Annotated in this window: 100 protein-coding genes and 2 pseudogenes (2 of these 102 running past the window's edge); 60 read left to right on the forward strand and 42 right to left on the reverse strand. The window is 72.9% G+C overall.

Annotated elements, in window-relative coordinates; genetic code table 11:
• Window positions 1–34, forward strand: the 3' portion of a protein-coding gene (locus tag CTZ28_RS09990) for a LuxR family transcriptional regulator AbsR2 (protein WP_121888940.1). The gene continues 1,853 nt to the left of window position 1, outside the view; 34 of the gene's 1,887 nt are visible here — the last part of the coding sequence; its start codon lies beyond the left edge, outside the window; it ends in the stop codon at window positions 32–34.
• Window positions 35–52: 18 nt separating this feature from the next.
• On the opposite strand, the gene CTZ28_RS09995 is transcribed toward CTZ28_RS09990, so the two are convergent.
• Window positions 53–2,617 carry a CHAT domain-containing protein gene (locus tag CTZ28_RS09995; protein ID WP_121888941.1) on the reverse strand — a complete coding sequence of 855 codons (2,565 nt, stop codon included), beginning with the start codon at window positions 2,615–2,617 and terminating at the stop codon, window positions 53–55.
• A gap of 169 nt (window positions 2,618–2,786) precedes the next feature.
• Between CTZ28_RS09995 and CTZ28_RS10000 the strand changes: the two genes are divergently transcribed.
• From CTZ28_RS10000 to CTZ28_RS10010, 3 genes are read left to right on the forward strand one after another with little or no spacing between them, the layout of a single operon-like run.
• Window positions 2,787–4,223 (forward strand): S8/S53 family peptidase, encoded by a 1,437-nt coding sequence (locus CTZ28_RS10000; protein WP_121888942.1) that lies wholly within the window; start codon window positions 2,787–2,789, stop codon window positions 4,221–4,223.
• Window positions 4,220–4,858: an RNA polymerase sigma factor gene (locus CTZ28_RS10005; RefSeq protein WP_121888943.1), complete on the forward strand. Its 639-nt coding sequence runs from the start codon at window positions 4,220–4,222 to the stop codon at window positions 4,856–4,858. Before CTZ28_RS10000 ends, CTZ28_RS10005 begins: the two co-directional genes overlap by 4 nt.
• A 5-nt stretch (window positions 4,859–4,863) precedes the next feature.
• Window positions 4,864–5,385 (forward strand): hypothetical protein, encoded by a 522-nt coding sequence (locus CTZ28_RS10010; RefSeq protein WP_183154331.1) that lies wholly within the window; start codon window positions 4,864–4,866, stop codon window positions 5,383–5,385.
• Window positions 5,386–5,423: 38 nt separating this feature from the next.
• Here the strand turns inward: CTZ28_RS10010 and CTZ28_RS10015 are convergent, their stop codons facing one another.
• The 4 genes from CTZ28_RS10015 to CTZ28_RS10030 all read right to left on the reverse strand — a co-directional run bounded on the left by CTZ28_RS10015 (window position 5,424) and on the right by CTZ28_RS10030 (window position 11,578).
• Window positions 5,424–6,221, reverse strand: a complete 798-nt coding sequence (locus tag CTZ28_RS10015) for an N-formylglutamate amidohydrolase (protein WP_121888944.1) — start codon at window positions 6,219–6,221, stop codon at window positions 5,424–5,426.
• Window positions 6,222–6,415: 194 nt separating this feature from the next.
• A complete protein-coding gene (locus CTZ28_RS10020; RefSeq protein WP_121888945.1) occupies window positions 6,416–8,635 on the reverse strand; it encodes an NADP-dependent isocitrate dehydrogenase in 2,220 nt (739 codons plus the stop codon).
• A 501-nt stretch (window positions 8,636–9,136) separates the two neighbouring features.
• A complete protein-coding gene (locus CTZ28_RS10025; protein WP_121888946.1) occupies window positions 9,137–10,234 on the reverse strand; it encodes a mechanosensitive ion channel family protein in 1,098 nt (365 codons plus the stop codon).
• Between the two features lie 366 nt (window positions 10,235–10,600).
• Window positions 10,601–11,578 carry a lysylphosphatidylglycerol synthase transmembrane domain-containing protein gene (locus CTZ28_RS10030; protein WP_398655630.1) on the reverse strand — a complete coding sequence of 326 codons (978 nt, stop codon included), beginning with the start codon at window positions 11,576–11,578 and terminating at the stop codon, window positions 10,601–10,603.
• 171 nt (window positions 11,579–11,749) lie between these two features.
• Here CTZ28_RS10030 and CTZ28_RS10035 point away from each other — a divergent pair, with 171 nt between their 5' ends.
• Window positions 11,750–13,627: an ABC transporter ATP-binding protein gene (locus CTZ28_RS10035; protein WP_121888947.1), complete on the forward strand. Its 1,878-nt coding sequence runs from the start codon at window positions 11,750–11,752 to the stop codon at window positions 13,625–13,627.
• 100 nt (window positions 13,628–13,727) lie between these two features.
• Complete coding sequence (locus CTZ28_RS10040) at window positions 13,728–14,072, forward strand: GNAT family N-acetyltransferase (RefSeq protein ID WP_121888948.1); 345 nt, start codon at window positions 13,728–13,730, stop codon at window positions 14,070–14,072.
• A gap of 1,188 nt (window positions 14,073–15,260) precedes the next feature.
• Here CTZ28_RS10040 and gndA read toward each other — a convergent pair.
• Window positions 15,261–16,700, reverse strand: a complete 1,440-nt coding sequence (gene gndA, locus CTZ28_RS10050) for an NADP-dependent phosphogluconate dehydrogenase (protein WP_121888950.1) — start codon at window positions 16,698–16,700, stop codon at window positions 15,261–15,263.
• Between the two features lie 275 nt (window positions 16,701–16,975).
• Between gndA and CTZ28_RS10055 the strand changes: the two genes are divergently transcribed.
• Window positions 16,976–18,202, forward strand: a complete 1,227-nt coding sequence (locus tag CTZ28_RS10055; protein ID WP_121888951.1) for a transglycosylase family protein — start codon at window positions 16,976–16,978, stop codon at window positions 18,200–18,202.
• Here the strand turns inward: CTZ28_RS10055 and CTZ28_RS10060 are convergent.
• A complete protein-coding gene (locus CTZ28_RS10060) occupies window positions 18,192–19,361 on the reverse strand; it encodes a DMT family transporter (RefSeq protein WP_183154332.1) in 1,170 nt (389 codons plus the stop codon). The two genes, CTZ28_RS10055 and CTZ28_RS10060, sit on opposite strands and share 11 nt — an antisense overlap.
• A gap of 229 nt (window positions 19,362–19,590) precedes the next feature.
• Here CTZ28_RS10060 and CTZ28_RS10065 point away from each other — a divergent pair, with 229 nt between their 5' ends.
• The 5 genes from CTZ28_RS10065 (at window position 19,591) to CTZ28_RS10085 (ending at window position 27,451) form a co-directional block, all read left to right on the forward strand.
• Entirely contained in the window at window positions 19,591–20,328 is a 738-nt protein-coding gene (locus CTZ28_RS10065; RefSeq protein WP_121888952.1) for a (2Fe-2S)-binding protein, read from the forward strand.
• Between the two features lie 272 nt (window positions 20,329–20,600).
• The gene (glgC, locus tag CTZ28_RS10070; RefSeq protein ID WP_121888953.1) at window positions 20,601–21,821 is read left to right on the forward strand and encodes a glucose-1-phosphate adenylyltransferase; all 1,221 of its coding nucleotides are present in this window, start codon (window positions 20,601–20,603) and stop codon (window positions 21,819–21,821) included.
• Window positions 21,822–21,966: 145 nt separating this feature from the next.
• On the forward strand, window positions 21,967–24,306 hold the full coding sequence (locus tag CTZ28_RS10075; RefSeq protein WP_121888954.1) for a GH92 family glycosyl hydrolase: 2,340 nt from the start codon (window positions 21,967–21,969) through the stop codon (window positions 24,304–24,306).
• 145 nt (window positions 24,307–24,451) lie between these two features.
• Window positions 24,452–25,795, forward strand: coding sequence for a wax ester/triacylglycerol synthase family O-acyltransferase (locus CTZ28_RS10080; protein WP_121888955.1), 1,344 nt, complete (start codon window positions 24,452–24,454; stop codon window positions 25,793–25,795).
• Window positions 25,796–25,954: 159 nt separating this feature from the next.
• Entirely contained in the window at window positions 25,955–27,451 is a 1,497-nt protein-coding gene (locus tag CTZ28_RS10085) for an SDR family NAD(P)-dependent oxidoreductase (RefSeq protein ID WP_121888956.1), read from the forward strand.
• Window positions 27,452–27,618: 167 nt separating this feature from the next.
• Here the strand turns inward: CTZ28_RS10085 and CTZ28_RS10090 are convergent, their stop codons facing one another.
• The gene (locus CTZ28_RS10090) at window positions 27,619–28,014 is read right to left on the reverse strand and encodes a hypothetical protein (protein ID WP_121888957.1); all 396 of its coding nucleotides are present in this window, start codon (window positions 28,012–28,014) and stop codon (window positions 27,619–27,621) included.
• Window positions 28,015–28,459: 445 nt separating this feature from the next.
• Between CTZ28_RS10090 and CTZ28_RS10095 the strand changes: the two genes are divergently transcribed.
• On the forward strand, window positions 28,460–28,633 hold the full coding sequence (locus CTZ28_RS10095; protein ID WP_121888958.1) for a hypothetical protein: 174 nt from the start codon (window positions 28,460–28,462) through the stop codon (window positions 28,631–28,633).
• A 33-nt stretch (window positions 28,634–28,666) separates the two neighbouring features.
• Window positions 28,667–29,092: pseudogene (locus CTZ28_RS48130) on the forward strand (GNAT family N-acetyltransferase).
• Window positions 29,093–29,387: 295 nt separating this feature from the next.
• Here CTZ28_RS48130 and CTZ28_RS10110 read toward each other — a convergent pair.
• Both CTZ28_RS10110 and CTZ28_RS10115 read right to left on the reverse strand, forming a co-directional pair.
• Window positions 29,388–30,023, reverse strand: coding sequence for an NADPH-dependent F420 reductase (locus tag CTZ28_RS10110; protein ID WP_121888959.1), 636 nt, complete (start codon window positions 30,021–30,023; stop codon window positions 29,388–29,390).
• Window positions 30,024–30,056: 33 nt separating this feature from the next.
• Window positions 30,057–30,791, reverse strand: coding sequence for an SDR family NAD(P)-dependent oxidoreductase (locus CTZ28_RS10115; RefSeq protein WP_121888960.1), 735 nt, complete (start codon window positions 30,789–30,791; stop codon window positions 30,057–30,059).
• Window positions 30,792–30,935: 144 nt separating this feature from the next.
• Here CTZ28_RS10115 and CTZ28_RS10120 point away from each other — a divergent pair, with 144 nt between their 5' ends.
• Window positions 30,936–31,547: a TetR/AcrR family transcriptional regulator gene (locus CTZ28_RS10120; protein ID WP_121888961.1), complete on the forward strand. Its 612-nt coding sequence runs from the start codon at window positions 30,936–30,938 to the stop codon at window positions 31,545–31,547.
• A gap of 149 nt (window positions 31,548–31,696) precedes the next feature.
• On the opposite strand, the gene CTZ28_RS10125 is transcribed toward CTZ28_RS10120, so the two are convergent.
• A complete protein-coding gene (locus tag CTZ28_RS10125; protein WP_121888962.1) occupies window positions 31,697–32,608 on the reverse strand; it encodes a LysR family transcriptional regulator in 912 nt (303 codons plus the stop codon).
• Between the two features lie 181 nt (window positions 32,609–32,789).
• On the opposite strand from CTZ28_RS10125, the gene CTZ28_RS10130 reads away from it, so the two are divergent.
• The 4 genes from CTZ28_RS10130 (at window position 32,790) to CTZ28_RS10145 (ending at window position 38,473) form a co-directional block, all read left to right on the forward strand.
• Window positions 32,790–33,422, forward strand: a complete 633-nt coding sequence (locus CTZ28_RS10130) for an NADPH-dependent F420 reductase (protein ID WP_121888963.1) — start codon at window positions 32,790–32,792, stop codon at window positions 33,420–33,422.
• 104 nt (window positions 33,423–33,526) lie between these two features.
• A complete protein-coding gene (locus CTZ28_RS10135) occupies window positions 33,527–34,462 on the forward strand; it encodes an SDR family oxidoreductase (protein ID WP_121888964.1) in 936 nt (311 codons plus the stop codon).
• A gap of 78 nt (window positions 34,463–34,540) precedes the next feature.
• Entirely contained in the window at window positions 34,541–35,200 is a 660-nt protein-coding gene (locus CTZ28_RS10140) for an NADPH-dependent F420 reductase (protein WP_121889230.1), read from the forward strand.
• Between the two features lie 252 nt (window positions 35,201–35,452).
• Complete coding sequence (locus CTZ28_RS10145) at window positions 35,453–38,473, forward strand: alpha-mannosidase (RefSeq protein ID WP_121888965.1); 3,021 nt, start codon at window positions 35,453–35,455, stop codon at window positions 38,471–38,473.
• A 198-nt stretch (window positions 38,474–38,671) separates the two neighbouring features.
• Here CTZ28_RS10145 and CTZ28_RS10150 read toward each other — a convergent pair whose 3' ends face one another.
• Complete coding sequence (locus tag CTZ28_RS10150) at window positions 38,672–40,075, reverse strand: lipase maturation factor family protein (protein ID WP_121888966.1); 1,404 nt, start codon at window positions 40,073–40,075, stop codon at window positions 38,672–38,674.
• A 150-nt stretch (window positions 40,076–40,225) separates the two neighbouring features.
• On the opposite strand from CTZ28_RS10150, the gene CTZ28_RS10155 reads away from it, so the two are divergent.
• The 3 genes from CTZ28_RS10155 to CTZ28_RS10165 all read left to right on the forward strand — a co-directional run bounded on the left by CTZ28_RS10155 (window position 40,226) and on the right by CTZ28_RS10165 (window position 43,803).
• Complete coding sequence (locus CTZ28_RS10155) at window positions 40,226–40,756, forward strand: hypothetical protein (RefSeq protein WP_147481135.1); 531 nt, start codon at window positions 40,226–40,228, stop codon at window positions 40,754–40,756.
• A gap of 67 nt (window positions 40,757–40,823) precedes the next feature.
• A complete protein-coding gene (locus CTZ28_RS10160) occupies window positions 40,824–42,908 on the forward strand; it encodes a SpoIIE family protein phosphatase (RefSeq protein WP_121888968.1) in 2,085 nt (694 codons plus the stop codon).
• A 31-nt stretch (window positions 42,909–42,939) separates the two neighbouring features.
• Complete coding sequence (locus CTZ28_RS10165) at window positions 42,940–43,803, forward strand: Fpg/Nei family DNA glycosylase (protein ID WP_121888969.1); 864 nt, start codon at window positions 42,940–42,942, stop codon at window positions 43,801–43,803.
• A 130-nt stretch (window positions 43,804–43,933) separates the two neighbouring features.
• Here the strand turns inward: CTZ28_RS10165 and CTZ28_RS10170 are convergent, their stop codons facing one another.
• From CTZ28_RS10170 to CTZ28_RS10180, 3 genes are all read right to left on the reverse strand, one after another.
• On the reverse strand, window positions 43,934–44,587 hold the full coding sequence (locus CTZ28_RS10170; protein WP_121888970.1) for a zf-HC2 domain-containing protein: 654 nt from the start codon (window positions 44,585–44,587) through the stop codon (window positions 43,934–43,936).
• Between the two features lie 152 nt (window positions 44,588–44,739).
• Window positions 44,740–45,255, reverse strand: coding sequence for a hypothetical protein (locus CTZ28_RS10175; RefSeq protein ID WP_121888971.1), 516 nt, complete (start codon window positions 45,253–45,255; stop codon window positions 44,740–44,742).
• Between the two features lie 134 nt (window positions 45,256–45,389).
• Window positions 45,390–45,938 carry a sigma-70 family RNA polymerase sigma factor gene (locus CTZ28_RS10180; protein ID WP_121889231.1) on the reverse strand — a complete coding sequence of 183 codons (549 nt, stop codon included), beginning with the start codon at window positions 45,936–45,938 and terminating at the stop codon, window positions 45,390–45,392.
• A gap of 228 nt (window positions 45,939–46,166) precedes the next feature.
• On the opposite strand from CTZ28_RS10180, the gene CTZ28_RS10185 reads away from it, so the two are divergent.
• Complete coding sequence (locus tag CTZ28_RS10185; protein WP_121888972.1) at window positions 46,167–47,324, forward strand: CapA family protein; 1,158 nt, start codon at window positions 46,167–46,169, stop codon at window positions 47,322–47,324.
• Window positions 47,325–47,411: 87 nt separating this feature from the next.
• On the opposite strand, the gene CTZ28_RS10190 is transcribed toward CTZ28_RS10185, so the two are convergent.
• A complete protein-coding gene (locus CTZ28_RS10190; protein ID WP_121888973.1) occupies window positions 47,412–47,882 on the reverse strand; it encodes a universal stress protein in 471 nt (156 codons plus the stop codon).
• Window positions 47,883–47,972: 90 nt separating this feature from the next.
• Between CTZ28_RS10190 and lysX the strand changes: the two genes are divergently transcribed.
• On the forward strand, window positions 47,973–51,245 hold the full coding sequence (gene lysX, locus CTZ28_RS10195) for a bifunctional lysylphosphatidylglycerol synthetase/lysine--tRNA ligase LysX (protein ID WP_121888974.1): 3,273 nt from the start codon (window positions 47,973–47,975) through the stop codon (window positions 51,243–51,245).
• 109 nt (window positions 51,246–51,354) lie between these two features.
• The gene (locus CTZ28_RS10200; protein ID WP_121888975.1) at window positions 51,355–52,194 is read left to right on the forward strand and encodes a polysaccharide deacetylase family protein; all 840 of its coding nucleotides are present in this window, start codon (window positions 51,355–51,357) and stop codon (window positions 52,192–52,194) included.
• A gap of 36 nt (window positions 52,195–52,230) precedes the next feature.
• Here CTZ28_RS10200 and CTZ28_RS10205 read toward each other — a convergent pair whose 3' ends face one another.
• The gene (locus CTZ28_RS10205) at window positions 52,231–52,902 is read right to left on the reverse strand and encodes a class F sortase (RefSeq protein WP_121888976.1); all 672 of its coding nucleotides are present in this window, start codon (window positions 52,900–52,902) and stop codon (window positions 52,231–52,233) included.
• Between the two features lie 334 nt (window positions 52,903–53,236).
• Here CTZ28_RS10205 and CTZ28_RS10210 point away from each other — a divergent pair, with 334 nt between their 5' ends.
• The gene (locus CTZ28_RS10210) at window positions 53,237–53,872 is read left to right on the forward strand and encodes a hypothetical protein (RefSeq protein ID WP_121888977.1); all 636 of its coding nucleotides are present in this window, start codon (window positions 53,237–53,239) and stop codon (window positions 53,870–53,872) included.
• 123 nt (window positions 53,873–53,995) lie between these two features.
• Here the strand turns inward: CTZ28_RS10210 and CTZ28_RS10215 are convergent, their stop codons facing one another.
• The 3 genes from CTZ28_RS10215 to CTZ28_RS10225 form a co-directional block, all read right to left on the reverse strand.
• A complete protein-coding gene (locus CTZ28_RS10215; RefSeq protein WP_121888978.1) occupies window positions 53,996–54,559 on the reverse strand; it encodes a hypothetical protein in 564 nt (187 codons plus the stop codon).
• Window positions 54,560–54,716: 157 nt separating this feature from the next.
• Window positions 54,717–55,481 carry a bestrophin-like domain gene (locus tag CTZ28_RS10220; protein WP_121888979.1) on the reverse strand — a complete coding sequence of 255 codons (765 nt, stop codon included), beginning with the start codon at window positions 55,479–55,481 and terminating at the stop codon, window positions 54,717–54,719.
• A 47-nt stretch (window positions 55,482–55,528) separates the two neighbouring features.
• The gene (locus tag CTZ28_RS10225) at window positions 55,529–56,122 is read right to left on the reverse strand and encodes a hypothetical protein (protein WP_121888980.1); all 594 of its coding nucleotides are present in this window, start codon (window positions 56,120–56,122) and stop codon (window positions 55,529–55,531) included.
• Window positions 56,123–56,358: 236 nt separating this feature from the next.
• Between CTZ28_RS10225 and CTZ28_RS10230 the strand changes: the two genes are divergently transcribed.
• From CTZ28_RS10230 to CTZ28_RS10240, 3 genes are all read left to right on the forward strand, one after another.
• Window positions 56,359–57,312, forward strand: coding sequence for an SCO0930 family lipoprotein (locus CTZ28_RS10230; RefSeq protein ID WP_121888981.1), 954 nt, complete (start codon window positions 56,359–56,361; stop codon window positions 57,310–57,312).
• Between the two features lie 308 nt (window positions 57,313–57,620).
• A complete protein-coding gene (locus CTZ28_RS10235) occupies window positions 57,621–58,436 on the forward strand; it encodes an SAM-dependent methyltransferase (protein ID WP_121888982.1) in 816 nt (271 codons plus the stop codon).
• On the forward strand, window positions 58,433–60,577 hold the full coding sequence (locus CTZ28_RS10240; protein WP_121888983.1) for a putative bifunctional diguanylate cyclase/phosphodiesterase: 2,145 nt from the start codon (window positions 58,433–58,435) through the stop codon (window positions 60,575–60,577). The genes CTZ28_RS10235 and CTZ28_RS10240 overlap by 4 nt, the downstream gene beginning before the upstream one ends.
• A gap of 276 nt (window positions 60,578–60,853) precedes the next feature.
• On the opposite strand, the gene CTZ28_RS10245 is transcribed toward CTZ28_RS10240, so the two are convergent.
• On the reverse strand, window positions 60,854–62,131 hold the full coding sequence (locus CTZ28_RS10245) for a VanZ family protein (RefSeq protein WP_121888984.1): 1,278 nt from the start codon (window positions 62,129–62,131) through the stop codon (window positions 60,854–60,856).
• Between the two features lie 373 nt (window positions 62,132–62,504).
• Here CTZ28_RS10245 and CTZ28_RS10255 point away from each other — a divergent pair.
• Window positions 62,505–63,192: pseudogene (locus CTZ28_RS10255) on the forward strand (transposase); the annotation flags it as partial.
• Between the two features lie 21 nt (window positions 63,193–63,213).
• Here CTZ28_RS10255 and CTZ28_RS10260 read toward each other — a convergent pair.
• A complete protein-coding gene (locus tag CTZ28_RS10260) occupies window positions 63,214–64,101 on the reverse strand; it encodes a LysR family transcriptional regulator (protein ID WP_121888985.1) in 888 nt (295 codons plus the stop codon).
• 119 nt (window positions 64,102–64,220) lie between these two features.
• Between CTZ28_RS10260 and CTZ28_RS10265 the strand changes: the two genes are divergently transcribed.
• The 5 genes from CTZ28_RS10265 to CTZ28_RS10285 all read left to right on the forward strand — a co-directional run bounded on the left by CTZ28_RS10265 (window position 64,221) and on the right by CTZ28_RS10285 (window position 69,637).
• Entirely contained in the window at window positions 64,221–64,892 is a 672-nt protein-coding gene (locus tag CTZ28_RS10265) for a succinate dehydrogenase (protein ID WP_121888986.1), read from the forward strand.
• 1 nt (window position 64,893) lies between these two features.
• Window positions 64,894–66,852, forward strand: coding sequence for a fumarate reductase/succinate dehydrogenase flavoprotein subunit (locus tag CTZ28_RS10270; RefSeq protein ID WP_121888987.1), 1,959 nt, complete (start codon window positions 64,894–64,896; stop codon window positions 66,850–66,852).
• Window positions 66,849–67,598, forward strand: a complete 750-nt coding sequence (locus CTZ28_RS10275) for a succinate dehydrogenase/fumarate reductase iron-sulfur subunit (protein WP_121888988.1) — start codon at window positions 66,849–66,851, stop codon at window positions 67,596–67,598. Before CTZ28_RS10270 ends, CTZ28_RS10275 begins: the two co-directional genes overlap by 4 nt.
• A 411-nt stretch (window positions 67,599–68,009) precedes the next feature.
• Complete coding sequence (locus CTZ28_RS10280; protein WP_121888989.1) at window positions 68,010–68,780, forward strand: GNAT family N-acetyltransferase; 771 nt, start codon at window positions 68,010–68,012, stop codon at window positions 68,778–68,780.
• Window positions 68,780–69,637: a lysophospholipid acyltransferase family protein gene (locus CTZ28_RS10285; RefSeq protein WP_121888990.1), complete on the forward strand. Its 858-nt coding sequence runs from the start codon at window positions 68,780–68,782 to the stop codon at window positions 69,635–69,637. The genes CTZ28_RS10280 and CTZ28_RS10285 overlap by 1 nt, the downstream gene beginning before the upstream one ends.
• Before the next feature lie 6 nt (window positions 69,638–69,643).
• Here the strand turns inward: CTZ28_RS10285 and CTZ28_RS10290 are convergent, their stop codons facing one another.
• Window positions 69,644–70,156: a TetR/AcrR family transcriptional regulator gene (locus CTZ28_RS10290; RefSeq protein ID WP_259471531.1), complete on the reverse strand. Its 513-nt coding sequence runs from the start codon at window positions 70,154–70,156 to the stop codon at window positions 69,644–69,646.
• A gap of 122 nt (window positions 70,157–70,278) precedes the next feature.
• On the opposite strand from CTZ28_RS10290, the gene CTZ28_RS10295 reads away from it, so the two are divergent.
• Window positions 70,279–71,250: an SDR family NAD(P)-dependent oxidoreductase gene (locus CTZ28_RS10295; protein ID WP_121888992.1), complete on the forward strand. Its 972-nt coding sequence runs from the start codon at window positions 70,279–70,281 to the stop codon at window positions 71,248–71,250.
• 178 nt (window positions 71,251–71,428) lie between these two features.
• Here the strand turns inward: CTZ28_RS10295 and CTZ28_RS10300 are convergent, their stop codons facing one another.
• On the reverse strand, window positions 71,429–71,620 hold the full coding sequence (locus CTZ28_RS10300) for an antitoxin (RefSeq protein WP_121888993.1): 192 nt from the start codon (window positions 71,618–71,620) through the stop codon (window positions 71,429–71,431).
• A gap of 162 nt (window positions 71,621–71,782) precedes the next feature.
• Here CTZ28_RS10300 and CTZ28_RS10305 point away from each other — a divergent pair, with 162 nt between their 5' ends.
• Window positions 71,783–74,260, forward strand: a complete 2,478-nt coding sequence (locus tag CTZ28_RS10305; RefSeq protein ID WP_121888994.1) for an ATP-dependent Clp protease ATP-binding subunit — start codon at window positions 71,783–71,785, stop codon at window positions 74,258–74,260.
• 16 nt (window positions 74,261–74,276) lie between these two features.
• Here the strand turns inward: CTZ28_RS10305 and CTZ28_RS10310 are convergent, their stop codons facing one another.
• Window positions 74,277–75,290: an LLM class flavin-dependent oxidoreductase gene (locus CTZ28_RS10310; protein WP_121888995.1), complete on the reverse strand. Its 1,014-nt coding sequence runs from the start codon at window positions 75,288–75,290 to the stop codon at window positions 74,277–74,279.
• Between the two features lie 94 nt (window positions 75,291–75,384).
• Here CTZ28_RS10310 and CTZ28_RS10315 point away from each other — a divergent pair, with 94 nt between their 5' ends.
• Window positions 75,385–75,876: a phosphatase domain-containing protein gene (locus tag CTZ28_RS10315; protein WP_121888996.1), complete on the forward strand. Its 492-nt coding sequence runs from the start codon at window positions 75,385–75,387 to the stop codon at window positions 75,874–75,876.
• A 13-nt stretch (window positions 75,877–75,889) separates the two neighbouring features.
• On the opposite strand, the gene CTZ28_RS10320 is transcribed toward CTZ28_RS10315, so the two are convergent.
• Window positions 75,890–76,105: a dodecin gene (locus CTZ28_RS10320; protein ID WP_121888997.1), complete on the reverse strand. Its 216-nt coding sequence runs from the start codon at window positions 76,103–76,105 to the stop codon at window positions 75,890–75,892.
• A 247-nt stretch (window positions 76,106–76,352) separates the two neighbouring features.
• Between CTZ28_RS10320 and CTZ28_RS10325 the strand changes: the two genes are divergently transcribed.
• Window positions 76,353–77,609: an extracellular solute-binding protein gene (locus CTZ28_RS10325; protein ID WP_121888998.1), complete on the forward strand. Its 1,257-nt coding sequence runs from the start codon at window positions 76,353–76,355 to the stop codon at window positions 77,607–77,609.
• Between the two features lie 7 nt (window positions 77,610–77,616).
• Here CTZ28_RS10325 and egtD read toward each other — a convergent pair whose 3' ends face one another.
• The 4 genes from egtD to egtA are packed head-to-tail and all read right to left on the reverse strand — an operon-like array spanning window position 77,617 to window position 82,009.
• Window positions 77,617–78,579, reverse strand: coding sequence for an L-histidine N(alpha)-methyltransferase (gene egtD / locus CTZ28_RS10330; protein ID WP_121888999.1), 963 nt, complete (start codon window positions 78,577–78,579; stop codon window positions 77,617–77,619).
• Window positions 78,580–78,591: 12 nt separating this feature from the next.
• Window positions 78,592–79,353, reverse strand: coding sequence for an ergothioneine biosynthesis protein EgtC (egtC, locus tag CTZ28_RS10335; protein WP_121889000.1), 762 nt, complete (start codon window positions 79,351–79,353; stop codon window positions 78,592–78,594).
• A complete protein-coding gene (gene egtB / locus CTZ28_RS10340; RefSeq protein ID WP_121889001.1) occupies window positions 79,353–80,669 on the reverse strand; it encodes an ergothioneine biosynthesis protein EgtB in 1,317 nt (438 codons plus the stop codon). The genes egtC and egtB overlap by 1 nt, the downstream gene beginning before the upstream one ends.
• Window positions 80,666–82,009 (reverse strand): ergothioneine biosynthesis glutamate--cysteine ligase EgtA, encoded by a 1,344-nt coding sequence (gene egtA, locus CTZ28_RS10345; protein WP_121889002.1) that lies wholly within the window; start codon window positions 82,007–82,009, stop codon window positions 80,666–80,668. The genes egtB and egtA overlap by 4 nt, the downstream gene beginning before the upstream one ends.
• Window positions 82,010–82,286: 277 nt before the next feature.
• On the opposite strand from egtA, the gene CTZ28_RS10350 reads away from it, so the two are divergent.
• Window positions 82,287–83,114 (forward strand): TIGR02452 family protein, encoded by an 828-nt coding sequence (locus CTZ28_RS10350; RefSeq protein WP_183154333.1) that lies wholly within the window; start codon window positions 82,287–82,289, stop codon window positions 83,112–83,114.
• Here CTZ28_RS10350 and CTZ28_RS10355 read toward each other — a convergent pair.
• Both CTZ28_RS10355 and CTZ28_RS10360 read right to left on the reverse strand, forming a co-directional pair.
• Window positions 83,099–83,545, reverse strand: a complete 447-nt coding sequence (locus tag CTZ28_RS10355) for a type II toxin-antitoxin system PemK/MazF family toxin (RefSeq protein ID WP_121889004.1) — start codon at window positions 83,543–83,545, stop codon at window positions 83,099–83,101. The genes CTZ28_RS10350 and CTZ28_RS10355 overlap by 16 nt on opposite strands.
• A 172-nt stretch (window positions 83,546–83,717) precedes the next feature.
• On the reverse strand, window positions 83,718–84,224 hold the full coding sequence (locus CTZ28_RS10360; RefSeq protein WP_121889005.1) for a MarR family winged helix-turn-helix transcriptional regulator: 507 nt from the start codon (window positions 84,222–84,224) through the stop codon (window positions 83,718–83,720).
• Between the two features lie 197 nt (window positions 84,225–84,421).
• Here CTZ28_RS10360 and CTZ28_RS10365 point away from each other — a divergent pair, with 197 nt between their 5' ends.
• From CTZ28_RS10365 to CTZ28_RS10380, 3 genes are all read left to right on the forward strand, one after another.
• Window positions 84,422–85,639 carry a cytochrome P450 gene (locus tag CTZ28_RS10365; RefSeq protein ID WP_121889006.1) on the forward strand — a complete coding sequence of 406 codons (1,218 nt, stop codon included), beginning with the start codon at window positions 84,422–84,424 and terminating at the stop codon, window positions 85,637–85,639.
• Between the two features lie 32 nt (window positions 85,640–85,671).
• Entirely contained in the window at window positions 85,672–85,878 is a 207-nt protein-coding gene (locus CTZ28_RS10370) for a ferredoxin (protein WP_121889007.1), read from the forward strand.
• Window positions 85,879–86,268: 390 nt separating this feature from the next.
• A complete protein-coding gene (locus CTZ28_RS10380) occupies window positions 86,269–86,586 on the forward strand; it encodes a hypothetical protein (RefSeq protein ID WP_121889009.1) in 318 nt (105 codons plus the stop codon).
• Window positions 86,587–86,624: 38 nt separating this feature from the next.
• On the opposite strand, the gene CTZ28_RS10385 is transcribed toward CTZ28_RS10380, so the two are convergent.
• Window positions 86,625–87,071 (reverse strand): ATP-binding protein, encoded by a 447-nt coding sequence (locus tag CTZ28_RS10385; protein ID WP_121889010.1) that lies wholly within the window; start codon window positions 87,069–87,071, stop codon window positions 86,625–86,627.
• Between the two features lie 311 nt (window positions 87,072–87,382).
• Here CTZ28_RS10385 and CTZ28_RS10390 point away from each other — a divergent pair, with 311 nt between their 5' ends.
• From CTZ28_RS10390 to CTZ28_RS10405, 4 genes are all read left to right on the forward strand, one after another.
• Entirely contained in the window at window positions 87,383–88,255 is an 873-nt protein-coding gene (locus tag CTZ28_RS10390) for a helix-turn-helix domain-containing protein (protein ID WP_121889011.1), read from the forward strand.
• Window positions 88,252–88,503, forward strand: a complete 252-nt coding sequence (locus CTZ28_RS10395; protein ID WP_121889012.1) for a DUF397 domain-containing protein — start codon at window positions 88,252–88,254, stop codon at window positions 88,501–88,503. The genes CTZ28_RS10390 and CTZ28_RS10395 overlap by 4 nt, the downstream gene beginning before the upstream one ends.
• A gap of 43 nt (window positions 88,504–88,546) precedes the next feature.
• Window positions 88,547–89,359, forward strand: coding sequence for an SAM-dependent methyltransferase (locus CTZ28_RS10400; protein ID WP_121889013.1), 813 nt, complete (start codon window positions 88,547–88,549; stop codon window positions 89,357–89,359).
• Window positions 89,360–89,569: 210 nt separating this feature from the next.
• Window positions 89,570–90,595 (forward strand): alcohol dehydrogenase, encoded by a 1,026-nt coding sequence (locus tag CTZ28_RS10405; protein ID WP_121889014.1) that lies wholly within the window; start codon window positions 89,570–89,572, stop codon window positions 90,593–90,595.
• A 48-nt stretch (window positions 90,596–90,643) separates the two neighbouring features.
• On the opposite strand, the gene CTZ28_RS10410 is transcribed toward CTZ28_RS10405, so the two are convergent.
• Window positions 90,644–91,255 (reverse strand): PepSY domain-containing protein, encoded by a 612-nt coding sequence (locus CTZ28_RS10410; RefSeq protein WP_121889015.1) that lies wholly within the window; start codon window positions 91,253–91,255, stop codon window positions 90,644–90,646.
• A 150-nt stretch (window positions 91,256–91,405) separates the two neighbouring features.
• Here CTZ28_RS10410 and CTZ28_RS10415 point away from each other — a divergent pair, with 150 nt between their 5' ends.
• The gene (locus CTZ28_RS10415) at window positions 91,406–92,092 is read left to right on the forward strand and encodes a response regulator transcription factor (protein ID WP_121889016.1); all 687 of its coding nucleotides are present in this window, start codon (window positions 91,406–91,408) and stop codon (window positions 92,090–92,092) included.
• Window positions 92,085–93,581 (forward strand): sensor histidine kinase, encoded by a 1,497-nt coding sequence (locus CTZ28_RS10420; RefSeq protein ID WP_121889017.1) that lies wholly within the window; start codon window positions 92,085–92,087, stop codon window positions 93,579–93,581. Before CTZ28_RS10415 ends, CTZ28_RS10420 begins: the two co-directional genes overlap by 8 nt.
• On the opposite strand, the gene CTZ28_RS10425 is transcribed toward CTZ28_RS10420, so the two are convergent.
• Window positions 93,553–94,950, reverse strand: coding sequence for a hypothetical protein (locus CTZ28_RS10425; RefSeq protein ID WP_398655742.1), 1,398 nt, complete (start codon window positions 94,948–94,950; stop codon window positions 93,553–93,555). The two genes, CTZ28_RS10420 and CTZ28_RS10425, sit on opposite strands and share 29 nt — an antisense overlap.
• A gap of 122 nt (window positions 94,951–95,072) precedes the next feature.
• Here CTZ28_RS10425 and CTZ28_RS10430 point away from each other — a divergent pair, with 122 nt between their 5' ends.
• Window positions 95,073–96,302 carry a molybdopterin-dependent oxidoreductase gene (locus tag CTZ28_RS10430; RefSeq protein ID WP_259471532.1) on the forward strand — a complete coding sequence of 410 codons (1,230 nt, stop codon included), beginning with the start codon at window positions 95,073–95,075 and terminating at the stop codon, window positions 96,300–96,302.
• Window positions 96,266–96,796: a hypothetical protein gene (locus tag CTZ28_RS46915; protein WP_398655653.1), complete on the forward strand. Its 531-nt coding sequence runs from the start codon at window positions 96,266–96,268 to the stop codon at window positions 96,794–96,796. Before CTZ28_RS10430 ends, CTZ28_RS46915 begins: the two co-directional genes overlap by 37 nt.
• Here CTZ28_RS46915 and CTZ28_RS10440 read toward each other — a convergent pair.
• Genes CTZ28_RS10440 through CTZ28_RS10450 form a run of 3 tightly spaced genes read right to left on the reverse strand, consistent with a single transcriptional unit; the run spans window position 96,685 to window position 98,749 of the window.
• Entirely contained in the window at window positions 96,685–97,431 is a 747-nt protein-coding gene (locus CTZ28_RS10440; protein WP_121889018.1) for a class I SAM-dependent methyltransferase, read from the reverse strand. The genes CTZ28_RS46915 and CTZ28_RS10440 overlap by 112 nt on opposite strands.
• Window positions 97,428–98,045 (reverse strand): TIGR04282 family arsenosugar biosynthesis glycosyltransferase, encoded by a 618-nt coding sequence (locus tag CTZ28_RS48140; RefSeq protein ID WP_121889019.1) that lies wholly within the window; start codon window positions 98,043–98,045, stop codon window positions 97,428–97,430. Before CTZ28_RS48140 ends, CTZ28_RS10440 begins: the two co-directional genes overlap by 4 nt.
• Complete coding sequence (locus CTZ28_RS10450) at window positions 98,042–98,749, reverse strand: glycosyltransferase family 2 protein (RefSeq protein ID WP_121889020.1); 708 nt, start codon at window positions 98,747–98,749, stop codon at window positions 98,042–98,044. Before CTZ28_RS10450 ends, CTZ28_RS48140 begins: the two co-directional genes overlap by 4 nt.
• A gap of 115 nt (window positions 98,750–98,864) precedes the next feature.
• On the opposite strand from CTZ28_RS10450, the gene CTZ28_RS10455 reads away from it, so the two are divergent.
• Window positions 98,865–99,614, forward strand: coding sequence for a response regulator transcription factor (locus CTZ28_RS10455; RefSeq protein ID WP_121889021.1), 750 nt, complete (start codon window positions 98,865–98,867; stop codon window positions 99,612–99,614).
• Window positions 99,611–100,723 (forward strand): sensor histidine kinase, encoded by a 1,113-nt coding sequence (locus CTZ28_RS10460; RefSeq protein ID WP_121889022.1) that lies wholly within the window; start codon window positions 99,611–99,613, stop codon window positions 100,721–100,723. Before CTZ28_RS10455 ends, CTZ28_RS10460 begins: the two co-directional genes overlap by 4 nt.
• A gap of 19 nt (window positions 100,724–100,742) precedes the next feature.
• Here the strand turns inward: CTZ28_RS10460 and CTZ28_RS10465 are convergent, their stop codons facing one another.
• On the reverse strand, window positions 100,743–101,744 hold the full coding sequence (locus CTZ28_RS10465; RefSeq protein ID WP_121889023.1) for an NAD-dependent epimerase/dehydratase family protein: 1,002 nt from the start codon (window positions 101,742–101,744) through the stop codon (window positions 100,743–100,745).
• Window positions 101,745–102,481: 737 nt separating this feature from the next.
• On the opposite strand from CTZ28_RS10465, the gene CTZ28_RS10470 reads away from it, so the two are divergent.
• The 6 genes from CTZ28_RS10470 (at window position 102,482) to crcB (CTZ28_RS10490) (ending at window position 111,160) form a co-directional block, all read left to right on the forward strand.
• On the forward strand, window positions 102,482–102,889 hold the full coding sequence (locus tag CTZ28_RS10470; RefSeq protein WP_121889024.1) for a hypothetical protein: 408 nt from the start codon (window positions 102,482–102,484) through the stop codon (window positions 102,887–102,889).
• A 96-nt stretch (window positions 102,890–102,985) separates the two neighbouring features.
• Window positions 102,986–105,019 carry an SPFH domain-containing protein gene (locus tag CTZ28_RS10475; RefSeq protein WP_121889025.1) on the forward strand — a complete coding sequence of 678 codons (2,034 nt, stop codon included), beginning with the start codon at window positions 102,986–102,988 and terminating at the stop codon, window positions 105,017–105,019.
• Between the two features lie 75 nt (window positions 105,020–105,094).
• Window positions 105,095–110,005, forward strand: coding sequence for a DNA repair ATPase (locus CTZ28_RS10480; RefSeq protein ID WP_121889026.1), 4,911 nt, complete (start codon window positions 105,095–105,097; stop codon window positions 110,003–110,005).
• Window positions 110,002–110,124, forward strand: a complete 123-nt coding sequence (locus tag CTZ28_RS48145) for a hypothetical protein (RefSeq protein WP_259471533.1) — start codon at window positions 110,002–110,004, stop codon at window positions 110,122–110,124. Before CTZ28_RS10480 ends, CTZ28_RS48145 begins: the two co-directional genes overlap by 4 nt.
• 161 nt (window positions 110,125–110,285) lie before the next feature.
• A complete protein-coding gene (crcB, locus tag CTZ28_RS10485; RefSeq protein ID WP_121889027.1) occupies window positions 110,286–110,774 on the forward strand; it encodes a fluoride efflux transporter CrcB in 489 nt (162 codons plus the stop codon).
• 11 nt (window positions 110,775–110,785) lie between these two features.
• Window positions 110,786–111,160: a fluoride efflux transporter CrcB gene (crcB, locus tag CTZ28_RS10490; RefSeq protein WP_121889028.1), complete on the forward strand. Its 375-nt coding sequence runs from the start codon at window positions 110,786–110,788 to the stop codon at window positions 111,158–111,160.
• Window positions 111,161–111,180: 20 nt separating this feature from the next.
• On the opposite strand, the gene CTZ28_RS10495 is transcribed toward crcB (CTZ28_RS10490), so the two are convergent.
• The 3 genes from CTZ28_RS10495 to CTZ28_RS10505 form a co-directional block, all read right to left on the reverse strand.
• Window positions 111,181–111,678 (reverse strand): universal stress protein, encoded by a 498-nt coding sequence (locus CTZ28_RS10495; RefSeq protein WP_121889029.1) that lies wholly within the window; start codon window positions 111,676–111,678, stop codon window positions 111,181–111,183.
• A 38-nt stretch (window positions 111,679–111,716) separates the two neighbouring features.
• Window positions 111,717–112,946 carry an SLC13 family permease gene (locus CTZ28_RS10500; protein ID WP_310887598.1) on the reverse strand — a complete coding sequence of 410 codons (1,230 nt, stop codon included), beginning with the start codon at window positions 112,944–112,946 and terminating at the stop codon, window positions 111,717–111,719.
• A gap of 193 nt (window positions 112,947–113,139) precedes the next feature.
• Window positions 113,140–113,595, reverse strand: coding sequence for a MarR family winged helix-turn-helix transcriptional regulator (locus CTZ28_RS10505; protein ID WP_121889030.1), 456 nt, complete (start codon window positions 113,593–113,595; stop codon window positions 113,140–113,142).
• Between the two features lie 194 nt (window positions 113,596–113,789).
• Between CTZ28_RS10505 and CTZ28_RS10510 the strand changes: the two genes are divergently transcribed.
• Window positions 113,790–114,138 carry the 5' portion of an MFS transporter gene (locus tag CTZ28_RS10510; protein ID WP_121889031.1) on the forward strand. 1,103 nt of this gene lie beyond the right edge of the window, so only the first 349 of its 1,452 coding nucleotides appear in the window; the start codon lies at window positions 113,790–113,792; the stop codon falls past the right edge of the window.

Below are 114,138 nucleotides of genomic sequence, written 5' to 3' on the forward strand. Positions count from 1 at the left end.
GCTGGTGGAGCTGCCGGACACGGCATCGGCCTGACCGGCCGCCGGTCAGGTCTCACGCCGCGCCGAACGCCGCGAACGCCCATCCCGTCGCCTGGTGGACCGCGTCGTCCGGCACGGCCGCCCGCGCGTCGCGCAGGGCCTCGGCCAGGGAGAGCCCCGCGTCGAGGCCCTTGTGCAGGGCGAGCATCAGCGGCACCACCGCTGCGTCGTTGACCGGCGCGCTGCTCGCCACCACCCCGGCCGTGCCCAGCGGGAGCAACGCGGTGACCAGGCCGAGCAGTTCGTCGGCGCCGACCGAGGCGAGCCGGGCGGTGTCGCAGCTGGACAGGACGATCCGGTACGGGCTGCGGTCGAGGCGTTCGAAGTCGTGCACGATCAGCGGGCCGTCGGCCATCCGCAGCGAGGAGAACATCGGGCTGTCCGCGCGGAACGTGCCGTGCGCGGCGAGGTGTGCCAGCGCCGCCCCGTCCAGCTCCCGCAGCACCCGCGGCACCCGGGCGTCGTCGTGCTCCAGGACGGTCGCCGCGTCGTGCCGGCCCGCCGCCTCGGGCACCTCGGCGCCGCCGGTCGCAAGGCCGGGCCCGCGCACGAACACATGCCGGCCGCCCGGCGGCGCCTCGGTCTCCCGGGCCCGCAGCCAACTGCCCGCCGACGGCGAGACGCTGAGCACCCGCTCGCGCAGCGCGGGCAGCAGCGCCCAGGGCACCCGGTGCAGCGCCCCGGGCGGCACGATCACGACCGGGCCGCCGCCGAGCCGGCGCGCCACGCCGCCGAACAGCAGCTCCTCCAGCCGGCGGCCGGCCGCCTCCACCAGCGGCAGCCGCGCCTCCGCCCCGGGATGGGCGAGCCGCCGCAACCCCGCCTGGACGTGCTCCGCCTCGGTCAGCGCCTGCGCCAGCGCCCCGCCCTCGAACCGCCGCACCCGGCCCTGTCCGCACAGCAGCACCTGCACCCGCCCGTCCAGCACGGCGAGTTCGACGAGCGTCGTGTCCCCGAGCCGTTCCAGCAGCCGGGCGGCGTCGAAGCGGCGGCCGTCGCCGGACGCGTCGCCGCGCATGTGATGCGTCCTGGCACGGATCTCCCGTTCCAGGCGCCGCTGTTCGCGCTCCAGGGCGGGCACCGGACGGCCCTCCACCCGGGCGGCCTCGGCGCGGGCCGCGATCTCCCGGAACGCGGTCAGCCCGCTCAGCAGGGCCGGGTCGGCGGGCGGCCGGGTCGGCGGCGCGGACAGCACCGTGGCCCGCCATCGCTCGCTCCACTCCAGCAGCCGCCGCGGACCGCCCCGGGCCAGGCTGGCCTGCTGGGCCAGCGCCGCCAGCTCCGCGCCCTGCGCCGTGGCCCGGGCCCGCAACTCCGAGGCGCCCAGCGTCATCCGGTGGTCGTCGAGCACATCGAGCCCGCGCCGGCAGGCCTCCAGGACGCCCCGCCCGGAACCGGCCGCCCGCGCCCGCAGCGCCTGCGCCGCCCAGCCCGTCATCCGGGCCAGCGGCGGGCCCGCGTGTCTGCTGCGCGCCGCCAGCGCCAGATGCCGCTCCGCGTCCGCCGTCCAGCCCAGGCCGAGCGCGATCCGGCCGGCCAGCAGGGAGGCCTCCGGCGCGGCCGGCGAACCGAAGGACGCCAGCCGCTCGGCGACCCTGGCGGCGTCCGCGACCAGCCGCCCCGAGCCGCGCCCTGACGCCACCCGCGCCTCGATCAGCACCAGCCGGGCGTGCGTCTCCCACCAGCTGCGCCGCTGGGCCGCGAACAGCCGTACGGCGACGGCGGCCCGGGCGATCGCCGTGTGCGGATCGCCCGCCGAACGGGCGGCCCGGGCGGCGGCGAGCAGCAGTTCCGCCTTGCGGGTGGACTGCCCGCCGATCCCGTCGAGCCTGGCGATCGCCGCGTCCGCCCCGGCCAGCGCCTCCGGGGCCAGCCCGGCGGCCATCAGCACCTCGCACCGGCGGATGTCGAGCATGAAGGTCGGCGTGCCCAGCTTGGCGTACCGCTCCTCGGCCTCGTCCAGCAGCCGCAGTGCGGCCGGGATGTCGCCCGACCGGAACGCGGCCAGCCCCCGGCTCTCCACCGCGTCGGCCTTGTCGTGCTCCTGGCCGGTGGTCTCCCACAGCCGCTCCGCCGCGGTGAAGTCGGCGTCGGCCCGGTCCACCGCGCCCAGCGCCAGATGCACCGTGGCCCGCAGCGTCAGCGCCCGTGCCGTCCAGATGACGTCGTCGGCCTGGCGGAGCACGGAGATCGCCCGGCGCACGTCCTCCAGCGCCTCCCGGTGGCGGCCGAGCACCCACCAGACGTAGGCCCGGCGGTACAGCACCCGGGCCCGGGTGTGCCCGGTGCCCCGGGCCACCCCGCGCTCGAACGCCGTCAGCCCCTGCCGCGTACGCCCCGCGTGCACCAGCGCGACCCCGAGGGTCGCGAGGACATCCGCCTCGCGTTCGGCGGACTCGGCGCGCGCCGCGAGGTCACGGGCCCGGCGCAGATGGCCGAGGGCGATCCGCAGGTCGCCGAAGTCCCGCTGCCAGATGCCGATCACCTGGTGTGCGACGGAGGCGTGCAGCGGCGGCGGACCGGTCTCCAGCACCCGCTCCGCGCGCGCCAGGGCCTCCATGGGGGCGGCGAACACCATCGGCAGCAGTTCGAGAACCGAGTCGTTTCCCGCTGTCACCCCTCGGATGGTAGTGGCCCCAAGGCTGCACGTCACACGGGTCTGACGCAGTGGATGCCGGTATCGGCTGTATCAACCGGCGGCCCCGGGGGTCTGACTGACGACCGCCGTCCCAGTGGGAGGACACGCCATGGCACCCCAGCGATTCCACGAGCAGTTCGACCAGATCCAACGCTCGATGCCGGACGTCCCGCTGGCGATGGGTCCGGACGACTCCGCCGAGTTCTTCTACGAGAAGGGTGTCATTCTCGCCCGCGACGGCGAGGAGGCGCGCGTCGTCGAGGAGACCGTGCGCAGCCACTTCGCCGCGGCGCCCGACCTGACCGCCGACGACGTACGCCGGGCGGGTCCGGAGACCAACCGCACCGGCATCACCCGCATCAGGGTCGGCGACCCGGCGCCCGGGGTGCGCGACGGCGACCCGGCCGTGGCGCACGCGCTGCGCGCCCTGCGCGAGGCGGAGGGACGCCGGGGACACCGGCTGGCCGGCCGCAACCACGTGGTCTCGATCGCGGTCAACGCCTGCCCGGGCGACGAGCCGGTGCCGGCCCCGGCCGGCGAGCCGCCCAACCCGGCGGCGGACGGCACCCGCTACGACCAGGACACGGCCGTCGGCGTCCTCGTCATCGACACCGGCCTGATGCACGACTACGCCTCCTACCCGCCGCTCGCCCACACCCGGGGCGACGGGCAGGTCACGGAGACCGACGCGGCGGGGGCCCTGCGGGAGTACGTCGGGCACGGCACGTTCATCGCCGGGCTGGTCGCCGCCGTCGCGCCCAACACCGACATCACCGTGCGGGGCACCCTCGACGACGCCGGGGCCGTCCTGGAGTCCGAGTTCGGCGCCCGGCTCTTCGATGCCGTCGACCGGGACGGCTGGCCTGACGTCATCAGCCTGTCCGCCGGCACCGCCAACGGCCGCTTCGACGGGCTGCTCGGCGTCGACGCCTTCATGCGCGAACTGCGCGAGCAGGACACCCTGTTGGTCGCCGCGGCCGGCAACAACGGCAGCGCCACCCCGTTCTGGCCCGCCGCCTACGCCGCGCTGCCCGACTACCAGGACGTGGTGCTGTCCGTCGGCGCCCTGCGCGGCGACGGCGAGCGGGGCGCCTGCTTCAGCAACCACGGCCCCTGGGTGGCGGCCTACGCCCCCGGCGAGCGCCTCGTCAGCTCCCTCACCGGCTTCGAGGCGCCCGTGCCGTACGTGTACCAGCACTCCACCTACGACGCCTGCCGGTACGGCTTCGGCTACGCCTGCACCTGCCAGTCCCCGCGTCACACGGGCGTGTTGAGCGAGGAGCCGGAGAGCGCGCCGGGCGAGCCGGACCGGGTGACGTTCGCGGGATTCGCGCAGTGGAGCGGTACCTCGTTCGCCACCCCGCTGGCGGCCGGGCTCGTCGCCGCGCACATGAGCGCGCACAAGGAGAGCGACCCGCGCGCGGCCCGCAGACAGCTGCTCGCAGCCGTCACCGCGTACGCGGAGGTGCGCGGGGCGCAGGTGCCGGCGCTGCTGCCACCCACCTGGCGCCCGACTCCGGTCACCCGACCGGCTCCTGGGGCATGACGGCCGGAACCGCCCCCTCCACGGCGTACGATGTCGTGCCGTACACGAGGGGTGGGGCCGTGGAGCGAGCAGAGGTCGGCGCGCTGGTCCGGGCCGCCGTCGACGGCGACGCGGGGGCCTGGAAGGCATTGGTGGACGGGTTGAGTCCGCTGGTGTGGTCGGTGGTGCGGGCACACCGGCTGTCCGACGCCGACGGCCACGAGGTCTACCAGACCGTGTGGTTCCGCTTCGCCCAGCACCTCGGCCGGATCCGGGAGCCGGAGAAGGCCGGGTCCTGGCTGGCGAGCACGGCCCGGCACGAGTGCCTCAAGGTCATCAAGAGCCTCACCCGGCTGATGCCGACGGACGACCCGCTCGTCCTGGACCGGGTGAGCGAGGACCGTACCCCGGAGCAGCTGCTGATCGACTCCGAGGACGCGGCCGCCGAGGCCGAGCAGGTCCGCCGGCTGTGGCAGGAGTTCGAGGAACTGGGCGACCGCTGCCGCCGGTTGCTGCGCGTCCTGATGGCCTCGCCGCCGCCCAGCTATCTGGAGGTGTCGGCCGCCCTGGGCATCGCGGTCGGCAGCATCGGGCCGCTGCGCCAGCGCTGCCTGCGCCGGCTGCGGGCCCGGCTCGACGCACGAGGGGTGGTGTGAGCGGCATGCGCGAGGAGAACGAGCTCCACGGCGAGCACGACGGACACGGCGAGGACGAACGGGAACTCGCCGCGGACACCTTCGACGCGGCCGAGTTCGACGACGGACTGCTGGAGGAGGAACTGCGCCGGGCGGCCGCCGTCCGCGACCCCGTCCCCACCGAACTGCGCCAACTGGCCCTCGACGCCTACGCGCTGTACGACCTCGACGCCCGCGTCGCCGAGCTGACCTTCGACTCCCTGGTGGACGCCCTGCCCATCAGGGGAGCGACGGACGCGCCGCGGATGCTCACCTTCCGCGCGGGCGAGCTGACCGTCGACGTCGAGGTCACCGGGCAGGGGCTGATGGGTCAGGTGCTGCCGCCGCAGCCGGCGCTGATCGAGGTGCTCGGCGGACCGCAGTCGGCGCTCCCGGTCCCCGTCGACGAACTGGGCCGCTTCACCAGCGGCGCGCGCCCCGCCGGCCCGTTCGCGCTGCGGCTGCGCACCGGCGCCGACGTCGTCGTGACCGAGTGGCTGCGCGCCTGACGCGGCAGCACCCCGGCCGGGCTCGCACCGGCGGAGGTTTAGCGGCCCACGCCGTCCACCAGGGCGGCGAGCGCGGACGCGAGCCGGTGCAGCCCGGGCCCGGCCGGGCCGCCCGGTTCCGTCATATAGCCGTCCCTGCGGATCTCCACCATCAACGCGCCCACCCGGGGCTCCGTCCCGTAGAACTCCAGCGGCACGTACGCCCCGGCGAACGGGCTGTCGAGCGCCGTCTCACCGCACTCGGCGAACGCCGCGCGGGCCAGGTCCGCCAGCCCCGCCGCGGTGTGGAAGGCGTCGGTGCCCAGACAGACCGGCGGCCGCGGCCCGTCACCGTGCAGCTCGTAGGGCAGCCGCTCGGTCGGATAGGAGTGCACGTCGATCACGACGGCCCGGCCGGTCGCGGCGAGCCGGTCCCGCACGGCCTCGGTCATGGCCCGCGCGTACGGCCGGAAGTACCGCTCGATCAGCGGCCCCGGATCGGTGCCGGCGGGCCGCAGCGTCCCCCGCCGGGTGGTCCCGGTGTAGACGGCCCCCATGCCCATGGCGAGCATCTCCTCCCGCTCGTCGGGGAACCGCTCCGGATCGACCACCAGCCGGGACAGCCGGTTCACGAACCGCCAGGGGGTGACCCGGGCCAGCCCGGCCGCGGCCTCGGCCAGCTCCGCGGTGTGCGCGTCCGTGATGTCGTCCAGCTCCCGCTCCAGGGCGGCGTCGTCCAGCACGATGCCCGCGCGTACCGCCGCCGGTATCTCCCGTGCGGAGTGCGGCACATGCAGGATCACCGGGGAGCCGGCGGCGCCGGGGAGCAGGTCGAAGGACGGTACGGCGGCATCCACGCGGGGGCTCCCTGGGTGCTGTCGGCGGTGCGGCGGACGATCCGCGGCCCACGCCACGGTACGCGCCGGGCCGTCCCGGGAACGGCCGGACGGCGGCCGGGAGACGGCAGGGGGCTGCCGTCGGCGGACATGGTTCCGCCCCGGCCGGGCGGTGCGCCGGCCGGGGCGGAGCGGACGGATCCGCGGGCGGGAGGTCAGCTCAGGGCGGCGAGCGCCTCGTTCCAGGTGGCCGACGGGCGCATCACCTGGTCGGCCTTGGTCCGGTCCGGCTGGTAGTAGCCGCCGATGTCGGCCGGGGAGCCCTGGACGGCGATCAGCTCGTCCACGATCTTCTGCTCCTGGGCGGCGAGCGTCTCGGCGAGCCCGGCGAACGCCTTGGCCAGCTCCGCGTCGTCGGTCTGCCGGGCCAGCTCCTGCGCCCAGTACAGGGACAGGTAGAAGTGGCTGCCGCGGTTGTCGATGCCGCCCACCCGGCGGGTCGGCGACTTGTTCTCGTTGAGGAAGCTCGCCGTCGCCCGGTCCAGGGTGTCGGCGAGGACCTGGGCGCGGGCGTTGCCGGTGGTCTTCGCGTACTGCTCGAAGGACGGCACCAGCGCGAAGAACTCACCGAGGGAGTCCCAGCGCAGGTAGTTCTCCTTGACCAGCTGCTGGACGTGCTTGGGCGCGGAGCCGCCGGCGCCCGTCTCGAACAGGCCGCCGCCCGCCATCAGCGGGACGACCGACAGCATCTTGGCGCTGGTGCCCAGCTCCAGGATCGGGAACAGGTCGGTCAGGTAGTCACGGAGCACGTTGCCGGTGACGGAGATGGTGTCCTCGCCGCGCCGGATGCGCTCCACGGACAGTTTGGTGGCCTCGACCGGGGGCAGGATCCTGATGTCCAGGCCCTCGGTGTCGTGCTCCGACAGATACGTGTTGACCTTCTCGATCAGCACGGCGTCGTGGGCGCGGTCCTCGTCCAGCCAGAACACGGCCGGGTCGCCGGTGGCGCGGGCACGGGTCACGGCCAGCTTGACCCAGTCGCGGATCGGGGCGTCCTTGGTCTGGCAGGAGCGGAAGATGTCGCCGGCGGAGACGGTCTGCTCCAGGACGACGTCGCCGGCCTGGTCGACCAGGCGGACGGTGCCCGTGACCGGGATCTCGAAGGTCTTGTCGTGGCTGCCGTACTCCTCGGCCTTCTGCGCCATGAGGCCCACGTTCGGCACCGAGCCCATGGTGGCCGGGTCGTAGGCGCCCTGCGCGCGGCAGTCGTCGAGCACGGCCTGGTAGACGCCGGAGTAGCTGGAGTCCGGCAGCACCGCGAGGGTGTCGTGCTCCTGCCCGTCCGGGCCCCACATGTGGCCGGAGGTGCGGATCATGGCCGGCATGGAGGCGTCCACGATCACGTCGGAGGGGACGTGCAGGTTGGTGATGCCCTTGTCGGAGTCGACCATCGCCAGCCGCGGGCCCTCGGCCAGCTCGGCGTCGAAGGACGCCTTGATCTCGGCGCCGTTCGGCAGGGACTCCAGGCCCTTGAAGATGCCGCCCAGACCGTCGTTCGGGGTCAGACCGGCCGCGGCGAACGTCTCGCCGTACGCCGCGAAGGTCTTCGGGAAGAAGGCGCGCACCACATGGCCGAAGATGATCGGGTCGGAGACCTTCATCATCGTGGCCTTCAGGTGCACGGAGAACAGGACGCCGTCCGCCTCGGCGCGGGCGACCTGGGCGGTGAGGAACTCGCGCAGCGCGGCGACGCGCATCACGGAGGCGTCGACGACCTCGCCCGCCAGGACCGGCACGGACTCGCGCAGCACCGTGGTGGAGCCGTCGTCGCCCTTGAGCTCGATGCGCAGCGCACCGGTCTCGGAGATCACCGCGGACTTCTCGGTGGAACGGAAGTCGTCGGCGTCCATGGTGGCCACGTGGGTCTTGGACTCGGAGGTCCAGGCGCCCATGCGGTGCGGGTGGGTCTTGGCGTAGTTCTTCACCGAGGCGGGGGCGCGGCGGTCGGAGTTGCCCTCGCGCAGCACCGGGTTGACGGCGGAGCCCTTGATCTTGTCGTAGCGGGCGCGGATCTCGCGCTCCTCGTCGGTCTGCGGGTCGTCCGGGTAGTCCGGCAGCGCGTAGCCCTTGCCCTGCAGCTCGGCGATCGCGGCCCTCAGCTGGGGGATCGACGCCGAGACGTTCGGCAGCTTGACGATGTTGGCCTCGGGTGCCTTGGCCAGCTCGCCCAGCTCGGACAGGGCGTCCGGGACGCGCTGGTCCTCGGTCAGGTACTCCGGGAAGACGGCGATGATGCGGCCCGCCAGCGAGATGTCGCGGGTCTCCACGGCGACACCGGCCTGCGAGGCGTACGCCTGGACCACCGGCAGGAACGAATGCGTCGCCAGGGCCGGGGCCTCGTCTGTGTAGGTGTAGATGATGGTCGAGTCAGTCACCGGGTGCTCCGCTCCACGTCTGCAACATTGCTCGACATCAAGATATCTCGTACCCGCCCCCGACTCGACAGGACCCGACAAGCCACCCTGCGACACGGCGCGTGCGGTGCCCCTGACCCGAGGGCCAGGGGGGCGAGGCGGTCGCTCCCGACGGGGCGGCGTGCCGCGCAGCCGAAGCCAGCGCCGGTGACCGTCCCGCAGCGGCCTGAGCACGTCAACCGGACGGTCGCCCGGGTTGCCCGCCCGGGCGCTCCGCTCATTACGGGGCGGATGACGTGGCAGACCGTGTACGAGTCCCGCGGCCTGCCCGCGCCCGCGTCGGCCACCGTGCCGTGCAGTCGACGTCGGCGCCGGTTGCCGTCCCGCGCGTGCCTGAGCACGTCAACCGGACGGTCGTCCGGGTGCGTGCGGCCCACGGCAGCCGCTCCCGGTATCCCCGCCCTGCGGCCCGGTCCGGCGCGTCGCGCGGGCAGCGGTGCCGTAGGCGGGGCCAGGGCGGGGTCAGAGGTGGTGGGCAGGGGGCAGGTCGGTCGGTTCGGTGGCCGGGGTTCGTTGTGGGGGGATCAGCACCGTGCCCTGCTGGAGGGCCACCGTGCGGGTCGGTGCCGGGATGCGGATGCCCTCCTCGCGGTAGCGCCGGTGCAGGCGCTTGATGAACTCGTGCTTGATCCGGTACTGGTCGCTGAACTCACCGACGCCCAGGATCACCGTGAAGCCGATCCGGGAGTCGCCGAAGGTGTGGAAGCGGATCGCGGGCTCATGGTCGGGGACCGCCCCGGTGATCTCCGTCATCACCTCCGTGACGACCTCGCCCGTCACCCGCTCGACCTGGTCCAGATCGCTGTCGTAGCTGACCCCCGCCTGCACCAGGATCGTCAACTCCTGCTCGGGCCGCGTGAAGTTGGTCATGTTCGTCTTCGCGAGCTGCCCGTTGGGGATGACCACCAGGTTGTTGGAGAGCTGGCGGACCGTCGTCTGCCGCCAGTTGATGTCCACGACGTAGCCCTCCTCCCCGCTGCTCAGCCGGATGTAGTCGCCGGGCTGGACGGTCTTGGAGGCGAGAATGTGGATGCCCGCGAAGAGGTTGGCGAGGGTGTCCTGGAGCGCGAGGGCCACGGCCAGACCGCCGACGCCCAGAGCGGTCAGCAGCGGCGCGATCGAGATGCCCAGCGTCTGCAGCATCACCAGGAACCCGATGGCGAGGACCAGCACCCGGGTGATGTTCACGAAGATGGTGGCCGAACCGGCGACACCGGACCGGGACTGGGTGACCGACCGCACCAGACCGGCGATCACCCGGGCCGCGGCGCCGCTCACCACGAGGATCAGCAGCACCTGCAGCGCCTGGTCGGTGTGGTGCCGCACGGTCCGGGTCAGCGGCAGCACGGCCGCCGCGACGGCCACCCCGCCCGCGACCGCCGCCCAGGGCACGACGGTCCGCAGGGCGTCCACGACGACGTCGTCGCCGCTCCAGCGGGTCCGCTTGGCGTGCTTGGCGAGCCAGCGCAGCAGCGTCCGGGACAGGAACGCCGCCACCAGGCCCGCTCCCACGGCGATTCCGGCGAGAATCAGATCGTGCGCGGTGAGTGCGCGGTTCACCGGTCACCTCCGGGGCGCCGCGCGTCCGACGGCCGGATGCGATGTGTCGTCACGTTCTCACCTGTTCGGTCCGGGATGTGCGAGCGCGCCGGCCGTACGGTGCGAAGGTCCGGCCGCGCTCGTTCATCCTGCCGTATCCGGCACGGGAGTTCGCACCGCGACCGCCCGCGCGGACGACGGCCCCGCGGCCCCGCACCAGGCGTCCCCGGGCGCGCCCGAGTTCGGCTGCCGTCGGTCCGTCCACCGCGTTGTGGACGGACGGCCGGGACAGGACGACGGTGGTGTCGTGTTCCCGGCACGGACGGTTCTCCTCCCCGGGACGCCGGCCGGGCCGTGTCCCCGTCGGGTCGGAGGGCCGACTCTGCCTCAGATCACCTTCAGCCGCACCAGCGCGCCCAGCGTCAGCGCCCCCGGCACCAGCGGCACCCACACGGTGATGATCCGGTAGGCCAGGACCACCGCGGTGGCGACCGCGACCGGTCCGCCCGCCGCCACCAGGGCCACGATCAGCGCGGCCTCGACGGACCCGAGGCCGCCCGGCGTGGGCACCAGCGCCACCGCCACCGTCGCCGCGAGATAGGCCAGCGCCATGTGCGCCGGCGCCACCGGCAGGTCCAGCGCCCGCCCCACCGCGGCGAGACCGGCGGCCTGGAGCGCCGGGAAGGCCAGCGACCCGCCCCACAGGGCCAGCGCCCGCGACGGACGCGTGTGCACCGAGCGCGCCTCGCCCAGGGCGCTGTGGAGGAAGGACCACACGGCCGTGCGCAGCCGCCGGACGAGCACCAGCACACCCGCTGCCACCGCCAGCAGCGCGCCGGCGATCAGCAGCAGCGGGCCGAGCGTCCCGGCGGGCAGCAGACCGCCCACCCGCAGCGCGTGCGGGAAGGCGATCAGCAGCGCGGCCAGCAGGCCCACCCGGCCCACCGACTCGGCCAGCAGGTACAGCGCGACCGCGGCCGACGAACGGGCGAGCGGGATCCCGCACACGGCCATGAAGCGCAGGTTCACCGCGCTCGAACCCAGCCCCGTCGGCAGCAGATGGTTGGCCGCGCCCGCCGCGAACTGGGTGGCCAGCAGCCGCCGTTTGGGCAGCGGCTGCACGACCGCGCCCTGCCGGGTCACCGCGGCCGCCACCCAGGTCAGGCAGGTGGCGCCGCCGGCCGCCAGCAGCCACGGCCAGGAGGCGGTCCGCAGATGTCCGAAGCCCTCGACGAGCACGGAGCGGTGCTGCACCGCGATCACGGTGACGAGCACGATCGGGGCCAGGCACAGGACCTGGCGGAGGGGGAGGCGCCGCAGGAGACGTCGTCCCCCGCGGGGATCGGGGAGGTGTGCCGCTGTCACATCGGGAGAGGTTTTCCGCCCCGCGCCAACGGCGGGTAGCCGGATCGGGGACGGCGGCTTACGTACGGGAAGCGGGTGGGGGGAGGGACGCCGCGGAGCCCGGACGCGGGACGCTGTTCCCCCGTTGTTGACCTCAACGCGGCTTGAGGTCCTACGTTCTCGTGCATGAGCATGGAGACCACGGCCTGGACCCAGCTGCACAGCGTGCTGACGGCCGAGCACGAGCGCCGCCCGCCGGCCCGCGCCACCCTCTCCCGCATCGCCGTCTTCGCCCGCCCGCACCGCCGCCGCATCGCCCGGTACGTCCTGCTCGGGGTGGTGACGGCGCTGCTCGCCGTCGCCACCCCGGTGCTCGCCGGCCGCGTCGTCGACGCGATCGTGTCGCACGGGGACACCGGCACCGTGGTCCGGCTGGCCCTGCTGATCGCCCTGATCGCGGTCGTCGAGGCGGCCCTCGGCATTCTCGGCAGACGGCTCTCGGCGACGCTCGGGGAGGGACTCATCCTCGACCTCCGCACGGCTGTGTTCGATCATGTGCAGCGCATGCCGGTCGCGTTCTTCACACGCACTCGTACGGGAGCGCTCGTCAGTCGTCTCAACAACGACGTCATTGGCGCGCAGCGGGCGTTCAGCAACACCCTGTCCGGAGTGGTCAGCAACGTCGTCACGCTGCTGCTCACCCTCGCCGTCATGCTCACCCTGTCCTGGCAGATCACCCTGCTCGCGCTGGTCCTGCTCCCGGTGTTCGTGATCCCGGCCCGCCGGATGGGCCGCCGGATGGCCCGGATGCAGCGCGAGGCGGCGGCGCTCGACGCGGCGATGGGCACCCGTATGACCGAACGCTTCTCGGCCCCCGGCGCGACCCTGGTGAAGCTCTTCGGCCGGCCGGAGGAGGAGTCGGCGGAGTTCGCGGCCCGCGCCGGCCGGGTGCGGGACATCGGCATCCGCACGGCGACCGCCCAGTCGGCGTTCATCACCGCCCTCACCCTGGTGTCCTCCCTGGCCCTCGCCCTGGTCTACGGGCTCGGCGGCTTCCTCGCGCTGCGCGGCACCCTGGAGCCGGGCGCGGTGGTGTCGCTGGCGCTGCTGCTGACCCGGCTGTACGCGCCGCTGACCGCGCTCGCCGGCGCCCGCGTCGAGGTGATGAGCGCGCTGGTCAGCTTCGAGCGGGTCTTCAAGGTGCTCGACCTGAAGCCGCTGCTGGCCGAATCCCCGGACGCCCGGGAGGTGCCCGAGGGGCCGGTGGCGGTCGAGTTCGCGGACGTCCGCTTCGGCTACCCGTCCGCCGACAAGGTCTCCCTCGCCTCCCTGGAGGAGGTCGCCACCCTGGACCCGCGCTCCGGCGCCGAGGTCCTGCACGGCGTCTCCTTCCGCGCCGAACCCGGGCGTACGGTGGCCCTCGTCGGCTCCTCCGGCGCCGGGAAGTCCACGATCGCGCAGCTGCTGCCGCGGCTGTACGACGTCGACGGGGGCGCGGTGCGGATCGGCGGCGTCGACGTCCGGGACCTCGGCGCGGCCTCGCTGCGGGCCACCCTCGGCATGGTCACCCAGGACGGGCATCTCTTCCACGACACGGTGCGGGCCAACCTGCTGCTGGCCCGCCCCACGGCCGGCGACGACGAGCTGTGGGAGGCGCTGACCCGGGCCCGCCTCGACGACGTCGTACGGTCGCTGCCCGACGGGCTGGACACGGTGGTCGGCGAACGCGGCTACCGGCTCTCCGGCGGCGAGCGGCAGCGCATGACCATCGCGCGGCTGCTGCTGGCCCGGCAGCGCGTGGTCGTCCTCGACGAGGCCACCGCCCATCTGGACAACACCTCCGAGGCGGCCGTCCAGGAGGTGCTCACCGAGGCCCTGGCGGGCCGGACCGCCGTGGTGATCGCCCACCGGCTGTCCACGGTCCGGGCCGCCGATCTGATCCTCGTGGTCGAGGCCGGGCGGATCGTGGAGCGGGGCACCCACGAGGAACTCCTGGTGGCGGACGGGCGGTACGCCGAGCTGCACCGCACCCAGTTCGAGGGGCGGGCCGCGGAACCGGCGGCGGGCTGAGCGCGCGTCCCGGCGCCGGGGTGCGCCCCCCGGTCCGCGCCACCGTGCCGCTGATCACCATGGGTTACGCTCGGCTGACCGCGGCAGGAGGGTGCGAGCCATGAGCGACATCGAGATCCGCGACGACCGGGCGGCAGGCCGGCTCGAAGCGGTCGACGGCGCCGAAGTCGTCGGCCACATCGAGTACTTCGTCCTGGAGTCACCGGGGCGTGCCCTGGTCCCCGTCCACACCGTCGTGGAACCGGCGCACGAGGGGAAGGGCATCGCCGGTGCCCTGGCCCGCGAGCTGTACGCCGTCGCCGGGCGCGAGGGCGTCCCGGTGGCCCCGCTCTGCCCGTACGTCGTGAAGTGGGCCGCACGGCATCCCGAGGAGGCGCCGCCCGCCGACCGCGAACTGCTGCGGGCCGCGAAGCTCTGGCTGGCGGCACACCCCGGCCGGTTCTGACCTGCGGGCGCCGGACCCTCGCGGGTGTACCGGGGGCCCGGGCGAGTGGTGGGCGTGGTGCCGGGTACGCGGGGGAGTAGTCCAGGGGCGATGTCGAGTGGCCCGCCGGAGGACGTCATGAGCAATCCGCATCCCGAACCCGTGCCGCCCGGACCCACACCCGGTCCGGGCCCCCGGCCGCCGGACCCGTATCCGAGCCCGGTCCCGCCCCCCGAGCCGCCGCCGGCCCCGGAACCGCCCCCGGCGCCCGCCCCGGTCCCCACTCCACCCCCGGCCCCCCGCCCGGGTCCACCCCCGGAGCCCTCCCCGTCCCCCATCCCACCCGGCCCAGAGCCCACCCCAAGCCCGGAACCGGGCCCACCGCTGACATGACACGCGCCCCTTCGGGGGGTCACCCGCCGTACCGCCGTCACGTTCCGGAACGCCAACGGGGGCGCCCCCGCCGGAACCGACACCCGGTCCCGCCTCCGGCGCCCGGCCCGGTTCGCGTTCCGCCGCTGACGTGACATGACGACGGCGGGCAACCCCGCGTGGGTTCCCCCGCTGCCCGCCGGAACCGCCCACCGGTTCTGCCGCTGACCTGACACGGCGACGGCGGGCACGCTCGCGGGGGGTTCCCCGCCGCCCCGCCGGGGCCGACACCCGGTCCCGCCTCCGGTGTGCGACCCGGTTTGCATTCCGCCGCCGGCTCTGTCCCCGGAGCCCTCACCGTCCCCGATCCCGCCTGTGCCGAACCTGGAATCGGGTCCGCCGCTGACCTGACACGGCGACGGCGGGCACGCTCGCGGGGGGTTCCCCGCCGCCCCGCCGGGGCCGACACCCGGTCCCGCCTCCGGTGTGCGACCCGGTTCGCGTTCCGCCGCGGCTCTGCCTCCGGGGCCCTCGCCGTCCTCGATCCCGCCTGTGCCGAACCCGAAGTCGGGTTCGCCGCTGACGTGACATGACGACGGCGGGCGACCGCGCAGGGGGTCACCCGCCATACCGCCGGAACCGACACCCGGTCCCGCCTCCCGAGCCGCCGCCGGACCCCTCCCCGTACCCGAGCCCACCCGGCCCGGAGCCCGCGCCGAACCCGGAACCGGGTTCGCCGCCGGCCTGATACGACGGCGGCGGGTGACCCCGCGAGGGGTCACCCGCCGCACCGGTGGGCGGCCCCGCAGGGGGTCACCCGCCGAACCGCCGGGGGCGCTACGCGCTGGCCTCCGAGCGGTCCCCGCCCCACAGGGTGTGGAACGAGCCGTCACGGTCGACCCGCCGGTAGGTGTGCGCCCCGAAGAAGTCCCGCTGCCCCTGCGTCAGCGCCGCGGGCAGCCGCTCGGCGCGCAGGGCGTCGTAGTAGGCGAGGGCCGCGGCGAACCCGGGGGCCGCGACACCCTGCCGGGTCGCCGCGACCAGCACCTCGCGCCAGTCGTCCTGCGCCGCCGCGATCTCCCGCGCGAACGTCTCGTCGGACAGCAGGCTCGGCAGATCCGGCCGGGCGTCGTACGCGGCGCGGATACGGTCCAGGAACGCCGCCCGGATGATGCAGCCGCCGCGCCAGATGGCGGAGACCGCCCCGAGGTCGATGTCCCAGCCGTACTCCGCGCTGCCCGCGGCGATCTCGTGGAAGCCCTGCGTGTACGACACGATCTTCGACGCGTACAGCGCCTGCTCCACCCGGTCGGCGAACACCGCCGCCTCCGCCTCGTCGAGCGCGGCCGGCTTCGGCCCGGCCAGACCCCGCGAGGCCTCCCGCAGCGCGGCGTGGCCCGACAGCGAGCGGGCGAACACGGCCTCGGCGATGCCCGAGACCGGGACGCCCAGGTCGAGGGCGATCTGGACCGTCCAGCGGCCGGTGCCCTTCTGCTCCGCCTGGTCCACCACGACGTCGACGAACGGCTTGCCCGTCGCCGCGTCCACATGGGACAGCACCTCGGCCGTGATCTCGATCAGATACGAGTCGAGCCGGCCCGTGTTCCAGGTGCGGAAGATGTCCGCGATCCGCGCGGGGGAGTACCCGGCGACGTCACGCAGCAACTGGTAGGCCTCGCCGATCAGCTGCATGTCGGCGTACTCGATGCCGTTGTGCACCATCTTCACGAAGTGCCCGGCGCCGTCGGGGCCGACATGGGTCACACAGGGCGCCCCGTCCTGTGCCTTGGCGGAGATCTTCTCCAGCATCGGGCCGAGGGGTTCGTACGACTCCTTCGAGCCGCCCGGCATGATGCTCGGCCCGTGCAGCGCGCCCTCCTCGCCGCCCGAGATCCCCGTGCCCACGAAGTGGATGCCCTGCTCACGCAGCTCGCGCTCGCGGCGCCGGGTGTCCGCGAAGTGCGCGTTGCCCCCGTCGATGATCATGTCGCCGGGCTCCAGCAGCGGGGCGAACTCCTGGATCACCGCGTCGGTCGGGTCGCCCGCCTTCACCATGATGACCAGGCGTCGCGGCCGCTCCAGCGCCGCCACGAACTCCTTGGCCGTCTCGGCGGCGACGAAGTCCCCCTCGTGGCCGAACTCCGCCACCAGCTCCCGGGTCCGGGTCGCGGTCCGGTTGTGCACCGCGACCGTGTAGCCGTTGCGCGCGAAGTTGCGAGCGAGGTTGCGGCCCATGACCGCGAGACCCGTGACGCCGATCTGGGCTGAAGTGCTCATTCGGTTGGCTCCTAAGCGTCCTGAACATCTGTGGTGCCGGTCGTGCCGCCAGTATCGCCCCTTGACCATCCTGACGTGCCGGTACGCCGCCCGCACGTCCTGGTCGTTCCGGCTGCGCAGGCACATACGCATGACAAGCCCCATCCGCCTCAGTCGTATTCCAACGAGGGTGGATTCCCGGTCACTTGTCACACGGGGCGGCCGATTGCCGTCTTGTCATGGCCTGTTCGCGGCGCTTACCTTTGCCGCTCCGACGTATGTCGAGGGGGATCTCCATGGCCGTACGCGGCCGGCACCGCCGGTATCAGCCGAACAGGATCAACCGCGCCTCGCTCACGGCCACCGCGGGCGGCGTCGGCATCGCGATCCCGCTGATCGGCACCGGAACCGCCCACGCGGCCGACGCGGCCACCTGGAACAAGGTCGCCGCCTGCGAGTCGAGCGGCAACTGGAGCATCAACACCGGCAACGGGTACTACGGCGGGCTGCAGTTCACCCAGTCCACCTGGGCGGCGTACGGCGGCACGGCGTACGCGCCGCGCGCGGATCTGGCCACCCGGGACCAGCAGATCGCGGTGGCGGAGCAGGTGCTCGACGGGCAGGGGCCCGGCGCCTGGCCGGTCTGCTCGGCCCGGGCGGGGCTCACCCGGGGCGGCGAAGCCCCCGGCACGCACACAGCGAGCGCCACGACCCGGCCCGCCCGGAGCCCGGTGCGCGACGTACAGCCGCAGACCACGCCGCAGTCCCGGGCGGGTACGGCGCGGATGTACACGGTGGTGCACGGCGACACGCTCTCCGGCATCGCCGACGATCACCGGGTACGGGGCGGCTGGCAGCGGCTCTACTCGGCCAACCGGAGCACGGTCGGCTCCGACCCCGATCTGATCCTGCCCGGGCAGCGGCTCGACCTGCGCGCCCCCTCGGCCCCGGCGACCACGAGCCGCTCCGGCACCGGGACACCGGAGCGGAAGGCCCCGCAGGCGAAGAAGTCCGCGCCGACGAAGAGGTCCACGCAGGAGAAAAAGGCCCCGGAGACCAAGAAGACCGCGCCGGAGGCGAAGAAGGCGGCCGGCGGCACCCATGCGTCGGCAGGCGCCCACGCCCTCGTGGCGCCCGTGCACGCCGGCACCGGTACGCCGTACCACGCCTCGGGCGCGCACTGGTCGAAGGGCTACCACACCGGCGTCGACTTCCCCGTGCCCACCGGCACCTCCGTCAAGGGGGTCGCGGCCGGACAGGTGGTCGCGGCAGGCTGGGGCGGCTCCTTCGGCTACCAGGTGGTGATCCGGCACGCCGACGGCCGCTACTCGCAGTACGCCCATCTGTCGGCGATCTCCGTGAAGTCCGGCCAGACGGTCACCGCGGGGCAGCGCATCGGCCGCTCGGGGTCCACCGGGAACTCCACGGGTCCGCATCTGCACTTCGAGGTGCGGACCGGGCCCGGATTCGGCACGGACATCGACCCGGTCGCCTACCTCCGGGCCGGCGGCGTCAGGATCTGACCCGCGTGCGGCACCTGTTCTGGAGCGGCAGCGGCACATGGACGCCGCTGTGGAACGGGCCGTAAGGGGCGGAGAGCGGGTACGTGTCCCACGCCTGCCCGCCGTGCCACGCCTGCCCTCCGCCGTCGCCCCCGCGCGCACCGCCCGGCGGCGCCCCGAACACCTGCTCCGCGGCCCCGGGTCCGAGGCCCGGCTCCGCCCGGCCCGCTATGCCACGCTGCTGCGGCAGCGCCACCAGCGGTTCCCCGCCCGCCACCGGCCCGGCGAGCACGGGGACGGGCAGCGGGGCCGCGCCGGTCGCCGGCAGCGGCTCGCCGGGGTGCGGGGCGGGCCCGATGCGCTCGGTCGTCAGCAGCACCAGTCCGCCCGCCGCCAGCGCACCGCAGCTCAGCGCGAGAACGGTGCCGGTGCTGCCGTACCGGAAGGTCTCGCCGAACAGAGTGATGCCGACCGCGGCGGCCAGCACCGGGTTCACCACGGTCAGCGTGGCGAGCGGCGCGGCCAGTCCGCCACCGCGGTACGAGGCCTGCGACAGCAGCACGCCGCCGACCGCGAACACCCCGATCACGGCCAGCGACGGCAGTTCGGCCAGGGCGACCCCGCTGGTCCAGTCGCCCGCGACGGTCTTGGTGAACACGGAGGACATGCCGAACGCTATGCCGGAGGCGGTCGCGAGCAGCACGCTGCGCACCGCGGGGTGCCGGTGCGCCACCCGGCCCGCGATCATCAGGGCCACGACCGCGCCGCCGGTGACGAGCCCGGCCGCCATCTGCGCGGCGGCGTCCGGCGCGTGCGCGTCGGACGTGCCGACCAGGGACAGCAGGCCCGCGAGGCCGACCGTGGCCATGAGCGCGCCGCGCCAGGCGGTGCCCCCGGCCCTGCGCCCCACGAACAGCGCCGCCATGGGCAGCGCGAACACGATGGTCAGGGCGCCCAGCGGCTGCACCAGGCTGAGCGGGCCGTAGGCAAGCGCCACCACGTGCAGCAGCCCGCCGAGTCCGTTCAGCGCCATCGCCGCCCACCAGCTCGGCCGGCGCACCGGCGCGTACCGTTCGTCGGGGGAGGAGGACACCGCCACCTGCTCCTGCACGATCGCTCCGCCCGCGTAGGCGACGGCGGAGACGATCGAGAGCACCACGGACACCGCGAGGGCACTCATGAGCTGCTCCTCTGCGTGAAGTGTGGGCCCGGGGCCCGGCGCGGCGAACGATCTTCTTCCATGCCCAACACTCTGCCGGTCCGAGGGCTTCCCGTCGTCGTCCCTGAGCAGGCAATGGGTCCTACTGCCGATGGAGTACGGTCCGATCCCCGTCATCCCACGGGTGGGCGAGGCAGGGCGGACACCCGGTCGCCCCGCGCCGCCACCGGACCTGCTACTACTCCTGTTCGTGGACCTCGACCCCGATCTCGCCGCGCTCCGCCCGCTCGGCGGCTTCTTCGTCCTGCGCACCACCGGAGCCGCCGGGGCGGATCCGGTCCGGCGGCTGCCGACGCTCGCGGACGCCTACGCCGACACGAGGTCGGATGTCTACGGAGCCCCGCTCACGTTCCGTGTGGAGGTCGTCGCGCGGCGGCTGCGCGCTCCCGAGCCGCGGGTGAGCGCGTCCATCGCCCAGCTGGGGCTCGCCGCCCGGCTGTGGTCGGCGGCGCTCGGCTGCGCCGCCCTGTACGGCCGTGTCCCCGACCTCGACCCGGGACTGCTGCGCTGGGACCCGGACACCCGTGCCCCCGACGACCTGTGGCTGACCGAGGTGCGCGCCCTGCCCGGGACCGCCGCCGTGCTCACGGACGCCGTGCTGCACGCGCACCTGCGGCCCCTGGGCGACGCGCTGCGCGCACGCTACGGGATCGCCGCGGGCCTGCTGTGGGGGAACGCCGGCTCGGCGCTCGCCGGTGCGGCCCGGGAACTGGACCGGTGGGCGCGCGGCAACGGCCGCGGCGAGGTCGCGGACCGGGCCCGCGCGCTCACCGCCGAACTGTTCGCCCACCCCCTGCTGAGCCGCACCGGCACCTTCGCCGGAACCGCTTTCCGGCGCCGCAGCTGCTGCCTGTACTACCGGGCCCCCGGCGGCGGACTCTGCGGCGACTGCTGCTTCACCCGGCCACCGCGCGCCCCCTCCGAGTGACGACGAGGGGACCGGCCGGCGAGAGCACGAGGGTCGCGGGTGCGCGTGGGACCGCCGAGCCGGCAGTACCCCCCGGACGTGTGATGAGGGTGTGCCCCCAACTGCTGCGCGCCGTCCGGGACATCGACGGGGCGGCCCAGGTCGTGCCGTGCGGGAGTTCGGCCGGGGCGTGAGGGCCGGTGCGCGGTCGGGCCGTACGCGGAGATCCGCAAGCAGGCTTAGCCCGCGCCGCGCGAGGGCACCATGGGGGGACCAGCGGGAGGGGAGCGGCCATGCGTCGTGGAGGGCCTTCGGTTCTCGGGATCGTCCTGGCGGGCGGCGAGGGCAAGCGGCTGCTGCCCCTGACCGCGGACCGGGCGAAACCGGCGGTCACCTTCGGCGGCACCTACCGCCTGGTGGACTTCGTGCTCTCCAACCTCGTCAACGCCGACATCCTGCGCATCTGCGTGCTCACCCAGTACAAGTCGCACTCGCTCGACCGGCACATCACCACCACCTGGCGCATGTCGAGCCTGCTCGGCAACTATGTGACGCCCGTCCCGGCGCAGCAGCGGCTCGGCCCGCGCTGGTACCTCGGCAGCGCCGACGCGATCCTGCAGTCCCTCAACCTCGTGCACGACGAACAACCCGACTACGTGGCGGTGTTCGGCGCCGACCACGTCTACCGCATGGACCCGCGGCAGATGCTCGGGCAGCACATCGAGGGCGGCGCGGGCGTGACCGTCGCGGGCATCCGCGTCCCCCGCTCCGAGTCCTCCGCGTTCGGCGTGATCACCCCCGGCCCGGACGGGCGGAGCATCCGGCGGTTCCTGGAGAAGCCCGCCGATCCTCCCGGCCTGCCGGACGACCCGGAGCGCGTCTTCGCCTCGATGGGCAACTACCTCTTCACCACCAAGGCGCTGATCGAGGCGCTCCGGCGGGACGCCGAGGACGAGTCCTCGGCGCACGACATGGGCGGTTCGATCCTGCCCCGGCTCACCGGCCGCGGCGAGGCGCAGCTGTACGACTTCGGCGACAACCATGTGCCCGGCGAGACCAGCCGGGACCGGGGCTACTGGCGGGACGTCGGCACCCTGGACGCGTACTACGACGCCCACATGGACCTGATCGCCGAGCGTCCCGCCTTCAACCTGTTCAACCGCGGCTGGCCCGTCCACACCCACCCCAGCCAGCTCTCGCCGGCCCGCTTCAACGCCGGCGGCATGGCGAGCGAGTCCATCATCAGCGCCGGCTGTCTGATCCGCGGTCAGGTCACCCGGTCCGTGCTCTCCCCGGGCGTGGTGGTCGACCCGGGCGCCGTCGTCCAGGGCTCGGTGCTGCACGACAACGTCCATGTCGGCCGGGGCGCGGTGGTCCGTGGGGCCGTCCTCGACAAGAACGTCGACGTGCCGCCCGGCGCGACCATCGGCGTCAACCCGGAGCGGGACGCCGAGCTGTACACGGTCTCCGCGGGCGGGGTGATCGCCCTCGGCAAGGGGCAACCGGTCACCTGACGGGCCGCCGGGAGCGCCGCCGCTCGCGGCCCCGGCACCGCCGCGTGGGCGACGTGTCGCGGGCGCCGCCCGCGGGATCCCCGGCTTCCCGGCCCGCGGACCTCAGGATGCAGACATCGATGTCGAGATCCGGAGGTCATCCGAGATGAGAGTGACCCGGCGTCCGCGACTGTGCCTGGCCGGGGTGATGGCGGCGTCCGCGCTGTACGCCACCCCCGCCGCACGGGCCGCCGAGCCGACCGTCGGCCACCTCACCGACCTGGTCGACCCGTTCATCGGGACCCAGAACGAGGGCAACACCTTTCCCGGCGCGGCCGTGCCCTTCGGCATGGTGCAACTGTCCCCGGACACCGGGCACCGTACCGGCTACGACTACGCCGACCGCCGGATCCGCGGCTTCTCGCTGGTCCATCTCTCGGGCGCCGGCTGCCGCATCGGCGGCGACCTGCCCGCGCTGCCGACCACCGGGGACGTCACGCGGACGGACTACGCCCGGTACGCGGCCGGGTTCCGGCACGAGGACGAGCGGGCGAGCCCCGGCTACTACCGGGTGGGCCTGTCCTCCGGGATCGGCACCGAACTGACCGCCACCGCCCGCACCGGAGTGCAGCGGTACACCTTCCCCGCCACCGACAAGGCCAACGTGCTGCTGAACGCGGCCCAGTCGCTGCACAAGCCGGTCGCCAACGCGGTGGAGATCCTCGACGACCGGACGGTGCGCACCGAGATCACCGGCCGCGGCTTCTGCCGGGACACCCCGCCCTACACCGTGTACACGCTGACCCGCTTCGACCGGCCGTTCACGGCGTACGGCACCTGGGACGGCGCCACCGTCACGCCCGGCGCGCGGACCGGGTCCGGGGGCGCCTACCTCCGCTTCGACACGACCCGGGAGCGCACGGTCACGGCGACCACCGCCCTGTCGTACGTCGACGCGCACGGCGCGGCGGTCAATCTGCGCGCGGAGGGCGGCCGTTCCTTCGACGCGGTCCGCGACGCGGCGCGGCGGGCCTGGGCGGAGCGGCTCGGCACGGTCCGCGTCACGGGCGGCGACGAGACACGGCGGCGCACGTTCTACTCCTCGCTGTACCGGTCGTTCCTCGCGCCGAACGTCGGCAGCGATGCGGACCGCCGCTACCGGGGCTGGGACCTGCGGGTGCACCGCGCGCAGGGCTTCACGTACTACCAGAACTGGTCCCTGTGGGACACCTATCGCACCCAGTGCCAGCTGCTCGGCCTGCTCGCGCCGCGCGAGGCCCGCGACATGGCGGTCTCGGTGCTCAGGATCGGCGAGGAGGGCGGCTGGCTGCCCAAGTGGGGCTACGGCACGGTCGAGACGAACATCATGACGGGCGACCCGGTCACCCCGTTCCTGACCAACGCCTACCAGCAGGGCCTGCTCGCCGGGTACGAGGAGCGGGCGTACCGCGCGCTGAAGCGCAACGCGGACGGCGTGCCGCCGGCCGGACTGCCGATGGCGGGCCGGGAGGCCAACGCGGAGTACATCGCGCACGGCTTCGCCCCGTACGACAAGGACCGCCCGCGGGCCAAGCTCGGCGACTCCGACTTCCACCAGGGCGGCTCGGTGACCCTGGAGTACGCGCTGTCCGACGCGATGCTGGCGCAGCTGGCGCGCGGCCTCGGCCACACCGGGGACGCCGCCCGGTACGCGGCCCGGTCCCGCAACTACCGCCATGTCTTCGACCCCTCGACGGGGTTCTTCCGGGCCCGGGACGCCTCCGGCGCCTTCACCGGACCGGCCGACCCGGCGCACAGCGTCGGCTTCCACGAGGGCACCGCCTGGCAGTACCAGTGGCTGGTCCCGCAGGATCTGCCCGGCCTGATCGGCCTGATCGGCGGCGAGCGGGCGGCGAACGACCGGCTGGACGCGTTCTTCGGCTACGAGCGGCTGCTGGCCGACCCGGCGGGCACCGCCCGTCAGGTGTGGATGCACGGCGATCCGTACGACTACTACGACGCCGGCAACGCAGGCAACGCCGACAAGTACAACCCGCAGAACGAGCCCGACCTCATCGCCCCGTACACCTATCTGTCGACCGGTCAGCCCTGGAAGACCACCGATGTGGTGCACGCGGCGCTCACCCTGTTCACCGACTCGCCGGCCGGCATCACCGGCAACGACGACCTCGGCACCATGTCCGCCTGGCACGTGCTCACCTCGATCGGGCTCTTCCCGGTCCAGCCCGGCTACGGCACCTGGGGCCTGTCCACGCCCGTCTTCGACCGGGTCGAGCTGGTCCTCGACCGGCGCCACTGGCCGAGCGGCGGGCTGACCGTGACCGCGCCCGGCACCTCGGCCGCCGACCGCTACGTCCAGACGGTCCGCGCCGACGGAGTGCCGTACGGCCGGACGTATCTGACGACGGGTGCGCTGCGCTCCCTGCGGGCGCTCGCGTTCACGGTCGGCCCGCGCCCGTCAGAGTGGGGTACCGCACCTCAGGCGGCCCCACCTGCCCTGACGTGACCTCAAGCGCCTCATGTGTCCCGCCCCTTTCGGCGGGTCGGAACATCAGACTGTCGCTAACTGTGCGTAGTCTGATCGTACTTGACCGTAATCGTCGGTGGGGGGTTGACTGCTTGTCCACCCTCCGCCGATGCGAGGCAAGCCATTGACATCCCATCTGCTCGCCCCCCTCGACCTGGCGTTCTGGAACATCGAGTCCGACCTGCACCCGATGCACCTGGGCGCGCTCGGTGTCTTCGCCACGCACTCGCCCACCGCCGGCGCGCACGCCGCCGATCTGCTCGCCGCCCGCGCCGTCGCCGTGCCCGGACTGCGCATGCGCATCCGGGACGTGTGGCAGCCCACCGGCTCCCCGCTGACCCTCCCGCTTGCCTTCGGCGGCGCGGCCCGTGAACCCGATCCCGGCTTCGACCCCCTGAACCATGTGCGGCTGCACGCCCCCACCGACGACTTCCACACCGTCGCGGGCCGGCTGATGCAGCGCCCGCTGGAACGCGACCGGCCGCCCTGGGAGGCGCACGTCCTGCCTGGCGCGGACGGTGTCTCCTTCGCCGTGCTGTTCAAGTTCCACCATGCGCTGGCCGACGGCCTGCGGGCGCTCAAGCTCGCCGCAGGCGTGCTCGACCCGGTGGAGCTGCCGCAGCGCGGACCCCGCCCCGCCGAGCCGCCGCGCCGCGCGGTGCCCGACCCGCGCAGGCTGCCCGGCCTGCTGCGCGGCGCCCTGTCCGACCTCGGCCGCGCCCTCGACATCGGCGCCTCCGTCGCCCTGTCCGGCCTGCGCGTGCGCTCCTCCGCCGCGCTCACCTCCGCCCCCAGCGGCACCCGCCGCACCGCGGGCGTCGTCCTCGACATCGACGACGTGCACCGCATCCGCAAGGCCGTCGGCGGCACCGTCAACGACGTCCTCATCGCCGTCGTCGCGGGCGCCCTGCGGCGCTGGCTCGACGAGCGCGGCGACGGCAGCGAGGGGGTCGCGCCGCGCGCCCTGATCCCCGTCTCCAAGCGCCGCCCGCGCACCGCGCACCCGCAGGGCAACCGGCTCTCCGGGTACCTGATACGGCTTCCCGTGGGCGAGTCCGACCCGCTGCGCCGCCTCGGCACGGTCCGTGCCGCGATGGTCCGCAAGAAGGACGCGGGACCCAACCGGGGCGCCGGCGCCGTGGCGCTGCTCGCCGACCACGTGCCCGCGCTGGGGCACCGGCTCGGCGGACCGTTCGTCGGCCAGGCCGCCCGGCTCTGGTTCGACATCCTGGTCACCAGCGTGCCGCTGCCCGGCCTTGGCCTGCGGCTCGGCGGCCACCAGCTGACCGAGATCTACCCGTTCGCCCCGCTCGCCCCCGGCCAGTCCCTGGCGGTCGCGATCTCGACGTACCGCGGCCGGGTCCACTACGGACTCGTCGCCGACGCGCGGGCCGTGCCCGACCTCGACCGGCTGGCCCGGGCGGTGGCGGACGAGGTGGCGGCCCTGATCATGGTCTGCGAGGCCTGAGCGCGGCGGGCGGGCCCTGATCGCCGCGGCGCCCGGCCCGGGGCGCCGCAGCCGGGCGGCGCACGGGTTTGGCGGTCCGGCCGGGTGCTCCGTAAGATTCCGCGTTCGACGGCGGGCGCGACCGGAGCGCCGTGCGGTGATCAGGGAAACGGCAGCGCGATGACGGTGACAGAGGACGGTCCGACGGCTCCCGAGGGGACGTGGCAGCCCGGTGACGAAGCGGCGTACGGGCCGGGCATCGACCCCGAACGCCTCGCCGTGTGCCTCGACGTGCTGGCGGAACTCGACCGGATCGAGGTCGACCACCCCGACGCGATCAGGGTGCGCCGGGCCACCTCGCACATCTACCGCACGGTCAAGCAGCGCCGCCGCCAGGAGCGCCGGGCCGCCAAGACCGCCCACGACAAGACGGTCACCGAGGCCACCGCGACCGGCTCCGCGCAGCGCATCGACGACGAGACCGAGGGCATCCTGCCCTCCTCGGCGACCGAGACGGGCCGGATCGCGGGGATACTCCAGCGCCCGCGCTCCTGCTACATCTGCAAGCAGCGCTACATCGAGGTCGACTACTTCTACCACCAGCTCTGCCGGGCGTGCGCCGCCGAGAACCGGGCCCGCCGCGAGGCCCGCGCCGACCTCACCGGCAAGCGGGCGCTGCTCACCGGCGGCCGGGCCAAGATCGGCATGTACATCGCGCTCAGGCTGCTGCGGGACGGCGCGCACACCACGATCACGACGCGGTTCCCGAACGACGCGGTGCGCCGCTTCAAGGCCCAGCCCGACAGCGACGAGTGGATCCACCGCCTGAAGATCGTCGGCATCGATCTGCGCGACCCCGCCCAGGTGGTGGCGCTCGCCGACTCGGTCACCGCCGCGGGCCCGCTCGACATCCTGATCAACAACGCGGCGCAGACGGTGCGCCGCTCCCCGCAGGCCTACAGCGAGCTGGTCGCCGCCGAGTCCGCCCCGCTGCCGGCCGGTGAGCTGCCGGCCGCCGAGGTGATCGGCGCCTTCGGCTCGGGCGCGGTCGCCGCGCTCCCGGTGGCCGGCGGCGGCGCCCTGACCGCGGAGGACGTGACCGGTCTTGCGCTCGTCTCCGGTTCGGCCTCCCTGGAGCGGATCGCGGCCGGTACGGCCATCGACGCCGGCGGGCTGGTCCCCGACCTGCACGACACCAACAGCTGGATCCAGTCGGTGGACGAGGTCACGCCGGTGGAGCTGCTGGAGGTCCAGCTGTGCAACTCGACGGCCCCGTTCATCCTGATCAGCCGGCTGCGCCCGGCCATGGCGGCCTCCCCGGCGCGGCGTACGTACGTCGTCAACGTCTCCGCCATGGAGGGCGTCTTCAGCCGGGGCTACAAGGGCGCAGGGCACCCGCACACCAACATGGCCAAGGCCGCGCTGAACATGCTCACCCGCACCAGCGCCCAGGAGATGTTCGACAAGGACCGCATCCTGATGACGGCCGTGGACACCGGCTGGATCACCGACGAGCGCCCGCACCCCGACAAGGTCCGGCTCGCCGAGGCGGGCTTCCACGCCCCGCTGGACCTGATCGACGGCGCCGCCCGTGTCTACGACCCGGTCGTGCGCGGCGAGGCCGGCGAGGACCTGTACGGCGTCTTCCTGAAGGACTACGCGCCGGGCAAGTGGTGACAGCGGCCCGCCCGGTGGGTCGGCGTGCCCGGCGCGCGGGTCAGGCGGCGGTCCGACGGCGTCAGACGCGCTCTGGCCTGTTGTCCTCCGGCGGCGTCCGTGTCGCGGACGGGATCCGGGGCGTTCGTCGGGGTCCCGGGCACCCCTCCGTCACGGCCGGTGCGGGGTCAGTCGACGGCGCCGAGGCGGGAGTGGCGGGCCGCGACCAGTTCGAGTACGGTGCGCCAGTCCTCCAGGACGCCCGCGTCGAAGGTGACGGTCCGGCTCTCCTCGGCGGCGTGCTGGAGGCGCTGCAGGTCGTCGTCGGCGGTCGGGCCGCGATGGCGTACCAGTTCGTATACACGTTCGCCGAGCAGCGGCCGTACGGCCTCGGCGGCGTGTATCGCCTGGCCGGCCGGGTCGCCCGGGCACAGCAGCTGCCCGACGCCGTGCACCAGCCCCGCGACCTGGAGCTCCTTGTCGGCGGGGCGCGTGCGGCGCAGCAGCGCGGCGGTGCGCAGCGCATGCTCGTACCGGCAGGCGTACAGCAGATCCATCAGCTCCTCGACGCTGCGCAGCTCCATGCGTCAGTCCTCCCGCGAGACAGCCGTTGCCTTGTGTCAGCAGATCATGGAGAGCTTGCGACTCGGCCAACGGGACTTGAACTGCACAGCGCCGGGTTCCTGTGTTCGACCGCTACGCCGAGCGAGTGAGGACGAGTGACGCATTACACTACAAACTCGGACAAATTGGTGTCGGTGGAGCACGGCGTGACGCGGGAACGTTACAGCTTGTTTGCACTCCCGATCGAGCGGACCCCCGCTCATTTGGTTACCCTGGAGGGAGGCGGACAGCAGCATGGGTCTCACCCACACCCACGGTCCGTCCGGGGGCCGTCCGGTCCATCACGGCCGGCTCTGCCACGAGTACCGGCGCCACCGCGTCCGAACTGGCCTTTTATCCAGACCCGAGCGGGCGTCGAGCACCGGAACGCGCCCCGAGGGTGACCCGACACATAAGGAGTGCGCGGTGACACCGGAGAAGACGAATCGCGAGGAGCGCCCCAAGGAACGCCCGGAGCGGCTGGGCCGCAGGCCCGGACAGCTCGGCAGTCTCGACGTGTGGGCCCGGTCCGCCCCGATCCGCCTCGCGGGTTACGAGGACGACCTGGCCGAACCCCACATCCTGCCGAGCGTGGACTGACCCGAGGGGCGCTCGGCCACGGTCGCCCGACGCATGGGCGTGCGACAGTCACGCCCATGCGTGATCGTCTTCGCCGGCGAGACGCACACCTGGGACCCGGACACCCCCGAGGAACGGGCCCGCGCCCTGTGGGCGGGCCCGGCCAAGCGGGTCTACGTCGCCGAGGTCCCGGCGGGGGCCGTGGCCGGCCCCGAACCACGGCGGGCCCGCCGCGCAGGTCCCCAACGCCGGTTTCATGGTCGCCCCCGACCGGGGCGGTCGCGGCATCGGCCGCGCCCTCGCCGAACACGTCCTGGCCGAGGCATCCGCGGGAGGGCTACCGCGCCATCGTCTTCAACGCCGTCGTCGAGACCGACCCGGCCGTGGCCCTGTGGACCTCCCTCGGCTTCGGCGATCCTCTGCACGGTCCCGCAGGCCTTCGCCCGCCCGCGTCACGGCCGGGTAGGCCTGCCACGGTGACGTGGTCCTCGGTGGCGGGCGGGCCGGGGGTGGCGGCGGGGCCGGTTCGGGTCGGTTCACCGAGCACGGCCCGGTTGTCCTTGATGGCCAACGGCGCGCCCGCCAAGGGCAGTTCGGCCAGACCGTCGAGAGCCCGGGGCCCTGGGCATCCGTGTCCCGTTCTTGGATTGTGTGTCAGAGCCCTCATGACCTGCGGTCATCCGACCGAAGGCTCAACTGCCCTCACCTGAGGGGCCATTGACGGCTTTCCGGGGACTGGACGCCCCAGCCCGGAAGCTACGGCTCCGGTGATCCGTCAATCGTTCGCTCGGACGGGAAGTTCGGTGATGCCGAGGGCGAAGTCCAGGTTCCCCATCCCGTGGTTGGCGAGGCCCACCGTGACCACGCCCGCTCCTTCCAGCCAGTGCGCCATTTTCAGGCCGCCGACGTCCAGCGGGCGCAGCCCGAGGCTCTCGACGAACGCCTCCACACTTGCCTTGGCCTGCGCGTTGTCGCCGGCGATGAAGATGTCGGGCCGACCCTTCTCCAGGACATGGCGGAAGACGGTGTTGAACGCCTTCACCACGCCGGCGCCGGCCGGAGCCGCCTTGGCGACTTCCTGCGCGATCGAGGTCTCCTCGCGGTGGGCCAGCCCGTCGAACGTGGAATTGAAGGGATTGCTGATGTCGACGATGACCTTGCCCGCGAGAGCGTCTCCGTACTGGGCGACGACCGGCACGACACCGTCGTACAACAGGGCCACGATGACGATGTCCCCGGCCGGGGCGGTGCCCCATTCTCCCGTCGTGGCGCCGCCGCCGAGAGCCTTGGCCAGGTCAGCGGCCTTGGCCTGATCGCGGCCCATGACCTCGACGGTGTTGCCGCCCGCTATTGCCCGCGCGCCGATGGTGCGGGCCATGTTCCCGGTGCCGATGATGCTGATGTCGCTCATGAGATGTCCTGCCCGGGGTGTGCGTTGTCCGGTTCAGATGGCGGTGGTGCCGCCGTCGGCGACGAGTTCCATGCCGTTGACGTAGCTGGAGTCGTCGGAGGCGAGGAAGAGGGCGGCGGTGGCGATTTCGTCGGGGCGGCCCATCCGGCCGCGGGGGATGAGGGACTCGAACTGGCGCTTGGTGGCCTCGTCGAAGAGTTCTGCCTGCTTGGCGGTGGCGACCTGGCCGGGGGTCAGGACGTTGACGCGGATGCGGCGGTCCTTGAGTTCGTTGAGCCAGACGCGGGCCCAGGCCTGCTGGACGGCCTTGCTGCCGGCGTAGACGCTCCAGCCGGGGAAGGCGCCGAGGGAGGCGTTGGAGCCGGTCATGAGGATGGAGCCGCCGTCGTTGAAGAGCGGGAGGGCCTTCTGGACGGTGAACAGGGTGCCGCGGGCGTTGAGCCCGAACCAGGTGTCGAACTGGGCCTCGGTGATCTCGCCGAGCGGGGCGGGCTCGCCGCCGCCGGCGCTGGCCCACAGCACGTCGAGGCTGCCCTTCTCCCGCTTGACGGTGTCGTACAGGCGGTCCAGGTCGTCCAGGTCGGCGGCGTCGCCCCGGACGCCGGTGACGTTGCGGCCGATCTGCTTCACGGCCGCGTCCAGGGCGTCCTGGCGGCGGCCGGTGATGAAGACGTGTGCTCCCTCGTCGACGAACAGCTTCGCGCCGGCCAGCGCCATGCCGGCGGTGGCGCCGGTGATGACCGCTACCTTGCCGTCGAGCTTTCCCATGTTGCTCCTTTTGGGCCGGTGGTGCCGTGCGCACCTGGGGTGGTGGCGTTATGTACACCGATCTGTTTGCTTACGGTACGGGGCGGGTGGCCGGGGCGCAAGCTATGTACACCGGTCGTTACCCAGCTGGGGTAGCATGGAGCGATGACGGAGTTGGAGAAGGGCCCCAAGGGCCGCCGCCGCGGCCGGGGCGCCCGCGAGCGCATCCTCAGCGCGTCCCAGCAGCTGTTCCGCGAGCAGGGCATCAACCGCACCGGCATGGACCAGCTCTGCGCGGCGGCCCAGGTGTCCAAGCGCACGGCCTACCAGCACTTCACCGGCAAGGACGAACTCGTCGCCGAGTATCTGCGCGGGTTCGACCCCTCGGTTCTGTCCGGCGTGTTCGACCGCACCGACCTCACGCCCCGCGAACGGCTCCTCGCCGCCTTCGACATCCCCCCCACCACCCCCCTGTGCCCCTACATCGGCGCCGCCGTCGAACTCCACGACCCCGAGCACCCCGCATCCCAGTACGCACGCGAATACAAGAAGGCCGTCGCCGCGCGGCTCGCCGACGCCGCCCGTGAAGCCGGCGCCGCCGACCCCGAACAGCTCGGCGAGCAGCTCGCGCTGCTCATCGACGGCGCCGCGGCCCGCACCCGGGTCCTCAACGCCGACGCCTTCCCCACCGCCGCCGCCATCGCCGCCGTCCTCATCGACAACGCCATCCCCGCCACAGCCGGCGATGACCGGCGACGGGAGGAAGTGCCGAGCTGACTTGGCACTCCGCGGCCGGGCTGGACGCGCTGCCACCCGCATCTTCAGAACCTCTACGAGCCGGAGACTTGCCACCCCGCTCATCCACTCCACCGCGGCGCTCTCCTCGCGGGGCAGCACGCATGATGAACGGGGGTCGGTCGACATACTCAAGCGTGCCTTGAGGCGACATCGCCTCCAAGCTGCCACATCTCGTAATTCCCGCATTCTGCCGTGATCTCGGCCGTCGACTGAGCGGCAGTGACGAAGTCATCCACTACCGGTGAGGTGTGCGATGCCGCCACCGCGAGGCACACCTGGTCGGGCGTCAGATCCGGGATGGGCACATAGACGACGTCCGGATGCGAGTAGAACACGGACGCCGAACGGGCCAGGAAGGAGATGCCCCGTCCGGCCGCGACAAGCTCGAGCGTCTCGTCCACCCCGCGCACCGGGTACCCGGCATTGGGGAGCGGGCGCTTGGTGGGCTGCGTGCTCGGGTCACCGTGCCAGACCAGCGGTTCGCCGGCCAGGTCGGCCTCGGTGACCTCCCCCTTGCCGGCAAACCGGTGTCCGGCGGGCAGTACCGCTACCCGCGGCTCGGTGTACAGCGGGGTGACGCGCAGGCCGGTCTCGTCGATGGGCAGCCGCACATACCCGACGTCGATGCGGCCGTCGAGCAGCATCGCAGCCTGGTTGTCCCCTTCGATCCGCTGCACGTCCACGACCACGTCCGGGTGCCGGTCCTCGAACGCACGGGCCGCCGGGATGACTGCGATGCCGGCCCGGAAACCGACCATCAGCCGCCGCTTGCCGCCGGCGGCCGCGGACACCCGGCGGCGGACCGCGTGGGTTGAGGCGAGCAGCGGACCGGCGTCGGCCAGCAGTTGCCGGCCCGCATCTGTCAGCTCCACGCCGTGGCGATCCCTGATGAACAGCGAGGCGCCGAGATCCTGCTCGAGCGCGCGGATCTGCCGGCTGAGCACCGGCTGTGCGATGTGCAGCTCATCGGCGGCGCGGCCGAAATGCAGTCGTTCGGCCACGGTGACGAAGTAACGCAGTTTGCGCAGATCCAGATCCATAGAAAATCCCAAGGCCGGTGATACCTCCAGGGTATCACCGCGGCTTCAATAGGTCTTGGACGCCGCTCGGACCCGATGGCAGCATGAAAAACAGGCACTTAAGGGCGCCGAAGTGAATTCGGCACAAGAATTCGACACCGGAATTTGACAGCAGGGCAAAAGCCCGGAAAGAGGAACATCGATGAGCAGCATCAGCATTATCGGACTGGGAAACATGGCCCGTGCTTTGGCCGGCCGGGCGCTCGCCGGTGGTAACGCCGTCGAGGTCATCGGCCGCGACCAGGCCAAGGCCAAGGAACTGGCCGCCACGCTCGGCGGCGCCTCGGTCGGGACGGCCGGGGCCGCCCCGACCGGGGACATCGTGATTCTCGCCGCGCCGTATGCCGGCGCGGCCGCGGTGGTGAGGGAGTACGGGGACGCGCTGCGCGGCAAGATCATCGTTGACATCACCAACCCCGTAGCCCCCGACCTGCAGGGCTTCGTCGTCCCCGACGACAGTTCCGGCGCACAGGAGATCGCCAAGGCGGCTCCCGACGACGCGCATGTCGTCAAGGCGTTCAACACGGTGTTCTCCCACGTTCTGGCGGCCGGCCCGGCCGAGGGCCGCCCTCTGGACGTGTTCATCGCCGGCGACGACGCGCAGGCGAAGGCGCGTGTGTCGGCGTTCGTCGAGAGCCTGGGGCTGCGCCCCTGGGACACCGGGGAACTGGTCATGGCGCGGGCACTGGAGAACGTCGGCCTGCTGGAGCTGGGCCTCATGAACCACTCCGTCAAGCACACCAATTTCTCCCTCGGCATCACCCTTCTCGGCTGAGCGCACCCCTACCACTACTTCTCGTGCCGCATTACGCCACCGCATTACGCCAGTTCACTTACGGCACGGGAAGACCCTGCACCTACCCTCACAAGGACAGTCAGATGCGCGTATTCGTCGCTGGGGGGACCGGCCATTCCGGTTCGTACATCATCCCAGAGCTCATCGCCGCCGGGCACGAGGTCACCGGCCTGGCCCGGTCGGACGCTTCCGCGGCGGCCCTGTCCGCGCTAGGCGCGAAGGTGCGTCGCGGCGATCTTCAGGATCTCGACGGGCTCAAGGAGGCAGCCTCGGGCTCCGATGGCGTCATCCACGTCGCCCACAGGCAGGATCTGCTGCCCTACGGCGGGATGGACGCCGTGGCCGCTGCGGAGCTCCCGATCATGCTCGCGTACGGCGAGGCGCTCGCGGGAACCGGAAAGCCGCTGGTCACGGCGGGAAGCATGGGCTCGCCCGGGAACCTGGAGCGGCCGGCCACCGAGGAGGACCCGGCCCTCCCCGTCGGCGAGGAGCACAAGGGCACCCTGCGGGTCCGCAATGTCGTGGAAAGGGCCGTTGTCGACCTCGCCGGGCAGGGGGTGCGGTCTTCGGTCGTGCGGATCGCCAACATCGCGCACAGCACGACCGATCGTGCCGGCTTCCTCCCGACGCTGATCGCGCTCGCGAAGGAAAAGGGCTTCGTCGGCTACCACGGCGACGGCGCGAACCTGTGGAACGCCGTGCACATCCGCGATGCCGCCACCTTGTTCCGCCTGGCGCTGGAGAAGGGGCCGGCCGGCACCTACTGGCACGCGGTCGAGGACGGGGGCATCGCGTTCCGCGACCTCGCCGAGGCCATCGCCGGCCGCCTGGGTCTGCCCGCCGTGAGCGTTCCCGATGATGCCCTGATGACGCCGGGGTACTTCGGGTTCCTCACGCCTATCGTCACGCAGAGCTACCCGGCGTCCAACCTCATCACCCGCCGGACCCTCGGCTGGGAACCCGCCCGGCCCGGCCTGCTCGCCGATCTGGACAACGGCCATTATTTCCCCGCCGGCTGACGGCGGGAACCCGGATCGTGACGAGCCCGGAAACCGGCAAGTTCGGCTCCTCTGAAGGACGTTGAGATTATGACGACTGTGGGATTCATCGGAAGCGGAAGCATCGGCAGGACCCTCGCGCGACTCGCTGTCGGGGCCGGGCACCAGGTGGTGCTCAGCAACTCGCGCGGTCCCGGAACGCTCGTGGACACGGCCGAGGAACTGGGGCCGCGGGCGTCCGCGGCGACGAGCGAAGAGGCCGCGGCGGCCGGTGACATTGTCGTGGTCACGGTGCCGGTCAGTGCCTTCCCTCACATGCCCGCCGCGCCACTGGCCGGGAAGACGGTCATCGACACCTGCAACTACGGCCCCGAGCGTGACGGGCACATCCCCGAGCTCGACAGCAAGTCCCTCACCTCGAGTGAGCTGCTTCTGCGGTACGTCCCGGACGCCCTGCTCGTAAAGGCGTTCAACAACATCTTCTTCAAGCACCTGCTGTCACTCGCCCGCCCGGCAGGGGCGGCCGACCGCTCCTGCCTGCCGATCGCCGGGGACTTGGCACCGGCGAAGGCGGCGGTGACCGAATTCATCGACTCCATCGGCTACAGCGTGGTGGACGCCGGAACACTGGCCGACAGCTGGCGGCAGGCGACGGGCACGCCGGTGTGGGGAACACCGTACGGGCCGTACTCGAACGAGAAGGGCCGGCCGGTCGGCGAGGACGCCATCCGCGCGGCACTGGCCACCGCAACGCGGTAACCGTCAATTGTCGCAGGCCGTGATGTGGTCCGGCCGTGCCATGCTCCCTTGTGGGTCAGCTTGTTGCGGCGCGGGCCGGCTTCCGCGGCGAGGGAGACGACGGTCAGCTTGCCGTCGGAGTGCAGCGGGGCGCCGATCAGCAGGGGCGGTTCGAAGTGTGTGCGGTGGGGGAGCTGTACACCTCGTCGGCCCCTGTGGCCGTCACCCGCACCTGGTAACCACCCGCTGACGTACGACCTACGGAGCACCCGCATGCATGACGACCGCAGCCTGGTCGAGGCCCGCCTCCGGCGTGTCCTCGACGAGCGCATCCGCCCCGCCGTGTATCCCGAATCCGTCCCGCTCGACGTGGCGGTGTGGCACGCCCCCGGCGAACCCGTGCCGGTCGAGGAAGGGCTCGCCGCCGCCCCCGAGCCGGTCGAGGTGGGCGCCCGCTGGGGTGCTCCGTGGGGCACCAGCTGGTTCCGGGTGACCGGGACCGTGCCCGAGGCCTGGGCCGGCCGCACCGTCGAGGCCCTGCTCGACCTCGGCTTCGACGAGAACATGCCCGGCTTCCAGTGCGAGGGCCTCGTCTACCGGCCCGACGGCACCCCGGTGAAGGGCCTCAACCCGCGCAACCAGTGGGTCCGCGTCGGCGCCCCCGTCATGGGCGGCGAGCAGGTGCGGCTGCACATCGAGGCCGCCTCCAACCCGGTGATCCTCGACTACCGCCCCTTCCTGCCCACCCGGCTCGGCGACAAGGAGACCGCGGGCACCGAGCCGCAGTACACGCTGACCCGCATGGACCTCGCCGTGTTCGACGAGACGGTGTGGCAGCTGGTCATGGACCTGGAGGTGCTCGGCGAGCTGATGGCCGAGCTGCCCGTGGACTCGGCGCGCCGCTGGGAGATCCTGCGGGCGGTGGAGCGGGCGCTGGACGCGGTCGACCTCCAGGACGTGGGCGGCACGGCGGCGCGCGCCCGGCAGCGGCTCACCGAGGTGCTCGCCGCCCCGGCCGTGCCCTCCGCCCACCGGATCAGCGCCGTCGGCCACGCCCACATCGACTCCGCGTGGCTGTGGCCGCTGCGCGAGACGGTGCGCAAGGTGGCCCGTACCACCGCCAACATGACCGCCCTGCTGGAGGACGAACCCGACTTCGTCTTCGCCATGTCCCAGGCCCAGCAGTGGGCATGGATCAAGGAGCACCGGCCCGAGGTGTGGGCGCGGGTGAAGAAGGCGGTGGCCGACGGGCGGTTCGTGCCGGCCGGCGGCATGTGGGTGGAGTCCGACACCAATATGCCCGGCTCGGAGGCGATGGCCCGTCAGTTCGTGCACGGAAAGCGGTTCTTCCTCGACGAGTTCGGCATCGAGAACGACGAGGCCTGGCTGCCCGACACCTTCGGTTTCGCCGCCGGGCTGCCGCAGATCATCAGGGCCGCGGGCGCGAAGCGGCTGCTCACGCAGAAGATCTCCTGGTCGCGCACGAACACGTTTCCGCACCACACCTTCCAGTGGGAGGGCATCGACGGCACCCGGATCTTCACCCACTTCCCGCCGGTCGACACCTACAACTGCTCCATGAAGGGCAGCGAGATCGCCCACGCGGCCCGCAACTTCAAGGACAAGGGCGCCGCCCGGCACTCGCTGGCCCCCACCGGCTGGGGCGACGGAGGCGGCGGCACCACCCGGGAGATGGTCGCCAAGGCCGCCCGGCTGCGCGACCTCGAAGGCTCGGCACGGGTCGTCTGGGAGACTCCGGGGGCCTTCTTCGACCGGGCCGAGGCCGACTACCCGGAGCCGCCGGTCTGGGTCGGCGAGCTGTATCTGGAGCTCCACCGTGCCACCCTCACCAGCCAGGCGCAGACCAAGCAGGGCAACCGGCGCAGCGAGCACCTGTTGCGGGAGGCCGAGCTGTGGGCGGCCACGGCCGCCGTCCGCACCGGATTCCGCTATCCGTACGAGGAGTTGGACCGGATCTGGAAGACGGTCCTGCTGCACCAGTTCCACGACATCCTGCCCGGCTCGTCCATCGCCTGGGTGCACCGGGAGGCCCGGGCCACCTATGAGCGGCTCGCCGGGGAGCTGACCGGCATCATCGACGCCGCCCAGCGCGCCCTGGCCGGCGACGGCACGGTCCCGCTGGTCTTCAACGCGGCCCCGCACGCCCGTGCCGGTATCCCGGCGGGCGGCGCGGGTATCCCGCGGAGCGCGGGCGGCACCCGGCTCACGGCCCGGCCGGAGGGCGGGCACGTCCTCGACAACGGGCTGCTGCGGGTGGGGATCGACGAGCGGGGCCTGGTGGTGTCCGTGTACGACATCGAGGCCGACCGGGAGAGCATCGCGCCGGGCCGGGCCGCGGGCCTGCTCCAGCTGCATCCCGACTTCCCGAACATGTGGGACGCCTGGGACATTGACGAGTTCTACCGCAACACGGTCACCGATCTGACCGGCGTCGACGCGGTCACGGCGGGCGAGGACGGCGGCTCGGTGCGGATCGAACGGTCCTTCGGCGCGTCTCGTGCCGTGCAGGTGCTGTCCCTGCCGCCGGGGGAGCGGCGTCTCGTCGTGGACACCGAGGTCGACTGGCACGAGACGGAGAAGTTCCTCAAGCTGGCCTTCCCGCTCGACGTGCACGCCGAACGGTACGCGTCGGAGACCCAGTTCGGGCATGTCCACCGGGCCACCCACACCAACACCTCGTGGGAGGCGGCCAAGTTTGAAGCGTGCAATCACCGGTTCGTGCAGCTGGCGGAGCCGGGCTGGGGTGTCGCCGTCGTCAACGACTCCACGTACGGGCACGATGTGACCCGCACGGTCCGCACCGACGGCGACCGGGGTACGACCACCACGGTCCGGGTCTCCCTGCTGCGCGCGCCGCGCTTCCCCGACCCGGAGACCGACCAGGGTGTGCACCGGTTCCGGCACGGGCTGGTGCCGGGCGCGGGGATCGGTGACGCGGTGCGCGAGGGCTGGCGGATCAATGTGCCGGAGCGCCGCGTCGCGGGCGCGGGGGAGGTCGCGCCGCTGGTGACGGTGGACGACGACGCGGTCGTCGTCACGGCCGTCAAACTGGCCGACGACGGCAGCGGGGACGTGGTGGTCCGCTTCCACGAGGCCCACGGGGGACGCGCCCGCGCCACCCTGACGGCCGGTTTCGAGATCACGGACGCCACGGTCACCGACCTGCTGGAACGCCCCCTACCCGACGCACCGCCCCCGGCCCGCGCCGGCACCCGCATCTCCGTACGCCTACGCCCATTCGAACTGAAAACCCTCCGCCTCCACCGCCCCTGACCACCACCCCGCGCCCCGAAAGCGAGCCGCTTGAGCACCGCCCCAAAGGGGCGCGGGGAACTGCGCGATCAGCGACGACGGTGCCGCGGACGAACGAGGACCTGTCACGCCCTGTCGGGGGGCGCGGGGAACTGCGCGGCCAGCCACGACGCGGCCGCAGACGAACAACGACCCCCCCGCCCCAGCCAGCGCGCAGCGTTACGTCAACCGGGTGGGAGGCAAGAACTCCCTCACATACGTCCGCTCCCAGCAGGCCCCCGTCTCCCGCAGCTCGCGCCAGGTCGTGTAGCGGTAGCGGAACAGGCGGGCGCGGACATAGCGCGGCGGCCGGTCTGGCGGGAACGGCGAACGCCGCAGCAACCGCAGTGTGTCGCGGTCGTTCTCCAGGAGCCGCTCGACCAGCGCGCCGAACCACTCCCCGGCGTACGCGGGCGAGAGCGCGGCGAACCACATCAGCCAGTCCAGCCGCAGATGGTAGGGGGCGAACTGACGCGGCCAGTGCCGCGGATCACCCGGCTTGCCCTTGAACTCGTACTCCCGCCACCCCGCGTCCGCACGCGGTACGGCATCCAGCGTGCCCTCGACCACCACCTCGTACCGGACCCGGCTGATGCTGCCGAACGCGCCGTAGGTGTTCACCAGGTGCAGCGGGTCGAAGGAGCGGTTCATCACCTGCCGGCGGGAGACCATGTTCAGCACCGGGCGGTAGCTGAGGAACAGGACCAGCGCGGCGGCGGCGAGCACCACGCACACGTACCAGAGCGGGGCCGCGGCCACCGGCGGGGGCGTACCGGGGAAACGGATCGCCGACAGCGCCAGCACGATGGTGATCCAGTTCAGCCAGGAGAAGTTGCCGGACAGCACCAGCCACAGCTGGGTGACGATCATCAGGGCCGCGGCGGCCGACGCCACCGGCTGCGGGGTGAACAGCAGCACCGGCACCACGAGTTGGGTGACATGGTTAGCCGCCGCCTCCACCCGGTGCAGCGGCCCGGGCAGCCGGTGGAAGAACCAGCTCAGCGGGCCCGGCATCGGCTGGGTCTCATGGTGGTAGTACAGACAGGTCAGCTTCCGCCAGCACGGATCGCCGCGCATCTTGATCAGACCCGCGCCGAACTCCAGCCGGAACAGGATCCAGCGCAGCAGGAACAGCACCACCACCGGCGGCGCGACCTCGTCGTTGCCCAGGAACACGGCGAGGAAGCCGACCTCCAGCAGCAGTGACTCCCAGCCGAACGCGTACCAGGTCTGGCCGACGCTGACGACCGACAGATACAGCGCCCAGGGCACCAGCCACAGCGCCATCGCGCCGGCCGTCGGGAGCAGGGAGTCCAGGCCCGCGAGCAGCGCCGCCGACACGGCGCAGCCCGCCCAGCAGCAGGATGCGAAGAACCGGTCGGAGTAGTGCAGGTGGAACAGGCTCGGCGCGCGCCGGAACGGCACCCGCGCCACGAACCGGGGGACCGGCAGCATTCCGCGCTCCCCGATCAGCGCGCGGAACTGGAGGGCGGCCGTCAGGAACGCGACCAGGTACACGGTGGCCAGAGCCCGCTGGAACACCAGTCGGCTCAACCAGTACTCGGATGCGGTGAACCAGTCCACGGCCGTGCGCTCCCTCCTCCAGTGTCGCCCGCCGGCCGGCGCGTCACACTTCGTACCGCATCGCTCCGTTTGCGTTATCCGGGCAGGTGATGCAAACAATGGTTCCGAATGTCTCGATCCAATCAGGCCTGAATGATGTCGGAGAACGCGGTGCGGATACCCACCGGAACCATCGTCACGGTCAGTGTGCTCTCGGCGCTCTCGGCGGCGCCGCTGCTCGCCGGATGCGGCGCCGAAGGCGGCCGGGGCAACCGGACGGCGCAGGCGGCGGTGCCCGCCGCCGTGCCCGCCGAACCGGAGCCGCCGCCGCGCTCCGCGTTCCCGGAGCCGGACGACGGCGGCACCGGCGGCGTCCCGAGCACCCCGGCGACGGCCTGCGCGACCGCCACGGCGTCCCCCGCCGTGCCCGCCCCGGAGACGGGATCGGACGCCGGCTCGGACATCGGCGCGGCGGCTTCCGCGGGCGCGGCGCCGCCGGGCCCCGCCGACTGCACCCCGCTCGCCCGTTCGGCCGCACCGCCCGCCGCGGAGCCGGGCACCTCCGCACTCACCGCCGACGAGGCCGGACCCGAGACCGAACCGGACGAGCCCGACCTGCCCGACGGCGGCGCCCTGACCCTCGACGACACCACCGTGACCGACAGCATCTTCGACAGCCTCACCGGCGTCCTAGGCGGCTGAAGGCCCGTCACGGTGGCGGTCGACCCCGGTCGAAGAACCGGACGAACCCTGGCAAGGTGGTGGCCCCATGTGTGATCGGGGAGCGAGCGCCCTGTCAGTCCCGGACGACTGGCCCGCCCACCCGGATCCGTTCCTGGTGCTCAACCGCATGGGCACCTTCGACTGGGACCTGGACACCGGTCTCTACCACATGGACGCCCAGGCCCACGAGGTGTACGACCTGCTTCCCGAGGAGTTCGACGGACGTCCGGAGTCGCTCGGCGTCCGGGTGCCCCAGCCGGAGGCCAGCCGGATCGACGCCGTGATCTCCCGCGCGATCAAGGACGGCAGCGAGAACTACGGGGCCTACTTCCGTATCCGCCGCCGCGACGGCAGATACCGCTGGACGCACACCCAGGGCTACATCCGCCGCGACGAGACCGGCAGGCCGCGCCGGGTCATCGGCATCGTCCGCGACGCCACCCAGGAACTGGCGGACAGCGAGGGGCGCAGCCTGCGGGCCGCCCAGGACGCGGCCTTCCGGCGGCAGAGCAACGTCGTACAGGTCATCACCGCCGCCCTCTCGCACGCCCGCAGCGTCCAGGACGTCATCGACGTCCTCAAGGACACCGACGGCGTACGGCACCTGGGCGCGGCCAGCCTGGTGATGGGCCTGGTGGAGGCGGGCCGGATCCGGCTGGTCGCCGAGGGGCCCGAGGGCAGCTTCGTGCCCGGCACCCGGGTCACCGGGATCGACGAGCCCTACCCGATGAGCGAGGTCGTCCGCATCCTCAGCCCCCGCTTCATCGAGTCACCGGAGGAGTTCGCCGAGGGCTATCCGATCCTGTGGCCGCACATCACCGACCTGGACATCACCTCGGCCGCCTATCTGCCGCTCATCGCCCAGGCCCGCCCGATCGGCGCCATGGGCCTGCTCTACAGCGACCGGCGCGGCTTCTCCGCCGAGGAGCGGGCCGTGCTGGTCGCCCTCGGCAGCAGCATCGCGCAGAGCCTGCAACGGGCCATGCTCTACGAGCAGGAGCGGGACCTCGCCCAGGGCCTCCAGCAGGCCATGCTGCCGCGCACCATCCCGAGCGTCCGCGGCGCCGACGTCGCCGTCCGCTACCGCGCCGGCTCCGCCGCGGGCTCCCTCAGCCGGGACATCGGCGGCGACTGGTACGACCTCATCCCGCTGCCGGGCGGCCGGGTCGGTGCCGTCATCGGCGACGTCCAGGGCCACGACACGCACGCGGCGGCCGTCATGGGCCAGCTGCGCATCGTGCTGCGCGCCTACGCCGCCGAGGGGCACACCCCGGCCACCGTGATGGCCCGGGCCTCGGTGTTCCTGCACGAGCTGGACACCGCCCGGTTCGCCACCTGTCTGTACGCGGAGGCGGACCTGGTCACCGGGGTGGTCCAGGTGGTCAGGGCCGGGCACATCGACCCGCTGATCCGACACACGGACGGCAGCTGCCGCCGGGTGCCGGTCGAGGGCGGGCTGCCGCTCGGCCTGTCCGCCGAGTTCGGCCGGCTCGAATACCCGGTCACCACCCTCGAACTGGACCCGGGCCAGACGCTGCTGCTGTGCACCGACGGTCTCGTCGAACAGCCCGGCACCGATCTCGACGACGGCGTGCGGACCCTTACCGAGCTCATCGGGGCCGGCCCGGAGGACGTCCGCGACCTCGCCGACCGGCTCATCGACGTGGCCGAGGAGCGCGGCGGCGACGACGACGTGGCCCTGCTCCTGCTGCGCCGCCGCGGCGCCGACACGGCGCAGGGCGGCCGGCTCCAGCAGCAGGTGGCCCCCGGCGACCCGGAGGCCCTCGCCCTGGCCCGGCACATGATCCGCGCCGCGGTGCGCGCCTGGGGGGCCGGCGACCGCGCCGACGAGATCGAACTGGCCGCCGACGAACTGATCACCAACGCGCTCCTGCACACCGAGGGCTCCGCGATCGTGACCCTCAGGGTGCTCGGCGGCAGCGCGCGCACGTTGCGCGTCGAGGTCGAGGACTCCTCCAGCGCCCTGCCGCGCCGCCGGGACGCGGGGGAGTCCGGGGTCTCCGGGCGCGGCCTGCTGCTGGTCGACCGGCTCGCCGACGTGTGGGGTGTGGAGGCGCGGGGCGGCGGCAAGTGCGTGTGGTGCGAGTTCGGGACGGCGGAGCGCGGCTGACCACACGCGTCCCGGGTGGCACTCTGGACGTATGCCGGAACTCCCCGAGGTGGAAGCGCTCAAGGACTTCCTGACGGAGCGACTGGTCGGCCGCGAGGTCGTCCGGGTGCTGCCCGTCGCGATCAGCGTCCTGAAGACCTACGACCCGCCGGTCTCCGCGTTCGAGGGCAGCGAGGTCACGGCCGTGCACCGGCACGGCAAGTTCCTCGACATCGTGGGGGACACGGGCCTGCACTTCGTGACGCATCTGGCCCGCGCGGGCTGGCTGCAGTGGAAGGACCGGCTGCCGGACGGTCCGCCACGCCCCGGCAAGGGCCCGCTCGCGCTGCGGGCCGCCCTGGCGGACAGCGCGGGCTTCGACCTGACCGAGGCCGGCACCCAGAAGCGGCTCGCGGTGTATGTCGTACGGGATGTGCGGGAGGTGCCCGGCGTGGCCCGGCTCGGTCCCGACCCGCTCGCCGACGACTTCGACGAGGCCCGGCTCGCGGCGCTGCTGACCGACGAGCGGCGGCAGCTCAAGGGCGCGCTGCGGGACCAGAGCCTGATCGCCGGGGTGGGCAACGCCTACAGCGACGAGATCCTGCACGCCGCGAAGATGTCCCCGTTCAAGCTCGCCGCGTCCCTGACGCCGCAGGAGAACCGGCGGCTGTACGAGGCGCTGCGCAACACCCTGACGGAGGCGGTCGACCGTTCCCGGGGCCTGGCCGCCGGCCGGCTCAAGGCGGAGAAGAAGAGCGGACTGAGGGTGCACGGCCGCGCCGGCGAGCCCTGTCCGGTCTGCGGCGACACCATCCGCGAGGTGTCGTTCAGCGATTCGTCGCTGCAGTACTGCCCGACCTGCCAGACGGGCGGCAAGCCGCTGGCGGACCGCAGGATGTCCCGGCTGCTGAAGTGACGCTCCGCTGGGCGGGGCGTGTCCGTGTCGTTGTTCGTCAGTGTTTGTCTGCGTTCGTCCGCGTTTGTCCGCGGCAGCGTTGTGGCTGATCGCGCAGTTCCCCGCGCCCCTTCGGAGCCCCGGGAGCAGCTCAGTGGGCCTTCAGTGTCACCAGGTGTTTTCCGTCGCCGGTGCGCACCTCGTAGTGGTCGATCTCCTCGGGGTGCATCGCGGAGGCGCCCCGCAGCGTGTTCGTCCCGGCGTCACGGCCGGGCACGGTCCAGTTGGTGAGGATCTGCTCGGTGCCGTCCTGGCCGACGGCGATCAGGCGACAGGAACGCGGGCCCGCCCCGTCCTTGACCTTCAGCTCGACCTCGGTGCCGTAGGCCTCGTCCGCGCTCGTCACCTGCGCCCACACCCCGGAGTCCGCGTCGGTCGTCGCCGTGACCCGTACGGACGCCGTCCCGTGCGCGGCGTACACGGCGATCCCGGGACCGGCGACGGCGAACACCACCGAGGCGGCCAGCCCGTACAGGAGACGCCGGCGGCGCGCCCGGTGCCGTGCCGTGACCTCGCCGAGCAGTCGGTCCAGCAGCCGGGGGCCCGGCTGGGCCAGGGGGTGCACGAAGCGCGGTGTGGCCCGCCGATACAGCATCAACTGCCGTGCGGCAGGGCCGAATTCGGTCACATGTGCCGTGCAGCTGGGGCACTCCATGAGGTGGTCCTCGAAGCGGAAGGCCTCCGCTTCGTCCAGCACGCCGAGCGCGTAGGCGCCGACGTCGCGATGCCGTTCCAGGGACCTCATGCAGAATCCTCGTGCCGTTGGGTGCGGATGGGGTGACTCCGTGCACCCACCGGTACGCACCGGACAGCCGAATCACTCAAGCCATGTCCACAATCGCAACCCGGGGATTCGGAGCGGTCCGGCCCGCGGATTGGTCGGTCGCCGAAGACGGCTCAGAAGAGATGGATGGCGAGGTGGCCGAGGGGCAGCCCCAGCCGCCAGGCGGGGGTCCAGACCTTCGGGCCGTCCTCCTCGCCGACCACCCGGCCGCCGCCCGGCACCGCGTCCAGGTCGGGGGCGAGCAGCTCGGTCTCCTGGAGCCAGCGCCAGGCGTCCGCGGCGAGATCCAGGTCCGGCGCGGGGGCGCCGACGGCGACCGCCGCGGCCGCGAGCTGGGCCATGCGCTCGCGCACCCAGTCCTGCCACGGCTGGTCGTACGCCGTCAGCGACAGCCAGGTCTCCAGCTGGGAGACGACCCGGATGCCGGAGAGTTCGCCGTCGGTGTCGGACAGGAAGACGGTCAGCGCCAGCGCGTCCCGGCCGGCCCGGAACTCGAAGGACGTGGGCGGCATCAGATCGCCGGTCCGCAGCAGTTCGTCGGCGATGTACTCGGCGTAGAACCAGGCCATGGGGACGGTCAGCGCGTCGCCGCCGGTGCCGTCCGTGCTCTCGTGACCTCTGTGCAGCATCCCGTCCTGCCTTCCTCCGGTACGTGCGCGTCGCCCGAACCCCGCCCCGGTCCGGAACACGGATGAAGACAGCTGATTGCTCCAACAGGGTCCACAGCAAGGCGCTTTACCGAGGTTTGACCCAGGCCCCGGTTTCAGCGCAGGTCGGGTGCATATCCCGGCAGCACCCGGCGCAGGGCGCGCAGCGCGTAGTACGCGCGGGACTTCACCGTACCGGCTGGAATCCCCAGTGTTTCCGCGGCTTCCGCAACACTCGCCCCTTGGAAATACACGAGTACCAGTACGTCACGGTGCTCCGGAGTGAGAGTCTTCACAGCCTCGCGGACATCCAGGGTGGCGGCCGACCTCTCGGCGTGGTCGGCGCACACGCGCGCGTTCTCCAGGATCGCGTCGCCGACCTCCGGCGGTCGCGCCTGCCGGGCCCGCCGCGCGTCGATCGCGAGCCGCCGGCCCACGGTCAGCAGCCAGGGCCGCACCGAGTCGAAGGCGTCGGCGCGCAGCACCTCGGGGTGCTGCCAGGCGCGTACGAAGGTCTCCTGCACGAGGTCCTCGGCACGTTGCCGGTCCCCGTCGCAGAGCCGCAGCAGCAGCGCGAAGAGCGGACGGCCGTGCTCGCGCTGCAGCGCGGCCAGCTCGTGCTCGGCGGTCGTCGTCCCGTGGTGAAGGGTGGTTCCGGCCGTCATGGCCATATGGCAGCGCAGGGTCCGTCGGCGGGACAGGGTGCGCACAGGGATCTGCGACGGACGGTCGATCGGGTCGGCGAACGGTACGGCGAACGGTCGGTCACGGCCCGTCACGGACACCGGACGGGTTAAAGAGAGCCCCTGGGTCGTTTGGGGCGGCCGTCATCTTCGTACCCATTTGTCTGTAAATACGAAGTGTGATGGTGACTCGACATCCGGGGTGAGCTGATGATCGCACGCAGACGCCAGGTGGCCCTGGCCCTGACCGTACTCCTCGCGGCGGCCGCCGCCTGCCAGGCCGAGGCCCGGAAGAAGCCGCCCGCGCCCGCGCATCCGGCGCCGGCGCCGGCGGCGGCCCGCGGCTTCACCCTCGTCGCCTCCGGCGACATCCTGCAGCACAACTCCGTGCTCGAGCGGGCCGTCTTCGACGCGGGCGGCGTCGGCTACGACTTCCGCCCGATGCTGGCCGGTGCCCAACCCGTCGTCGCCCGCGCCGATCTGGCGCTGTGTCACATGGAGACCGCGTACGGCGCCGACGGCGACTACGCGGGCTACCCCGCCTTCAAGCCCCCGCCGGAGATCGCCCCCAGCCTCGTCGCCGTCGGCTACCACGGCTGCTCCACCGCCTCCAACCACGCCCTGGACGGCGGCACGGGGGGTGTCGCCCGCACCCTGGACGCCATGGACCGGGTGGGCCTGCGGCACTCCGGAACGGCCCGCACCGAGGACGAGTCCCGCACGGCCACGATCCTGGAGGCGGGCCCGGCGCGGGTCGCGCATCTGTCGTACACCTCCGACACCAACGGCTTCGCGCCGCCGGACGAGCAGCCCTGGGCGGTCAACCTGATCGACGAGGGCCGGATCATCGCCGACGCCCGCGCCGCCCGGCAGCAGGGCGCCGACGTGGTCGTCGTGTCCCTGCACTGGGGCACCGAATGGCAGGACGACCCCGACGACCGGCAACTCGCGCTCGCCAAGCGCCTCACCGCCGCACGGACCGCCGGCCGCCCCGACCTCGACCTGATCGTCGGCACCCACGCCCATGTCCCACAGGCGTACGAGAAGATCAACGGGACCTGGGTCGTCTACGGCATGGGCGACCAGATCGCCGGCGAGATGTACAACCGGCAGGGCCTCCAGGACCCGCGCGGCAACCAGTCCACGCTGGCCCGCTTCACCTTCGCCCCGCCCGCCAGGACCGGCGCCCGCTGGGAGGTGACCCGGGCCGAGTTCATCCCGCAGATGTACGACCTCGACGCGGGCCGCGTGATCAACCTCAACGCGGCCATCGCCGTCGGCGCCGAACTGACCACCGTGCGGGACCGGATCCGGAACGTGGTGCTCTCCCGCGGCGCCGCCAAGGACGGCCTGACCATGGGGGAGTGACCGCCCCCCCCGCCGACGGCGTGCAGCAGGTGCGGACACAGCAGCGCGGCGCACAGGGCCGTCGGGCTGCCACTGTCTGCCGGCCGGCTACGGGACCACCGTCACCGGCCAGCGGCCCGCCTTCACCAGGCGGATCGCCACCGAGCCGATGATCCGGTGGCCGGCCTGCTCCGACGCGCCCACCACGACCGCGTCCGCCTTGAGCTCGTTGGCCGCCTTCACCAGCCCGTTGTAGGGATCGCCACGGAACGTGTGGAACTCCCAGCGCATGTCGAATATCCCCTTGACCTGCTCGGCCGCCTCACGGATGTGGGTGACGAGGTCCTCGGCGATCTCGTCCGTCGTCTCCGCCACCGGCGCCCCCAGCGCGGCCCCCGCCGCCATCACCGGCTGCACATAGACGAGGGCGAGCAGCGCATGCTGCCGCCGGGCCAGACCGGCGGCATAGGCAGCGGCCCGCAGCGAGGACTCGGAGCCGTCCACCCCGACCACGATGACCTTCGGCCCGTCCGTGCCCCGCTCGAACTTGTGCGCATGCTGTTCGTGCTGTTCCGTCACGGCCGTGACCTTAGCGGAGTCCGCGGCTCCCGCCTCCCTTCGGGAGCCTCCGACGGGCGAGCCGCCCGCGCGGTTCCTACAGTCAGAACCATGAGTGCCACCGCGGAGGCCGCCCAGGGGAAGGACGCCACGGGCCCGGTACCGCCGCCCGCGGGCCGCTTCCCCGGCCGGGTGCCCGAGGGCTTCGCCGCCTTCTTCGGCGCCCTCGCCCTGCTCTGCGCGCTCCTGGCGTTCAGCGCGCCGCTGCGCGCCCTGCTCCGCCCGCTGGTCCGCGCCCTCGACCTGCTGTTCGTGCCGGTCAGCGCCAACCTCGCGTACGCCGTCTTCCTGTTCCTGCTGGCCGCCGCGACCGCCGCCCGCAAGCGGGTCGCCTGGTGGCTGGTCGTGGTCTACCTCGGCCTGGTCGTCCTCACCGACGTGCTGGGCCTCGCGGTCGGCCTGTACGCCGAGTCGGTCCCGTCCCTGGTGGTGTGCGGGCTCGCGCTGATCCTGCTGGTGGCGGCCCGCGGTGAGTTCTACGCCGCCTCCCGGCGCGGTGCCGTGTGGCGGGCGCTCGGCGTCCTGCTGGCCGGGCTCGTCGTGGCGACCCTGCTCGGCTGGGGGCTGGTCGCGCTGTTCCCCGGCACCCTGCCGTCCGGGCAGCACCTGGCCTGGGCCGCCGTCCGGGTCTGCGGCGGCCTGGTCTCCAGCACGGCCTTCGACGGCCGCCCGCCCCGCCCGGTCACCTTCCTGCTGGGCCTGTTCGGCGCGCTCGCCCTGCTCAACGCCGCCGCCGCGCTGTTCCGTTCGCAGCGCCTCGAAGCGGCCCTGCACGGCGACGAGGAGGCCCGCATCCGCGCCCTCCTGAAGGCCTACGGCGAGGACGACTCGCTCGGCTACTTCGCCACCCGGCGCGACAAGGCCGTCGTCTTCTCACCCAGCGGCAAGGCGGCCGTCACCTATCGCGTCGAGGCCGGGGTCTGCCTGGCCAGCGGCGACCCCGTCGGCGACCGCGAGGCCTGGCCGCACGCCATCGCCGCCTGGCTCGACATGGCCCGCCGGCACGCCTGGGCGCCCGCCGTGATGGGCGCCTCCGAGGCCGGCGCCACCGCCTATGCGCGCGCCGGGCTCGGCGCCCTCCAACTCGGCGACGAGGCGATCCTGCACGTGGCGGGCTTCGACCTCGACGGCCGCGACATGCGCGTCACCCGCCAGGCCGTGCACCGGGTCCGCCGCACCGGGGCCACCAGCCGCGTCCGCCGGCACTCGGCACTGACCGAGGCGGAGATGGAGGAGATCGTCGACAGGGCCGACGCCTGGCGGGACACCGAGACCGAGCGCGGCTTCTCCATGGCCCTGGACCGGCTCGGCGACCCGGCGGACGGCGACTGCCTGCTCGTCGAGGCGCTCGGCGCGGACGGCCGGCTCCTCGCCCTGCTCTCCTTCGTGCCCTGGGGCACCGACGGCGTCTCCCTCGACCTGATGCGCCGGGACCGCGGCGCCCCCAACGGCGTCATGGAGTTCATGGCCGCCGAACTGTGCGCGGCGGCCCCGGGGCTCGGGGTGCGCCGGATCTCCCTGAACTTCGCCGTCTTCCGCTCGGTCTTCGAGGAGGGCGCCCGCATCGGCGCCGGGCCCGTGCTGCGGCTGTGGCGCCGCCTGCTGCTGTTCTTCTCCCGCTGGTGGCAGCTGGAGGCCCTGTACCGCTCCAACGCCAAGTACCACCCCGAGTGGTACCCGCGGTTCATCTGCTACGGCGAGGCCGCCTCCCTCGCCCGCATCGGCCTGGCCTCCGGCATCGCCGAGGGCTTCGTCGCCGTACCGTCGCTGCACAAGCTGTGGGGGAAGCGGCACCCGGGCACCGGACCGCTCGCGACCGCCGAGGCGCTGCCGCTCGCGCCACCCGGCCCCGGCACCGGCCGCGGGACCGGACCCGCCGCGCCGGAGGCGGGCCTGCCCGAACAGGTCCGCGTCCGCCGTCGCACGCTCGACCGGCTGCGTACGGCCGGCACCGACCCCTACCCGGTGGGCGTTCCGCCGCCGACCCGCCCCCTCGCGGACGTCCGGGACGGCGAGGAGGTGACGGTCGCCGGCCGGATCATGCTGGTCCGGGACTTCGGCGGCATCGTCTTCGTGGTGCTGCGCGACTGGTCAGGCGACCGCCAGCTCGCCCTCACCCGCGCCGGCACCGGACCGGCCCTCGACCGGTTCACCGCCGACACCGACATCGGCGACCTCATCACCGCGACCGGGCGCGCCGGATTCAGCGACCGGGGCGAACCGACCGTGTTCGTCACCTCCTGGCGGCTCACCGGGAAGTGTCTGCGCCCGCTGCCCGACAAGCGCCGCGGCCTGACCGACCCCGAGGCCCGGGTCCGCATGCGCTACCTGGACCTGGTGACGAACCCCGACGCCCGCCGGGTGATCCGGACCCGCTCCGCCGCCGTCCAGGGGCTGCGCCAGGGCCTCCTCGACCGCGGCTTCGTGGAGGTCGAGACCCCGGTGCTGCAACAGATCCACGGCGGCGCCGACGCCCGGCCCTTCATCACCCACAGCAACGCCTACGACCTCGGCCTCTCGCTGCGCATCGCCCCCGAGCTGTATCTGAAGCGGCTCTGCGTCGGCGGCCTGGAGAAGGTCTTCGAACTGGGCCGTTCGTTCCGCAACGAGGGCGTCTCCCACAAGCACAACCCCGAGTTCACGATGCTGGAGGCCTACCAGGCGTTCGCCGACTACGACGTGATGCTCGACCTCACCCGCGAGCTGATCCAGGGCGCCGCCACCGCCGCCTTCGGCCGCGCCGTCGTCCGCAGGTTGGGCGAGGAGCACGACATCTCCGGGCACTGGCCGGTCAGGACCGTGTACGGCGCGATCTCCCGGGCGCTCGGCGAGGAGGTCGACGCCGGCACCCCGCTGGCCGTCCTGCACCGCCTCTGCGACCGCGCGGGCGTCCCATACACCGCCGCGGACGGTCCGGGCGACGTCGCTCTGGAGATGTACGAGCGGCTGGTCGAGGAACCGACCCGACTGCCCACGTTCTACAAGGACTTCCCCGTGGACGTCTCCCCGCTGACCCGCAGGCACCGCACCGACCCGCGGCTCGCCGAGCGCTGGGACCTCGTCGCCTTCGGCACCGAACTGGGCACCGCCTACTCCGAGCTGACCGACCCCGTCGAGCAGCGCCGCCGGCTGACCGCGCAGTCGCTGCGGGCCGCCGGAGCGGACCCGGAGGCGATGGAGCTGGACGAGGACTTCCTGCACGCCCTGGAGTACGCGATGCCGCCGACCGGCGGCCTCGGCCTCGGTGTCGACCGGCTCGTCATGTTCCTCACCGGGCTGACGATCCGGGAGACGCTGCCCTTCCCGCTCGTCCGCCGCCGCTGACCGTGCGGGCCGGGGGAGCGCGCGGACCGCTCGGCCGTGCGGGTGGAATCACGCCGCCGTACCGGTGGGCGAGGAGTCCGCCGATGCCCCGCCGGGCGACTGATCAGTCATGAAAAAGGATCAGACGTTTATGCCACGCCGGGTGCTGCTCACCGGCGCCGCTGCCATGGGGGCGGCCGGCACCGCCGGCCTCTTCCTGACCGGCTGCACGGACACGGCTCCCGCACGGCCCGGCGCACCCGCCGCCGGACCCGGGGGACGGGCCGCGGTCAAGTCCTCCACCTTCCGCCTCCAGCCGCTGACCGGCGACGGACCGCCGCGTGCCGTGCCCGCCAGGACCCCCGTACGGGTCGAGCCGATCCTGCGCATGTCCGGCACCGGGCGGCGCATGCTGCTGACGTTCGACGACGGCCCCGACCGCGCCTACACCCCGCACATCCTGGACACCCTCGCGAAGTACGGCGTCCGCGCGACGTTCTTCGTGTGCGGCGAGATGGCCCGGGCCAACCGCGACCTGCTGGCCCGGATGGCCGACGAGGGCCATGTGGTCGGCAACCACACCTGGTCCCATCCGCTGCTCACCGAGCTGAGCCGGGCACGGATCCGCGCCGAGATGGAACGCACCAGCGAGGCCATCGAGCAGGGCTACGGCGAGCACCCCCGCTGGTTCCGCGCGCCCTACGGCGCCTGGAACCGGGCGGTCTTCCAACTGGGCTCCGAGATGGGCATGGAGCCGCTGGCCTGGACGGTGGACAGCCTCGACTGGACCGAGCCGGGCACCCGCACCATCATCGACCGGATCGAGCACGGCGCCGCCCCCGGTGTCGTGGTGCTCTCCCACGACGCCGGAGGCGACCGCTCGCAGAGCGTCAGCGCCCTGCGCCGCTATCTGCCCCGCCTGCTCGACGACGGCTACCACCTGACCGTGCCCAGGCGGCCCTACGCCTGAAGGGCGCGCCGTGCCGCCCGCCCGGCCGGGACCCGTTCAGCGGACCTCGACCAGGCGGGCGAAGACGACGACGTTCCCGTCGTAACCGTTCTGCTTGGAGAAACCGCCTCCGCAGGTGATGACCCGCAGTTCGGGCGTGCCTTTGGAGCCGTACACCCGGTCGCCGGGGAAATTGGTCTTCGCGAAGACCTCGATGCCGTAGATCTCGAACACCGCTGTCTTCTTGTCCTTGCGCCGGACCTCGACGACATTTCCCTTCTTCAGGGACCCGAGTCCGTAGAACACGGCGGGGCCCGACGCGTTGTCCACATGGCCGACGACGACGGACGTCCCCTTCTCACCGGGCGAGACGGCCCCCGTGTACCAGCCGGCCAGATTCGGGTCCTCCGGAGGCGGCGCGGCGACCCAGCCGTCGGTGTCCAGGCCGACCGGCACGATGGGGGCGTCCACCCGGATCGCCGGGATCGTCACCCGCTCCGCGGCGGAGTACGGCAGCGCCTCAGGCGCGCCCGTGGCGGCGGTGCCGGGTACCGGACTGTCGGCGGCCGCGTTCTGCGCGGGCTGCGGCGGTCCGACGTCGAACTCACCCGATCCGTTCCGAATGAGCGCGAGACCGGTCAGCAGAACAAGCGCTATCACGCCCCACGGGGCGCGCTTCTTCCGCCGTTCCTCCTCTTCGGAGAGCTCGGACAGGTCGAACGCAGACATTCGCCATCCCCTCTCGACACGGCCGCCGTCGCGTCATTCGCGCATACGAGAACGCTAAGTCCCGCGCGGGCGACCGGCGACGGGGGCGGCGGCGAACGGGTGACCAGGACGCCCATCGGTGCGCCATCCGAGGCGTGGCGCGGCGGAATTTTTCTGACGGTCCGTGACCTGCGGCAATATCCGATTGTGCGCTTTTAGTTCGGCGTCCGCGCTCACCGGGACGGACCATTCTCGACATGCGGGCGTGTTCCGCACGCCAGAGGGTCGATCACGGAGGTGCTTATTCGCCGATCGACCGGGGACGGGACCCGGGGTGCCTCTCGCGGAGGATCACATGGGTAACACTCGCGCCCTGGCGGCCACGGCCATCGCCGTCGCCGCCCTAGGGCTCGCCGCCCCCACGGCCGTCGCGGACGGCATGGGCAATACAGGCGGTGTAAGCGGCACCGGGGTTCTCCCGGGCGGCGCAGTCGCTCCGGGCGGCGTTCTTCCCGGCGGCGGAGTCGTTCCGGGCGGCGGCGTCTTTCCGGGCGGCGGCTATTTTCCGGGTGGCGGCGTCTTTCCGGGCGGAGGCGTCTTCCCGGGCGGTGGGATTGGTGGGATTGGCGGGGTCGGTGGGGTCGGGGGCTTCGGCGGATTCGGCGGGTTCGGGCCGGGCGGATTCGGCGGAGTAGGCGGGGTCGGCGGATTCGGGCCGGGCGTCGTCTTCCCGGGCGGTGTCTTTCCGGGCGGTGTCTTCCCGGGCAACAACGGCTTGCGCCCGGGCATCGGCCGCGAAGGCATCGGCCGCGAGGGCATCCGGCCCGGGATCGACGTCGTCAGGCCGGGGCCCGTCCGTGGCGGTCTCGGAGGCTCCATCATCACCGGGGCCGCCCCTGCGGACCTGGCCATCGGTGGCGGACTGGTGGCGACGGCCGTGATCGGCGGCGGCGTGTTCTGGCTGCGCCGTCGGCACGCGAAGCGCGTCTGACCCGGCGACGACCCTGCCGGGCGGCTGCCGCACACGGAGCGGAGCGCACGCGGCCGGACCTTCGCCCAGGATCCCGCGGCGGATCGGGGCGCGGGTCCGGGAGCGTGCGCCGGGGCTGCCCGGTCAGGTGTCATCGCCGGTGCCGTCGTGCGCCAGGCGCCAGGCCGTGCCGATCGCCCCGGCGATCAGCACCGTGCCCAGGCCGATCTCCCCGAGGTCGAACCCGGCGATGCTGCCGCCGTCGCCGGCCTGCACCGCGCCCGGGACTTGCGTGCCCGACGAGTCGGCGTCCTCGGGCGACTCAGCGGTCACCCCGGAGTCCCGGCCGCCGTCCGCACCCTTCAGGTCGGTCGAGCCGCTCGCCCCGTCGCAGTTGAACGTCACCCGGTACGAGGTGCCGGACCTGACGTCCGCGCCGACCGTGGTCGTGGCCGACGACCGTCCCGACGGGATGCGGACCGTGTCGAAGATGTCCGAGGTGACCGTGGCGCCGCCCGCGCAGCCGTCGTTGCGGTCCAGGCGCAGGGTGACCTTGCTGCCCGCGGTGACGGTGGACGGCTCGACCCCGAAGCCGAACGGTGTGACGGTGCGGCTGCCGCCGCCGTCCTCCGCCACGGCGGCCGGCGCGCACAGGACGAGGGCGCCGGGGCCCAGCAGTGCGGCCGAGGCGACGCGTATCGCGCGCATGGTGTGTCCTCCGGTCCCCGAGGAGCAGCCCGCGGATCCTCTGCCGCTTGCGCCGTGCGTGCACCTCGTTGTCCAGAACGCTAGGAACGTTCGCGCACGTGCGCGAACCCAGTAGGGCGATCGGGTCATCCGGGTCGGCCGCGCGGGTGAAAACCCGTCAGCCCTCGATGCCCGGGAAGAGGTCCAGGAACGGCTGTGCCGTCGCGTCCATGCCCCGGCTGTACGGGGCGTCGAAGACCCAGATCAGGAAGAGCATGAACGCGATCGTGGCCGAGAACAGCCCGGCGAGGACGAGTTCCCGCGGGGTGCGCCGGATCTGCAGCGCGAACACCATGCCGACGGTGATCACCGCTCCGAAGAGCAGCCCGAACCACACCACGCCGGGCATCGTCGCCCCCGTGGACTCGGCGCGGGCGCCGCGCGCCTGGTCCACCGCCGTCACCTGGTCGACGAGCGGCTGGTAGGCCTGCGCCTCGAAGTCCGTCCGCGGCCGGTAGTCGGTGACGTCGCTGCGGATGCGGTCGAGCAGCCGGGCGCCGGTGTCGGTGAGGCGTCCGTGATCCGTCATCGTCCTCCACTCGGTGTGAACGACGTGTCCGGCATACGCGTTGACATCGGCCCGGATGCCGTCGCGGACGTCGGGCGGGTAGACCCGGACCCGTTCCGAGATCTCGTGCAGCGCCTGGGCCTCCGCCCGCACCTGGTCCTGGGCGACGCCGCGTGCCTCCCAGACCCCGGCGATGGCCAGGCCCAGGACGATGGCGTAGACGACGCCGATCCACATCGTCATGTACTCGATGACGTCGGGGGTCTCGCTGGGGTCGTCGTCCGCCGCGGCGGTGCGGTGCCGTACCAGGGTGACGGCGACCACCACGGCGCACGCGCCCAGCATCGCGAGGGCGAGAACAAGCCATTCCGACAACGGTGCCTCCAGGGACGAGCGAATCGATGTGCGGGCGTGCTCCGGCGTCAGCGGGGGCGCAGCGCGGCGACGGCGACGACCGCGGGGACGGTGATGAGCAGGACGTAGGTGACCGGGGAGGTCCGGTGGTGCGCCGGGGAGCCGGCCGGCCGGGGGTGGTGGCGCGGATAGCTGACCGGGGGCGCGGAGGGCCGCCGGCTGGGCTCGGGTGACGGCTCGGGCGCGGGAGATGCGGTGCGGGTCGGCGTGGGCTTCGGCGTCGGAGCGGGGGCCGGCTGTGGCGGGGCCGGCGCGGGGGCCGGCGGCAGGGCCCGTGGTGGTGGCGTCGTCGGCTTCGGCTTCGGTTTCTGCGGGGGTGCCGGCTCGGGCGTCGCTTTCGATGGCGTGGGCTGCGGTGGCGGTGGCGGAGTGGGCGTCGGGCGGGGCGGGGGTGGGGGCGTGGGCATGGGGCAGCGCGGCGGAGTCGGCCAGGAGCGGCCCGCGACGGCCACCGCCACCGTGCCGTCCGGCCCCGTCGAGGCATAGGCGCAGGCGTCGGCCCCGGCCGTGCCGGCCGGACAGCCCACGAAGGCCCACACCAGTGCCACCAGGGCGAACACCCTTGCGGCGGGCGGGAATCGAGTCGCTTCAGGTCCATGCACGACCGAGATCCTGGGGTGTCGGCAGCCCGGCCACGCCGAAGAGTCCGCGCATTGCCTCGAAGGGGGGACAGCGGTCTTCGGACGGTTGCCCCGGCGCCGCACGCTCCCGCGTACGCACAGAGGGCGTAAAGAAATCTTCGGAACGGTTGAACACAGTGGCCCGTTCCGTCCGTACCCAGTGTCGTGCGGCGACGCAGCAGGCGCTGCAATTTCCAGGCGATAATGGGGAGTTGACGATGAAGATCTCCTGGCGGACCGCATCACTGGTGGCGACCGCCGCTTCGGTGCTGGCACTGACGACGGCGTGCGGTCAGGACAATGCCACCACTCCGTCCTCGGCCCAGAACGTCGGGGCCACCGCCGCGGCGGGCGGCTACGGCGGCGCCGGCACGGGGACCGGCGCGGGCAACGGCTACGGCGCGGACGGCAACCAGAGTTCCAGCTCCCCGAGCCCGGGCGTGCCCGCGGGTGCTCTCGCGGTCGCCGCCAACCCCGATCTGGGCAAGGTCCTCACCGATGTCTCGGGCCTCACCCTCTACCGCTTCGACCAGGACACCGCCGAGCCGCCCAAGTCGAACTGCGACGGCGACTGCGCGACCACCTGGCCCCCGGTGCCCGCGGACGACGCGACCGCCGGCGACGGCATCGACAAGGCCCTGCTCGGCGAGGTGACCCGCACCGACGGCACCAAGCAGCTGACCGTGGGCGGCTGGCCCGCCTACCGCTATGCCAAGGACGTCAACTCCGGTGACGTCAACGGCCAGGGCGTGGGCGGCAAGTGGTTCGCGCTCGCCCCCGACGGCAAGAAGGCGGCCCAGTCGGACCTGCCCGGCCTGTCCACCCGCAAGGATCCCAAGCTGGGCGAGATCGTCATCGACAAGAACGGCATGACGGTCTACCGCTTCATGAAGGACGAGGCATGGCCCAAGCCCGTCTCGAACTGCACAGGGGACTGCCTGGAGAAGTGGCCGGCGGTCGCCCCGGTCGAGGCCGCCGACACCAAGGGCGTGGTGAAGAAGGGCCTGATGAGCTTCACCCGGTCCGACGGCGGCAAGCAGATGACCGTGAACTGCTCGCCGATCTACACCTTCGCCGGTGACAGGGCGCCGGGGGACACCAACGGTCAGGGCGTCGGCGGCACGTGGTACGCCGTCGCGCCCGACGGCAAGCCGGTCGGCGCGCCCAAGTAGGGATCACCTCCCCAGGGTTGATCGCCCCCCGCCCAAGTCAGTGTCGGACCACCGCGGAAGGGAGGGACGAGGGCAAGCGAGTGCCGGACGTACGACTACAGGCGCGCGACCAAGGGTCCGCCCCCTCCGCACCGCACGGAGGGGGCGGACCGCTGTGCGAGGGGGCCGTCACGCTGCGGCGTCGTGCCGGCACGTGCCGGAGGCAGTGACCGGGAACGGATGGTCAATTTCCGTTTCGGGTCGCTCCGTTGGCGGACGATCAGTAGCCTCAGCTCGAACACTGGATCGCCTACGCCTTGGAGAGGTACATGGAGCGTCCTGCCTGGGCCCCACGGAGCATCGACATCACGGTGCCGAGCGTCGCGCGTATCCATGACTACTACCTGGGCGGTTCGTACAACTTCGAGGTCGACCGGGAGACGGCCCGCAAGGCCATGGAGTTCCTGCCGGGACTGCCCAGGATCGTGCGGGCGAACCGGGCGTTCATGCGTCGCGCCGTGCGCTTCGCGGTCGCGGAGGGCATCACGCAGTTCCTCGACATCGGCTCCGGCATCCCCACGTCCGGCAACGTCCATGAAGTGGCCCAGGCGGCCCATCCGGACGCCCGCGTGGTGTACGTCGACCACGACCCGGTGGCGGTGGCGCGCACCCAGGCGGTACTGGCGGGCAACGAGGGCGTGCGGGTCGTCGCGGCGGACCTCCGCAAGCCCCGGGAGATCCTGTCGAGCCCCGAAGTCCAGGACCTGATCGACCCGAATCGGCCGGTGGCGCTGCTTCTCGTTGCCATACTTCACTTCGTGGAAGACGCGGACGACCCCTGTGGAGCGGTGGCCGAGCTGCGCGAGGCATTCGCGCCGGGCAGCCTGCTGATCCTCACCCATGCCTCGTACGAGGGAATCCCGCTGCCGCCCGAGCGGGCCGCAGGCGTGGTGGACGTATACAAGGACATTCGCAACCCGCTGATCATGCGCTCGCGCGACGAGGTCGCGCGGTTCTTCGAGGGGTACGACATGGTGGAACCCGGACTGGTGGCGATGCCGTGCTGGCGCCCGGAGTCGGAGGACCCGGACGACGAGGACCCGTTCGCGTTCTCCGGGTTCGCGGGCGTGGGGCGTACGGCGTGATCGCGGAGCCGGACGGGCCGGAGGACAGACTGCGGCGGTTCGCGACCATCTGGAGCCGGGCCGTGTTCCCGGTGGCCTCGACGTCGCTGACTCGGCCGGAGTTCGAGGAACAACTCCTGCCGCTCGCACGCCGGTTGAGCCGGGCACTGCGGCAGCGCGGCTTCGACGCGGAGGAGGCGAAGGCGGTCGGCGCCGCGCTGACCGACGCGCACTGCACAGATCCGGAGGCGCTCACCCGGACCCTGGACTGCATCGACGCCTATCTGGTGCTGTACTGCGGCGAGGACGGACCGCAGGACGAACTGCGCGTGCGCTGCTCCCGGTTGCAGCACGCCATGGCGGGCGGGTTCGCGCAGGCGCTGCGCGAGCGGACGCTGGCCGAGCAGGAGGCCATCGCCCGGGCCGCGTTGCAGGCCCAGGGGGTGGTGGCGGATGCCCTGCACGCCAGCGAGGCCCGCTTCCGCGCGGTGTTCGAGGGCGCGGCCATAGGGATCGGCATCGCCGACCTCGAGGGCCGGGTGCTCCAGGTCAACGAGGCGTTGCTGCGCATGTTCGGGCTCTCCGAACAGGCGCTGCGCGGCCGTCGGGTGCTGGAGTGGACGCACCCCGAGGACGCGCCGCACACCTGGCGGCTGTACGAGGAACTCGTGCGCGGCGAGCGCGAGCACTACCACGTGGAGAAGGCGTTCAACCGCACCGACGGAACGGTGCTGTGGACCAATCTCACGGTCTCGCTGCTGCGTGACGCGGACGGCAACCCGCAGTACCAGCTCGCCCTCATGGAGGACACCACCGAGCGGCGGCTGCTCAATCTGCGGCTGCGCTACGAGGCCACGCACGACGCGCTCACCGGACTGCCCAACCGGACCCTGTTCTTCGAACGCCTGGAGAAGGCGCTCGGCGCGGGCGAGGGCCAGCGCTTCGGCCTGTGCTACCTGGACCTGGACGGCTTCAAGACCATCAACGACAGCCTCGGCCACGCGGCCGGCGACCGGCTGCTGGTCGAGGTCGCCGACCGGCTCCAGGCCTGTGCCACCGCGCCCGGCGAGATGATCGCCCGGCTCGGCGGCGACGAGTTCGTGGCGCTGACCACCGGGCCCGACACCGAGCGGGAGGTCGACGAGTTGGCGGAGCGCATCATGCACGCGCTCGTCACCCCGGTCAGCGTCGACGGCCGTGAGCTGCTCGTGCGCGGCAGCATCGGCATCGTGGAGGGCCCGGCGGGCGAGCGCACCGCGGCGGAGGTGCTGCGCAGCGCCGACATCACCATGTACCGGGCCAAGTCGGCGGGCGGCAACCGCGCCGAGCTGGCCGACCCGGAGGCCGACGCCCGCGCCATCACCCGGCACGGGCTGACCACGGCGCTGCCGGCGGCCCTGGAGCGCGGTGAGTTCTTCATCGAGTACCAGCCGCTGGTGCACCTCGGTGACGGCAGCGTCCGCGGTGCGGAGGCGCTGGTCCGCTGGCTGCATCCGCAGCACGGCGTGCTCGGCCCCGACCGGTTCATTCCGCTCGCCGAGGACACCGGGCTGATCGTTCCGCTGGGGCGCTGGGTGCTGGAGCAGTCGGTGCGGCAGGCGCGCGAGTGGCGGGAGCGGTACGGCGAGCAGACGCCGGCCGGCCCGCTGCGCATCAATGTCAACCTCTCGCCCTGCCAGCTCAGTCATCCCGGTCTGGTCCAGGACACGGTGGAGATCCTGGAGCGCACCGGTGTCGCGCCGGACGCGCTGTGCCTTGAGGTCACGGAGTCCGCGCTGATCGGCGCCGACGACGATCTGCTCAAGCCGCTGCGGCGGCTGGCCGAGATGGGCGTGGACATCGCCCTGGACGACTTCGGCACCGGCTACTCCAACCTCGCCAATCTGCGCCGTCTGCCGGTGAGCATCCTCAAGCTGGATCGCTCCTTCACCCAGAGCATGCAGCAGTTCCCGGCCGACCCCGTCGACCTCAAGATCGTCGAGGGGATCGTTTCGCTCGCCCACAGCCTGGACCTGTCGGTCACCGTGGAGGGCGTGGAGACCGGAGCCCAGGCCGAACAACTGCGCATACTGGGCTGCGACACGGCCCAGGGCTGGTACTACGCCCGCCCCGGCCCCCCAGAACGAGTCCACCACCTAGCCCTGGCAGACGCAACAAACTAGGTCGCCCACGCAGTTAACCGCACCCCTAGCAGGCCCAGGGGCGCGGGGAACGGCGCAAAAAACCGTAGTGGCGTGAGAACGTCACCGTGGGTTCGAATCCCACCGCCTCCGCAGGTCAGAGACGTGCTGGTCAGAAGGGGCGTCCCTCGATGAGGGGCGCCCCTTCTGCGTGGGAGGTGTCTCACCCTGATCCGGGCCTGTCGCGTTGTTGGTCAGTGCATCCGGACCAGGCGTGGACCAGCCTTGGTCGGCGAGGAGTGCTGTTGCGCACGGCGGTCAGTCCTGACGCTGAACCATCTGACCTGACACCGCGTCAAGGTAGATGGCTGCGCCCTGAGGCCCGGATTCACCGTCACGGATCATGTTGACGATCCATACGGGGCGCCATTCCCCGGAGACCTCTTGAGCGATCAGGAAAACAGGGCTCCCCGCCTTGAGATCAGTGAGTTCCTCCGCGCGCTTCTCGGCCGCAGCCTTGTCAAGTTCCGGCTTCGGCAGCTTGGGGTCCTCGACCAGGCGGGCAGTCACTCCCATGATGCGACCGGAAGATGTGACCGTGATGTCGAGACGCATCGGCATCATGATGTCGTTCACGTAACGGCGGTAGCTCAGAACGTACGGGGCCTTCCCCTTCGCCAGCGGGTCAAAGGTGATCTTGCTTCCCTTTATTTCGTCCGGATACCACTTCTGTGCAAAACGCACTGCGGATTCCTTGGACTGATCCGGTGTTAGGGATCCTCCGTCATCTTGGTTATTTACGGAGAAAGCGCTCTGGATTTTTCGCTCAGGCCACAAGAGCGTCAGGTTTCCCTTGTCGGTGGTGACGTCCACCTTGCCGGGAAATCCGGGCACTGGCTCTCGTTGCTGCACCTGAACAATTTTGGCCTGCCCGCCGTAGACCTGGGTCGCAACGCTTTTAGCCCATTTTTCCTGTTCGCTTGTTGCGCCGACAGCTTCAGGACCGCCGTATACGGGCGTGATCGCAAGCCAGAACATGGCGGCGATCGCAGCGCCACCGATACCGAAAAGACGCATGCTGGTCCCGGCGTCACGCCGAGTGAACAGCGGACGATGGCGTCTGAGCGCCAGCCAGACGATGCCGCACAGCACACCAGCAACCGTGCCGATGGTGTTTGCCGCCAAGTCGGAATAACTGCAAGATCGACCGAGGGGCAGCAGAGCTTGGAGCATCTCGACGCTTCCCGTCAGGAGTACTCCACCCGCCAGTACGGCGATCGGTCGGCGGAATGCGCACACCCCGAAGAAGCAGACAGGAACAAAAAGCAGTACGTTCAGTCGGCCTGGAGTTGTGGACAGGACGCCTCTCAGGGAGGGCCCTATGTAGCAGACGGTTTCTTTCCCTGCGTCCCCGATCCCGCCTGGCAGGAGCGTCACAGCCAAGACCCCTAGCAGTGACACAGACCACAAGGTGGTCGTGACCACTGGCCAATTCTTTGCCCGAGCTAGCAGCGCTACGGGCAGGGCAATGAGAACCGACGCCACCACAAAGACAGGGATGAGGTCCGCTACGGCCCGGATCGACGCTTCAATCATGATGTCTTTCTCTCACCACGAGGTGCCCCGGCTTATCATGCGTGCATCAGCAAGGGTTGAGCGAAGGGGTCCAGAAGTAGGGCGGGGTTTCCATCGAAGCTGTGGGACTTCTCTGTGTCTCCCTTCTCTTGCTCTGAAGCTGCTATTTGGTGTGAATCTGGAAAATTCGACATCGGCGCTGGTTGCGGTGAATCGCCTTGGCGTAGAACCGGAACAGAACCGCGATGCTGTGTCCGGCCCGGCGTGCGTCTCCGGCCGGGGAGACGCCAGCGTGGCGCAGGGAGTTCGGCACGTCAGCCAGCGGTGAGGCAGCGTCGGACTCTATCAACACAGCGAGCCGAGCCGCCTTCCAGGCCTCACGAGAGGACGCGCGATGGCCTTGTCCCAGGATGACTTACTCAGGCTGATGGAGTCACTGCGTACGGCGGAGGGAATCGAGTTGATCAGGGTCGTGGGCCGGCAGATCCTGCAGGAACTCATCGAGGCGGAAGCCACCGCCCACATCGGCGCGGAGCCCGGCGAGCACACGGGGACACGCACGACGATGCGCAACGGGCACCGGGCGAAGGTGGTGACCACACAGGCCGGGGATCTGGACCTGGCGATCCCCAAGGTCCGCACCGGCAGTTTCTTCCCCAGCCTGCTGGACGCGTGTTCCGCACCCGGCCTCTGGACCACACCCGCGTCCCCTACGTCTGCCTCGACGCGACGTACTGCAAGGCCCGTGTGAACCACCAGATCGTCTCCCAGGCCGTGGTCATCGCCACTGGGGGAGTATCACCGAGGACGGCGGACGCGAGGTCCTCGGGCTGATGGCCGGCGACAGCGAGAGCGAGGTGTTCTGGAGCGAGTTCCTGCGCTCGCCGCGCGAGCGGGGCCTGACCGGGGTCCGTCTGGTCATCGCTGACGCCGTCCGCGCCCGGCTCGACACCGTCGCCGACATGCTCGGACGGTAGTTCCCAAAGGTCAGGGCGATGCTCCTGGAAGCGAAGGTAGACCTGACCAACCCCCTGGAGCAGGTCAACCGGGAGATCAAGCGCCGCGTCGACGTCGTCCAGATCACCGCCGAAGCGGCGCAGTCGTCAGTGTTCGAGTAGCATCCGCTGCAACTCCCGAGCAGCCCGTGGCGGAGCCACATCGCTCCGGTGCGCCAGCGCGATCGTCCGATGCAACCCCGGCCGAGCCAACGGAGTGACCCGCAGGCCCCGCCCCGACCGCGTGGCGACCATGCGCGGCACGACGGCCACGCCCAGCCCGGCCCGGACAAACCCCAGCACCGCGTCCATCTCACCGCCCTCCACCGCGAAGTCCGGCTCGAACCCCTCGGCACGGCACGCGGCCACCGTCAGCTCCCGCAGGTCGTACCCGTGCCGGAACATCACCAGGCGCGCGCCCTCCAGGTCGGCGATCCGCACATGGCTGCGCCCGCCGCGGCCCGGCGCCGGGGCCTCCGGCGAGGAGACCACCACCAGGTCCTCGCGCAGCAGCTCCACCGTGGTCAGCGCGGGCGACGGCGTCGGCAGCGGCAGGACGACCAGCGCCAGATCGAGCGCGCCGCGCGCCAGCTCCCGTACCAGGTCGTGCGAGCCGCCCTCCTCGATCAGCAGCCGGATGCCGGGATAGCGGTCGTGGAAGGCGCGCAGCACGTCCGGCAGCAGGCCGGTGCACAGGCTCGGGGTGGCGCCCAGCCGGACGCGCCCGCTGCGCAGCTGCATGAGTTCCTGCACCTCGTGCCGGGCGGTGTCCGCGTCGGCCAGGATCCGCCGGGCCAGCGGCAGCAGCGCCTCGCCGGCGTCGGTGAGCGTGATGTTGCCGCGGGCCCGCAGGAACAGATCCGCCCCCAGCTCCCGCTCCAGCGCCCTGATCTGCTGGGACAGCGACGGCTGGGCGACATGGACCAGCTCCGCCGCCCGGGTGAAGTGCCGGGTCTCGGCGACCGCCACGAAGTACTGGAGCTGCTGGAACTGCACCCCGACAGCATAGTCCCTGCCTATCGAAACGAGGTGGACCATGTCTTGGACCGATAGGGCCCTTCGGCCCTAGCGTGCAGGCCATGGCACTGGCAACGCGGACGGACCGACGGCCGTCCATGGCGCGCACGATGTGGGACAGCTCCGTCGGCAAGAAGACCGTGATGGCGGTCAGCGGCCTGATCATGCTGCTGTACCTGGTCGTCCACATGTTCGGAAACCTGAAGATCTTCTTCGGGGCGGGCGACTTCAACCACTACGCCCACTGGCTGCGCACCATCGGCGAGCCGGTCATGCACTACGAGTGGACGCTCTGGGTCATCCGTGTCGTCCTCGTCGTCGCCGTCGTCGCGCACGCCGTCTCCGCGTACCAGCTCAGCCGCCGCGACCTGCGGGCCCGCCCGAACAAGTACGTGCACAAGAAGCCGCGGGCGAGCTACGCGACCCGCACCATGCGCTGGGGCGGGATCATCCTCGCCCTGTTCATCGTCTGGCACATCCTGGACCTGACCACCGGCACCCTGCACCCCGGCGGCTTCCAGGAGGGCCGCCCCTACCAGAACGTCGTCGACACCTTCTCCACCTGGTACGGCAACGTCATCTACATCGTCGCGATGCTCGCGGTCGGCCTGCACGTGCGGCACGGCTTCTGGAGTGCCGCCCAGACCCTCGGCGTCGGCAGCCGCACCCGCGACCGCGCCCTGAAGACCGTCGCCAACGTCCTCGCGCTGCTGCTCACGGCCGGCTTCATCGCCGTACCCGTGGGCGTCATGACCGGAGTGGTGAGCTGACATGACCATCCCCGCCGCATACACGGACTACGCGACCGGCGCGCCGGTCGTCGACGCCAAGGCCCCGACCGGACCGATCGAGCAGCGCTGGGACACGCGCCGCTTCGAGGCCAAGCTGGTCAACCCCGCCAACCGCCGCAAGCACACGGTCATCGTCGTCGGCACCGGCCTCGCCGGCGGCTCCGCGGGTGCCACACTCGCCGAACAGGGCTACCACGTCGTCCAGTTCTGCTACCAGGACTCCCCGCGCCGCGCCCACTCCATCGCCGCGCAGGGCGGCATCAACGCCGCGAAGAACTACCGCAACGACGGCGACTCGATCCACCGGCTGTTCTACGACACCGTCAAGGGCGGCGACTTCCGCGCCCGCGAGTCCAACGTGCGCCGGCTGGCCCAGATCTCCGTGGAGATCATCGACCAGTGCGTGGCACAGGGCGTGCCGTTCGCGCGCGAGTACGGCGGCCTGCTCGACACCCGCTCCTTCGGCGGCGTCCAGGTCTCCCGCACCTTCTACGCCCGCGGCCAGACGGGGCAGCAGCTGCTGCTCGGCGCCTACCAGGCGCTGTCCCGGCAGATCGCCGCCGGGAACGTGGAGATGCACCCGCGCACCGAGATGCTCGACCTGATCGTCATCGACGGCCGGGCCCGCGGCATCGTGGCACGCGATCTGATCACGGGGAAGACCGACATCTACATCGCCGACGCCGTCGTCCTCGCCAGCGGCGGCTACGGCAACGTCTTCTACCTGTCGACGAACGCCATGAACTCCAACGCCACCGCCATCTGGCGGGCGCACCGGCGTGGCGCGTACTTCGCGAACCCCTGCTTCACACAGATCCACCCCACCTGCATCCCGCGCACCGGCGACCACCAGTCCAAGCTCACCCTGATGAGCGAGTCGCTGCGCAACGACGGCCGGATCTGGGTGCCGAAGGCCAAGGGCGACACCCGTCCGCCGAACCGGATCCCCGAGGACGAGCGCGACTACTACCTGGAGCGCATCTACCCGTCCTTCGGCAACCTGGTCCCGCGCGACATCGCCTCCCGCGCCGCCAAGAACGTCTGCGACGAGGGCAGGGGAGTCGGCCCCGGCGGGCAGGGCGTGTACCTGGACTTCGCCGAGGCGATCCAGCGGATGGGCCGCAAGGCCGTCGAGGCGAAGTACGGCAACCTCTTCGACATGTACCAGCGGATCACCGACGAGGATCCGTACGAGGTGCCGATGCGCATCTACCCGGCCGTGCACTACACGATGGGCGGCCTGTGGGTCGACTACGACCTGCAGACCACGATCCCCGGCCTGTTCGCGATCGGCGAGGCCAACTTCTCCGACCACGGCGCCAACCGGCTCGGCGCCTCCGCGCTGATGCAGGGGCTCGCGGACGGCTACTTCGTGCTGCCGGCCACCATCAACGACTACCTGGCCCGCAACCCGCACCAGGAGAAGGTCACCGCCGAACACCCCGCCGTCCGGGAGGTCATGGCCGAGACCGAGGGGCGCATCGAGCGGCTGCTCGCCGTCGACGGCGACCGCACCCCCGACTCCTTCCACCGCGAAGTCGGCGAACTCATGTGGGAGTTCTGCGGCATGGCGCGCACGGACGCCGGGCTGCGCAAGGCGCTGGAGCGCATCCCGCAGATCCGTGAGGAGTTCTGGCGGCGCATCAAGGTGCCCGGCAGCGGCGAGGAGTTCAACCAGTCGCTGGAGAAGGCCAATCGCATCGTCGACTACCTGGAACTGGCCGAGCTGATGTGTCTCGACGCGCTGCACCGCGCCGAGTCCTGCGGCGGCCACTTCCGCGAGGAGTCCCAGACGCCCGACGGCGAGGCGGCCCGCCGGGACGACGCGTTCTCGTACGCCGCCGCCTGGGAGTTCACCGGCACCGGCGAGGCACCCGTGCTGCACAAGGAAGACCTGGTCTTCGAGTACGTCCACCCCACTCAGCGGAGCTACGCATGAAGCTCACCCTGCGCGTCTGGCGGCAGCGGAACGCCGACGCCGAAGGCGCCATGTCCACGTACGAGGTGGACGGCATCTCCTCCGACATGTCCTTCCTGGAGATGCTCGACACGCTCAACGAGGAACTCATCCTCAACGGCGAGGACCCGGTCGCCTTCGACCACGACTGCCGCGAGGGCATCTGCGGCGCCTGCAGCCTGGTGATCAACGGCGATGCGCACGGACCCGAGCGCACCACCACCTGCCAACTGCACATGCGGTCCTTCAAGGACGGCGACACGATCGACATCGAGCCGTGGCGGGCCTCGGCGTTCCCGGTGATCAAGGACCTGGTGGTGGACCGGTCGGCGTTCGACCGGATCATCCAGGCCGGCGGCTACATCACGGCGCCCACCGGGGCAGCGCCCGAGGCCCACGCGACGCCCGTGCCCAAGCCGGACGCCGACTTCGCCTTCGAGCACGCGGAGTGCATCGGATGCGGGGCGTGCGTCGCCGCCTGCCCCAACGGCGCGGCCATGCTGTTCACTTCCGCCAAGGTCAGCCATCTGAACGTGCTGCCGCAGGGCGCGCCCGAGCGGGAGACGCGCGTGCTGGACATGGTGGCGCAGATGGACGAGGAGGGCTTCGGCGGCTGCACGCTCACCGGTGAGTGCGCCACCGCCTGCCCGAAGGGCATCCCGCTGATGTCCATCACGAACATGAACAAGGAGTGGCTGCGGGCCACACGCAAGGCCGGCAAGCGGTAGCGCCGCGCCGGGCGCGGCCGCTTCGTGGCGGTCGCGCGGTTGCCCGCGCCCTTTCGGGCGCGCCCAAGACGTTCGCCGAGGGCGGACGGACGGGGCCGGGAGTGGTGCTCCCCGGCCCCGTCTCGCGTCCGGGGCCCGGATAGGCTGCACTCGTGATCTTCAGTCGCCCGGGGAGGGAGCGGTCTCTCCCCCGCTCGTGTCCTGGACGAGGCGAACACACGAGCGTGGCCGGAGCACTGCGTGGCGGCCACGTGAACGCCGCGGGCTGAGCGAGCCGTTCAACAACCTCACACCCGCTTTCTCTGCGCCCGTCACGCGGAGGTCAGTCGGCATCGGAAAAACAGGTGCGGCGGTCGAACGCCACAGACCGCCGCCCGCTCCGCCGACCCGGCCCGTGACCAGGAGAGAGCCATGACCGGCGTTTCCACCCTCGACCGCCCCCCGCAGCCCGCAGCGCCCACCCGCTACACCGTCACGCTCGCCGCCGACGAGGCCGACGTGCGTGCCGCCCAGCGGCTGCGGCACGAGGTCTTCGCGGGGGAGATGGGCGCCCTGCTGTCCACCCCGCAGCCGGGCTACGACATCGACCCCTTCGACGCCTACTGCGACCACCTGCTGGTGCGCGAGGAGACGACGGGGCAGGTCGTCGGCACCTACCGGCTGCTGCCGCCGGACCGGGCCGCGGTCGCCGGACGACTCTACTCCGAGAGCGAGTTCGACCTGACCGCGCTCGACGGTATCCGGCCCGGCCTGGTCGAGGTCGGCCGCTCCTGTGTGCACCCCGACCACCGCGACGGCGCCGTCATCGGGCTGATCTGGGCCGGGATAGCCCGCTACATGGTGGACCGCGGGCACGAGTGGCTGGCCGGCTGCTGCTCCATCCCGCTCGCCGACGGCGGCGCCCTCGCCTCCGCCACCTGGCACCGGGTCAGCGCCAAGCACCTGGCCCCCGAGGAGTTCCGGGTACGGCCCCTGCTGCCGTGGGTGCCGAGCGCCGAGGCCCCGACCGAGCGGACCGAGCTGCCGGCGCTGCTGCGCGGCTACCTCCGGCTCGGCGCCTGGGTCTGCGCCGAGCCCGCGCACGACCCGGACTTCGGCGTCGCCGACCTGTACGTGCTGCTGCCGATGCGCCGGGTCAACCCGCGCTATCTGCGGCACTTCCTCTCGCTCGTCCCGGCCTGATGAGCGTCTGGCTGCCCAGCGCGCCCTGCACCCCAGGGGCGTGCGTGGAGCCGACGGGGTCCGCCGCGGCCGTACCGCGCGCCGTGCTGCGGATCGCCGGGGTCGCGGTCCTGGTACTGACCGGGGCCGTGCTGTGCCCGCTCGGCGGGCGGATCCCCGCCGGGCTGGTCGGGCGGTGGTGCCGGGCGATCGTGCGGGCCGCCGGGGTCCAGGTCCGCGTCACCGGCACCGCCGCGCCCACCGGCGGTCTGCTCCTGGTGGCCAACCACATCTCCTGGCTGGACATCCCGCTGCTGGCCGCCGTGCGCCCGGCGCGGATGCTCGCCAAGACGGAGATCCGCCAGTGGCCCGTGGCCGGGGCGCTGGCGGCCCGGGCCGGCGTCCTGTTCATCGAGCGCGACCGGCTGCGCGCCCTGCCCGGCACCGTCGCCCGTATCGCGCGGGCGCTGCGCGGCGGCGCCGCGGTCGTCGCCTTCCCCGAGGGCAGCACCTGGTGCGGGCGGGCGCAGGGCCGCTTCCACCGGGCCGTCTTCCAGGCTGCCCTCGACGCGGGTGTCCCGGTGCAGCCGGTGCATCTGCACTACCGGGTGGCGGACGGCCCGGCGAGCACGGCTCCGGCCTTCGTCGGCGAGGACACGCTGTTCGCCTCGATGTGGCGGGTGGCGACGTCGCGCGGGCTGGTGGCCGAGGTGGAGGTCCGGCCGGTGATCCCGGCGGGCACCCATCCCGACCGCCGTTCCCTCGCCCACGCCGCCGAGCCCGCGGCACACGAACCCGACTGGACCCACGCGGCCCTGGTCGCCGGCACCACCCGCCTGGAACCGGCCCGCACCCCCCAGACAGCCGAGGCGGCCTGACCGTCTTCAGCGCACCAGGAGACCGATGGCGACCGCCAGCCGTTCGAGGTAGAACTCCCGTGATGCGACCTGGTGCTTGAGGCCGATCGATGCGCTGATCATCGTCTGTGCGACGGGGATGGCCCTCTCGCGTCCCGACTCGACGGCGATCGCGTCTGTGATCAGTTCCTCGAAACGACGCGGCGTGGTCTCGACGATCTCTCCGAGGATGTCGGGATTGTTCTCGACAACCGTCGCGACATCGCGCGTCAGCGGGCCGATGTAGCGGCCCGCCCACTGGTCGAACGCTTCGACGAGGCGCTCTGAAAGGGGGCGGCCGCTGTCGGCCAGGACCTGTTCGACCGCGGTGATGTCGCGGTCCAGGGCCTGGGTGACCGCGGCACGGAACAGAGTCTCCTTCGAGGAGAAGAGGAAGTAGAGCCCGGGCCGGGAGATGTGCGCCGCCCGCGCCACCTCCTCCATCGAGGTCTTCCGGTAACCGAATCGCGCGAACGTGGCCATGGCGGACTCCAGAACCATGGTTCGACGGTCGGAATCAGCGACTGTCGACGGCGGGTGGCCGGCGTCGGGACTGCTCATGGAGCGAGCATACGAGCGAGAACCGAACTATACAAATCAAGTCTAGTGCGTATAGTTGCGCCATGAGCGCTCGCGAACCCGTCTCCACGCCCTTCACGTCCTCCAGCACCGCGGACGAGGTACTGCGGGACATCGACCTCGCCGGCGTCCGCGCGATCGTGACGGGAGCCTCCTCCGGACTCGGGATCGAGACGGCTCGTGCGCTGACCGCTGCCGGGGCGGAAGTGACGCTCGCTGTCCGGAACACGACCGCGGGTGTCGCCGTCGCCGCGACGATCGAGAAGGCGACCGGGGGTATCCGGCCCCGCGTCGTCCGGCTCGACCTCGCCGACAGGGCCTCCGTCACCCGGTTCGTCGACGCGTGGGGCGGCCCGCTTCACCTGCTCATCAACAACGCCGGCGTGGTCACCGGTGGCCTCGAACGAACGCATGAGGGCTGGGAGCTGCAATTCGCGACGAACCATCTCGGCCACTTCGCGCTGGCCACCGGCCTTCACCACGCCCTGGCCCGGGGAGCGGCCGACCGCGACGAAGCACGGATCGTCTCGGTCAGTTCGACGGCGCACATGCGGTCCGGCATCGACTTCGACGACCTCCACTTCGAGCGCCGCAGCTACCACCCGCAGATCGCCTACGCCCAGTCCAAGACGGCGAACTCCCTCTTCGCCGTCGAGGCGACCCGCCGGTGGGCGTCCGACGGCATCGTCGCCAATGCGGTGAATCCCGGCGGCGTCGCGACGGGACTGCAGCGGAACTTCACGCCGGAGCAGAAGGCGTCGCTCGACGCGGCCGAGGCTGCCGGAGTCTTCACGTACAAAACGGTCGCGCAGGGCGCCGCCACCAGTATCGTCGCGGCCGTCGCCCCCGAGTTCGCTCACTCCGGAGGCCACTATCTCGACGATGCACAAGAGGCCTACAGCGTGCCGAACGACGCCGACCTCGCGCAGCACCCGCATGGTGTCAAGGAATGGGCGCTCGACCCCGCCACCGCCAAGCGCCTCTGGACCGTCTCGACCGACCTGCTCCGCTTCTGACCTCTCGCCGCCAAGGAGAGGGGTGTCCACGTCGACGCCCTTGAGGTGGTGCTCGCGGGCGTCGTGGACGTGGACGTACGAGGGTGCGCATCGGGGAGCTCCGTGCGGAGCGGGCCGGGAGACATCCCGTGGATCTGACCCGCCGCCTCACCCGATGCCGTTCCCTGTGACCGAGCCGCTACGGGTGCGGAGGAACGTCCCTGTCCTGGCCGCCCAGCTCGTCCTTCATCTTCTGCTGGGCCGTGTCGACCTGGGACTGGTACTTGTTACCGGTCCGCTCGTCGACGTAGTCGCCGGCCTTGTCGACCCCCTTGCTCGCCTGATCCTCGTGGCCCTTGAGCATGCCCTTGAGTTTGTCCATGAGGGACATGACAACCCTCCTAGGTGATATCTAGAGGCTCTTCCTCCCCAGACATACCGGCTGGGCCGCGGGTTCGCATCTCGGCGGGCGCGGACATACGGATGCATGAGTGACCCCTATGTGCCAGTTTGTACCCTAGGTATGTCTGCCGCCGCAGAAAGGCCCGCGAGGATGACTACTCCCGGTTTCGGATTCGGACGCAGCCCGTTCGAGGAGTTCGACGAGTTGATGTCCCGCTTCTTCGGCGGGACCGGTCAGGCGGCGCCCGCCCGGCGGATCCAGCGGGTCGACATCGGCAGCCTGCTGTCGGAGCGGGGCCGCGAGCTGGTCGCGGAGGCACGGGACATCGCCGCCGCGGAGGGCAGCGAGGACCTCGACGCCCGGCAGCTGCTGGCCGCCGCCACCGAGCACGACTCGACCCGGCGCCTGATCAGCGAGGCCGGCGCGGACCCCGACGGCATCCGGGAACGGCTCGGCACCGCCGCGGGCAGCGGTGCGAAGACCGAGCCCGCCACCCTGACCCCGGCCGCCAAGCGCGCCCTGCTCGACGCCTACCAGCTCTCGCGTGCCGAGGGAGCCTCGTACATCGGCCCCGAGCACCTGCTGCGGGCGCTCGCCGCGAACCCGGAGTCGGCGGCCGGCCGGGTGCTGGCGGAGAGCGGCTGGGAACCGACCCGGATGCCCACGGAGACCGCCGCCGAGCGGCGCAGGCCCAGCAGCACGCCGACGCTGGACGAGTACGGCCGCGATCTTACCGAGGACGCCCGGGCCGGCCGCCTCGACCCGGTGATCGGCCGTGACGACGAGGTCGAGCAGACCATCGAGGTGCTGTCGCGGCGCAGCAAGAACAACCCGGTCCTCATCGGCGACCCCGGCGTCGGCAAGACCGCCATCGTGGAGGGGATCGCCCAGCGCATCACCGCCGGGGACGTGCCCCAGACCCTCAAGGACAAGCGGCTGGTCTCCCTGGACCTGGCCGGCCTGGTGGCCGGGACCAAGTACCGCGGCGAGTTCGAGGAGCGGCTGAAGAAGCTGCTCGACGAGGTCGGCGAGCACGGCGACGAACTCGTGCTGTTCCTCGACGAGTTGCACACCGTCGTCGGGGCCGGCGGGGGCGGTGAGGGCGCCCTGGACGCGGGCAACATGCTCAAGCCCGCCCTGGCCCGCGGCGAGCTGCACCTCATCGGCGCGACCACCGTGGACGAGTACCGCAAGCACATCGAGAAGGACGCAGCCCTGGAGCGCCGCTTCGCGCCGATCCTGGTCGGTGAGCCCACCGTCGACGACACCATCGCGATCCTGCACGGCCTGCGCGACCGCTACGAGGCCCACCACCAGGTCCGCATCACCGACGAGGCGGTCGTCGCCGCGGCCGAGCTGTCCGACCGCTACATCACCTCGCGCTTCCTGCCCGACAAGGCGATCGACCTGATGGACCAGGCCGCCGCGCGGGTGCGGCTGCGCGCGAAGACCCCGCTCGCCGACACCCGGGACGTCGAGGACCGGATCGCCGCGCTCAACCGGGAGAAGGACCAGGCGGTCGCCGACGAGGAGTACGAACGCGCCAAGGAGCTGCGCGACCGGATCAAGGAGGCCGAGACCCGGCTGGCCGAGGCGGCCAAGGAGGAGAAGCGGACCCCCGAGGTCACCGCCGAGGACATCGCCGAGGTGGTCTCCCGCACCACCGGCATCCCCGTCGCCCAGCTCACCGAGGAGGAGCGGGAGCGGCTGATGAAGCTGGAGGAGCACCTCCATGAGCGGGTCGTCGGCCAGGACGAGGCGATCACCGCCGTCGCGCGCGCCGTCCGGCGGGCCCGTGCGGGCATGAGCGACCCGAACCGGCCCGTGGGCAGCTTCCTGTTCCTCGGCCCGACCGGCGTCGGCAAGACCGAGCTGGCACGCGCCCTGGCCGCCGCCCTCTTCGGCGACGACAGCCGCATGATCCGGCTGGACATGAGCGAGTTCCAGGAACGGCACACCGTCTCCCGGCTGGTCGGTGCCCCGCCCGGCTACATCGGCCACGAGGAGGCCGGCCAGCTCACCGAGGCGGTGCGCAGGCAGCCGTACGCCGTGCTGCTGCTGGACGAGGTGGAGAAGGCGCACCCGGACGTCTTCAACACGCTGTTGCAGCTGCTGGACGACGGCCGGCTGACCGACTCCCAGGGGCGCACGGTCGACTTCAAGAACACGGTCGTCATCATGACGTCGAACATCGGCGCCGACCGGATCCTGGCCGCCGGCGTCGAGGACTACACGAAGGTCCGCGAGTCGGTGATGCCGGTCCTGCACCAGCGCTTCCGGCCGGAGTTCCTCAACCGCATCGACGAGATCATCGTCTTCCGCGGTCTTGACCGCGCCCAGCTGCGGCAGATCGTCGACCTGCTGCTGGAGCACACCCGGCGCCGGCTGCACGCCCAGGAGGTCGGCCTGGAGGTCACCGACGAGGCCGCCGCGCTGCTCGCGAACATCGGATATCAGCCGGACTTCGGGGCCCGCCCGCTGCGCCGCACCATCCAGCGCGAGGTCGACGACCGGCTCGCCGACCTGCTGCTGTCCGGCCGGCTGTCCGCGGGCGACCGTGCCGTGGTGGACGCGGCCGAGGGCTCGGTGACGATCCGCGCCGACAAGCCGGCGGGCGTGGCGGACTGACGGCCGCCCCCGGCGGTCACGCGGCGGCGGTCGCGGGGCGCACGATCCGGGCAAGGCGCCGGTAGGAGTCGAGCAGGGCCGCCCGGTCGTGGGTGCTGGTCGTGACCAGGACCTCGTCGGCCCCGGTCTCCTCGAGCACCGTTTCCAGCTCGTGCCCGACCCGGTCCTCGGTGCCGGCGACATGGCCGGTCAGGCCGGACTCGTAGAAGCCCCGTTCCTTCGCGGTCATGGCGCGGGTCTCCACCGCCTCGGCCGGGGGCAGCGGCGGGAAGGTGCCGTGCGTGCGGGAGTACGCCATGGACCAGGCCTCCGGGACGAGGAGCCGGCGCGCCGCCGCCTCGGTGCCGGCCACCGCGATCGTGCCGGAGATCACGACGTAGGGCTGCGACGCCCACGGCGAGGGCCGGAAACGGGTCCGGTACGCGTCGATACCGCGCAGCATCCGCTCCCGGCCGCGCAGATCGCCGATGACCAGGGGCAGCCCCATGCGGGCCGCGATGCCGGCGCCCTCGCCCATGGCGAGCACGAACGGCGGCACGCGCAGCCCCTCCGCCGGGCGGGCGTGCACGCCGGTCGGGGAGCCGCCGCGGAACCAGCCCAGCAGCTCGTCGAGGTGCGCCGCGAAGTCCTCGGCGGCGCCCTTGTCGCGCCCGAGGGCCTTGCGCACCCCGTCGGTGAAGCCCACGGAACGGCCGAGGCCCATGTCGATCCGCCCCGGATACAGCGCCTCCAGGACGCCGAACTGCTCGGCCACGACCAGGGGTTGGTGGTTGGGCAGCATCACCCCGCCGGTGCCGACCCGGATCGTGCGGGTCGCGGCGGCCACGGCCGCGGCCAGCACCGTCGGCGCGGAGCCCGCGACGCCGGGCACGCCGTGGTGCTCGGACACCCAGATCCGGTGGTAGCCGAGTGCCTCCAGCTCCCGGGCCAGCGCGACGGTGTCGCGCAGCGCCTCGGCGTGCGGGCGTCCCTCACGGGTGCGGGAGCGGTCGAGGACGGAGAACCGGGTTCTGTGGATCAGCGAGCTCACACGGGTGTCAACGCCGTGGCGGCCCCGGGATTCCCGCCAGGGGCCCGGTGCGCGCCAGGCCCAGCCGTTCTGCCGGTTGGCTAGGGTGGGCCGGATGACAGGCAGCAGCGGGCGTCCGATCGCCGTGTTCGATCTCGACAACACCCTCGCCGACACCGGGCACCGGCAGCGGTTTCTCCGGGGCAGGCCGCGCGACTGGGCCGGATTCTTCGCCGCCGCGCCGCAGGACCCGCCGATCGCCGAGGGCGTGGCGCTGGTCGAGGAGAGCGCGCGGGAGTGCGACATCGTCTATCTGACCGGGCGGCCCGAGCGCTGCCGGCGCGACACGCTGGACTGGCTCGCCGCCCAGGGCTTGCCGCAGGGCCGCCTCCTCATGCGGGCCGATGCCGACCGCAGGCCCGCCCGGTACACCAAGCTGGAGATCCTCCGCCGGCTGGCCCGGGACCGTGAGATCCGCGTCCTCGTGGACGACGACGAACTGGTGTGCGACGACGCCGAGCGGGCCGGTTTCACCGCCGTACGCGCCCGCTGGGTGAGCCGGTCCGCCGCGCTGACGGAGGCCCAGAACCACGAGGGCCGAACCTGACCGGACCGCCGCCTCAGGACTCGTCCTCGATGCGGAAACCCACCTTCAGGCCGACCTGGTAGTGCTCGATGCGCCCGTTCTCGATCTGGCCCCTGACCTGCGTCACCTCGAACCAGTCCAGGTTGCGCAGCGTCTGTCCGGCGCGGGCGATGCCGTTGCGGATGGCCTGGTCGACGCCCTCGTGCGAGGTGCCGACGATCTCGGTGACCCGGTAGGTGTGGTGGGACATGCGTGCTCCTCTCGGCCCTGACGGCGCGACGCGTCCCCCGCGCCCGGTGTGGCACGCGTCACTCCACCGTGCCGTATGCCATGGCGGAACGCGAGGCGTCGCACCCGTACCGCCGGGTAGTACTTGACCCCCGCATTGGTCCATACCAAAATCAGCACACCCGTACGAGTCACGGCTCGTCCCCCCACGTCGGGCCCCTTCCCCCTGTCCGTCAGACAGAACAGGACCCCACGTGAGACAGGTTCCGGTGCGACGCCGTCTGCTCGCCCTCTGCTGTGCGTCCGCCTTCCTCGCCGCCGGCTGCGGCATGCTGCCGGGCGGCAGCGAGCGCCACACGGTCACCGTGTGGCTGATGAAGGGCAGCGCCTCGCAGGACTTCCTGGACCGCTTCACCGAGGACTTCGAGCGCGGCCACCAGGACATCCGCCTCGAATTCCGCATCCAGGAATGGACCGGAATCGTCGACAAGGTGCACAAGACGCTCAGGGCGGGCTCCGGGACCGGCCCCGACGTCATCGAGGTCGGCAACACCCAGGTCTCGCAGTACGTCGAGGGCGGCAAGCTCACCGACCTGACGCTGGAGTCGATGCGCGACTGGGGCAAGCGCACCTGGCTGCCGGGCCTCGCCGAGCCCGGCCAGTCGGGCTCCCGCCAGTTCGGCATCCCCTGGTACGCCGCCAACCGCGTCGTCATCTATCGCAAGGACCTGTTCGAGCAGGCCGGCATCAACCGGCCGCCGAGGACCCGCGACGAGTGGCTCGCCGACACCGAGAAGCTCAACTCGGGCGGCAACCAGGGTATTTACCTGGCCGGCCAGGACTGGTACACGCTCTCCGGGTTCATCTGGGACGAGGGCGGGGAACTCGCCGACGAGACGGACGGCCTGTGGCAGGGCACCCTGGACACCCCGGCCGCGCTGCGCGGCATGGACTTCTACCGCCGGCTGCAGGCGCTCGGCGCGGGCCCCGTCGGCGCGGACGAGGAACACCCGCCGCAGGCCGGGGTGTTCGCGGACGGCAAGGTGGCGCAGATCGTGGCGGTACCCGGGCTCACCCAGTCCGTCCTCCAGCAGAATCCCGAACTCAAGGGCAAACTGGGCTACTTCCCGGTGCCCGGCCGGACCACGGGCCGGCCCGGGTCCGTGTTCACCGGCGGCTCCGACCTGGTCGTGCCGCAGAACACCGACGACCCGGACGGGGCCGTGGCCGTCGTCGCCGCGCTCACCGGCGCCAAGTGGAACACCGAACTGGCCCGCACCATGAACTACGTGCCCAACAAGACCACTCTGGCGAGCGCCGTCGACGGCGCGGAGGGGGTCGCCGCCATGGCGGCCGGTGCCGCACACGGCCGGGCGACCCCCAACACGCCTCAGTGGACCGCGGTCGAGGCCGACAACCCGATCAAGGAGTACATGACCCGGGTGCTCGGCGGCGCGGATCCGCAGACCGAGGCCCGCCGCGCCTCCGAACGGATCACGGAGGCGCTTGCGCCGAGTCTTGGGTGACGGTGCCTCACCGGGCCGTGCTCAGAGACAGGGCGAAGCGCTTCGCCCTGTCGGTCCACCAGTGGGCCGGCTCCAGTCCGGCGGCGGTCAGTTCCGCGGTCACCCCGTCCCTGCGGAACTTCGCCGACACCTCGGTGCGCAGTTCCTCGCCCGCCGCGAAGTGCACGGCGAGGTCGAGCACCGGCACCTTCACCGTCTGGGCCGTGCGGGAGCGCAGCCGCATCTCGATCCACTCGTTCTCCGCGTCCCACAGCGCCACATGGTCGAACGCGTCCGGATCGAAGTCGGCGCCCAGCTCGCGGTTGACGACGGCCAGCACGTTCTTGTCGAAGTCCGCCGTCACCCCGGCCGCGTCGTCGTACGCCCGGACCAGCGTCCGCTCGTCCTTGACCAGGTCCGTGCCGAGCAGCAGGGCGTCGCCCGGGGACAGCAGACGCCGTACCGAGGCCAGGAAGGCGGTCCGTTCGGCGGGCAGCAGATTGCCGATCGTGCCGCCGAGGAAGGCCAGCAGCCTCGGGCCGGGCGTCTGCGGCAGGGTCAGGCCGGCCGTGAAGTCCGCGATCAGGGCGTGCACGGTGAGCCCAGGACGCTCCGCGATGAGAGCCTGACCGGCCTGGACGAGCGCGCTCTCGCTGACGTCCACCGGGACGTAGACGCGCAGATCGGTGAGGGCGTCGATCAGATGCCGGGTCTTCTCCGAGGAACCGGAGCCCAGCTCCACCAGGGTGTGCGCCCGGCTCGCGGCGGCGATCTCGTCCGCCCGCGCGAGGAGGATCTCCCGCTCGGCGCGCGTCGGGTAGTACTCGGGCAGTTCGGTGATCCGGTCGAACAGTTCGCTGCCCCGTGCGTCGTAGAACCACTTCGGCGGCAGCGTCTTGGGGGTTGCGGTGAGGCCGCGGCGGACGTCGGCGCGCAGTGCCGCGTCCGTGGCGTCCTCCGGGAGGGTGCGGGTGACGTGCAGGGGAGTCACGTGCAAGGCTCCTTACGGTGCGGGTGCCGGGTCCTTGAGCGAGCTGAGCCGGACCTCGGCGCGGTCCGCCCTGAGCAGGCTGCGGTCGGGGACCTCCTGCCAGCGCGGATCGTCGTCGTACGGTTCGGAGGCGACGACGGTGCCGCCGCCCGGCCCGGTGCGGTACCAGAGGGTGTCGCCCCAGGCGGTGGCCAGAACGGCGGTGCCGTCGGTCAGCAGCAGGTTGAGCCGGGAGGCCGGGGCCGCCTCGGCCAGCTCACGGACCGTGCCGGCCAGCGCCCGGCCGGGATCCTCGCCCGCGCGCAGCCGGTGCAGCAGCAGCGCCCAGACGAACGCGGAGTCGGTGCGCGCCTCCAGCGAGAGCATCTCGACCGGCGGCAGCGCGGGGACCAGCGGCGCCGCCGCCGCGGGCCACCCGGCCACGGCGCCGTTGTGGCTGAACAGCCAGCGGTCCCCGGCGAACGGAGCTGCCGCGGCGGCCCCGTCCGCGCCGGGCAGGGTCGCGTCCCGCACCGCGGCCAGCACGGCGCCGCTGCGCACCACCCGGGCCAGGTCGGCGAAGGACGGATCGGCCCAGATCGGCCCGGACCGCCGGTAGCGCGCGGGCACCGGGTCGCCCGGCGCGTACCAGCCCACCCCGAAGCCGTCGGCGTTGACCGTCCCGTGCCGCTGCCGCCGCGGTGCCCACGACTGCCGGTACAGGCCGTGCGGCGGGTCCACCAGGAGCCGGCCGAGCGGCTCCTCGGGCCCCAGATAGGCCAGGTGCCGGCACATCAGACGGCTCCCGAGCGCGCGGTGCGGAACCCGGAGAAGATCTGCCGCCGGATCGGGTAGTCCCAGTTGCGGAACGTGCCCCGGCAGGCCACCGGGTCCACCGCGAACGAACCACCGCGCAGCACCTTGTGGTCGGACCCGAAGAACACCTCCGAGTACTCCTGGTACGGGAACGCGGTGAAGCCCGGGTAGGGCAGGAAGTCGCTCGCCGTCCACTCCCAGACGTCGCCGATCAACTGCCGTACACCCAGCGGCGAGGCACCGGCCGGATAGCTGCCGGCCGGGGCCGGGCGCAGATGGCGCTGGCCCAGGTTGGCGTGGTCGGGCGTGGGGTCGGCGTCGCCCCACGGGTAGCGCGTCGAGCGGTCCTGGACGGGATCGTGCCGGGCGGCCTTTTCCCACTCCGCCTCGGTGGGCAGCCGCCGCCCGGCCCAGCGCGCGTACGCGTCCGCCTCGTACCAGCACACGTGCAGCACCGGCTCGTCGGGCGGTACGACCTCGGTGACCCCGAAGTGCCGGCGCAGCCACTGTCCGCCGTCGCGGCGCCAGAACAGCGGCGCGGAGATGCCGTGCCGGCGGATGTGTGCCCAGCCGGCCGGGGCCCACCAGCGTTCGTCGGTGTAGCCGCCGTCCTCGATGAACGCCTGGTACGCGGCGTTCGTCACCGGGGCGGTGTCGATGTGGAAGGGCGCCACCTCACGCCGGTGCGCGGGGCGTTCGTTGTCCAGCGCCCAGGGCTCGGTGGCCGTGCCCATCGTGAACGGGCCCCCGGGGACCAGGACTTCGGCCGGACCGTCGAACGGCGGCGCCGGGGCCGGGTCGGGCGCGGACAGGGCCCGCGGGCCCGTGCGGAGCTGATGGGTGATCAGCATCGTCTCGTCGTGCTGCTGTTCGTGCTGCGCGATCATCCCGAAGGCGAAGCCCGCCTCGGTCAGCCGGCTCCCGTGGAACGCGGCGCTCTCCAGCAGGTCGAGGGCGCGGCCGCGCACCTCGGCCGCGTAGCGGCGGGCCTCGTCGGGCGGCAGCAGCGGCAGCGTGGGACGCTCGGCGCGCGGGTGCTCGAAGGCGTCGTACAGGCTGTCTATCTCCGGGCGCATCGCCTCACGCCCGCCGACCGCCCGCAGCAGCCACAGCTCCTCCTGGTTGCCGATGTGGGCGAGGTCCCACACCAGCGGTGACATCAGCGGCGAGTGCTGCGCGACGAGGTCGGGCTCCTCGACACAGCTGGTCAGCAGGGTGGTGCGGGCCCGGGCCCGGGTGAGCGAGGCCAGCGCGCGGTCGCGGACGGCCTCGCCGTCCATCTCGGGGGCGGTCATGCGGGGAAGTCCTTCCCATGAGCGGGGTGCGCCCCCATCGGACGGAGCCGGTTCCGCCCGTCCGGGGCGCGCAGTTCGTCGAGCAGGTCGTCGGCGGGGCAGCGGCCCCGGCGGACGTAGCGGTCGTGGTACGCCGCGACGGCGTCCGTGACCTCGGTGGTGGCGCCGAGCCTGGGCAGGGCCTCCAGGGCCGCCGTGAAACAGCCGATCGCCGCCTCGTGCAGCTCGGGGTCGCCGAGGCCGGAGCGTGCCGCGTCCAGCCACAGCGGGTTGTGCGGCGCGGGCAGCGCGAGCGAGCGTTCGGTCAGGGGTTTCACGGCCCGGTAGGCGGTCTCGGCGGCCTGCGGGTCGTCGAAGAGCGCGGCCGTCACCGCGAGCGGCACGATCCAGCCGTCCTCGCCGGGCTGCGCGTCGATCATGCGCAGCTCCAGGTGACCGCGCGGTCTGACCGGCGGGAACAGGGTCGTCAGATGGTAGTCGAGGTCTTCTCGGGTGGGCGCCCGGCGGGTGCGGGACCGGGTCCAGTCGCGGAAGCTGAGCCCGTCGGGGACCTCCCACGGGCCGCCGTCCCGGCGTACGCACATCACCGGCGCGTCCATGACGTGCCGGGCCCACGCGGCGCGCGGATCACCGTTCAGCGGGGGCGCCCCGGCCCGCCCCGGCCCGATCTCCATCCACAGCAGCTGCCGCGTGGAGAGCCAGCCGGTGGGCCGCCGCCCGCTCATCGGGGAGTTGGCGAACGCGGCCACCAGGACCGGGCCCAGCTGGTGCGCGAGCCACCAGCGCCGCCCGTGGCCGAGCGGTCCCGGCTCCTCGTAGCCGGCGTCCAAGGACACCTGGACGGAGGCCGAGGTGCACATCATGTGCCGGCCGGCCGGGCCCGTACGGTCGAGACAGGTCTCCATCGCCGCGTACCGGGGCTCGCGCAGGAACCGGCGGGGCGGGTGCCAGGGGTCGTGGCCGAGGCCGACCGGACGGAGGCCGTTCTGGCGCAGGGTCGCGCGGACGGCGTCGAGATCGGCGGAGACGGTGCCTATGCACTCCATCAGCGAGGCGGCGGGCGGCGAACTCAGCTCCAGCTGGCCGCCGGGCTCGACGGTGAGCGCCGACCTCAGGGGCACGGACCGCAGTGCGGCGTAGGCCGCTTCGAGTCGTTCGGGTGTCACGGGGAGCTGCGGTGTGCGCAGCTCATGGACGAGCCATTCCACTTCCACGCCGATGGTGCGGGGCGGGCCCGTCTTGAAGCAGATGCCGCGGACGAGCGCCTCGACCTCTGCTTCGGTGAGGGCGGTACGGGGTGCCGTACAGTCGCTCGCCGACGCGGTAGATGCATCCGACATGTCGGGATCCTCCTGAGATTCCACCATGCCACCGGCCCGGATTCCGGTGGAGCCGGGCGGGCACTCGTCCCACCCAAGACCCTGGGAGCGATGCGCACAAGGGTGCGCAACGGGACGTTCCGGATCCGTCACCTCCGTTTCCGTGCGCGTTTCCAGCGCGTTCCGGGGCCGGGAAAACTCCGTTGCACCGCTGCACCAGCATCACCCACGATGCGGGTATGAGCACGACGGGGGAGAGCGCACGGCGCGCGTTCAGGACGCCCACGGGGGTGGCGGAGTGAGCGCGCGGCTGCGTGCGACGGCACGGCAGACGGAGCAGATCGTGGCGGCCGGGGCCTATCGCGCACCCGGCGGGCACGAGGTCGCGCTGGCCGCCGCGATCGAGGCCGCGCGTGGCGGCACGCGGATGCACGGACCGGGGCCGGTTCAGGTGTCACAGGCCCCGCCCGCGGACACGTTCTTCGAGGTCACGGGCGAGAGCAGCCTGGAGGCCGCGGCCCGGCTGGCCGCCGCTCCGGTCGCCGTGCTGAATTTCGCCTCCGCGCGTAACCCGGGTGGCGGATACCTCAACGGCGCCCAGGCCCAGGAGGAGGCCCTGTGCCGTGCCTCCGCGCTGCACACCTGTCTGCTGCGGGCCCCGGAGTTCTACGCGCACCACCGTGCCCACCGCGATCCGTTCTACACCGACCGGGTCATCCACTCGCCGGCCGTGCCCGTCTTCCGGGACGACCGGGGCGCCCTGCTCGACGAGCCGTTCACGGCCGGATTCCTCACGGCCGCGGCGCCGAACGCCGGGGTCGTCAGGCGTGCGGCGCCGGAGCGCGCGGGCGAACTGCCGCGGGCCCTCGCCGTGCGCGCCGAGCGGGTCCTGGAGACCGCCGCGGCGCACGGCTACCGGCGCCTCGTGCTGGGCGCCTGGGGCTGCGGTGTGTTCCAGAACGACCCGGCCCAGGTGGCGCGCGCCTTCAGCGCCCTGCTCGGCCCCGGCGGGCGATTCGCGCAGTCATTCGAACATGTGGTGTTCGGGGTGCTGGCCCGGACGCCGGGAGCCGTGGTGCGGGCCGCATTCGTGCGGGCGTTCGGTGCGCCTCAGCGCCAGCCGTAGCGCTCCCGCAGCCGGTGCACCACCAGGTTGAACCGCATCCGGTCCAGAGCGCACGCCTCCCGGCGCATGCCCTGCTCGTGCAGCCGCAGCACCCGGTCCACGTCCACCCAGGAGTCACGCCCCGAGCGGTCCCACGGCCCGCTGCCGATCGGCACCCACTCCCGGTCACCGTCGTGCTGCTTGCTCGACAGTTGCACCGCCAGCAGGGTGCCGGCCGCCTCGCGGGCCACGACCAGCACCGGCCGGTCCTTGCCGCGTCCGTCGTTCTCCTCGAACGGCACCCAGGTCCACACGATCTCCCCGGGATCGGGGTCGCCGTCGTGCGCGGGCGCGTACTCGGTGCGCACCCGGCCCACCTCGCGGGGGTCGGCCTCGGCGGTGGCGGTGGGGCCGTAGCGGCCCGGGATGTCTTCATCGGTAAAGGCAGTCACGGGGGAACCCTAAGCGCTCCGCTGGAAATGCCGCGATGTGCTGTCGGTCGTCCGCGGCACCGTCGTGGCTGGTCGCGCAGTTCCCCGCGCCCCTTCGGTGCGCTGCCGAACCGCAGCGGCCGGGGTGCCGCGGATACGTCCCCGGCGGGCGAAGTCCCGTTCGGGGCCCTGGTCAGGACAGTTCGTCGGGGACGGCGACGGGGCAGGGGCGGGGGGAGTCGGTTCTGGGCCAGGGACGGTGGGTGAGCCGTTCGATGTCCGAGTTGAACTGCCGCAGGTCCGCGATGAAGCGGCGCCGGCGCTCGGGTGGCCAGTCGGCGACGACCTCGGCGAGGCCGTCGGTCATGGCCGTGCGCTGTACGGCAAGACGCCGCAGGCCCTCCTCGGTGATCCGGTACTTGCGGGCCACCCCGCCGGCCGGGTCGAGCGTCCGCTCCACCAGCCCCTGGCGCAGCAGGGCCGAGGTCTGCCGGGTGAACGTCGACGCGGCGAGCCCGAAGGCCTCGACGAACTCCGGCACGGACATCGGCCCCTGTGCCTCCAGCCTGCTGAGCAGCACATAGCCGCTGCGGTCCAGCTCGTCGCCGCCGTGCACGCCGCGGGGTGACGGCAGGTCCCGGTGGCGCGTCAGTATCAGCAGCTCCCGCTCGATGCCTTCTGCTGCCTCTCGGGCATCCACCCCGCGTCCTCCGTCCCCCGTGACCGTGGGCTCACCCTACGGTGAAAACACGCCATGCGAGCAGAAGTGCATCATGCACACTTGATGCACGATGCACAATGACAGTAGCGTCCCGTTCGTGACCGCGTCCGCGTCTGTGCGCCACACCCCCACCACACCCCCGCCATGAATCTCCCACCCCCCACGAGGAGAACCAGATGCGCCCCGACGACCAGGCCCTTCGTCTGCCCCTGCCCACCGACAGCCCCCTGGAGCCGCCCGCCGAATGGGAGCGGCTGCGCAGGCAGTGCCCGGTGGCCACCGTCGAACTCCCCAGCGGGGACCGGGCGGCCTTCCTGACCCGCTACGACCACGTCAAGGCACTGCTCACCGACGCCCGCTTCACCCGCCCGAAGGCCGGGGACGGCGCCGCCCGCATCGCCCCCGAGGGCGTGGGCGGCCCCGCGGCCGACGGCGACGGCGCGCTGACCCTGCCGGACCGCGGCGAGCCCCATCAGCGGTGGCGGCGCCAGGTCGGCAAGTACTTCACCGCCAAGCGCATGACGGCGCTGCGCCCCGGCATGGTGCGGACCGCCGAACACCTGGTGGACGAGATGATCCGGCGCGGCCGGCCCGGCGACCTCAAGGCCGGTCTCGGCTTCCCGCTGCCCGTCTACGTCATCTGCGACATCCTGGGCGTGCCCGCCGAGGACCGGGACCGTTTCTCCCACTGGTCCGACGCCTTCCTGAACGTCACCCGCTTCTCCGGCGAGCACACCAGGGCGGCCCACGACGAGTTCGTCGCGTACATGTCCGCGCACATCGAGGCGATCCGGGCACGGCCCGGAGACGACCTGCTCGGCATGCTGGTCAAGGAGCGCGAGACGGACGGCGAGGGGCTGTCCGACCAGGAACTCATCGCCACCGGCATGGGACTGCTGGTCGCGGGCCACGAGACCACCGCGAACATGATCGGCAAGATGGTCTCCCTGCTGCTCGCCGACCGCGGCCGGTGGGAGGGGCTGCTGGCCGACCCCTCGCTGGTGCGCACCGCGGTGGAGGAGTCGCTGCGGTTCGACGCCAACCTCGGCTTCGGCATGCGGCGTTACCTCACCGAGGACGTCGAGATCGACGGCGAACTGCTGCCGAGCGGCACCACCGTGGTGTGCAGCATGCCCGCCGCCAACCGCGACGAGCGGGCCTTCGCCGACGCCGACCGGATGGATCTCACCCGGTCCCCGAACCCGCACCTGACCTTCGGTGCCGGGCCGCACTCCTGCCTGGGGCAGGCACTGGCCCGTACGGAGCTCCAGGTCGCCCTGGAGGTACTGCTGCGCAAGCTGCCCACCCTCCGGCTGGCCGTGCCCGCCGAGGAACTGCCGCGAGTCCAGGGCCTCCTGGTGGGTGGCCTGAGCGCGGTACCGGTGACCTGGTGACCGGACCGCACCCCCGAGGAGAGGACCGTCCGGTGAAGGTCAGTGTGGATCAGGACCGTTGCTGCGGCGCGGGCCAGTGCGTGCTGACCGCGCCCGAGGTGTTCGACCAGCGCGACGACGACGGCGTCGTCGTCCTGCTCGACGAGCGGCCCGCGCCGGACCGGCACGCGTCGGTGCGCGAGGCAGCGGCCGTCTGCCCGGCGGCCGCCATCACGGTGACCGAGGAACCGGACGCCTGAGCCGCCCGGTCTCCGGCGCACCATCGGCGCGTACGGGTCCTTCGACGGGGACCCGTACGCCGACCCGGAGTTCACCCGAGAACCCCACCACGACCGGGTCGAAGTGCTCGTCGTGGGCGGCGGGTTCGGCGGTCCGCCCGCCGGTGCGCTGCCGCACTGCGCCTCGCAGCACGGCGCCGCGGGCACCCATGACACCTGGACCGGACCCCCCGGGCGCGGGCCATGCGGCTCGAGCGCCCCTGGGCATCGCCGTGGCGCCGGACGGCTCGCTCGTGGTCGCCGGGGCGGATGCCGACCGGGTCGTGGCGATCGGCGACGACATGCTCACCGTGCGCCGACGGGCTCGCAGGACCGCTGGACGTCGCCTTCGGCGCGCAGGGGCACTGCCGTGTGACCCATGACCGGCTGGGCGCGGTGTTCCGCGAAGACGACGGGACGGTGGCCGGCGTCGCCGACGGGCTCGGCGCACCGGAGGGTCTCGCCGTGCCGGGCGGGGAGCTGTTCGTCGTGGAACGCGCGCAGCGCAGGCTGCCGGTGATCCGCCTGGACGCCGAGAACCTGCCGGTGGGCCCGTGCTGTTCGCGGGCGGCGTGCCCGGTGCGCCTAGCCTCTTCGCCGGCCGCCGTCACCCCCGACGGCTGCCCGGCGCTCTCGGCCGACGGCGAGGGCACGGTACTGCGGCCGGCTCCCATCCTCCCCGACGCCTGACAACTCGGCCGGTCCCCCCCTCGGGCCCGGCCGGGCGGTCAGGCGTCGGCCCGCAGATCCGCCCAGACCACCGTGCCCTCGGTCCGGGTCGACCGGTCGGCTCCCCAGGCGGTGGCGAGCTGGTGGACCAGCAGCAGCCCCCGTCCGCCCTCGTCGCGGGGGCCGGGCCGGCGCCCGGTCGGGCGGCGCGCGGTGCGGTCGTCGTCGTGCACCTCGATGCGCAGGCGCTCGTCGCCGGTCAGCGCGATGCCGCACAGGAAGCGGGTGCTGCTCGTGTGGATGACGGCGTTGGTGGTCAGCTCGGAGACGAGCAGCACGGCGTCGCAGCACAGATCGCCCGGCACCCGCCACGCGCACAGCCGCTCGCGCACGGTGTCGCGCGCCGCTTTCACGCTGGTGCGCAGTGCCGGGAGGCCGAACCAGTGTTCGCGGTGGGGCGGATGGGCCGCGAGGAGGTGAACGGTTGAGGTCGTGTGGGGGGTCACGGAGATCGCCTTCCAAGGGGGTCGGGCGCGGGCGGGGCCGGCAGCTACGGGAAACCCCCATGAGGGAGGGGCGCGTTCAGGGGGTGACCCGTTGTCGTCCGAACGCCCCGGGGCGTCAACTTCCGCCTGGTCAGCAGAAGTTGACGACGCACCACAGCTGCGGCGAGTTCGCTCACACGGTCAACTATGCTTGGCGTTCACTTCATGCTGCAACCGACTCCCTGATAATTTCAGCAAGACGGTATCGGTCTGGCGTTCTCTCCAAGTCACTGTCAGACTCGTATGGGTGACAGTTCCTCAGGAGGTAGGGCGTGAGCGACAGCAGGTCCGGCTCCGGCACCAGCGCACCCACGGTCCTGCGCATGATCCTCGGCCGTCGTCTGCAGGACATGCGGCAGCAGGCGGGTGCCTCGCTGGAGGACGCGGCCAAGGCGCTGCGCGTCAAGCCGCTGACGATCCGGCGCCTGGAGAAGGCCGAGGTCGCCCTCAAACCCCTGTACGTCGAGAAGCTCCTGGAGACCTACGGAGCGGGCCGGCAGGAGATCGACGAGTTCGTCGCCATGGCCGAGCGGGCCAATGAGCCCGGCTGGTGGCACGCCTACCGTGATGTGCTGCCCAACTGGTTCACGGCGTACGTGAGTCTGGAGACCGGCGCCAAGACCCTGCGCACCTACGAACCCCACTACGTCACGGGCCTGCTCCAGACGCCCGCCTACGCGCGCGGCGTCCTGCACGGCGGCATCCCCAACGGCAGCGACGAGGAGTTGGAGCGCCGCGTCGACCTGCGGCTGCGCCGCCAGAGCCTGTTGCAGAGGCCGGACGCGCCCACCCTGTGGGTGGTCATGGAGGAGGCAGTACTGCACCGGGCGGTCGGCGGCCCCCAGGTGATGCGCGAGCAGATCGACCGGCTCCTGGAAGCCTCCGAACTCGACCACGTCAGCATCGACATCGTCCCGTTCTCCGCCGGCGCCCACGTCGGTGCGTGCGCGCCCTTCACCTACTTCCGGTTCGAGGAACCGGAACTGCCTGACATCGTCTACAGCGAGATCCTGTCCGCCTCCATGTACCTGGACGAGCGCGAGGACGTGGTTGCCCATCTGGAGGCGCACACCCGCATGTCTCTGCTGACCTCGTCCGAGGACAGCAGGGTGCTCTTGAACCGCATGCGCAAGGAGTACTCATGACCACCACCGTCAACACTGTCTACAACGGGATGCCGGCCTCCGAGCTCGGCGAGCAGGGTTGGGAGCGCCCGTGGAGCGGGCCCAACGGCGGTCAGTGCGTCGAGACGAAGCAGCTCGCGGACGGCAGGGTCGCCGTCCGCCAGTCGACCGACCCGGCCGGACCGGCGCTGATCTACTCGCCCGAGGAGATCAGTGCCTTCGTGCGCGGGGTCAAACAAGGCATGGCCGACCACCTCACGGTCGGCTGAACCGGCCTGCCGGTACGCCGACGCACACTCCGAAAGGGACAGGATGAACAACAGCCACGCCGGCCGGGACCTGGACACGAGCAGGCCGCACTCGGCCCGCATGTACGACTACTACCTGGGCGGCAAGGACCACTTCGAGGTCGACAAGCGGGCCGCCGAGGCCGTCGCGGACGCCTACCCCGGGATCTTCGTGTGCGCCCGGGAGAACCGGGCCTTCATGCACCGGGCCACCCGGGTCCTGGCCCAGGAGTACGGCATCCGGCAGTGGCTCGACATCGGCACGGGCATCCCGACCGAGCCGAACCTGCACCAGGTCGCCCAGTCCGTGGTCCCCGACGCCCGGGTGGTCTACGCCGACAACGACCCGCTCGTCCTCAAGTACGCCGAGCGCCTGATGCGCAGCACCCCGCAGGGCCGCACGACGTACATCGAGGCGGACGTCAACGACCCCGAGTCCCTGCTCGCGGCCGTGGAACTGGCCGAGGTGATCGACTTCGAGCAGCCGGTCGCGCTGTCCCTGAACGCGCTGATGCACTTCATCACCGACGCGCAGGACCCGTACGGCATCGTGAACCGCTTCCTCGACGCCCTTCCCGTCGGCAGTGCGCTGGCCCTGAGCCACTGCACGCCCGACTTCGACCCGCCCACCTGGGAGAAGGTCACCGAGGTCTACACCAGCGCGGGGACCCCGGTGCAGTTCCGCGCCCAGAAGGACGTCGTCCAATTCTTCGACGGGCTCGACCTGATCGACCCGGGCGTCACCGTCGGCCACCGCTGGCGGCCCGCCGCGGACGGGGCCGAGCTGCCCACGGACGCCCAGGTCAGCCTCTGGGCGGGCGTGGGCATCAAGGCGTAGCCCGGAGGCAGCGCCGGGGCGTCGTCGGCTGGTCCGCGGCGCCCCCGGCGGGCCGTCGGCACACGGACCGCTTCGGCGTTCCCCGGACGGCCGTCATCGTGCGGCCGCGGGGCTGAACCGCCCGCGCGGCACGTCCGCTCGACGCGCGCGATCGGCACGGAGCTGGTGTGCTGGTTCTCGGGGCCGTCGCACTCGTTCCCGGAGCGTCACATGAGTACGTACACAGTCGCGCAGGTGCCCGCCGCGGGCGGATCGTTCGAGATCGTCGAGCGGGAGCGGCCGCACCCGGGCCCCGGACATGTCCGGATCGCCGTGGAGGCCTGCGGCGTCTGCCACAGCGATGCCTTCTTCGTGAACGCCGCCGTGCCCGGCGTGCGGTTCCCCGTGGTGCCCGGGCACGAGATCGCCGGGCGGATCGAGGAACTGGGCGAGGGCACGCGGGACAAGGGCTGGCGGGTCGGCGACCGGGTCGCGGTGGGCTGGTTCGGCGGCAGCTGCGGCCACTGCACACCCTGCCGGCAGGGCGACTTCATCGTGTGCGAGAACCTCAAGGTCCCCGGGTGGGCCTACGACGGGGGCTTCGCCGAGACGGTGATCGCCCCGGTCGACGCCCTGGCCCGGATCCCCGACGGCCTGGCCGCGAGCGACGCGGGGCCCCTGGCCTGCGCCGGCGTGACCACGTTCAACGGGCTGCGGCGCAGCTCCGCCCGGCCCGGTGACGTGGTCGCCGTGCTCGGCATCGGCGGCCTCGGTCACCTCGCGGTGCGGTACGCCGTCGCCATGGGCTTCGAGACCGTGGCCATCGCCCGCGGGGCCGAGAAGGCCGACCTCGCCAAGCAGCTCGGCGCCCACCACTACATCGACAGCACGTCGGGCACGCCCGTCGCGGACGCCCTGCGCTCGCTCGGCGGTGTCAAGGTCCTGCTCGCCACCGCCGGTGACTCCGCCGCGATCACCCAGACCGTGGACGGGCTCACGCCCCGCGGCGAACTGGTCGTCATCGGGTCGTCGGACGAACCGCTCGGGATCAGCCCGGTCCAGCTGCTGTCGACCGCCAAGGTGGTCCGCGGTCACCCGTCCGGCACCGCGCAGGACGTGGCGGACACCATGGCGTTCAGCGTCCTGCACGGGATCCGGCCGATGACCGAGATCGTGCCGCTGGACCGGGCCGACGAGGCGTACCGGAAGATGCTCTCCGGAGGCGCGCGCTTCCGGATGGTGCTCACCACCGGCTGACGCCCCGCCGCGGCGCGACCCCGAGCGCGACCCCGAGCCGCCGGTGCGTCAGTCGTCGGCGCCGTGGTCGTCGTCCTCGTGCGCGCCGTGCCGCGCGTGGTCGTCGGCGCGGGCGGCCGTGACGCGGCCGGTCGCGGCGTCGACGACGACCTCGTGCGCCGTGCCCCCGGCGTCGACCACGTCGATCTCCCAGACGGCCGTCCCGTCCGCGGCGTCGTCGATCTCGACGGATGTCACGGTGCCGTTCACGGCGGCGAGCGCGGCCTTCAGCGCCCGGCCCAGATCGGTCCCGGCGCTCTTGACCGCGGCGGCCTCGGCGGCGTCGTCGCGATCGTCCCCGTCCTCCCGGTCCTCACGCGTGCCGGTCGTGCTCGCGGTCACCTTGCCGTCACCCGGGTCGACGGTGACCTCGTGCCCGGTGCCCCGGGAGTCGACCACGTCGACCTTCCACACGGTCCTGCCGTGCTCCCCCTCCTGTTCGATCGCGGTGACCGTACCCGCGACGGATGTCGTGGCGGCGTCCGCCGCCTGCTGCGGATCGACGGCGGTCGTGCCGGCGCGGGCGCTGTCGTCGCGGCTGCCGAGCAGCGCGGCCGCGGCGAGCACGGCGGCGACGGTGCGCCGACGACCGGTCGGCAGGTGGCGCTTGAGGGCGTTCATCGTGGGACGGTCCTTTCCTGAGTGCCGCGGACCGGCCGCGGCGGAGCGCCGAAGTCTCGGCCTGACACGACCCACCCTGCGACAGCGATCCTGAACGCACGCTGAAGCATCCTGAAGATCGCTTCAGGTGCGGTCTGAGACGCTGTGCCCATGCGCCTGCTGATCGTGGAGGACGAACGACGCCTCGCCGCCGCCCTGTCCCGGGGCCTGGCCGCCGAGGGCTTCGCCGTGGACGTCGCGCACGACGGCGTCAACGGCCTCCATCTGGCGCGGGAGGGCCGCTACGACCTGATCGTGCTCGACATCATGCTGCCCGGCCTGAACGGCTACCGGGTCTGCGCACAGCTGCGGGGCGCCGGCGACGACACCCCGATCCTGATGCTCACCGCGAAGGACGGTGAGTACGACGAGGCGGAGGGGCTGGACACCGGCGCGGACGACTACCTCACCAAGCCGTTCTCGTACGTCGTGCTCCAGGCGCGCATCCGCGCCCTGCTGCGCCGCCGCACCCGGGGCGGCGCACCGACCTTGCGCGTCGGGGATCTGACGGTCGACCCCGACGCCCGCCGTGTCGACCGGGCGGGCACCGAAGTGCCCCTCACCGCCAAGGAGTTCGCGGTGCTGGAGCATCTCGTCCGGCATGCCGGCCAGGTCGTGTCGAAGGCGGACATCCTGGCCGGCGTGTGGGACTTCGCCTACGACGGGGACCCGAACATCGTCGAGGTCTACATCAGCGCCCTGCGCCGCAAGATCGATGTGCCGTTCGGGCGGCGGTCGATCACGACCGTGCGCGGCGCCGGATACCGGCTGGAAGCCGGCGGCGGCCGGCATGACTAGGCCGTTCGGCTCGGTGCGGGCCCGTGCCGCGCTTGCCGCCACCGTGGTCGTCTGTGTCGCCCTGGTCGTCGCGGGCCTCGCCGTCGTCGCCGTACTGCGGCACAACCTCACCGGCCGGGCCGGTCTGGAGTCGGAGATCACCGCCCGGACCGTGGCGGGCGCGCAGGCCGCGCTGAGCGGCGACTTCGGCGGGCTCGACCTGCCCGACGAGGAGGAACACCCGGTCCAGGTCGTCGACTCCGCGAGCACGGTGCTCGCCGCAGGTGAGGAACTGCTCGGACGGCCCGCGCTCGCCGGCTACGCGCCCGCGGCCCCCGGCCCGTCGAGCACCCCGTCCGACCACCACGGCGGACGCGGCGACGACGATGACGACGACGTCACCCCGCCGCGCGGCAGGGTCGGCACGGACGCCGAACCGCGGACCCTCACCGTCACCGTGGGGGACGAGACCCGCGCCTACGCCTTCGCCGCCGTCCAGGGGACGACGTACGACGGCCGTACCTACACCGTCTACGCCGGCACCTCCCTGGAGGACGAGCAGGCCACCCTCGACCAGGTCACCCGGTCGATGCTGGCCGGGCTGCCGTTCCTCCTCGTCGTCGTCGCGGCCGTCACCTGGCTCGTCACCCGGCGGGCCCTGAAACCGGTGGAGGGCATCCGCGCGGAGATGGCCGCGATCACCCGCAGCGGCGATCTGGCCCGCCGGGTGCCCGAGCCCGCCTCGCGGGACGAGATCGCGCGGCTGGCCCGCACCACCAACGAGACGCTGACCGCCCTGGAACGGTCCGTGGAGCGCCAGCACCGCTTCGTCGCCGACGCCTCGCACGAGCTGCGCAGTCCCATCGCGGCGCTCCGCACCCACCTCGAAGTCGCCGCCCAGCACCCCGGGTTGCTGGTCCCGGCCGATCTGCTGCACGACGTGGTACGCCTCCAGCACCTGGCCGCTGACCTGCTGCTGCTCGCACGGCTCGACGCGGGGGAGCGGCCCGCCGACGCCCCCGTCGACCTGGCCGCGCTGGTGTCCCAGGAGGTGGCCGAGCGCGCGCCGGGCGACCGGGTCGCCACCGCCGCGACCACGACCGGCACCGGCCTGGCGGTCCGGGGCAGCCGGGGGCAGCTCTCGCGGGTCCTCGGCAACCTCCTCGACAACGCCCAGCGGCACGCCGCGACTTCCGTCACCGTCGGCGTGGCCCGGGACGGCGACGACGTCGTGGTCACCGTCGCGGACGACGGCGCGGGCATCGCACCGGCCGACCGGGAACGGATCTTCGAACGTTTCGTCCGCCTCGACGAGTCCCGCAGCCGGGACGACGGCGGCGCGGGACTGGGCCTCGCCATTGCGCGCGACGTCGTGCTCCGGCACGGCGGAACGCTCACCGTCGGCGAATCCCCCACCGGCGGCGCGGCGTTCCGCCTCCGACTCCCCGGCACCGCACCCCCGAAGCCCCCACAGCCCCCGGCTACCAGCCGGTCAGGAGCAGGTGGTTGAGGAGGAGGGTGAGGGCCGCCTGGGCGGTCAGCCAGGTGCGGGGACGGGGGAGGAGCGCGCAGGACGCGAGCAGCCACATCGCGAAGGGCAGCCAGATGCGTTCCGTCTCGGCCTTGCTCATGCCGGACACGTCGGCGATCAGCAGGGCGAGCAGGGCCGCGGCGACCAGCAGGGCGAGGCGGCCGGTGGCGTCCGGCCGGGACAGGGCCGCGCCGCGTCGCCGGGCGAGCGTCCCGCCGGCCCGTGCGAGGCCCGCCGCCGTCGCCGGCCCCGTACAGAGCACCGTGCAGGCCAGGTTGGCCCACACCCAGTAGCCGTACGGACGGACACCGCCCACGCCCTGGTAGTAGCGGGTGACCAGCAGGTGGTACGCCTCCCACCAGTCGAACCCGGCGAGCGTGAACGCCGCAGGCACCACGGCCAGCCCGGCGGCCAGCGGCGCGAGCAGGGCGGGGCGCTCGCGGACCCGGTGCCGGCCGAGCACCAGCACCGCCGCCGCGATCACCGCGAACAGGGTGAGCCCGTAGGAGAGGTAGCAGGTCAGCCCGAACAGCAGGCCGGAGCCTGCCGCAGCCCAGGGCGACCCGCCCGTGACGGCGAGGGCGAGCAGCGCCACGGCCCAGGCGGCGACGGCGGCGAAGTACGCGTCGGCCGAGGTGCCGAGCCACACCGCGGCCGGTGCCAGCACCAGGAACGGTGCCGCCCGGCGCGCCAGCCGCTCATCGGCCAGCGCCCGCACCGCGACCAGCACCGCCACGCACGCCGTCGCACCGACCGTGATGCACCACACACCCGCCCAGCCGCCACCGCGCAGCCCGATCCGGTCGAGCAGTACGAAGGTGAGCGTGGCGCCCGGGGGATGGCCGGCGACATGGGCGGGCCACGGCTCAGGGGAACCGGCCACGATGTGCTGGGTGAAGTCCCGCAGGGTGCCCGGGATGTCGTGGAAGCGGCCGATGACCCGCAGATACTCCTCACGGGTGGTGAGCCGGCCGGCGACGCCTCGCTGCCAGCCGTCGACCAGCGCGAGCGACCAGATCCAGGCCATGGCCGCCACCCAGGCCGAGCCGAGCAGCGTCCGCCACGGCAGCCGGGCCGCCAGCACGGGCCCGTACCCCACGACGGCCGCCGCCACGACGACGGCCGCCGGGGTGCCCGGACTCAGGTGCGGCTCCCACACCGCGAACAGTGGCGGCCAGTTGACGAACAGGGTGTGATGGGTGTCCTGGATGTGCCGGCCGACCAGCACGGCCACCAGGACGAGCAGGGCGGCGGCTCCGGCGGCGCACAGGTCGCGCAGCGGGAGACGAGGCCGGGGACGGAGACGAGGCCGGGGACGGAGACGGGGACGAGGATGGGGACGGGGCAAGCGGGTCACAGCGGAACGCTAGGCGCCGAGAGGGCGTGGCCGGCCGCGCACACGGCGGACGTCAGCGTTTCGTCATGGGTCGCGCACCCGTTCCCGCGGCGGTCGCGGCCTACGGTCGGAGCATGCGCGATCAACGGCTCCCCACCTCGCCGGATTTCTGGCGCAGCCCCCTGCGCGGCACGTGGTTCACCTCGGTGCTCGGCCTCGTCCTGCTCGCCGGCATCACCGTGCTGTTCGTGACCGGACTGCTCTCGTACGCCGCCTACAACCCGGACCTGTCGCCGGTCAACGACCAGACCCCGGACAAGGGACTCCTCGGTTTCTACCTCTTCTCCTGGCCGACGAGACCGGCCTGGCTGTACCGGCTCAACCAGGGCGTCCACGTCACCCTGGGCATCACCCTGATCCCGGTGCTGCTGGCCAAGCTGTGGTCGGTCGTGCCGAAGCTCTTCACCCTGCCGCCGGCCCGCTCGCTCGCCCACGCCCTGGAGCGGATCTCGCTGCTGCTCCTGGTCGGCGGCGGGCTGTTCGAGTTCGTCACCGGAGTGCTCAACATCCAGCTCGACTACGTCTTCCCGGGCTCCTTCTACCCGCTGCACTTCTACGGCGCCTGGGTGTTCTTCGCCGCCTTCGTCGCGCACGCCGTCCTGAAACTCCCGGCTGCCCTGCGCAACGTGCGGGGCCTGCGCGAGGAGCGCGGTGAACTCCACGCCCCGCGGCCCGATCCGCCCACCGTCTCACGGCGCGGCGCCCTGGGACTGGTCGGCGGCGGCTCGCTGCTGCTGTTCGGCACGACCGTGGGGCACAGCTTCGACGGGGTGGCACGGCAGACCGCCGTGCTCGCCCCGCACGGGGGATCCGAACCGGGCAGCGGCCCGAACGGATTCCAGATCAACAAGACCGCCGCGTACGCCCGGATCGACCCGGCCGAGACCGCCGCGGACGCCTGGCGGCTGGTGCTCACCGGCCGCACCGGAACCCTCCGGCTGAGCCGCGCCGACCTGGCACGGCTGCCGCTGTACAGCTCGGCGCTGCCGATCGCCTGTGTGGAGGGCTGGTCGACCTCCAACCAATGGTGGCGTGGGGTACGGCTGCGGGACCTGGCCGCGCTGGTCGGCCACGACCGTCCGACCGACGTGTACGTCGAGTCGCTCCAGCGGCACGGCGCCTTCCGGCACGCCGCGCTGCGCGCCAACCAGGTCGGCGACGAGCGCTCCCTGCTCGCCCTGTACGTCAACGGCGAGGACCTCGACCCCGACCACGGCTTCCCGGCGCGGGTCATCGTGCCCGCGGCACCCGGTGTGCTCAACACCAAGTGGGTGGCCCGGCTGACCTTCGGAGACCTGCGGTGAAGCGGCGGATCCCGGCCGGCAGCCGGCTGCGGGCGATGCAGCGGCGGATCCCCGTCGGCAGCCCGTTGCAGATCCTCCTGCTGGCCTGCTCGTTCGCGCTCGCCGGCTACGCGGCCGTACGGCTGCTGGCCGGCGACTGGCTCGGCGTGACCCTGTGGTTCGTGGGCGCGGCGCTGCTGCACGATCTGGTGCTGCTGCCGCTGTACTCGGCGGCCGACCGCGCCCTGGTGCGCGGCTGCGCGGCGGTCGGCCGCCGCGAACGGCTGCTGTACGTCCGGGTGCCGGCCGCCCTGTCGCTGCTGCTCCTGCTGATCTGGGCCCCGCTGATCACCGGGGCGGTGGACCGGTCGTACCGGCTGGCGGCCGGGCAGTCCACCGACGGCTATCTGGCCCGCTGGCTGCTGATGACGGCCCTGCTGTTCGCCGGCTCCGCTGCGGTACTGGCCCTGCGGCTGCGCAGGGCGGCGAAGCACCGGCCGCCCGCCGCCCACTGACCGACGGCGCGCCAGCCCGTGCGCCGCGCGCACCGGAGCAGGGCCGGCGTGCCGATGCGCGCCCAGGGGAACGGGCTGCCCGCCGTGCCACCGGGGCCGCCGGTGTGGACGACCTGGACCCGGACGCGTTCGTCGATGTCCAGCGGCGCGGTCTCGACGACCAGCAGCCCGGCCGGTGCGGCCAGTTGGGCCAGCCGCCGGAGCAGCGTGCCCGGGTCGCCGCCGATGCCGATGTTGCCGTCCATGAGCAGCAGCGTGTCCCAGCGGCCCGCGCCGGGGACCCGTTCGAAGACCGAGCGGCACAGCGCCTGGCCGCCCCTGCGCACGGTGTGCCGGACGGCGGCCTCGCTGACGTCGATGCCCAGCGCGGGCCGGCCCCGCGCGGCGAGCGCGGCCACCAGCCGCCCGGGCCCGCACCCCACGTCGAGCACGGCGCCCTCGCACCGCTCCAGCACCTCCAGGTCGACCGGGTCGGCGGCGGCACACCAGCGCTCCACGTCAAGCGGCAGCAGCCAGCCGTCGCCGCGGCGCAGGAACAGCGGGCCGTGCCCGGTGCGCAGCGCGTCCGCGTAGGGGTCGCCTGCGCCCCACGGCGGGGCGGCGACCCGGTGGGCGGCGCCGGGTGCGCCGCTCACCGGGCGGTGCCCGCGCCGAGCCGGGCGAGCCGCGCGGCGAACCGGCCGCGCGGGGCCGCCGCGGCGACCGCGCGGGCGTCGGCGGCGGTGTCCACGTCGCGCAGCCGGGGCAGATCGCACACCCGCAGGCTCGCCGCGACGAGCCGGGCCCGCTGGACCGCGCCGGTCTCCGCCGTCGACATGGGCACGCCCCTGAGCAGCTCCGGGGCGGGCACCGCGAGCCCCAGCGCCCAGAAGCCGCCGTCCTCGGCCGGTCCGAAGTACGCGTCGCAGCCGGTGAACTCCACGGAGAGCAGCGCCGGTGTCACCTGCGGCGTGTCCATGCCGATCAGCAGGGCAGGCCCCGTACAGCCGGCGAAGGCGTCCGCGAGCCGCTCGTCCAGGCCGCCCGCGCTCTGCGGTACGACATCGAAACCGGGCGGCAGCCAGGGGCCGGGGGAGCCGTCCAGGACGAGGACGCGCCGGGTGGCCGGCGCGTCCGCCACGGCGGCCAGTGTGTCGGCGAGCGCGGCCTCGGCGAGCTCCGCCGCCTGCCGGGGCGTGAACGGGGGAGTGAGCCGGGTCTTGACGCGGCCAGGCCGGGGCTCCTTGGCGATGACGAGCAGCGTGGTCATCGGGGTGCGCCACCTCCCGCGACAGGCGCGGCGAGCACCTGTCTCATGTCCCGGACCGCGTGCCAGGTGCCGCGCCAGGTGCCGGTCACCTTCGAGGCGCCGGTGCGCGGCAGATACGGCACGTCCTGCTCGGTGACGCGCCAGCCCGCGTCGGCCGCCCGCACCACCATCTCCAGCGGGTAGCCGCTGCGCCGGTCGGTGAGGCCGAGGGCGAGCAGCGGCTCGCGCCGGGCGGCGCGCAGCGGCCCGAGGTCGTGCAGGCGCAGCCCGGTGCGGCGGCGCAGCAGCCGGGCGAGGACGAGGTTGCCCGCGCGGGCATGGGCCGGCCAGGCGCTCCGGCCCCGCGGCCGGCGCCGGCCGAGCACCAGGTCGGCCCGGTCCGCGCGGACCTCGCGGACGAACGGCACCAGCAGCGCGGGGTCGAGCGAGCCGTCGCAGTCGCAGAAGCACACGATGTCGGCGGTGGCGGCGGTCAGTCCGGCGTGGCAGGCGGCGCCGAAGCCGCGGCGCGGCTCGGGGACGACGGTCGCGCCGAGCCCGCGGGCCACCTCCGCGGAGCCGTCGGTGGAGCCGTTGTCGACGACGAGGGCGCGCCAGCCGGCCGGGACCCGGCCGAGCACCCAGGGCAGCGCCGCCACCTCGTCCAGGCAGGGGAGGACCACATCGACCGCCGGGGTCGTGGGAGAGATCGTCACGGCCTTCACCCTACGAGCGCGAAAAGGACATACCGGGCTTGCGCTCCTTACGAAACACGGACGTCGCGCCCGGCGGCCGGGCCCGGGGACGACGCGGACGCGGGCCCGATGCGAGGCTGGGCACATGCAGCAGCCGCACCGAGCCGAGGACGCCGCCCCCGCCGGGCCACCCCGCCCCGGGGGCGCCCGGGTCCTGGTCGTCGAGGACGACCCCACCGTCGCCGAGGTCGTCTCCCGCTATCTGGACCGCGCCGGGCACGCCGTGGACCGGGTCGAGGACGGCCCGACGGCGCTGAGCCGGGCGGCCGTCCACTGGCCGGACCTGGTCGTCCTCGACCTGATGCTGCCCGGCATGGACGGCCTCGAGGTCTGCCGGCGGCTGCGTGCCCGTGCGCCCGTGCCCGTCATCATGCTCACCGCGCGCGGTGACGAGGACGACCGCATCCTGGGCCTGGAGGTCGGCGCCGACGACTACGTCACCAAGCCCTTCAGCCCCCGCGAACTCGTCCTGCGCGTCGAGTCGGTGCTGCGCCGCACCCGGCCGCGCTCCGACCTCCGGCCGCTGGCCGCGGCGGGCCTCACCGTCGACCCGGCCGCCCGGCGCGCCGCCAAGGACGGCGACGAACTCGCTCTCACCCTGCGCGAGTTCGACCTGCTGGCCTTCTTCCTGCGCCATCCGGGACGGGTGTTCAGCCGGGCGGACCTGATGCGCGAGGTGTGGGGCTGGGACTTCGGCGACCTGTCCACCGTCACCGTGCATGTGCGCCGGCTGCGCGGCAAGGTCGAGGACGACCCGGCCCGGCCGCGGCTGATCCGGACCGTGTGGGGCATGGGCTACCGGTTCGACCCCGAAGGACAGGCCGAACTGCCGTGACCGACATCCTGCTCATCGCCCTGTACGCGTTCTTCGGCGCCGCCGCGACCGGGCTGGCCGGGGCGGGCGTGCTGCGGCTCGTCCGCCGGCGGTCGCTCACCGCGTCGCTCGCCGTGGTCGCCGCCGTGGCCGTCGTCGCGATGCTCGCGGGCACGCTCGCCGTCGCCTGGGCGATGTTCCTGTCGCCGCACGACCTGAGCGTGGTGACCACGGTCGTCGCGATGGCCGCTGTGGTCTCCCTGGCCACCGCGCTGCTGCTGGGCCGCTGGGTGGTCGCCCGCAGCCGGGCGCTCGCCCGCGCCGCCCGCTCCTTCGGCGACGACGGCGACTTCGCCGCCCCAGCGGGCCCGGCCACCGCCGAACTCGACCAGCTCAGCCGCGAGTTGGCGGCCACCAGCGCCCGGCTCGCGCAGTCCCGCGAGCGGGAGCGGGCCCTTGAGTCCTCCCGCCGTGAACTGGTCGCCTGGATCTCGCACGATCTGCGCACCCCGCTGGCCGGGCTGCGCGCCATGGCGGAGGCCCTGGAGGACGGGGTGGCCGCCGACCCGGACCGCTATCTGCGGCAGATCCGCACCGAGGTCGAGCGCCTCAACGACATGGTGGGCGACCTGTTCGAACTCTCCCGGATCCAGGCCGGCGCGCTCGCCCTGGCCACGTCCCGTGTCTCCGTGTACGACCTGGTCGGCGACGCCCTCGCGGGCGCGGACCCGCTGGCCCGCGAGCACGGCGTACGACTCGTCGGCGACCGCGTGGAACCCGTGCCGGTCGAGGTGGACGGCAAGGAGATGAGCCGGGTGCTCGGCAACCTCCTCGTCAACGCGATCCGCCGCACCCCCGCCGACGGCACGGTCGCGGTGGCCGCCGAACGCTCGCCCGACGGCGTGGTGCTGTCCGTGACCGACGGCTGCGGCGGCATCCCCGAGGAGGATCTGGTGCGCGTCTTCGACACCGGGTGGCGTGGCACGCACGCCCGGACCCCGCCCGCGGGCGCGGGCCTCGGCCTCGCCATCGTCCGCGGCATCGTGGAGGCCCACCAGGGGCACGCCGGCGTGCGCAACATCCCCGGCGGCTGCCGTTTCGAGGTGACGCTCCCCGTCCCGGAGGGGTGACCCCGGCCGGCCCCGCCGCTCACCCCGCGCGCAACGGCTCGTCCGCGAACCGCCGCATCCCCGCCCGGAATCCGACCCGCGGCCGCCAGCCCAGCTCGGCCCGCAGCCGCGCCGAGTCCGCCGTGATGTGCCGCACGTCGCCCAGCCGGTACTCCCCGGTCACCACCGGCGCCGGACCGCCGTGCGCCGCGGCCAGCTCGGCCGCCATCTCCCCGACGGTGTGCGGCTCGCCGCTGCCCGTGTTGTAGACGGTCAGCGCCCCCGGCGCCGAACCGGCCTCCAGGGCCAGCGCGTTGGCCGCCGCGACATCCCGCACATGCACGAAGTCCCGGCGCTGGCGGCCGTCCTCGAACACCCGCGGCGACTCGCCCCGGGCGAGCGCCGACCGGAAGAAGGAGGCGACCCCCGCGTACGGGGTGTCGCGGGGCATCCCGGGCCCGTACACGTTGTGGTAGCGCAGCGACACCGCCGCCCCGCCCGTCGCCCGCGCCCAGGCCGCCGCCAGGTGCTCCTGGGCCAGCTTGGTCGCCGCGTACACATTGCGCGGATCCGCCGGGGCGTCCTCGCGGACCAGCCCCGGTGCCACCTCCGCACCGCACACCGGGCAGCGCGGTTCGAAGCGCCCGGCGGCCAGATCGGCGACGGCCCGCGGGCCCGGCCGCACCACCCCGTGCCGGGGGCACGTGTAGCGGCCCTCCCCGTACACCACCATCGACCCGGCCAGCACGAGGCGGCGCACCCCCGCCTCGGCCATCGCGGCGAGCAGCACGGCCGTGCCGAGGTCGTTGCGGGAGACGTACTCCGGGGCGTCGGCGAAGCCGGTGCCGAGCCCCACCATGGCCGCCTGGTGGCAGACCGCGTCGATCCCGGCGAGGGCGCGGCCGACCGCCTCCGGGTTTCGAACGTCCGCGCCCGCCTCCGTTCGTACGTCGAACACCGACGGCTCGTGCCCGCGTTCCGCCAGCGCCTCGACCACATGGGACCCGATGAACCCGGCACCGCCGGTGACCAGTACACGCATGCGCCCACGCTAGAACCGCGCCCCGGCCGGGCCGTGCCTCCGCGCCCGGCACGTCACGGCTTCGTAAGCCCCGTACCGGCCCCGCCCGCCGCGCGAGCCCGGTTGCCGGGACCCGGCAGGCCGGGCACGCGCGGACTGCCGGGCGCGCGGACCGGCCCGCGCGCCGGCCGCTGATCGCGCTGCCCCCAGGGCCGGACACCGGCCGCCTCCCACGGCAGGCCCCCGCCCGGTCCCGGCCCGGCTCGACCTGCACCGTGCGCCGGCCCGGACCCTGGACGAAGGGGCGCCCAAGCGCCGGTCCCTCCAGGCCGAGCCGGTCCGTCGTCCCCAGCGCGCCCCGCGTTCGCAGCCCTTTGCGCAGGTGTCGGCCAGGTGCCGCACGGCGGCCCGGGCTCGCGTGGGGCGCGACCGGCTCGCGCAGTCCGTGCCCGGCGGCCGGCCGAGACGTCGGCCAGGATGCGGGCGTAACGGCCCGGGCACCGCTCGAACCTCAACCGTGTTCCCCCGCGGTCCTGATGCGCCGATGACGGCTCACCGGCATCCAGACCCCGGGGAACGCTGCCGGGTTCCGGCAATGCGCATCCGGGTGCCGGGCGGGCATCATGACGCCGGGGGAGCACTGAGGACGGCTCCGGTGCCGGGCACCGGCAGGTGCCCGGTCCGGGGTCCGGAGCATGTCCCGTGCCTCGCCCGAGCACGCCGTCCGGACGTGCCGAGGACGGGGAGGGGGTCGGACGATGCGGACGCTCTGGGAGGCCGCCACCGGCCCGCTGTCGATCCTGTTCACCGCCGCCCTCGTCGTGGTCGGGTGCTTCTGGCTGCTGGTCGCCGTCGGCGCCGCCGCCGCGAACAGCTTCGACGCCGACCTCGACCTCGGCCGCTGGGGGATGGGCGGGGTACCGGTCGCGGTCGCGCTGACCCTGCTGACGGCGCTCGCCTGGCTCTTCGGCGTCGGCGCGCACGCGCTGCTGCTCGCCGCGCTGCTGCCCACGGGGGCGGTGACCGGGGCGCTGCACGTGCTGGTGTCGGCCGCCGCACTGCTCGCCGCCTGGCGGGTGACCTGCCTGTTCGTACGGCCGTTGCACCGCCTGTTCCCCGACGAACCCGGGCCCGCCCGTGCGGCGGCGCGCGACGGCGTCGGCTGACCCGCGCGCCGCCCGGACCGCCGTCCGCCCCCGCCGGCGCGCAACCCCGCCTGACTTTCCCCGAGTTCTCCGCCTCATGCCTGAAGGACGTATGCCATGGATGTCATCGGCGTGCTCATCGCCGTCTGTCTGCTCCTCCTCGTCGTCGTGGTCCTGGCCGTCTCACGTCTCTTCCGCAAGGTGGAGCAGGGCAAGGCCCTGATCGTCTCGAAGATGCGCAAGGTCGACGTGACCTTCACCGGGCAGGTCGTGCTGCCCGTGCTGCACAAGGCCGAGGTGATGGACATCTCGGTGAAGACCATCGAGATCACCCGTGCCGGACGGGAGGGGCTGATCTGCCGGGACAACATCCGCGCCGACATCCGCATCTCCTTCTTCGTCCGGGTCAACAAGACCGTCCAGGACGTCATCAAGGTCGCCCAGGCCGTGGGCACGGCCCGGGCCAGCGACCGGACCACGCTGCAGGAGCTGTTCCACGCGAAGTTCTCCGAGGCACTGAAGACCGTCGGCAAGCAGATGGACTTCACCGACCTGTACACCAAGCGCGAGGAACTCCGGTTCCAGATCATCGAGTTGATCGGCGTCGACCTCAACGGCTACCACCTGGAGGACGCGGCGATCGACTATCTGGAGCAGACGCCGCTGACCCAGCTGGACCCGGCCAACGTGCTCGACGCCCAGGGCATCCGCAAGATCACCGAGTTGACGGCGGTCGAGCACGTACGCACCAACGAGGCCCAGCGCACCGAGGAGAAGGAGATCACCCGGCAGAACGTCGACGCCCGCGAGGCGATCCTGGAACTCGAACGCCGGCAGGCCGACGCCGAGATCAAGCAGCGGCGGGAGATCGAGACCACCCGGGCCCGCGAGGAGGCCGAGACCGCGCGGGTGGTGGAGGAGGAACGGCTGCGCGCCCAGGGCGCGTTCCTGCGCACCGAGGAGCAGCTCGGCGTGCAGCGCGAGAACCAGGCCCGCGAGGTCGCCGTCGCCGCGAAGAACCGCGAGCGGGTCATCGCGATCGAGAACGAGCGGATCGAGAAGGACCGGCTCATCGAGGTCATCGCCCGGGAGCGGGAGACCCAGCTCACCCGGATCGCCGCCGAGAAGGAGGTCGAGGCGGAGAAGCGGGACATCGCCGAGGTCATCCGCGAGCGCGTGGCCGTGGACCGTACGGTCGCCGAGCAGGAGGAGTCGATCAAGAAGCTGCGCGCGGTCGAGGAGGCCGAGCGGGAGCGGCAGGCCGTGATCATCGCCGCGGAGGCCGAGGCACAGGAGCAGCTGGTCAAGGACATCAAGGCGGCGCAGGCCGCCGAGCAGGCCGCCACACACCGCGCCGCCGAGGAACTCACCCTGGCCGAGGCCCGGTTGAAGAAGGCCGACCTGGATGCCCGGGCCAAGTTGCGGCTGGCCGAGGCCGTCCAGGCCGAGGCCGCGGCCGAAGGGCTCGCCGCCGTCCAGGTCCGCGACAAGGAGGCCGAGGTCATCGAGAAGACCGGCCGCGCCGAGGCCGTGGCCACCGAGGCCCGCATCCGCGCGGAGGCGGAGGGCGCCCAGGCCAGGGCGCTGGCCGAGGCCACGGCCGTCGCCGAGAAGCTGAAGGCCGAGGCGGCGGGCCTGACCGAGAAGGCCCGCGCCATGGCCGCGCTGGACGAGGCGTCCCGCGGGCATGAGGAGTACCGGCTGCGCCTTCAGGCCGAGAAGGAGATCCGGCTCGCCGGTTTCGACGTGCAGCGGCAGGTCGCCGAGGCGCAGGCCACCGTCCTCGCGACCGGCCTTGAGCACGCCGACATCGACATCGTCGGCGGCGAGTCCGTCTTCTTCGACCGGCTGATGTCAGCCATCGGGCTCGGCAAGAGCGTCGACGGCTTCGTCGCCCACTCCGCGACCGCGCAGGCCCTGGCCGGGCCCTGGCTGGACGGCACATCGAACCTCGCCGACGACCTGAGCCGCGTCCTCGGCTCGGTCTCCGCCGCCGACGTGCAGCACCTCACCGTCTCCGCCCTGCTGATGAAGCTGATGAAGGCCGACGGCGCGCACGCCGGACAGCTGCGCCAACTCCTCGACCGGGCCGGTGAACTGGGCCTCGCCGACACCCCGCTCACCGCACTGAACGGTGCGGCCGGGGCCTGATGAACCGCGGTGCCCAAGCTGCCGCACAGGGGACGGCAGCTTGGGCCCGCACCTCTTGGAAGGGACGCACGATCCATGGCAACCGTCCCGGAGACGGGTCCGTACGACGCCGTCGACACCGGAACGTACGAGGTGCTGCGCGACCGGCTCACCGCGCAGGCCGCCGAACTCACCCACGGCGCCGAAGCCCTCGACGCCCGCCGCGTCGCGGAGTTCGGCGCCACCGGGCTCGACCTCACCGGCACCGGCCGGCTGCGCACCGACGGCGCCACCGTGCCCCGGGACGTCGTCGCCGTCGGCGACCGGCTGCTGTTCGGCCACCACACCGCCCGGCCCGAGCCGCGGGTGGCCGACGTCCTCACCCTGTACGACCGCAACCTCGACCCGCTGCCCGCGCACACGGTGCCAGGACTGCTCGACGACCCCGCTTTCATCAGGGAGTTCGCGGCGCTGCACCGCTACTACCGGGAGGCCAGGCTGCTGCGGCTGCGCCGGGTCGAGGGCAGACTGCTGGCCGTCTTCCGGACCGGCGAAAGCGGCGACGACGTCCGGGTGCTGCGCTGGACGCTCACCGACGACGGACGCGCCGTGTTCCTGGACGCCCGCGGTGAACGGGACCATGTCCGGCCGCCCGCCCACGACTTCGCCTGGACCGGGACGACCCGCGCGGACCAGGTGCCCGGCCGTCACCCGCATGTCGCCGTGCACGGCGAGATCCAGGTGTCGACCGTGGGCGGCGCCCTCACCGTCCGGGCGGAGGCCGGGGAGGACGCCGACGGCGATCCGGTCCACAGCGAGCCGGTGGCCGAGCCCCTGCAGTCGCTCGCCGACGCCGACATCGCGCACGCCCGCATCGGCGCGCTGATCCTGCTGCGGATCCGCCCCTACAAGGAGGACACCCACCGCTACCTGGTGTTCAACACCCTGACCAGGACGGTCGTCCGCCTCGACGGCATCGGGCGGGCCTGCCGCCGGCTGCCCGAGGACCAGGGCATCGTCTTCCCCGGCGGCTACTGCCTGGCGGACGGCAGCCACAAGACGTACGAACTCGACACGAGCGGCCTGGAGTTCGAGCGGGAGGTGCGCTCCCCGTACGGGGAGGACGTCCTGTTCGCGTTTCACGCCGAGGCCACCGGGCGCAGTCTGCTGCTGTCGTACCACATGATCCGCAAGGAGATCGCGAGCCCGCTGCCCTGCCACGGCTGGGCCGCCTTCGACGACGGCACCCTGATGGTGCTGCGCGCCGACCCGGCGGGCGCCGCCGCCGAACCGGCCCGCGTCCACCCGCTCCAGATCTGGACCTCCCCCTACGTCGCCGACGCGTGTGTCGCCCCCGCCGGCGGCGGCGCGCTCGGCCGCGTCGGCAACGCCGACCTCGTCCGCGGGATCTCCGACTGCCTGTCCATCGGCCGCACGGCCGCCGGGACCACCCCGACGACCGAGATGTACCAGGCGCTGCTCGCCGACTGCGTCCGCGCGGCCGACACCCACCACTGGCTGGCCGACCCCGAACTCGGTGGACTGCACACCCCGTTGGCCGCCGTACGGGACACGGCCGAACAGGTGCTGGCCGAGTTCCGGGCCGTGCGGACCCTGACCCGGCAGGCCGCCGACGCGCTCGACGAGGCCGCCGACCGGCTCGCGGCCGTGGTGCGCCGGCTGCGCGGCGAGGCGCCCCGCGACGCCGCCGCCTGGGTCGCCCGGCTGACCGAACTGCGGCAAGCCCAGGGTCACTTGCTGACCCTCAAGGAGACGCGGTACACGGACACCGCCCGCCTCGACGCGCTCGCCGCCGAGGCGGAGGCGGACCTCGCCGCGTCCGGCAGGCGGGCCGTCGCCTTCCTGGCCCGCGCGGACGCCTTCGCCGAGCACCACCGGGACGTCGAACGGCTCGCCGCCGACGCCGAGTCGATCGACACCACCGCGCAGGCGGCGCCCGTCGCCGACCGGCTCGACGCCCTCGCCGACGGGCTGCGCACGGTCACCGAGGTCGTCGCCGGTCTCGACGTCGCCGACCCCGCCGTACGGACCTCGGTGCTGGAGCGGGCCGCGGAGGTACTCGGTGGCGTCAACCGGGCCCGGGCGCTGCTGGACGCCCGCTGCCGCGCCCTGCGCGACGGAGAGGCACACGCCGCGTTCGCCGCCGAGACCGCGCTGCTCGGCCAGGCGGTCACCGCCGCGCTCGCCGTGGCCGGCACCCCCGAGGAGTGCGACGAGCAACTCGCCCGCACCCTCGTCCGGCTGGAGAACCTGGAGTCGCGGTTCGCGGAGTTCGACGAGCACCTCGCCGCGGTCGCCGACCGGCGCACCGAGGTGTACGAGGCGTTCTCGGCCCGCAAGCAGACACTTCTGGACGACCGGGCCCGCCGCGCCGAACGGCTCGCCGTCCTCGCCGACCGCCTCCTGGAGACGCTCGCCCGCCGCGCCGCCACGCTCGCCGACGCCGACGCGGTCAGCACCTTCTTCGCCTCCGACCCGATGGTCGCCAGGATCCGCCGGACCGCCGACGACCTGCGCGCCCTCGGCGATCCGGTGCGCGCCGAGGAACTGGACGGCCGGCTGGCGGCGGCACGCCAGGAGGCGGCCCGCACCCTGCGCGACCGCACCGACCTGTACGGCGACGGCGGCCGCACCATCCGGTTGGGCGGCCACCGCTTCGCGGTCACCGCGCAGCCCGCCGAACTCACCCTGGTCCCGCACGGCGACGGCCTGGCCCTCGCCCTCACCGGCACCGACTACCGCTCCCCGGTCACCGACCCGGAGTTCACCGCCGCCCGGCCGCACGGGGACCGTCCGCTGCCGTCCGAGTCGCCCGAGGTCTACCGGGCGGAACACCTCGCGGCCCGGATGCTGCGCGAGCACGGCCCGGCCGCCCTGGCGGCGGCCGAGCTGCCCGACCTGGTCGCCCGGGCGGCGGCCGAGGCCCACGACGAGGGCTACGAGCGCGGTGTCCACGACCATGACGCCACGGTGATCCTCGGCGCGCTCCTGCCCCTGTACGAGCGGGCCGGGCCGCTGCGTCACGAGCCCGCGGCCCGCGCCGCCGCCCAGCTGTTCTGGGCGCACGGCACCCGCGCCGAGGCCCGGACCAGGTGGACGCGGCGCGCGGTGTCGCTGGCCCGGGCCCGCGACACCTTCGGCCCCGGGCCCGAGATCGGCGAACTGGAGGCGGAACTGGCCGCCGCGCTCGACGCCTGGACCCCGGGAACCGCGCCGGACGCCGCCGCGGCAGCCGCGTACCTCTTCGAGGAGCTGACCACCGGCCCCGACGGCTTCGTCATCGGCGCGGCCACCCAGGCCCTCCTCGACAAGTTCCGCCGCACGGTGGACGGTTCGGCCTACGCGGCGGACCTGGCCGCGCTCGGCGACCTCGCCGACCGCCGCCAGCTGGCCGGGGCCTGGCTGTCGTCTTACCTCTCGGCCACCGGCGCGGACGTCACCCCCGGCGAACTGGCCGAGGCGGTGGCCGCCGAGCTGTGCCCGGACCTGACCCGCTACCCGTCCGACGCCTCGCCCACGGCCACCGCCGAGGACCTGCTCGGCACCCATCCGCGCATCACCGGCCGCCGCCTGCCGCTGCGGATCGACGAGTTCCTGGCCCGCACCCGGCGGTTCGCGGAGCGGGACGTGCCCGCCCACCGCGCCTTCCGGCAGCGGCGCGCCGCCCTGGTCGCCGCCGAGCGGGCCCGGCTGCGCCTGGACGAGTACCGCCCGCGCGCCATGACGGCGTTCGTGCGCAACCGGCTCGTCGACGAGGTGTATCTGCCGCTCGTCGGCGACAGCCTGGCCCGGCAGCTCGGCACCACGGGCGAGACGAGACGCACCGACACGGGCGGCCTGCTGCTGCTTCTCTCCCCGCCCGGCTACGGAAAGACCACGCTGATCGAGTACGTCGCCGACCGCCTCGGCCTGATGCTGGTGACCGCGAGCGGCCCGGCGCTCGGCCACGCCGTCACCTCGCTGGACCCGGCCGACGCCCCGAACGCCACCGCACGCCGGGAGGTCGAGAAGATCAACTTCGCGCTGGCGGCGGGCAACAACACCCTGCTGTACCTGGACGACATCCAGCACACCTCGCCCGAACTGCTGGAGAAGTTCATCCCGTTGTGCGACGCCACCCGCCGGGTCGACGGGGTGCGGGACGGCGAACCGCGCACCTACGATCTGCGCGGCAAGCGGTTCGCCGTCTGCATGGCCGGCAACCCCTACACCGCGTCCGGCGCCCGCTTCCACGTCCCCGACATGCTCGCCAACCGCGCCGACGTGTGGAACCTGGGCGACGTCCTCACCGGCAAGGAGGACGTGTTCGCCCTCAGCTTCCTGGAGAACGCGCTCACCGCGAACCCGGTGCTCGCCCCGCTCGCCGCCCAGGACCGCCACGACCTCGACGCGTTCGTCCGGCTCGCCGCCGATCCCGGCGCCCGCCCGGGCCGGCTCGCGCACGCCGACGAACCGGCCGAGGCGGAGCGGATCGTGGCCGTCCTGCGGCACCTGCTCACCGTGCGCGAGACGGTCCTCGCAGTCAACGCGGCCTACATCGCCTCGGCCGCCCGGTCGGACGCCACCCGCACCGAGCCGCCGTTCAGGCTCCAGGGCTCCTACCGCACCATGAACCGGATCGCCCAGCGCATCCGCCCCGTCATGAACGACACCGAACTCGCCGCCGTGATCGACGACCACTTCACCGCGGAGGCCCGGACGCTCGCCGGCGAGGCTGAGGCGAACCTGCTGAAGCTGGCCGGGCTGCGCGGTCGGCTCACCCCCGAACAGGCCGCCCGCTGGTCCGAGTTGACGGCCGCCTACGTGCGCTCGCAGGCGCTCGGCGGCCCCGCCGAGGAGCCCATGGTCCGGGCCGTGGCCGCGCTCGGGCTGCTCGCCGACCGGCTGGCCGCCGTCGAGGCCGCCCTCACCCGCGCCGTCGCCCCGGTCACCCCGCCCGCCGACCCCCGGGCCCGGCACGCCGCCGGGCCGAAGGAGCAGCCGTGATCCCCTTCCTGACGCCGCTCGCCGGAGCCGTGCTCATCGTGGCGTTCCGCACCGCCGTGCTGGTCCGCCGGGACCGGCGGCGGGCCCGTGCCCTGCGACTGCCGCCCGACCGCGAGTGACCGGCGGCGCCGCGCTATGCTGGAGGCTCGCTGCGGCCTCGGCCCAGCGCGGCGGTGGGGCTCGCCGTACCCGAACCGCGGCACCGATGCCGCCAACAGTCCCTGCTTGCAACGGTGTCTGCCCGCATGCGCGGGCCCCCGGCGAGTAGGAGACACATCTCATGACGGCCCCGGACTCCAGGACGGCGGCGCGGCTCCCGCGTCCCGGCAGCGCACCGCGCACCCCCGCCCGACGGCTGCCCGGACCGGGACAGGCGCCGGTCGTGGCGGTGGTGGCGGTCGGCGGCGGGATCGGCGCGGCGGCACGGTACGGCGCCGCCCTGCTATGGCCGACCGCCCCGAACGCCTTTCCGTGGACGGTCCTGTGGGTCAACACGGCCGGCTGCGCGGTGATCGGCGCGTTCATGGTGCTCATCGGCGAGGCCGGTGCGGTCCACCCGCTGGTGCGGCCGTTCTTCGGCACGGGCGTGCTCGGCGGCTTCACGACCTTCTCCACCTACGCCGTGGACATCCAGCGGCTGGTGACCGAGGGACGTCCGGGCACCGCCCTGGCCTATCTGGCCGCGACGTTGGCGGCGGCGCTCACGGCGGTGTGGCTCGCGGCGACGGCGACCCGCCGCGCGCTGGCGGCACGGCGGGGCCGGCGATGACGGGCGCGGGCATGAACTGGCTGCTGGTCGTGGCCGGCGGGACGGTCGGTGCCCCGCTGCGGTACCTCACCGACCGGGCCGTGCAGCGGCGGCACGACACCGGCTTCCCCTGGGGCACCTTGACCGTGAACGTCGTCGGCTGTCTGGTCCTCGGACTGCTGGCGGGGGCCGCGACGGCCGGGGCCGCCTCGGACCGGGTGCAACTGGCGCTGGGCACCGGGCTGTGCGGGGCGCTCACGACGTACTCGACGTTCTCGTACGAGACGCTGCGCCTGGCGCAGGACGGGGCGCGGTTCCTGGCCGCCGCCAACGCGGTCGCCAGCGTGGTGGCCGGCCTGGGCGCGGCGTTCACCGGAGCCGCCTGCGCCGCGGCGCTGTGGGGCTGACGGCCGCCGGGGAGGGTCCGTCAGGGGCGGTGGCCCGGGTGCGGCGGGGGTGGCGGGAGCGGGGTGCGCGGGGCCTCGCCGGGCCAGACCAGCAGGACCGGGCAGGGGGCGTGGTCGACGACGAACCGGGTGGCCGGCCCGAGGCTCCGCGGGCCGAGCCGTGCCGGGTCGCCGTCCCGGGCGCAGACCAGCAGACCGGCGTCCCGCGCCGCGGCGACGACCTCCCGCTCCACTCGGCCGCCGCGCTCCACGCATGTGCACGGGCGCCCCAGCCGGTCGGCGGCGGCCCGCAGCAGGTCCCGCCCGGAGGCCGCGGCGAGCCGCTCCAGGCTGGTGCCCGGGTCGCGCTCGGGACGCCCGCGGCCGAGCAGCCCGGCGAACGCGCCGTGCGCGGTCTCGGCGAGGGCGTCGTCGCGGACGTACAGCAGCGCGATCTCCTCGCCCGGGGCGGCACGGGCGCGCGCCGCGTCGACGCAGGCGGGCCAGGTGCCCTCGACGATCCAGACGATGACGCTCATCGGCGGCTCCGGCGGTGGTCCGTGGCGGTGGTGCCCGGTCAGGTCCCCACGAGGTGCAGCATCCCCCACAGGGCCAGGGTGGAGGCAAGCAGCGTGGCCGGAACGGTCACCAGGCCGAGCCGGGTGAAGGAGCCGAGTTCGGCCCGGGTGTCGTGGGCGTGCAGGACGCGCCGCCACAGCAGGGTGGCGAGCGAGCCCACATAGGTGAGGTTGGGGCCGAGGTTGACGCCGATCAGCACCGCGAGGACCGGTCCTGCACCGCCCGGCTGAACGAGGGGCAGCAGCGCCAGCACCGCGGGCAGATTGTTGATCACGTTGGCGAGCAGCGCCGCCACGGCCGCGACACCGAGGAGCGCGGGCAGCGAGGTCCCGGCGGGCAGCAGCCGGCCGAGCCCGGTGTCCAGGCCGTTGTCGACGACGGCCTTCACCACGATGCCGAGGGCGAGCACGAACAGGCAGAACAGCGGGGCCGCCGCGGTGACCAGTGCGCGCGGCCCGGTCCGGCGCTGCGCCAGCGCCCGCCCGCCGAGCACCAGCACCCCGGCGAGCGCCGCCCACGCGGGTGCGAGCCCCGCGAACGACGTCACCACGAAGCCGCCCAGCGTCAGGGCCACCACGACCAGGGTGAACACCGGCACGCCCGGATCCCTGCCGGCCGCCGGGCCGGGCACCGGGGCCACGGCCAGGTCGGCGCGGAAGAAGCGGCGGAAGACGGCGTACTCGACCGCGACGGCGGCGAGCCAGGGCAGCGCCATCAGGGCCGCGAACCGGGTGAAGGACAGCCCACTGGCCGCGAACGCCAGCAGGTTCGTCAGATTCGACACCGGCAGCAGCAGGGAGGCGGAGTTGGCCAGGTGCGCGGTCGCGTACACCTGCGGGCGGGCCCGCGCGCCGACCCGGGCGGCGGTGGCGAACACCACGGGCGTGAGCAGGACGACGGTCGCGTCCAGGCTGAGCACGGCCGTGATCGCGGCGGCGACCGCGAAGACTCCGGTGAGCAGCCGCCGCGGGCTGCCGCCGCACCAGCGCGCGACGGCGGCCCCGGCCGCCTCGAACAGGCCCTCGTCCGCGCACAGTTGGGCGAGCATCAGGATCAGCGCGAGGAACACGACCACCGGCAGCAGGGTGCGCGTCTGCTGCCAGGCGTCCGCGGCGGACACGGCGCCCACCGCCACGGCGAGGGCCGCCGCCGGGACGGCCGCGGTGGCTTCCGGGAGCCCGCGCGGCCGTACGACGGCGAAGGCCAGCACGCCCAGCAGCAGGACCACCGAGACGGTCTCGGTGACGACGGTGGTGGTACTCAGGTGCGTTTTCCTCCCGCGACAGGGCACCGACGGGCCCGCCGGTGATCGGCTCCGCTCAAGGGTCGCACCCCTGGGCGGTGACGCCGGTCAGGCCCCGGGCGGGGTCTGCGTGCCGCGGGCGTGGTCGTGCGCTACGGGGGTGCGCTACGGGGGTGCGCTACGGGCGGGGCCAGGGCCGGCCGCCGATGCGTTCGATGCCGGAGTTGAAACGCTTGAGATAGCCGGCGAAGGCGGCGATGTCCTCGGCCGACCAGTCCGCCATGACCAGGTCCAGGCTGCGCACGATGCCCTCGCGCTCCTCGTCCAGCAGGCGCGCCCCCTGCTCGGTGATGCGGAACTTGCGCGCCATGCCGCCGGCCGGGTCGGGGATGCGTTCCACCAGACCGGCGCGCATGGCCGCGGCGGTCTGCCGGTTGAGCGTGGAGGCGTCGAGCCCGAAGGCGTCGCTCAGCTCCCCGATCGACATCGGCCCCTGGACGCGGATGCGGCTGAGCAGGATGTACGCGCTGCGTTCCAGGACGCTGTCCTTGCGCCGCCCGCCCATCTGGTTCATGAACGTGTGGCGGCTGAGCAGCATCTGCTCGTACTCGACCTCGTGCGTCGGCCTGATCATGTGCCTGAGCCTCCCTGCCCGTGCGGCCGTCGCGCTGTATCTCCCCGCGTACGGCCGTTTCATCCTGGCACATGTGCGTGTACGGGCCACATCACATGCTGGATACATACGGCATGTACGATGCACATCCTTCACCCGGCACCCGCCTCCATGGCGCGCGTCACCCATGACAGAAAGTCGAGGAGTCCCTACACATGGACGCCCCCAAGCCGACGGCCCGCGCAGGCGGTGTGGTCGCGACCCTTGCGCTCGCCGGCATCACGGCAGCGATCATGCAGACCCTGGTCACCCCGCTCATCGCGGAGCTGCCGCAGATTCTGCACACGTCGTCGTCGAACGCCGCCTGGGTGATCACCGTCACCTTGCTGGTGGCCGCCGTCTGCGTCCCCGTCGTGGGTCGTCTCGGCGACCTCGTGGGCAAGCGGCGCATGCTGCTCGTGTGCGCCGTGCCGCTGATCGCGGGCTCGGTGGTGTGCGCCCTGTCGTCCTCCGTCGTCACGATGATCATCGGGCGTGGGCTGCAGGGCATGGGCATGGGCATGC

It is taken from the genome of Streptomyces shenzhenensis, from assembly GCF_003688995.1.
GTDB lineage: Bacteria > Actinomycetota > Actinomycetes > Streptomycetales > Streptomycetaceae > Streptomyces > Streptomyces shenzhenensis_A.

Bases quoted from the DNA above. Each gene is read 5' to 3' on its own strand.
- CTZ28_RS09995 (WP_121888941.1), bottom strand. From the start codon at position 2,617: ATGGTGTTCGCCGCCCCCATGGAGGCCCTGGCGCGCGCGGAGCGGGTG.
- CTZ28_RS10000 (WP_121888942.1), top strand. From the start codon at position 2,787: ATGGCACCCCAGCGATTCCACGAGCAGTTCGACCAGATCCAACGCTCG.
- CTZ28_RS10005 (WP_121888943.1), top strand. From the start codon at position 4,220: ATGACGGCCGGAACCGCCCCCTCCACGGCGTACGATGTCGTGCCGTAC.
- CTZ28_RS10010 (WP_183154331.1), top strand. From the start codon at position 4,864: ATGCGCGAGGAGAACGAGCTCCACGGCGAGCACGACGGACACGGCGAG.
- CTZ28_RS10035 (WP_121888947.1), top strand. From the start codon at position 11,750: ATGGAGACCACGGCCTGGACCCAGCTGCACAGCGTGCTGACGGCCGAG.
- CTZ28_RS10040 (WP_121888948.1), top strand. From the start codon at position 13,728: ATGAGCGACATCGAGATCCGCGACGACCGGGCGGCAGGCCGGCTCGAA.
- gndA (WP_121888950.1), bottom strand. From the start codon at position 16,700: ATGAGCACTTCAGCCCAGATCGGCGTCACGGGTCTCGCGGTCATGGGC.
- CTZ28_RS10055 (WP_121888951.1), top strand. From the start codon at position 16,976: ATGGCCGTACGCGGCCGGCACCGCCGGTATCAGCCGAACAGGATCAAC.
- CTZ28_RS10060 (WP_183154332.1), bottom strand. From the start codon at position 19,361: ATGAGTGCCCTCGCGGTGTCCGTGGTGCTCTCGATCGTCTCCGCCGTC.
- glgC (WP_121888953.1), top strand. From the start codon at position 20,601: ATGCGTCGTGGAGGGCCTTCGGTTCTCGGGATCGTCCTGGCGGGCGGC.
- CTZ28_RS10075 (WP_121888954.1), top strand. From the start codon at position 21,967: ATGAGAGTGACCCGGCGTCCGCGACTGTGCCTGGCCGGGGTGATGGCG.
- CTZ28_RS10085 (WP_121888956.1), top strand. From the start codon at position 25,955: ATGACGGTGACAGAGGACGGTCCGACGGCTCCCGAGGGGACGTGGCAG.
- CTZ28_RS10090 (WP_121888957.1), bottom strand. From the start codon at position 28,014: ATGGAGCTGCGCAGCGTCGAGGAGCTGATGGATCTGCTGTACGCCTGC.
- CTZ28_RS10110 (WP_121888959.1), bottom strand. From the start codon at position 30,023: ATGAGCGACATCAGCATCATCGGCACCGGGAACATGGCCCGCACCATC.
- CTZ28_RS10115 (WP_121888960.1), bottom strand. From the start codon at position 30,791: ATGGGAAAGCTCGACGGCAAGGTAGCGGTCATCACCGGCGCCACCGCC.
- CTZ28_RS10120 (WP_121888961.1), top strand. From the start codon at position 30,936: ATGACGGAGTTGGAGAAGGGCCCCAAGGGCCGCCGCCGCGGCCGGGGC.
- CTZ28_RS10125 (WP_121888962.1), bottom strand. From the start codon at position 32,608: ATGGATCTGGATCTGCGCAAACTGCGTTACTTCGTCACCGTGGCCGAA.
- CTZ28_RS10130 (WP_121888963.1), top strand. From the start codon at position 32,790: ATGAGCAGCATCAGCATTATCGGACTGGGAAACATGGCCCGTGCTTTG.
- CTZ28_RS10135 (WP_121888964.1), top strand. From the start codon at position 33,527: ATGCGCGTATTCGTCGCTGGGGGGACCGGCCATTCCGGTTCGTACATC.
- CTZ28_RS10145 (WP_121888965.1), top strand. From the start codon at position 35,453: ATGCATGACGACCGCAGCCTGGTCGAGGCCCGCCTCCGGCGTGTCCTC.
- CTZ28_RS10160 (WP_121888968.1), top strand. From the start codon at position 40,824: ATGTGTGATCGGGGAGCGAGCGCCCTGTCAGTCCCGGACGACTGGCCC.
- CTZ28_RS10165 (WP_121888969.1), top strand. From the start codon at position 42,940: ATGCCGGAACTCCCCGAGGTGGAAGCGCTCAAGGACTTCCTGACGGAG.
- CTZ28_RS10170 (WP_121888970.1), bottom strand. From the start codon at position 44,587: ATGAGGTCCCTGGAACGGCATCGCGACGTCGGCGCCTACGCGCTCGGC.
- CTZ28_RS10175 (WP_121888971.1), bottom strand. From the start codon at position 45,255: ATGCTGCACAGAGGTCACGAGAGCACGGACGGCACCGGCGGCGACGCG.
- CTZ28_RS10180 (WP_121889231.1), bottom strand. From the start codon at position 45,938: ATGACGGCCGGAACCACCCTTCACCACGGGACGACGACCGCCGAGCAC.
- CTZ28_RS10185 (WP_121888972.1), top strand. From the start codon at position 46,167: ATGATCGCACGCAGACGCCAGGTGGCCCTGGCCCTGACCGTACTCCTC.
- lysX (WP_121888974.1), top strand. From the start codon at position 47,973: ATGAGTGCCACCGCGGAGGCCGCCCAGGGGAAGGACGCCACGGGCCCG.
- CTZ28_RS10200 (WP_121888975.1), top strand. From the start codon at position 51,355: ATGAAAAAGGATCAGACGTTTATGCCACGCCGGGTGCTGCTCACCGGC.
- CTZ28_RS10205 (WP_121888976.1), bottom strand. From the start codon at position 52,902: ATGTCTGCGTTCGACCTGTCCGAGCTCTCCGAAGAGGAGGAACGGCGG.
- CTZ28_RS10210 (WP_121888977.1), top strand. From the start codon at position 53,237: ATGGGTAACACTCGCGCCCTGGCGGCCACGGCCATCGCCGTCGCCGCC.
- CTZ28_RS10215 (WP_121888978.1), bottom strand. From the start codon at position 54,559: ATGCGCGCGATACGCGTCGCCTCGGCCGCACTGCTGGGCCCCGGCGCC.
- CTZ28_RS10230 (WP_121888981.1), top strand. From the start codon at position 56,359: ATGAAGATCTCCTGGCGGACCGCATCACTGGTGGCGACCGCCGCTTCG.
- CTZ28_RS10235 (WP_121888982.1), top strand. From the start codon at position 57,621: ATGGAGCGTCCTGCCTGGGCCCCACGGAGCATCGACATCACGGTGCCG.
- CTZ28_RS10245 (WP_121888984.1), bottom strand. From the start codon at position 62,131: ATGATTGAAGCGTCGATCCGGGCCGTAGCGGACCTCATCCCTGTCTTT.
- CTZ28_RS10265 (WP_121888986.1), top strand. From the start codon at position 64,221: ATGGCGCGCACGATGTGGGACAGCTCCGTCGGCAAGAAGACCGTGATG.
- CTZ28_RS10270 (WP_121888987.1), top strand. From the start codon at position 64,894: ATGACCATCCCCGCCGCATACACGGACTACGCGACCGGCGCGCCGGTC.
- CTZ28_RS10275 (WP_121888988.1), top strand. From the start codon at position 66,849: ATGAAGCTCACCCTGCGCGTCTGGCGGCAGCGGAACGCCGACGCCGAA.
- CTZ28_RS10280 (WP_121888989.1), top strand. From the start codon at position 68,010: ATGACCGGCGTTTCCACCCTCGACCGCCCCCCGCAGCCCGCAGCGCCC.
- CTZ28_RS10285 (WP_121888990.1), top strand. From the start codon at position 68,780: ATGAGCGTCTGGCTGCCCAGCGCGCCCTGCACCCCAGGGGCGTGCGTG.
- CTZ28_RS10290 (WP_259471531.1), bottom strand. From the start codon at position 70,156: ATGGTTCTGGAGTCCGCCATGGCCACGTTCGCGCGATTCGGTTACCGG.
- CTZ28_RS10295 (WP_121888992.1), top strand. From the start codon at position 70,279: ATGAGCGCTCGCGAACCCGTCTCCACGCCCTTCACGTCCTCCAGCACC.
- CTZ28_RS10300 (WP_121888993.1), bottom strand. From the start codon at position 71,620: ATGTCCCTCATGGACAAACTCAAGGGCATGCTCAAGGGCCACGAGGAT.
- CTZ28_RS10305 (WP_121888994.1), top strand. From the start codon at position 71,783: ATGACTACTCCCGGTTTCGGATTCGGACGCAGCCCGTTCGAGGAGTTC.
- CTZ28_RS10315 (WP_121888996.1), top strand. From the start codon at position 75,385: ATGACAGGCAGCAGCGGGCGTCCGATCGCCGTGTTCGATCTCGACAAC.
- CTZ28_RS10320 (WP_121888997.1), bottom strand. From the start codon at position 76,105: ATGTCCCACCACACCTACCGGGTCACCGAGATCGTCGGCACCTCGCAC.
- egtC (WP_121889000.1), bottom strand. From the start codon at position 79,353: ATGTGCCGGCACCTGGCCTATCTGGGGCCCGAGGAGCCGCTCGGCCGG.
- egtB (WP_121889001.1), bottom strand. From the start codon at position 80,669: ATGACCGCCCCCGAGATGGACGGCGAGGCCGTCCGCGACCGCGCGCTG.
- egtA (WP_121889002.1), bottom strand. From the start codon at position 82,009: ATGTCGGATGCATCTACCGCGTCGGCGAGCGACTGTACGGCACCCCGT.
- CTZ28_RS10365 (WP_121889006.1), top strand. From the start codon at position 84,422: ATGCGCCCCGACGACCAGGCCCTTCGTCTGCCCCTGCCCACCGACAGC.
- CTZ28_RS10395 (WP_121889012.1), top strand. From the start codon at position 88,252: ATGACCACCACCGTCAACACTGTCTACAACGGGATGCCGGCCTCCGAG.
- CTZ28_RS10400 (WP_121889013.1), top strand. From the start codon at position 88,547: ATGAACAACAGCCACGCCGGCCGGGACCTGGACACGAGCAGGCCGCAC.
- CTZ28_RS10405 (WP_121889014.1), top strand. From the start codon at position 89,570: ATGAGTACGTACACAGTCGCGCAGGTGCCCGCCGCGGGCGGATCGTTC.
- CTZ28_RS10410 (WP_121889015.1), bottom strand. From the start codon at position 91,255: ATGAACGCCCTCAAGCGCCACCTGCCGACCGGTCGTCGGCGCACCGTC.
- CTZ28_RS10415 (WP_121889016.1), top strand. From the start codon at position 91,406: ATGCGCCTGCTGATCGTGGAGGACGAACGACGCCTCGCCGCCGCCCTG.
- CTZ28_RS10420 (WP_121889017.1), top strand. From the start codon at position 92,085: ATGACTAGGCCGTTCGGCTCGGTGCGGGCCCGTGCCGCGCTTGCCGCC.
- CTZ28_RS10430 (WP_259471532.1), top strand. From the start codon at position 95,073: ATGCGCGATCAACGGCTCCCCACCTCGCCGGATTTCTGGCGCAGCCCC.
- CTZ28_RS48140 (WP_121889019.1), bottom strand. From the start codon at position 98,045: ATGACCACGCTGCTCGTCATCGCCAAGGAGCCCCGGCCTGGCCGCGTC.
- CTZ28_RS10455 (WP_121889021.1), top strand. From the start codon at position 98,865: ATGCAGCAGCCGCACCGAGCCGAGGACGCCGCCCCCGCCGGGCCACCC.
- CTZ28_RS10465 (WP_121889023.1), bottom strand. From the start codon at position 101,744: ATGCGTGTACTGGTCACCGGCGGTGCCGGGTTCATCGGGTCCCATGTG.
- CTZ28_RS10470 (WP_121889024.1), top strand. From the start codon at position 102,482: ATGCGGACGCTCTGGGAGGCCGCCACCGGCCCGCTGTCGATCCTGTTC.
- CTZ28_RS10475 (WP_121889025.1), top strand. From the start codon at position 102,986: ATGGATGTCATCGGCGTGCTCATCGCCGTCTGTCTGCTCCTCCTCGTC.
- CTZ28_RS10480 (WP_121889026.1), top strand. From the start codon at position 105,095: ATGGCAACCGTCCCGGAGACGGGTCCGTACGACGCCGTCGACACCGGA.
- crcB (WP_121889027.1), top strand. From the start codon at position 110,286: ATGACGGCCCCGGACTCCAGGACGGCGGCGCGGCTCCCGCGTCCCGGC.
- crcB (WP_121889028.1), top strand. From the start codon at position 110,786: ATGAACTGGCTGCTGGTCGTGGCCGGCGGGACGGTCGGTGCCCCGCTG.
- CTZ28_RS10495 (WP_121889029.1), bottom strand. From the start codon at position 111,678: ATGAGCGTCATCGTCTGGATCGTCGAGGGCACCTGGCCCGCCTGCGTC.
- CTZ28_RS10505 (WP_121889030.1), bottom strand. From the start codon at position 113,595: ATGATCAGGCCGACGCACGAGGTCGAGTACGAGCAGATGCTGCTCAGC.